The sequence below is a fragment of the Bacillus sp. J14TS2 genome (assembly GCF_018333015.1).
Taxonomy (GTDB): Bacteria; Bacillota; Bacilli; order Bacillales; family Bacillaceae_C; genus Lederbergia.
This window is the reverse complement of sequence record NZ_BORE01000017.1, coordinates 1-115,343: the sequence shown is the minus strand read 5'-3', so window position 1 is coordinate 115,343 and position 115,343 is coordinate 1. Positions and strand designations below refer to the sequence as shown.

Genomic DNA, 115,343 nt, shown 5'->3' with positions numbered 1-115,343 from the left:
TTGGCGAATCTCTTCACATAATTCCCAACCATTTTTTCTGGGCATCATCACATCCACAACGGCTAGGTGAACTTGTTGTTCTTCGAGTAAGAGAGAAGCTGCCTCCCCATCCCCAGCTGCCAATACTTCAAAGCGCTCTCTCTGTAAATAAAAGCGCAATAGCTCGCGAATATGGGGATCATCATCTACAACTAAAATTCGCGTTTGCATCATTTCACTCCTTTTTCTTTAACTTTAGCGTATCTTTGTTAGGAAGCAAACCGATGACTATTTTTCTGAAAAGCTTGAGAGAAATTGGACTTTTGCCAGAGAAACAGACAGAGCGTTTCCAACAACACTCTGTCTGTATAATCAATCACTTGTTTTTGCCATGAGTTAGAATCAAAATAGATGGTAGGAAAATGCCTCTTATTAAGAAGGTATCTAAGAGAATTCCTAATGCCATTGTAAATCCGAATAAGAACAATTCTTGTAAAGGCTGTGTCATAAGTACAGCAAACGTGGCGGCAAGAATCAAACCTGCAGATGAGATGACGCCTCCAGTTACTGAAACACCTTTCGCCACCGCATCCTTCCAAGGCAGTTTTAACGCTTCTTCACGAATCCGAGAAACGAGCATAATATTATAATCGATCCCAAGGGCAACCATGAAGATAAAGGTATACACCGGCAATCGATAACTAATCGCGTCATATCCCAGCCCATGTTTGAAAATCCACCAACTGAAACCTAGGGAAGCAAAGTAGGATAATAGAATCGTTCCCATCATTAGAATCGGCATCAGAACAGATTTCGTTTGAAAGCCAAGAATGATGATTAGTAATATGGTTACGAGTGAAAATAATACAATCATATCGCGTTGATTCATTGTGCGCACATCTAATTGCTGTGCCGTCTGTCCCGCGTAGTGTAGCTCCACATCAGAAGATGAAAAACCACTCTCTTTTAACATCTTTTCACTTGAATCAAGTAAATCCTGAACCGTATCCAAAGCCTCCACACTATATGGATTCTCCGCTAAGACCACTTGCAACTTTAGGGCTTGCTGCGAATCGGCCAGAAAATTCCGTGGTAAACGCTCAGGGTCTTTAGTCATTTCTGTCGATAGACTCGGCGAAACAGAGTCTATCCCCTTATGTTTCTTCAATAGATTTTCAAATTGATTCACTTGCTCGACCAACTCTTCATTTACTTTGATTTCTTTCGATGATTTTAAAATTATAGTGGCAGGTGCTAGCTGCCCCGCAGGATAATTGTCTTCTAATAATTCAAATCCTTGCCGAGAAGGCATGTCCTCTGGAAAGGATTTTAGCAAGTTAAACGAGAACTTCATCGAGGTAACATTGCAGATACCTACTAGCAAAACAATAAGTAGTAAGCCTCCCATAACAGCTGGGTGCTTTTTGACGAGCTGACTAATTTTATGCCAAATCCCCCTTTCTTTCTTCTCCTTGTTTTCCACTTTTGGAATAAATGGCCAGAAAGCTTTTCGCCCCATTAGGGCAAAAATACTTGGGATCAAAGTTAAGCCTGCCACTAAAATCAAGACCACTGCAACCGAAAAAACAGGCGCAAAATGATTGTACGGTTGGAAGATGGTCGTAAATAGGGTAAGCATCGCTAAAAATACGGTTCCACCACTAAACACAATCGGTTCTGAGACATGATAAATTGCCTTCCCCATCGCATCGTACTTCGATTCTTGCTTGCTTAATTCCTCACGATATCTTGAAAATACAAACAAACTATAATCGGTAAGAACCGCAAATAACAAGACAAGCATAATAGAATTTGCTGAACTATCCACGGTAAACCAGCCATTTTTTCCAGCGAGACCCAAAATACGATCGACTGCGCCATAGACAATTCCCGCGATTACTAATGGTGTTAGCGCCAATAACGGGGAGCGGTAAATCAAGATTAAAATAATAAAAATCAAGACCACCGTTGCTAACATTAAAACGAAATCCGCATTTCGAAATAGAGAGATCGTATCCGCGGAAATGCCTGCTGGACCCGTAATTTCAAATTGTAATTCATCTAGTCCAATTTCCTTTACCTTATCACGAATTTGATCCAGTGCGACTAATGTTTGATCAGAATCCAAGCCAGGCTTCATAGAAAGATTAAATAAAAGTGTTGAACCATCTTCAGAAAACATTTGATCCTGGATTCCTTTTGGAAATTGATGGTACGGTAATGCACTTGACACATCCTGAGGTCGATCATTAGATGCTAACCATTCACTTAATTTTGTCAGTTTTTCTCGATCTTGATCTGTAATTCTGCCATCTCGATGAAACACAAGTAATGCTGGTAATCCATCATCTGACGGGAATTGTTCCTCCATGATTTGCTCGGCGATCTCTGAAGGTTGATTCTCCTTCACGCTCATTTCCTTACTACTTCCTGCATACTCCTTGGCTCCTGGTGCGATAATACTCAAACAGGCCACAACAACAAGCCAAGCAAGCAGAGTGATTTTTGCCCCTTTAGAGCTACTTGCAAATTGAACAATCTTTCGAAACAGGCGAAGCATTTCAACTCATCTCCCACTATTTTCTCTCTAGCTTGATTGTAAAAACCCAATATGAACGGAGTATGAATGACAGATTACGAGGGAGCATCACCTATTTTCAGGCTTACGGGTGATCTATTAGCCATCGCAATCAGTCTATTAGTCCTTATGATGTTCCTATTAGTCATTAAGTCATTTCTATTAGCTGTCACGACAAGCCCATTAGCCGTCGCCCCCCTTTTATTAGCCATTGCCTCAGTTTATTACCGATGCCTATTTTTAAAAATACCTTGACATTGTTTTAATATCGTTATATGGTTAATTACATAAGTAACTAACCAACATGGTGGTGAAGTTGTGAAACAGTTAATGGACGATGGGCGGCCTATTTTTCTGCAAATAGCTGAACGGATCGAAGATGACATTATGGAAGGCGCACTTTTAGAAGAGCATCAAGTGCCTTCCACGAATCAAATTGCTGCATTTTACAAAATTAATCCTGCAACAGCCGCAAAAGGCGTTAACTTATTGGTGGAGGAAGGGATTTTATACAAAAAGCGAGGGATTGGCATGTTCGTTGCAGAAGGAGCACATGCAAAAGTGATTGAAAAGCGAAAAGAACAATTTTACGAGCAGTATGTTGTAACCATGATTCAGGAAGCCAAAAAGTTAGGGATGACGATTGAACAGCTAACCGAGATGGTACAAAGAGGGGAGGAGTAAGCATGACAACGATTATTGACATCCAACACCTAATAAAAAATTATGAAGATAGCAAGGTTGTTGATGATATCAATCTTTCAATAGAGGAAAATAAAATTTATGGATTATTAGGAAGAAATGGGGCAGGAAAAACAACCTTAATGAAGCTGATTACAGCTCAGATCTTTTCTACTGATGGAGACTTGCGCGTATTTGGTGAACAGCCTTATGAAAACCAAAAGGTCCTGGAGAAAATCTGTTTTATTAAGGAAAGTCAAAAGTATCCGGATAATTTTCGGGTCCGCGATGTAATAGAGGTTTCCGCCTCCCTTTTTCAAAATTGGGATCAGGCATATGCTATGGAGCTTATAAAGGAATTTAATCTGCCGCTCAAGAAAAGAGTCAAGAAATTATCACGCGGTATGCATTCAGCAGTTGGCATCATAATTGGGCTTGCAAGCCGGGCGCCACTCACCATTTTTGATGAGCCATATCTAGGCCTTGATGCCGTTGCAAGAAAGATATTTTACGATCAATTAATTGAGGATTTCGGAAACCATCCTCGTACTATTATTCTATCTACCCATTTAATTGATGAGGTCAGTAACTTACTCGAACATGTGATTGTCATTGACCAAGGGAAAATTCTCATTGATCGTGACTCTGAGGAGTTACGTGGACTCGCATATGCGGTGACAGGCTTATCCGCTCAAGTTGAATCATTTATAAAAGGAAAAGACGTGATCCAGGAAGATAGAATGGGTGGGACGATGACGGCGACCTTAATCGGAGATGGAAAATCCCAAGCCATGCAGCGGGGACTTGAAATTTCACCTATTTCCTTACAACAGCTTATTGTTTATTTAACGAAATCGAGACCTGAAGGGAGGATGTCTTTATGAGTATTCAACGGGCTTTAAAAATACACAGTCAAGATAAGGTATGGCTCTATACTGCGTTCATCATTTTGGGTGTAAGCTTTCTATTCGGTTTGACAATTGGAGTCTTGATTCCAGGGAATGAAACAATATTGATCACAGGCTTTAGTTACATTCTCGTCTATATGTTTGTGTTGGGAGTGGCCGGGTTTAATCAAACCTTTGCCTATGCAATGGGGATGTCCGTACGGAGAACCGATTATTTTATTAGCTTTAGCTTAACAGGACTTCGCTCAAGCTTGCTATTTGCTATCCTCTATATTGTGCTTGCAATGGTCGAACATGTTACACAGAGTTGGGGAAACACTCTAATCTTTTTCAAATTCCCCTACCTCAATGATGGAAATATCCTTGAACAATTGGTCGTCTACTTTCTTGTTTTTGTAAATTTCTTTTTCTTAGGTCTCTTCATTGCCATTTTTTCAAAACGATATGCTCTTAAAGGGTTGTTAATTCTTGGTCTTGCGCTCTTTTTTTCAATCACGCTCGCTGTACTATTGATTACTTATTATCAGGCATGGCTGGATCTATTGCAGTGGTTCGCGCAACATACAGCTTTTCAATTGAGTATATGGCTTATCCCATTATCACTTTTGTATGCGATCATTTCCTTTCTGATCATCCGGAGAACAGCGGTCTAGACTTAGACTGGACCATTGAATAGCAAAAACTCCATCCAGTGGTTCTCCCATTCATGTTAAACTTGTTGTACAGAATAAATAATGCGCACCAAGTTAAAAAATGAAAGGAGATGCTAACATGGGAATACTTATGGCAATTGCGCCCGTTGTAATTGTTGGCGGAATCGCAGTGTTTGTCATTAAAAGGCTCCAATACAAATACAATCAAGGTACCCTTGGAAAGAAAGAGACAAAAGGTGCTCAGAATTTATTGAATAGTTTAATACCAATGGGTATGATTTTTGGTGCTGCTATTGGTGTAGTCTTTGGCATATTTTCCTCAATCTCTTTGCCTACTACAATTAGTTTAGGGGCTGGAATTGGCTTCCTATTTGGATATTTCGCCTATGAATATTATAGTAAGGAAGAAAACAATTATTCATAATCGCTAGCTATTTCTTATCATAGAGTGTGCCCATATCCGACGTATGGGCACACTCTATCTTTATTTTGAGACGGGAATTTCCACTTTTTCTTGATATTCCTTCATATAGTGCATCCCTTTAATGATTAAATGTTCCGGGGGATCTTCCGTTTTAAATACCAGGGTCCGTTCTTTCAAAATATCTCCATTTGCTTGTTTGCTTTCCTTTTGGTTAACCGTTGTTTGCAACGGGGTCACCTCTCCGCCACTTTCGAGCGACACCCCCTCAAGCATGACATCTTCAGCAGTAGTGATTGTCACTTTTATTTGATCCTTTTCTCGATGAATGTTTTGTATATCCAACGTTTTCCCGCCCATCTCAATGGGTCTATTTCCAATCTCAGCAAGCGAAATTTTTTCGTTCAGTGGTTGATAGCCAACAAACTCCTTCATAACAAGCTGTAAAGACTCAAGTTGATCAGGAAGGGCATCATAACGCAATTCAAACTCGCTCCCCCTAAGGCTAGTAGTAATGCCACTGCCAAGTTGTTCAAGTGGCTGACCATTGGCGATTAGGTCAATCCCTTCTAAGGCTAGCGGAACCCTATCAAAGTTCTCAACCTTTAATCTTCCTTTAATCATCGTAATTGTTGGGGAAGCTATAATCGATTGAAATCTGACCTCTCCCTTATCTACCTTGACTGTCTTTTTCAATGACTGCTTAAATTCTGCTCGGAAAGCTTTGTTTGGATTGTAAGTAAAGGTAATGTTTCTCTCAATCTGCTTTTCATTATCAAGAATCTCCGAAAAGTGTAAAGTTAACTTTTTAGAAAAGGCATTGACAGGGTAAAAGGTTTGCATTCCTTTTATTTCTGTCTTACTGTCATTCAGCCAAGCCGTTCCACTAACAGTATAAGAATTTGTTAAAAAGCCGGTTATGCTACGTAAATGTAGAAGGTTTTCATTATCAACCCCATCAGGATTTTTGATTGTATAATATAAAACCAATTGATTTTCATCGGCCATTACGCCATCTATATACAGCCGGCTCCCCTCTGTTAAATCAGTTGATTCGTCAATGATTTGCCCCATCCCTTGTTCATTTAAGTCTTGTAGTGTCCCTGTCATGACCTCCTCAAACCCAATTAATTTTTTTCCATAAAAGGCGAATGTATTATAATGATAGCCAATGAACAGGGTAAAAAATGCAAGCGCGGCAGCCACAAGCCAAACCCGTGACTTTCGCCTCCTATCAGGGGTATGATCGAGCGCCTTACTTAATCGATCCTCTAGCTCTTTAGGAGCGGTCACAGCTCTCAACTGAGCTTTTCCTTTTTTTAATTGTTTTTCAATCTTACTCATGCTCACCACCTCCATAATGCTCTCTTAACTTCTTCAAACCATTAAAAACGCGTGATTTGACCGTTCCGACCGACACATTGGTTATCTCAGCAATGGTTTGGTAATCAAGGTCATGAAAATACTTTAATTGAATGGCCTCTCTTTGATGTTCATTAATATGATCTAGTAATTTCTCTATCACCATATATTGCTCCGACTGTTCATATGGATCCTTTGTTGAAGCCTGATCCTCCGCGACCATTGATAGATCATCCGTTAACACAAGTCGTTTTTGTTTTCGAATCAGTGCTTTACAGGTATTCACTAAAATCGTTTTACTCCAACTAAAAAAAGCTTCATTCCTTTTTAATTGACCAATATTCTCATATACTTTCACGATCATTTCATCCATGGCCTCTAAGGCATCATGCTGATTTCCTGTATAGGTCAGGGCTAAACGATAATATATATCTTTTTCAGTCATAATCAGTTCAACTAACGCATTCTTGTTTCCTCTCTTTGCTTTCTTCACTAGCCGGCTTACATTCATCTCTTCACCTCACTATTTATAAGAGTCTTTAGGGAGTAAATAAGTTCATTTTTTTAGAAGAATCGATTCTTTGGGGAATGGTATTTGTGGATTTAGACTTTATGTAAGAAATGTGAATGAACAAGAAAAGCGCAAGCGCCTTGATCAGCCCCGACAAGCAAATGTTCTGAAGACAAAGAAAGGCGTTCTTTGCCTTTCAGTGGCTCAGGTTATTTCGTGGAACATCGGCTAAGGTCACCACGTCCGCATGTCTTCGCCGATGGACTCACATCCTGTGAGCTTCGCGGGCTAGACGCTGGAGCTGGATGTCAACCGCGACATAAGCAGTTATCCACAAGCGACAATTTTATAATCTTCTTAACCATAAAAAACGACTTACGGAGTGTAAGTCGTTTTTTTGTCCATTCAATTAAGCCTGGGCCTTTTCATATTCAGTTATTTTATCTTCTAATTGCAAAGTTAAAGCAATTTCGTCCCAACCATTTAAAAGCATTTCCCGTCGATAAGGATCAGTGGTAAAGGAATAGACAGCGCCATCTGCTGTTGTAATTGTTTCATCCTCTAAGGAAACAGTTACGGTTAATGACTTTTCTTTTCCAGCTGCTAGAAGTTCTTCAATCTGTTCAGCTGGCAGTTGGACTGCTAAGATGCCGTTTTTTAGACAATTATTATAAAAGATATCTGCAAAGCTTGTGGCGATCACAACCCGAAATCCATAATCCCCCAGGGCCCATGGGGCATGCTCACGAGATGAGCCACAGCCAAAGTTTTCACGGGCAACAAGGATTTCTGTTCCCTTGTATGCTGGTTTATTTAAAATAAATTCAGGCTTTTCCGTTCCATCATCGTTGAAGCGCCAGTGATAAAATAGATATTTCCCAAAACCAGTTCGCTCAATCCGTTTTAAAAATTGCTTCGGAATAATTTGGTCTGTATCAACATTTGAACGTTCAAGTGGTGCTAAAACACTTGTTACTTCTTTAATCGGCTTCATGCTGTCGCCCCCTCTTTTGTGAAGTTACGTACATCAACAAAATGGCCGGCAATCGCTGCAGCAGCTGCCATCGCTGGGCTGACAAGATGTGTACGAGAGCCATTTCCTTGACGTCCTTCAAAGTTACGGTTAGAAGTGGAAGCACAGCGTTTCCCTGCTGGAACTTGGTCCGCATTCATCGCTAGACACATGCTACAACCAGTTTCACGCCATTCAAAACCTGCATCAAGGAAAATTTGATCCAATCCTTCCTGCTCTGCCTGCAGCTTCACTGTTCTCGAACCAGGAACAACAATCGCATTGACGCTTTCCTTCACCTTTTTGCCAGCAACAACCTTGGAAGCCGCTCGCAAATCTTCAAGTCTTGAGTTCGTACAAGAACCGATAAATACATATTGGATCTCGATATCTTCTATTTTTGTACCGCCTTGAAGACCCATATATTCCAACGCCTGTTCAATTTCTGCTTTTTCTGAATCACTTTTGGCATCTTCTGGTTTCGGCACTTGATTGGAGACCCCAACCCCCATGGAAGGATTTGTGCCCCAAGTAACAAATGGTTCGATTTCAGATGCATCAATTTCGATTACTGCATCATACGCAGCATCATCATCTGTTGCCAAATCGCGCCATTCGCGCTTTAATTCTTCGAACTTTTCACCACTTGGAACCTGCTCGCGTCCCTCTAGATAGGTAAAGGTTGTTTCATCTGGGCTGATCAAACCAGCCTTCGCGCCGGCCTCAATCGACATATTACAAACCGTCATCCTTTGTTCCATTGTTAAATTTCGAATGGCTTCTCCTGTATATTCAAAAATATGGCCAGTTCCAACATTTACGCCGTATTTAGCTATAATTGCTAAGATCAAATCCTTGGATGTTACGCCAGTACCAAGTTCTCCATTCACTTTGACTTGCATTGTTTTTGGCTTTTGTTGCCATAGTGTTTGTGTGGAAAGTACATGTTCCACTTCACTTGTGCCAATTCCAAACGCCAGAGCACCAAAGGCACCATGGGTCGAAGTATGACTGTCCCCACAGACAATTGTTTTTCCCGGTTGTGTTAAACCAAGCTGAGGACCAATTACATGAACGATTCCTTGATCTGGATGCCCCATTCCGGCTAATGGAACACCGAAATCTGCACAGTTTCTTTCAAGAGTTGTCATTTGTTTTTTTGAAATAGGATCTGACACCACTTCATTTAAACGAGTGGGTACATTATGGTCCATGGTCGCATAAGTCAAATCAGGTCTTCTTACTTTACGTCCATTCAAGCGAAGGCCTTCAAAGGCTTGTGGAGAAGTAACTTCATGCACAAGATGAAGATCGATATATAGTAAATCAGGCTTCCCCTCTTCTCGATCAACAATATGTTTTTCCCAAATTTTCTCAATAATGGTCTTGCCCAATTTCCTCACCTCACCCTTCAAGTTCATTCACAATCTTTTCCGTCATAGCCGTTGTCGACAATACTTCTCTACCAATATTCTTAAATTCACTTGTACAATAACCCGCTTCTAAAGTCTTCTGCACAGCTGCTTCAATCGCATCGGCTTCTTCTAACAAACCAAAGGAACTTCTGAGCAACATTGCAGCTGATAAAATCGCTCCTACTGGATTGGCAATATTTTGACCAGCGATATCAGGAGCTGATCCATGTACAGGTTCATACAGGCCAAAACCATCAACCCGCAAGCTCGCTGATGGTAACATCCCAAGTGAACCTGTGATAACAGATGCTTCATCACTTAAAATATCACCAAACATATTCTCTGTTACAATTACATCAAAGGTAGATGGGTACGTAATCAGTTTCATTGCAGCGGCATCCACGATCGTATGCTCATACTCTACTTCTGGATATCTCTTTGCCACTTCTTCTACTACTTTTCTCCATAGCTTACTTGATTCAAGAACATTGGCTTTATCTACAGAGTTTAGCTTGCCACGTCGCTGCTTCGCTAATTCAAAAGCATGCACAACGACACGCTCGATTTCTTCGCGGCTATATTGAAGTGTATCTACTGCTTTTTCGTCATCATGATGACTCGGTTCACCGAAATAAAGACCACCCGTAAGTTCTCGAACAATCACCATATCCACATCTTTTGCAACATCTTCCTTCAAAGGAGAAACTGCAAGTAAACTTTGATAAGCCTTAACAGGACGGAGATTAACGCTTAATTCAAAATGCTTGCGAATTTGTAGAAGTCCCTTTTCCGGTCGTAAATGGGACGGATTTTGATCCCATTTTGGACCACCGACTGCTCCTAGTAGAATGGCATCACTTTCTTCACAAAGTTGAATCGTCTCATCAGGTAAAGGTTGCCCTGCCTCATCAATTGCGCTCCCGCCAATAAGACCCTGCTTCCATTCAAATTGGTGATCAAAGCGACGTCCAATTGTCTCCAAGACAGCAATCGCTGCATCTGTTACTTCTTTTCCTATTCCGTCGCCGCGTAATACCGCTATTTGTTTCTTCAAACCTCATAACCCCCAAACGTAATTACAATAAGGTAATACTTTATTTTGGCACAATTTATATACCTGGATGCATCCCCACCGGACGTTCAATGACTAAAGGCACGGTAGTCTGCTAAATTTTTTTCGGGACGTGCCAGGCACCTCCCGAAATTAAAGTTTATACTGACTTCATTAATTCTTTCATATGGGTTGATAGTAGACTGCGATTGACTGCATTTAGATATGCTTTTGCGGAGGCTTCGAGTACATCTTGAACAGAATCTCTACCCGTCAATTCTTCACCCCGGAAAGAGAGATTTACCACAGCTTCTGCTAAGGCGTCTCTTCCTTCTCCGATCGAAGTAACTCGATAATCTAATACATGGACTTCTTCTCCGACGACCTTTTCAAGTGCATTGAAAATCGCCTCAACACTACCAGAGCCACTTGTTGTTTCCTCTGCCACAGATTTATCGGGCTTTTTCACAATCACTGTTGCAGATGGGTCTTTTGCTGACTCATACTGCACACCCACTCTTTCAAGGTCAAATACAGAAGTATCAGATTCTTTCAATTGTTCATTTGTTAGGAGCGTCCACAGATCGTCATTGGTTATTTCCTTTTTACGATCCGCTAAATGCTTGAATTCTTTAAAAGCACTGTCCAAGCTATCTTGATCTAACTCAAATCCAAGTAATTTAGCGCGATCTTGAAACGCATGACGGCCAGAATGCTTGCCCATTACTAGATTGTTTGATGTCTCTCCAATTAATTCAGGGGTAATAATTTCGTAGGTTGTTGGCTCTTTCAACACGCCATCCTGATGGATGCCTGATTCATGAGCAAAAGCGTTTTTCCCTACAACAGCTTTATTCGCTTGTATGTGCATACCAGTCAATTTACTGACAAGCTGACTAGTGCGTTTAATCTCATTCAGTGTTAAATCTGCTTTAATATCTTCATAGAAATCTTGCCTTGTATAGAGAGCAACCGCTACCTCTTCTAAAGAAACATTCCCTGCTCTTTCACCAATACCGTTAATCGTTCCTTCTACTTGGTCAGCTCCGTTTTCAATCGCAGCTAATGTATTGGCAACAGCCATCCCTAAATCATTATGACAATGAGCTGACAACTTGGCCTGCTCAATATTTGGAACATTTTCTTTTAAAAATTTAAACAAAGCCCCATATTCCTGGGGCGTAGCATAGCCTACTGTGTCAGGAATATTGACAACGGAAGCACCCGCTCTGATCGCTTGCTCTACAATATGAGCTAAGAATTCACGATCTGAACGAAAGGCATCTTCTGCAGACCATTGCACACGCGGGAAAAATTGCTTTGCGTATTGAATGCTTTCTACAGCTGTAGCTACAACCTGTTCGGGTGTTTTCTTTAGCTTGTATGTCATATGAATCGGTGAAGTGGCAATGAAGATATGCACCCTGGGATTTTCAGCTACCTGTAAAGCTTCCCATGCTGCATCAATGTCTGACTTTACGGTTCTAGCTAGACCTGTCACTGTCGAATTCTTGACTGTTGATGCAATTTGTCTAACCGATTCTAGATCCCCTGGGGAAGCGGCGGGAAACCCCGCCTCAATAATATCTACCCCAAGTCTTTCTAGTTGTTTTGCAATCTCAAGCTTTTCAATAGAATTCAGATTGACACCTGGAGATTGCTCTCCATCACGCAAAGTAGTATCATAGATGTCAATTTTTCGCACTTGATGCCACTTCCTTGGCTTTCTTTTTACCTGCTTTCACAAATGGCATCATTTCGCGGAGTTCTTGACCTACTTTCTCAATCAAATGTTCATTTTCGCGGCGATTAATGGCATTGAACTCTGGACGGTTCAATTGGTTTTCTAGGATCCAGCCTTTTGCAAACTTACCTGTTTGGATGTCATCCAAGATGTCTTTCATACGTTCTTTTGTATCTGCATCGACAACACGCGGTCCAGATACAAAGTCTCCCCATTGTGCTGTATCAGAGATGGAGTAACGCATACCAGCAATACCATCTTCGTACATAAGATCAACAATCAATTTCAATTCGTGCAAGCACTCAAAGTATGCAAGTTCTGGTTGATAACCAGCTTCTACAAGTGTTTCAAATCCAGCTTTGACAAGTGCAGTCGCTCCACCACAAAGCACGGCTTGCTCTCCGAAAAGGTCTGTTTCTGTTTCTTCTTTAAATGTTGTTTCAAGCACACCAGCTCGAGCAGCTCCAATTCCTTTTGTATAAGCTAAAGCAATATCTCTTGCTTTTCCAGTTGCATCTTGGTATACCGCAAATAGTGCAGGTACTCCTGCTCCTTGTTCAAATGTACGACGAACAAGATGCCCAGGTCCCTTTGGTGCTGCAAGGAATACATCCACATTAGTTGGAGGCACGATTTGATTAAAATGAATATTAAAACCATGAGCAAAGACTAAGGATTTTCCTTCCGTAAGTTCAGGTTTTACTTCATTTTCATAAACAGCGACTTGACGCTCATCAGGAAGAAGGATCATAATGATTTCCGCTTGAGCAGAAGCTTCACGAACTGAATATACTTCATGACCATCTTCAACCGCTTGGTCAAATGATTTACCTGGTCTAACACCAACTACAACATTAAAGCCACTTTCCTTCAAATTAGTTGCATGCGCATGACCCTGTGATCCATACCCTAGTACTGCGATCTTCTTGCCTATTAGAATTTGTTCATCGATTTCGTTATTGTAATATACTTTTGCCATTTTTAATTCATCTCCTAGTTTTTATAATTGTAAAATAGATAGGTGTGTTGATTCTTGCTTTTGATATTCGCGTACAAAGGCAGTAACCCCTGTTCTAGATATATCTTTAATGCCATATGGCTTTAGCAACTCAATGAATGCTTCCACTTTATTAGGTTCTCCCGTTACTTGGACGGTGATATTATTTTTCCCCATATCAATCACCGTCGCCCTGAAAGGTTCAATAATACTATACACTTCACTTCTGACAGGTGGTGGGCACTGTACTTTAATTAAAGCTAATTCTCTTGTCACGATGGATTTATCGGTAATATCGGAAACCTTCAATACATCAATTTGCTTCTGTAATTGTTTCACTAACTGTTCCATTTTTGCCGGGTCATCAATTGGCACAATGAACGTGATCTTTGAAACAGTTGGATTTTCAGTAGGTCCCACCGTAATACTTTCAATGTTGAATTGTCTTTTTGCAAATAATCCCGTGACCCGATTCAATACCCCACTATTATTATTGACTGTTACGGTAAGAACTCGTTTGGTCAGTTTCATTCTCCCACCCCAATCATTTCATGAAGTCCTTTTCCAGTTGGAACCATTGGATAAACCAATTCTTCCTGAACCACACGACAATCAATTAATGCAGGTCCCGGAATATGAAGTGCTTCTTCCAAAACCTTTTTAGCTTCTTCAGCATTTGAACAACTATAGCCTTTTATCCCATATGCCTCAGCCAATTTGACAAAGTCAGGCTGTTCAGGGATTAAAGAATGCGAATAACGTTTTCCATGAAACTTTTCTTGCCACTGACGAACCATTCCCAAACAAGCATTGTTGATAATGACAATCTTCACTGGCAAATTTAGTTCTTTTATAACGGCCAATTCCTGTAACGTCATTTGGAATCCGCCATCCCCCGATATAGCTACAACTGTTTTATCGGGCGCTGCTAATTGTGCTCCAATTGCAGCGGGGAAACCAAAGCCCATTGTCCCGAGCCCTCCAGATGTTACCCATTTATTGGGATCATTGAAGACATAATATTGGGCTGCCCACATTTGATGCTGTCCAACATCGGTCGTGACGATTGCCTCTCCATCCGTCAATTCATGAACCATTTCGATCACATGTGGTGATGAAAGATTGCCTTCAGGTGAACTAGGCTTTTTATATGGATACTTTTCCTTATTTTCCTGTAATTGCTTCATCCAATTCGAAATATCAGGAAGATTGAATTCCATTTCCAAAAGTTCCTTCAGCACAACCTTTGCATCTCCAACAATCGGAACAGTTGTCGGGACATTTTTGCCTATTTCAGCTGGATCAATATCAATGTGAGCAATTGTTGCATTCGGAGCAAAATAGTTAAGATTTCCAGTTAAGCGATCATCAAATCGTGCCCCAATATTAATCAGCAAGTCGCAATCGGTAATCGCCATATTCGCCGTATACGTTCCATGCATGCCACCCATCCCTAAAAATTGTTCATGGGTGCCAGGAATTGTGCCTAAGCCTAGTAGAGTATTAACAACAGGATAGCCTGTTTTTTCAACAAATGTTTGAAACTCTTTGTTTGCTTTTGCAAATAAGATCCCGGCTCCAGCTAAGATTAATGGCTTTTTCGCATTATTCATAAGAGTCGCAAGTTTTTGCAATTGTAAATAATTTGGTTTTGTTGTTGGTTGATATCCTGGCAGTTGTATACTTGCTTCCGGATATTCACCGGCTAACTGGGTGGCAATATCCTTCGGAATATCAATTAAAACAGGTCCCGGACGACCAGTTGAAGCAATATGGAATGCTTCTTTCACAATCCGTCCAATGTCCTTTAGATCTTTAACTTGGTAGCTATGCTTGGTAATCGGCATTGTAATCCCAACAATGTCTGATTCTTGGAAAGCATCGGTACCGAGTAAGGAGGTTGCAGTTTGGCCTGTGATCACTACAAGAGGCAATGAATCCATCATAGCATCTGCGATCCCTGTCACTAAATTAGTTGCTCCAGGACCAGATGTGGCGATGACTACTCCAGGTTTTCCAGTTACTCGCGCATATCCCTCTGCCGCGTGAATAGCTCCTTGTTCATGTCTTGTCAACACATGATTCATAGGATTTTTATGCAGGGCATCGTAGATTGGGAGTACGGCCCCTCCTGGATAACCAAAAATCACTTCAACATTCTCTTTTTGTAATGTCTCAATAAACAAATCTGCTCCGCTCTTCGTCTTTCCGTTGGCTTCAGTGGCTGTATTTTGGTTATTTGCTTCCATTTGGATTCCCATACTCACTGCAAGCTTCATCCTTTCAAATTATCATTTTTTTAAACATATCATAAATCCGACCATTCATGCATAAAATTCACCGATTTGCGAAAAAATTCTAGCCATTTTAAGAAAATGCAATTGCTTGGCTCTTCCTCTGCACTCTTACATCCTGTAGTCGTAACACTAATGAATTCATAGGCTTCTTCTAATTGCTATAAATAAAAAAAGTTTTCTCAGCCCACACAAAAGGAGAACCTTTTATGCAGGGATGAAAAAACTTCATGGTACCACCCTACTTTTCAGTGAAATTCACTGACTTAGGAGCGACGAATGCCACTCATTGATAACGAGAACTTGAAAATCCCCGTGTACCCATAATCACAAATGTTTTCAGGGTACCTGCTCCAAGGCGATGTCACAAATGGCTGCATCGTCGGTTTCCAGCAGTTCCGACTCTCTGGTAATGCAGTGGATCCATTCATTTTTACCTTTTCATTGCTTTTCGTTGTTGTACAAAAAGGAGAAAAGCCTCCTTTTTGTACACGCACTATATTTAAAATGTAGTCTATACTCTTTCGCTTGTATTATTCTATATTTTCATGACTCCACCAGTACTAGCTGAAGTGACTAATTTAGAATATCTAGCCAAATATCCCCTTTTAATCTTTGGTTCAAATGGCTTTAAGTTTGCTTGACGTTCTGCCAATATCTCTTCTGCGACATTCAATTGAATGGAGCGATTGGTGAGATCAATGACAATTTCATCTCCATCTTCCACTAAAGCAATCGGACCGCCTTCAGCTGCCTCTGGAGAAATATGACCTATGGAAATCCCTCTTGATGCTCCGGAAAATCTTCCGTCTGTAAGTAAGGCAACATCCTTATCAAGTCCTCTACCAGCTATTGCTGATGTTGGTGAGAGCATTTCCGGCATTCCTGGTCCGCCTTTAGGACCTTCATAGCGGATGACGACTACATCTCCAGCTTTCACAGTACCATTGTTGATGCCTTCTTGAGCATCATCCTGCGACTCATACACAACAGCTTTTCCTGTAAAAGTTTTAATCGATGGATCGACAGCTCCTACTTTTATAACACCGCCATTTGGGGCGATATTTCCATATAAAATAGATAAGCCTCCTACAGGACTATATGGATTATCTTTCGGTCTTATGACTGCAGGATTCTTAATTTCATGGTCTTTCACATTTTCATAAACTGTTTTTCCTGTTACAGTCATTCGCTCTCTCTCGATAGCACCAATTTCACATAGCTCGCGAATAATTGCACTTATTCCACCAGCATCATGGACATCCTGCATCGTATAATCAGAAGCTGGAGCAATTTTTGCTAAGTATGGAACTCGCTCAGCCACTTTATTAATTCTGGATAAGTCATAATCTAGACCTGCCTCATGAGCGATGGCCAATGTATGAAGAACCGTATTCGTTGAGCCCCCCATTGCCATATCAAGTGCAAAACAATCATCAATCGTTTGATCTGTGACCAGGTCACGCGGCTTCACATCTTCTTTCACCATCCGAATCAGATTCTTTGCCGCTTCTTTAATTAATTTGTGGCGTTCATTAGAGGTCGCTACAATTGTACCATTTCCCGGTACGGTTACACCAAGCATTTCCATCAAAGAATTCATGGAGTTGGCTGTAAACATTCCTGAACAAGATCCACAAGTTGGACACGCATTTTGTTCAATATCGAGAAGTTTGTCTTCTGACATTTTCCCTGCATGGAAGGCCCCTACACCTTCAAAAACAGAAGTCAATGTGAGTGGTTTCCCATCTGATGACATACCACCTTCCATTGGTCCACCTGATACAAAGATAGATGGAACGTTGGTTCTAAATGCAGCCATCAACATGCCTGGAGTAATCTTATCACAGTTTGGAATATAAAAAACACCGTCAAACCAGTGAGCATTAATGACTGTTTCTGCCGCGTCCGCGATAATTTCTCGGCTTGGCAGGGAATAACGCATACCTATATGTCCCATCGCAATCCCATCGTCTACGCCAATCGTATTAAATTCAAATGGGACACCACCTGCTTCCCAAATCGCTTCTTTTACGACTTCTGCAAAAACATTTAAATGCTTGTGTCCTGGAATAATATCAATATATGAATTACAAACACCTATAAAAGGTTTCTCTAAATCTTTTGTTTTAAGACCTGTAGCATATAATAAACTCCTATGCGGGGCACGGTCAATCCCCTTTTTGATCATATCACTTCTCAATTATTACATCTCCTGTTATGACAGTTTCTGAACAAAAGCACAAGCATCTTGATGGACGTTAACAATGAACTTCAACTTAATTATTAACAAGTTGAAAATCTTATAAAATTGTCTTAGCCAACATTTAACGACTCGTCATGAATTTTGACACCATCTGTTACAGTTGATTCGCGAAAACTTTCTGACAAATCTCTAGTGACTGGTCCTGGCTTTCCATCTCCCACAATGCGACCATCTACTTTTGTGACAGGAATGACTTCTGCAGCAGTCCCGGTTAAAAATACTTCATCAGCTGTGTACACTTCATGTCTTGTAAAAATGCCTTCGATCATTTCGTAACCCTTTGCTTGGGCTAATTCCATTATAGCATTTCTTGTAATTCCGACTAGTGCTCCCACATAGCCAGGCGGTGTTTTTAACTTTCCGTCTTTCACTATGAATATATTATCAGCCGATCCCTCTGCAACATAACCTTGGTCGTTCAACATCAGAGCTTCGGAAACACCGGCTAATGAGGCTTCAATTTTAACTAATACATTATTTAAGTAGTTCAGTGATTTCACCATCGGACTTAAAGCATCAGATCGATTACGCCTTGTTGCAACTGTAATAATCTCAAGTCCTGTTTCATATAGTTCTTTAGGATAAATGCGTAATGGTTCAGCAATAACCAATACGGTTGGTTTCTCACATGTATAAGGATTTAAACCAAGATCTCCTACACCACGAGATACTACGAGGCGAATATAGCCATCATTGAGCTCATTTTGGCGGAGTGTTTTTACAACAATGTTAGTCATTTCCTCTTTTGAATACGGAATGGTTAACATGATGGACTTCGCCGAGTCATACAAACGTGTCAAATGTTCATCTAAGCGGAAGATATTTCCTGAATATGCACGAATTCCTTCAAAAATTCCATCTCCATAAAGGAATCCATGATCATATACAGACACAACGGCGGCTTCTTTTTTTACGAATTCTCCGTTGAGGAAGATCAATTGTTCACTCAAGTTATTCGCCCCTCTCTTCAGATATTTATTTTTCAGTTAGTTTTGATTTATTAAATTGTTCCTATAATACCGCGGTATTAGTGAAAGGTCAAGGGATTTTCAGAATGTTTTCCCTTTTAAAAGCCGTCTACTTCCTGCTGAATCCGTTTTCAATGCGATTGCATCAACCACCAAAAAAAACGAGAAAAAAGAAAGATTTTTCGACATTTTTTCTGAAATTTGTCTGCATAAGAAAAATAGAGCTACACCTTAAGTGCTATTCACTTCGGTGTAGCTCAGTTAGCTTTATTTTGGAAATATTCGGTAAGGTTTCAGAGGTCATTTATTATGTGGTAGGATTCTATCCCATTACTAAAGTCTTTTGCATGCGGCGGATATCCTTCTTATTTCCCAAGGTTTCTTCTTGAAGCAATTCAACACTTAATTCTATTTCACCAATTTGCTCTTTTAGTTCACCAAATCCCTTAGCATTTTGCAGACGCAGTTCGCTCATTTCAGCTTGTAAGCTTTCCTGTCCATGTCTTAGTGCATCTAGTATTTGCTTGTTTTCAGCAAATTTCTGATCATGTTCTGCAAATTTTTGCGAATGTGCTTGTAAAATGCTGGTGTGCTCGTTTAAGGTTGTACTATGTTCATTTAAGGTCCCTTTGATTTCGTGAAGCATGTCTAAAATTTGATCTTCCTTCTCCAATTATCTTCGCCTCCTTTCGTCATTATGTTCATTTTAATACGACGCTACAGAGAAAGCAACGGCAAAAATGGGCCCCGTCATGAAGAGTACTGAAAATCTTATGTTGTTCAATCGAACCTTAATTTAAAATACAAAAAGACGACTCAATTTTACCTTTTAAAATTTAGAGTCGTCTGTTCTATTGACTTATTTGGCCAAATATTAATATGTGGTACTTTTGGGCTTCCATTCCTGTTCCCAACGCTTTTCAATTTGCTTACGCCATTGTTCCGCATCATGCATTAGTTTCGCTGTCACATCTGGGTATTCTGTCTGTAAGTTGGTTTTTTCTCCGATATCTTCCTCTAGATCTGACAAATGGACGTTATCTGTAGTTGGCGGTTCAAATTCTTCTAGTTGCCCATTAAGGACCAGCTTCCATTTACCACTTCTCACAGCCGTCTGTGCGCCCATTTCCCAATAGATATTACGCTCAGGCTTTGCTCTCTCTGTAAGAACAGGCATAATGTCATTTCCGTCAATCTCAAGCTCTTCTAGTGATCCCCCTGCAGCTTTAATCATAGTTGGGAATACATCAATAGCACAGCAAGGCTCACTTATTACTTGCCCTCTTGGGATTTTTGCAGACCAGTTCCAGATACCAGGAACGCGGATTCCTCCATCATAAAGACTAAATTTATGTCCTTTTAATTTCCCAGCTGAACCGCCATAGTATAAATCCTCTGTACCATCAAGCCAGTTACGCGATTCCCTGGAAGGCCCATTGTCACTTTGATAAAAAATACAAGTGTTATCTAGAATGTCTTGCCGCTCTATTTCCGCAACAATATCACCTACACCATCATCCACAGCACTAAGCATCGCCGCCATCATTCTTCGATCCCATGGTAAATCAGCGAAACGTTCCGTATATTTTTCTGGAGCGTGCATGGGATAATGTGGGGCATTGTACGCTACATACAGGAAGAAGGGCTCCTCTTCTCCGGCATTTCGGCGAATAAAATCAACGGCATGATCTGTAACTAAATTAGTAAAATAGCGCCCATCCTTATGAATCTCTTTCCCATTCTCCCACAGATCGTGAATCGGATTATCCGGCTGTCCCCAATAATAAATATGAGAATAATAGTCGATACAGCCTGCCATAAAGCCCATCCACTCATCAAACCCTTGGCTATGCGGGCGGCAATCTTCTCGAAGCCCTAGATGCCACTTACCATATAATCCGGTTCGGTATCCAAGGGCCTTTAATTCTGAGGAAAGCGTAGGCACTTCCGGCAATAAACCACTAGTTTTTCTTTTTCCTCCCAGGATCGAACGAACGCCAGCATTACCAGGATAACGTCCGGTTAAAAGAGCGGCTCTTGATGGCGAGCATACAGGACTTGCTGCATACCAATCTGTAAATCGAGCACCTGTATTCGCTAAACGATCAATATGAGGGGTTCGAATATCATTCGAACCCATACAAGATAAATCACCATACCCCTGATCATCGGTCATAAATATAATAAAATTCGGTCTCTTTTTACTCATACCAGCTTAGATTCCTCCTTGATTGTTGACTTTACTCATTATTTAATTTAGAGAAACGCTCAAAGGCTTGATTATACACATCCATATAATCATCCAAGCCCATCTTGTTTAACGTATCCACATATTTATTCCACTCAGTGAATGGGGTCTCACCGGTAATGAATTTTACTTTCATTTCATCGACATACGTTGTTAGATCGTTTCCAGTAGAGGCCAACAGATCGGATTCTTCCTGGGTATAAGTAAATTGCGGCCAAATTTCATTCGGAAAGTAATCGCTCACCTTGGAGGTTGCATCTATTGCAGAAGGATAACTTGCTCCGCCTTTGGAAAACTTCTCTGTTTGTACAGTTGGCTGACCTGCCCCCGGCCATGCCAAATACTTTCCTACGGCTTCATCTAATGTCAAGCCTTGTGGATTAGAAACAATATCATCAACATATTGGTACTCATCTTCTCCAACCTTTGTAAAAGTTTCTCCCTCTTTTCCCATGAAGAATAGCTTCATTCCTTCTTCAGAGTACCAGTAGTCCACCCATTCCATTGTTTCCTCTGGATATTTATTTACATTGGTAATGACAAATGCTCCTGAATTGCGCAAAACTGGATTGAGGGATGATATTAATTGATCACCATGTGGTCCTTTTAATGCTTGCAAGCCAATATAATCATCTTTTGTTTTTTGACCTATAGGTACAGGATTTGCAAAAATGAAGGCACCTACTGTATCATCTTCACCTTTGGCTGTTAGCTTGGAAGTATCCATTGTAAATATTTCCTTGTCAATTAATCCTTCGTTATAGAGCTTGGCGAGATATTCCAGCACTTCCTTGTATTGATCTGCAGTAGGTATGAATCGCAAATCATTTGTACTCTCATCTATATCGACCATTGGGTGGGCGCCCCCTCGATTACCTAGTCCCCAAAATCCTTTCAATGCATTTTCAATTGATGCAATCTCAGTCCCTGTTATAGGTATTTCATCATTTTGTCCATTCCCATTGGCGTCTTGTTCTTTAAAATCCTTAAGCAGTTGATACAACTCGTCTGTTGTAGTAGGTTCATCTGCTCCAATCCTATCCATCCACTTCTTATTCAAGAATAGTTTTGCGCCATAATTTGCAGATTGAAAATCACTGACGAAAGGTAATGAATATATATTCCCATCAGCTTGGGTGATACCAGCCTTCACTTCAGGGTATTTCTCAAATAGCTTCACCAAATTTGGAGCATGCTCCTCAATCAAATCATTTAAGCTGATAAAGATGCCATCGCTTCCACGTGCTGCAATATCAGAATTATTTAGTTGGGCACGATAAATGGCATCAGGGTAATCGCCGCTAGCAAGCAATATGTTTCGCTTTTCAACAAAATTCGTATCAGGCACTAACTCCCACTCGATATGAACACCAGATATTTTTTCGTATTCCTTCCATACGAGCATATCGCTATAATCAGCATGTACAGGTGATCTAGAAACTAGCATCTTCAATGAAACATTTTCTCCCTCTGTTTGGACTTCTTTTTTAGAAGTATCTCCTTCTTTTCCAGAACCCGCTGGGGTATCTGAGCTACATGCGGACATTATCCCCACTAGAACTATCCCTATCACAATAAACAACCATACTTGTCTCTTCATTTTCTTACTCCCCCAATCAACAATATTGGTCTATCCTTTAATTGCGCCAATCATAATTCCTTTTACGAAATATCGCTGCAACAAAGGGTACAACAATAGCACAGGTAGACTTGTCACCATAATCAGTGCATATTTGATCCCTTCTGCCATTAAAAGTTGAGATGCTGCAGAATCACTCTCCATATCCATCATTTCTTGCATCTGACTTTGAATCAAAATTTCTCTGATAAATAATTGTAGTGGATACTTGTCTCGATCGGATAAATAGATTAATCCATTAAAAAACGCATTCCAATGAGCAACGCCATAAAACAGCACCATGACCGCAAGTACCGGGACAGATAATGGTAAGACGATCCGAACAAGAATTTGCAAGGTTTTCGCCCCATCAATCGTGGCTGCCTCATGGAGTTCTTCGGGTATATTCTCAAAGAATGTCCGCATCACGATAAGATTATAAACAGACACCGCCCCAGGAAGCACCATTGCCCAATACGTATTAATAAGATGTAGATTCTTAATAACTAAGTAAGTTGGAATTAATCCGCCGCTGAAGTACATGGTGAATAGTAAAAAAAGCATAATAATCTTACGTCCTGGCAGCGTCTTACGGGACAATGGATACGCTCCCAAAACGGTTAATATTAAATTGATCATCGTCCCTGTAATGGCATATAACAACGTATTCGTAAAACCCGTCCAGACATCTTTGTGCTGAAAGACCTGTTCATACGCTTGAAATGTGATCTGCTTGGGGAATAGAAATACTTCTCCGCGAATCACAAATATGGGATTACTAATCGAGGCACTCGCCACAAATAAAAGCGGATACAAAACTATCATTAAAATACATGTCAATATTGCTCCATTGATCAGTCCAAATATCCGATCATCTGTACTCTTGATTGACATCTTCTAACCTCCTCAACTACCACAAGCTATTACCGCTCATTCGACGCGTAGCAAAATTGACGCTATAAAGTAAAATTAAATTAATTAAAGAATTGAATAATCCTACAGCAGAGGCAAAGCTGTATTGCGCACCAAGTATCCCACTACGATACACATAAGTTGAAAATACATCAGAGGCCTCCATATTTAGATCGTTTTGCATTAAAAATACTTTCTCAAAGCCAACGCCCATCATTGACCCGATATTTAGGATAAAAAGAATAGTTATTGTCGGCATAAGGGCAGGGATATTAATATGCCAGATTCTCTGTAGACGAGAGGCGCCATCCATCATTGCTGCTTCATGCATCTGTGGGTCAATATTGGCCAGTGCCGCAATATAGATGATCGCTCCCCATCCGGCATTCTGCCAAACGTTTGAACCCACATACAGTGTTTTAAACCATGAAGGTTCTGTCATAAAGGAAATCGATTCAACACCAAACCATGATAAAAAATGATTTACGATACCTGCTGTTGGCGATAAAAAAGTAACAAGCATCCCAACAAGAACAACTGTAGACAAGAAATGTGGTGCATAGGTAACGGTCTGTACCGTTCTTTTAAATTTACTGCTTCGAACTTCATTCAGCATAAGCGCTAGTATGATAGGTATTGGAAAACCAACCGCTAGTTCGTAAAGGCTAATACCTAATGTGTTAAAAAATAATCTTGAGAAAAAATAGGAATCAAAAAAACGTTCAAAGTGAAGAAGACCAACCCAATCACTTCCTGTAATCCCCTTGACTGGCGAAAAGTTCTTGAAAGCAATTTGCACCCCGTACATTGGCCAATAATGAAAAATAACAAAATATGCCACTACCGGTAAGAGTAGAAGGTATAGTGCTCGATGCTGCACTATTCTATTGATCAAATTTTTCTTGACTGCTTTTCCGTCTATTACTTGTTTATTGACTACTTTTCTGTTCTGTACCACTCCTTTTTCCATTGGTTAAATCCCTCCTTCCAACTGAGAATCGCTGTTTCGGGATTCAGTATAGACTGTGCGCTTATCATTCGTACACAGGCAATTCTGTCATCAAAATGCTTTTTTTTACATCGACAAAAAAACGAGCTATTCATAGCTTGCATAACTGTCTTTATCGAGCTTTTCTTTACATTACTAAGTGTAAAAGTCAAAAAAGCTGCCAAAGATCATCCATTCTTGGCAGCTTTTATATTATTCTTTTATACTACTAAGTTTCCGATATTGTACAGGTGTCATGCCTTCCTTTTTACGGAACTTTCTACGAAAATTAGACCCATCCACATATCCCGTCTGGTCAATAATATCGGCAATTTTCATATTGGTTGTTCGCAAAAGTTTTTTCGCTTCCTCCATCCGAAGCATATCGATATATTGTATAAGTGAATAACCCGTTTGGTCTTTAAAATACCGTGTGACATAGGAAGGGGAAAGCGAAACTTCAGTTGCAATTGTATCAAGGGAGATAGTATTTTCCCTATAGCGTTGCTTCACTAATTCTATTAACTGATTGAGCAAGGCGGTATTCTTGCTTTCGCGTTGATTCTCGAGAAAGTGACACAGCTTATTATAAAAATCGATCAAGCGTAGCTCCACCTCGTTCAACTGTTCTATGTCATCTTCAAAAAGTTGGCGCAAATCTCCTTGGCAAAACTCCATTAAATCCTCATTCATTTCATATAAGCTATTCATCACAGTTGTCGTAATATTCACCCATACCTCGTTCGCCTTTTCAGGCGTTACCGATTGCTCCAACAGGCTAGCAGCAATCTCACGGACGCCCTGTTCCATTTCTGATCTATTTGCTTGTTTTAACGATAGGATAAGCCTATCCCCTATATCTTTTCTATAAATATATTGTCTACTTACCTTATCCTTCACACTAGCGTACGTGATAACACGTCCTCCACCTAAATAATAGCGGTATTGCGCTGCTTGGTCTGCTTCCCTCAGGGTTAAACCCACCCTCTCAAGACTATCATATAAAGATCCGATCCCAGCCGTTAATGATTGGTTATAATATTGTTCGTAGACTTCGATCGCTTTACGAGCTTGATAAGGAAGAACTTCCTTCATATCCTCGCTATCGTTTATATTAATGACAGCCGCAACACTTCTTAGATTTGGAAGCTCAATACAGTGGCCTGTACCAATCTCTCCAATTATCTCTTCAACAATATTTATTAATCCAAATATTAGCAACTCTCGATGAGATCGAGTTTTCATTTCATATAATCGGTATTCATCCACTTTAAATATCACCACCACATAGTAAGGATTTACAGTTAAAAAAGATGGAGAATCAAGTAAATGTTCAATTTCTTTCATCCTTGTTATTTCCCCTTGCAATAAGTGGTGAATATACTTTTCTTTAAGCAACCGACTTCTCGTTTTCATATGTGAATTGAGGATGCTATTTTCATGTGCCAAAAAGTCAAATGCCTTGGTAACGAGTGAATACTCATCAGCTCGTATACTTTTTTGCATGCCTTCATTAGGTTTAATCGCGCTAGCTAGTTTTCTCCATGGTCTATATTGAATTCTAGCGAATGAATACGAAAGAAAAAGGCCAAAGGCAAAGATGCCGAAAACCGTTAGCATGAACATCCTCTTTAGTTCCTTAGCTTCCTGTAAAAATTGATTTTGAGGCATTGCTAGTATATACGTCCATCCATTATTTTCAGAAGTTACACGTACAAGTGACAATGATTGGTTGTCCCAAATAATCGATAATGCTTCAGGAGACTGATGGATGATTTCGTCCAACAAGTCTTCACTGTTTCCATTTAAGCTGCCTAGATTGGTCGAGGCTAGAAGCGTTTGATCTTGATCTAACAAAAAAGAATAGCCTTCATATCCGTTAAAGACTCGCTTAACCATACCAACAAACTGTTGATCTCTAATAAGAAACAACACTAATCGCGGTGCTTTACTACTTGAACCAGGAAGCGGATAAACATAAATAGAGGATTTTTCATTTGTTTTATCCGAAGGAGCTAGAGGTGTCATCGGAAACATGGTTGGAACTTGTGATGATATTACTTGCTGTTGCAAAATATCAGAGCCCTGCATCCGAGATGGATACTGCCTTTGCAGAAAGTCGGTAAGACTATAACTTCCGCGCGAATTAAGAATTTGCACCTCCTCATTGTAACTATAGGCCAGTGCAATATCATATACGAATGAATTGCCAGCAGCATATGAACGAATATTTCGAACCATTTGGTAACTGTCGTAGCCTCCATTAGCTAGTAAATAAGGGGTAAACTTTGTATTATGCGGAATTTCCAGCGCAATCCGATCCATTTCCTTAATCCTGTTCTCGGTCATATTTCGTACTTCCGAGAGAATGGAAGTACTTACCTCTTCGACATTGTCACTAAGCATGTCTTGAAGCTTTCCGTATAGTAAACTCCCTAGAATAAGCAGGATGATCATCATCAAAATTGTATAGGAAATAAAATATTTATAAAAACGAATCGAAAGTCTTTCCTTTATAGCCAAAGACATAGCTACACCCCTAGTTAGAATTTTATATGTAGATCATCGTTTAATTTCTTCAATGGTTGCACGTTTCAATGTTTTACTAGAGGAAATGATCTAAGATCGTAAAACGAGTATTTAATTCTAAAGAAAACCTTATAATTAAGATTGGAATCCTGACGAAATTCAAATTATAAGGAGATTATGTATGGGCAAAACCCAACAAAGCTTGTTAATTTAACCGCTTTCATTATAGCAGAAATAGAAATACTTGTTTCAATATTTTTCAAAATATACTAGTCTTGATAGGAAGGAGGCCGTGTATTCTTCCCATTATAAAGGAGAAGAAGAGAAAAAGATGTTCGTTTTCTCTCCTCTTCAAGCTCTCCTTATTTTCGATGCATTTTAAATTCTAAATATAGGTCATTATAATAAGCCAACATCCTTTTACCTAAGTTATCGTATACCTCTAGCCTTTCAGTTAACTCAGGTTCTGGATAAAAGCGTTGGTCGTTCACGACCTCTTCATCTAGGTAATCCAGTGCTTTTTGGTTAGGTGTAGAGTAGCCAACATAGTCTGCATTCTGGGCGGCGTTTTCGGGATCGAGCATAAAATTAATGAATTTGTATGCTCCTTCTACATTCTGGGCTGATTTGGGAACCACCATATTATCAAACCACAAATTGGAGCCTTCTTCAGGTACGACATAGTCGACATTTTCATTTTCCCACATGACATCAGCCGCTTCCCCAGACCAAGTCACCCCGATGGCAGCTTCTTCGTTCGCCAGTAAAAGCTTGATTTCATCACCAATAATTGCCTTCACATTAGGTGTAAGCTGATCCAGCTTTTGCTTGGCTTCCAATAGATGTTCTTTATTCGTATCGTTCAAAGAATAACCAAGGCTATTTAAGCCCAGTCCAATTACCTCCCTTGCTCCATCAACAAGGAAGATCTGGTTTTTAAAATCAGGATTCCATAAATCATCCCAGCTTGTTAAGGTCCGCCCATCTAACATGTTCGGATTATAAATAATCCCAAAGGTACCCCAAAAATAAGGGATGGAATACTCATTTTCCAGATCAAACGATAAATCCAAGAAGCGAGGATCAATATATTTTAAATTAGGGATTTTTTCATGATCAAGTGGAAGCAGCAGACCCTCTTCCTTCATCTTGCTGATCGCGTATTCCGACGGAACCGTGACATCATACGCTGTCCCTCCTTGGGAAATTTTCGTCATCATTGCTTCATTCGAATCAAATGTTTGATAAATGACCTTCATTCCTGTTTCTTCTTCAAATTTATCAATTAAATCTGGATCGATATAATCTCCCCAATTATAGACATTTAACGTATTGCCTCCTGTAAAGCCTTGAGCTGAATTCAAGTGTGAGGCAAGATACATCAGCCCAAATGCAATGATGATCACAGGCACAAAAATACGTACAATTTGCTTCATGATTTCCTCACCCCTTGAGCAGATGGCTTAGCATTGCGCTGGTTCACGTAGTAATATCCTAAAACGAGCACAAGCGTAATGAAGAATATTAGGGTCGACAAAGCATTGATCTCTAAAGAAATACCTTGACGTGCCCGCGAGTAAATTTCTACAGAAAGCGTAGAAAAGCCATTTCCCGTAACAAAGAAGGTCACAGCAAAATCATCCAATGAATAGGTTAATGCCATAAAAAATCCCGCAAATACTCCTGGAGTGATATAAGGTAAAATCACCTTCGATAGAACATCCCAATTGGTCGCCCCTAAATCTTTCGCTGCATCAATCAATGTGGAGCTCATCTCTTGTAATTTTGGCAATACCATAATCACGACAATCGGCACACTGAAAGCGATATGGGAGAGCAAGACAGATGTAAACCCGAGCTTTATTCCAACCATTGTAAACATAATCAAAAAGGATGCACCGATGATCACATCTGGACTGACAATCAACACATTATTCAAGGTTTGCAAGGTCTGTTTTGTCTGCATTTTTCTTACATACATAATCGCAAGCGCACCAAAAATACCAAGAATGGTAGAAATCGCAGCCGAAAGCAGAGCAATCACCAATGTATTCAATGCGATAATAATCAAACGCGTATCTTTAAAAACATTGAGATAATACTCCCAAGTAAATCCTTCAAAACTCCGCATCGATCCGCCACTATTAAAGGAGTAATACATAAGATAGACAATCGGTGCATAAAGCACAAAAAAGACGAACACTAAATAAAGATTAGCTATTTTTGCTTTGCCCTTCATGCCAAGTCACCCCGCTTTCGCTGACCCGTTAGAATCATAATAACTGCCATCGCAATAATTAAAAAGACAGCGATTGTTGAGCCCATTCCCCAATCCTGTGTGATAAGAAAATGCTGTTCAATTGCAGTTCCCAATGTGATCACACGGTTTCCTGCAATTAATCTTGTAATCATAAATAAAGAGAGAGACGGAATAAAAACAGCCTGACAACCTGATTTCACTCCTTTTAATGTCAAAGGAAAAATGACTCGTCTAAATGTCATCCATGCACTCGCTCCAAGATCACTCGCTGCATAAATATAGGATGGATTAAGCTTTTCTAATGCATTATAAATCGGCAAAATCATAAAAGGGATAAAGATATAAACAGAAACAAAGATAAAGCTGAAATCCGTAAAGAGAATTTGCCGTGAGCCAATGCCAATGACATCTAATAGCTGATTTGCCGGGCCATAAGCTCCGAATAAACCTAAAAAGGCGTAGGCTTTTAATAATAAATTAATCCATGATGGCAGAATGATCAGCAAAAGCCATAATTGACTATGCTTTGCTTTTGTTAATAGATAAGCAGTTGGATAAGAAATCAGTAAACAAAATACTGTAATCAAAAAGGCATACCAAAAAGAACTAAGCGTCATTTTCAAGTAGACAGGTGTAAAGAATTTTTGGTAATTACCGAACGTGAGATTTCCTTCAATATCAAAAAAGGAGTAATACACCACTAATAAAATAGGGGTGACAACGAATAGAACAATCCAAAGCACATATGGGATTAAATAAATATTGCGCATTTTCTTACTCTGCATGGCGCACCTCGTCATAGGCATCTAAACGCTTATCAAATTCTTCTTCTGTTTCCCCTAAACGCATAACATGGATGGACTCAGGATCAAAGTAAAGGCCGATTTTGTCTCCTGGCTTCGCTTTTTTCGTCGAGTGAACCAACCAACTATTCCCTTCTTGGTCATGACAAACTATTTCATAATGAACGCCTCGAAATAAAAGAGTGTCAACAGTGACATGAAATTTACCTCGTTCCAAAGTCGTAATTTCTAAATCCTCTGGTCTGATGACAATGTCCACTGGTTCATTCGCATGAAATCCTTGGTCTACACACTCATATTGTTTTCCGGTAAATTCGACCAAGAAATCTTCAATCATCTTTCCAGAAACAATATTTGATTCCCCGATAAAATCGGCAACAAAGCGATTGATCGGCTCATCATAAATATCAATTGGGGTTCCACTTTGCTGAATCTTCCCTTCATTTAACACAAAGATCTCGTCTGACATTGCCAGTGCTTCTTCCTGATCATGGGTCACGAAAATAAAGGTAATTCCCAAACGTTGCTGTAATTCACGCAGTTCATATTGCATCTCTGTGCGCAGTTTTAAATCTAAAGCTGACAATGGCTCATCTAATAAAATCACTTCAGGTTCATTGACAATGGCTCGGGCAATCGCGACACGCTGCCTTTGCCCGCCAGACATTTCAGTGATTTCTCTCTTTTCATAACCCGATAAATTAACAAATTTTAAGGCCTGTTTTACCTTTTCCTCAATCACATTGTTTTTCAACTTTTTAATCCGCAAACCAAAAGCGACATTTTCAAACACATTTAAATGAGGAAACAGCGCATAGTCTTGAAATACAGTATTGACCTGACGTTTATTAGCAGGAATTCGATTGATTTTCTTTCCATTAAAGAAAATATTTCCTTTCGTTGGTTCAATAAACCCAGCGATTAAGCGTAATATCGTCGTCTTCCCACATCCCGATGGCCCTAATAGTGTATAAAATTTCCCTCGCTCCATTTCAAAAGACACATCATCTAATATCAGATCATCGTCAAAGTATTTTGATACATGTTCAAAACGTATGATTGCTTGTTCTGTCACGTTTGTTCCCTCCGTCTCTCCCAGTTTGGCCGTTTCACAAATAAGAATCTGTTGCGACCAAGATTAATTCACTTAAACCTTTATATACATTGCTAATTTGGTGTGTATCAGAGGCTTGGAAGTAGATCGATTCCCCTGCTTTTGCAAAATAAGTCCTCTTTCCAAGTGTGATCATGACCTCTCCTTTCAATACATAAGCAAAGGTCTCAGATAAAGAGGGTTCGAATTCCTTAAACTCCCCTTCTTCGCTTAATGTTAACCAAATCGGCTCCATTTCCATTTCATTGGATTCGGGAACAAGCCATGTCATTTCATAGCCTTTTTCCTCATCCTTATAATCTGTTTGCACTTCTTCCTCATACACAACCCGCTGCTCTCGTTCTTCTTCATCAAAAAATTGTTTCGGTGTACAGCCTAACACTTCTAAAATCGCAAAAAAGGTCTCCATCGAAGGAGAACTTAAGTCTCGTTCAAGCTGAGAAAGATACCCTTTACTTAAATCCGTTCTTTCTCCTAATTCCTCTTGCGTCAACCCTTTTTTCAATCGCAATGTTTTAATTTTCTTCCCGATCTGCATGTTAAAAAACCTCATTTTAGTTTAATAATAGTAAACTTCATGTCAATAAAGTTTACTTATACACAACTTAAAGTTTACCACCAGATTATTATACATAAATTTAAAAATTGAGCAATAGATTTTTTCTATTTTTTATTCAAAAATAACGAATTAGATTAATAGAGATTGTCCCGAAAGTAGAAAATCTCCAAAAAGGCTCCCTTGCTGCGGGCGAGTGGCAAGCCTTCTCAGACTTCCGTGGTCTTGCCAAACTCTCACTTCCCGCAAGAGTCTTCGCATATTTCCTCCGCTAGGGCAATGCATTACTTGTCCTTAATTATGGTCGACCAGCCCTTCCTACGCTTTCATTCGTCTCGATTTTCTTTCTCAATATTGCATTGCATTCAGTAATATACTATGGTTGTATTCAATATAATGGTTCATTAACTTAAACGATTCAACGGATTACGGAGGTATTTCATCGAATGAATAAAGAGGATCAACTAAATAGGATCAAAGAAGATTTTATTGATTGCCAAAAGGTATTATTAGCAATTGGGGATGAAACAAGGCAATCGATCTTGTTAGTTTTAATAGGGACGGATTGTCAAACGGGATTACGTGTCGGTGAAATCACTGAACAAACACATCTTTCTCGACCTGCTGTATCACATCACCTGAAGATTTTACGAGAAGCCGGTATTATTTTAATGCGTAAAGAAGGGACAAAAAACTTTTATTCCATTGATGTACGTACAAAATTAGGCGTATTAAAAACGCTTGTTGCGGATATTGAAGAGTTAATATTTGGAGGTATAGATGATGAAAGCAATGGTAATTGACCGATATGGAAAAATCCCAATGCGTATGACAGAAATGCCAACCCCTGAGATCGCTGAAGATGAGGTTCTTGCAGAAATCCATGCAGCAAGTATTAATCCGATTGATTTTAAGATACGCGATGGAAAAATGAAATTATTACTTACCTATCAGATGCCTCTGATCCTAGGTAATGACTTTTCTGGTGTCGTGGCAAAGGTTGGAGCAAAGGTAACTCACTTTAAAGTTGGTGATGAAATATATGCTCGCCCACGTAAGAGTAATATCGGTACTTTTGCAGAATATATTTCAATACACGAAAACGACATTGCCTTAAAGCCTAAGAATTTGAGCTTTGAGGAAGCAGCCTCAATCCCACTTGTTGGGTTAACCTCATATCAAGCCTTAACAGACATTTTAAACTTACAAGCAGGACAAAAGATTTTGATTCAAGCTGGGGCTGGTGGTGTCGGCACATTCGCTATTCAACTGGCAAAATTAATGGGTGCCACTGTTGCAACGACTGCAAGTGAAGCTGGTGCGAGTTTAGTAAAATCTCTTGGTGCAGATGAAATTATTAATTACAAAACGGAGAAATTTGAAGAGATACTGGAAAATTATGATGCGGTATTTGATACACTTGGGGGCAAGATACTCGAAAAATCATTTGCTATTATAAAAGACGGAGGGAAAATTGTTTCCGTTTCAGGAATGCCGAATGCTCGGTTTGCTAAAGAATACGGCTCAGGAATGTTTAAAACGTTATTGTTTTCAGCAGCAAGCTATAAACTGACCGCACTTGAAAAAAAGCATAATGTTGACTATACATTTTTGTTTATGAAGCCAAGTGGTGATCAATTACAGAATATCGCAAACTTTATTGAGTCAGGCAAAATTAAACCTGTAATTGACAGAACCTTTTCTTTTCAAGATGCGCAAAAGGCGATGGAATATGCAGAGTCGGGGAGAGCTAAAGGAAAAATAATAGTAAAAATCAGATAGTTTTCAAAAAACTTGTCATCACTTTCAGAATGCTAGAGTAAATTGACAAGGAGGTTGATTACAATGACAGGAAACTTTGCACCTATGGATATCGAGATCAAAACAGAACGACTCTTATTAAATATGTGGGAGGAATCCGATACATCATGGTATAGGGAACTTGTAAGTGAACGAGGTGCGGGAATGCCGACCCTTGACACTGTACGTAACAACATCATTCGTTTGCGCGACAAAGCCCAAGAAAATGGGATTAGCCTCCTCACGATTCGGCGCCAGCATGAAGGTGACTTCATTGGCTATTGTGGGTTGATTATTGGCCGTTCCACATTAGAAGAGCCCGAAATCGCCTATGAGTTGTTTCAGCGGGTTCATGGTAACGGATATGCGACTGAAGCCGCATCTGCTGTTTTAGGAGCCGCCATCGCCACTGAACGAAGCAGACTCTGGGCTACTGTACGATCATGGAATATTCCCTCCTTCCGAGTGCTGGAAAAATTAGGCTTTGAGCGACACCACAGCACATGGGACGATCGCGGTGAAATCGTTTGGAGCGTGCGTGAGCTTTAGATATTTTAGGATATGCTTGTCCTGAAAGGAGAGAGATTAAAATGGATGGAATTTCAACCTTCTCTTTCGTAACAGCTGGCTTAGCTTTATTCATAACGATTGTTTCATTTTTGCTTTTCAAAAAAAAAGGAGTACTCGTCCCAATCATAATATTATTAATAAGCTTAGTATTATTTGCTTTAAGTTTTGTAGTAGGTGGCTGGGAAGGTATGGGGCTAGGTGTCATCAGCTTGTCATTACTTATTGCCTCTTTTATATCTTTAATAGTATTGATGCTTTATGAAATCTATAAAGTGAAGCTTCAATGAATGGAGATTCCTACCCGTTAATGCAAGATAAAATGATGAAAAACATGCATTTTTTCAAAAAAACATATTATTTTGCTTATCCTTCTTTGTTCTATTGACTAAGCAAGTTGATTTGACTAAAATGATTTTAAATTATGAAAATGGAATATTCAGCGCTGAAGAGAAGAGTAATTTTGATCCATTATTTACAGAGAGCTCCTGTTGGTGGAATGGAGTAATAATGAACTTAATGAAAAAAGCCTCGGAGCTTCGCACGGATCTAAGATGAATTATTCTTAGTGATACTGCGACGGGATCTCCCGATAAAGAGATAGGGTATAATCAATTTTATTGACGTACCTAAAGAGGTTAGTATGGTGACATATTAACAAACTGAGGTGGTACCACGAAGCTAAACTCTCGTCCTCAAGATGAACAATCTTGGGGGTGAGAGTTTTTTTGTTGAGCAAATAACAGGAGGTAAAGAGAATGGATAACGAACAAAGAGCAAGACGAATAGAAAAAATAGCAACGCTAAGGTCTCAGGGAATATCAACCTATCCCGAAAAATTCTCAGTAAACTATCAACTCGACAAAGCTGCTCAACTTGAGGACGGTACATCTGGAGTAAGTGTTGCTGGACGAATAATGAGCATTAGAAATTTTAGAAAACTGAGTTTTATTACGCTCTCAAACATTCATGGAAGTCTACAGCTGCTTTTAAAAAGAGAAGAAGTTGGTGATGGACCATTTGAACAATTTTTTGAACTTGTCGAGATTGGCGATTTTATCGGGGCTAAAGGGCGAATGTATTCGACTAAAACAGCTGAGAAAACATTGCGGATTGAAAGCCTTGAATTTCTTGGAAAGGCATTACGAACTCTCCCTGAGAAATGGCACGGATTAAGCAATGTTGAACTTCGATATAGACAACGTTACTTAGATTTAATGATGACAAAAGATACGCAAAATCGATTGTTAGCCAGAACTAAGATGGTTCGAGCCATTCGAAGATTTTTTGAGGATAAGGAGTTTTTGGAAGTTGAAACCCCGGTATTACAACATACATCTTCGGGCGCAATAGCTGAACCTTTTACAACGTTTCATAACGCTTTAGACACGAAATTGAATTTAAGAATAGCTCCAGAAACCTATTTGAAGAGACTCATTGTTGCTGGTTTTACCAAAGTATTCGAATTTGCAAAATGTTTTAGAAATGAAGGAATCAGCCCGCAACACCTCCAAGAGTTTACAATGGTTGAAGACTATGCAGCATATTGGAATTATCAGGATACGATGAAATTGATGCGAGAAATGCTTCTCAATGTTCTTGAACAAACATTTCATACAACGACTATCACGATTCAGGGTCAAGCAATTGATTTTTTATTAGAATGGGAAGTTGTCTCTTTTCGAGATTTAATTTTAAAAGACACAGGGATTGATATTGAACTTTATCCTGATGCTAAGGATTTATATCAAGAAACGCAGAGGAGAAATCTTCAATTAGATCATCCTGATATTGAATCTTTAGGGAGAGGCAATTTCATTGATCTTCTTTACAAGAAAATGTGCAGACCGCAACTGATCAAGCCAACTTTTCTAATTCAGCATCCAATTGATTTATCTCCATTGGCTCGGGCAAATGATCATCACCCTTCTATGACAGATCGATTTCAGCTGGTCGTGAACGGAGCTGAAATTATCAATGCCTATTCTGAATTGGTTGATCCACTTGAACAAAGGAAAAGGCTGGAGGAACAGGCTCTTCTTAAAAATAACGGGGATGTAGAAGCAATGGAGATGGACGAGGATTATTTAATTGCTATGGAATATGGGATGCCGCCAATTTCAGGTTGGGGCTTTGGCATTGAACGTTTGTTAATGGTGTTAACAGATAGTGACACGATTAAAGATTGTGTTTTGTTCCCCTTAACTAAAAAATGATAATGAACAAATGATTAGATATTTTATACACTTATCAAAGAAACCCCATTGACTTTTACATCAACGAGGTTTCTTTGATAATAATAGCGATTAGCGCTAAAACAGATGAAATTGTCCTTACATGATTCCATAGCGTCCATTGCCCTAAATAATGACTCCAGTATTCCATATTTTTATTTATATCTAAACGACGATTCATTGGCACATTAAAAAATATTGTCACAAGAAATGAACCTATAAAGTAAGTTGTGAAACTTATAATGATCCATCTATCCAAAAGGGATGGATGAAAAAGAATACTCACAATAATGATGATCAAAGGGCTTAAAAATATTGTTAAGAATAATGGGTTTTGTATCTCTTTATTAATACGTACCATTACTTCTCTTCCTTCATGTATTTTATAGCTCTTTAATACTTTCATGATCGTATTTGAAAATATAAAGAACAAACCAGTTTGAATGGCTAGACTAACTGTATAAATAATGAATAGCCAATCCATTATTGCCAGATGCCTTGTGTAATAGACTGTTTAATAAACGCATCAAAAGTAGTCGGTTTATAATCCAGCATTTTTTCTAAATCATTTGTGGTCGTTTCATTTCTGCCATCAAATACTTCCTGAAATAGAGTCATTAGCATATTCACAAAAACGGGCGGAACACCTTCTTTTTCTAAAATGGAACGGTATTCCTTTAAACCGACGGAAGTAAAATGCACCTTTTTATTTAATTTCACTGAGAATTTTTCCGCTAGATCATGAAATGAAAGAAGCTCTGGACCAGTTAATTCAAATAACTTATTTTCATATTTTGGATCTAATAAAACTTTCACAGCGACTTCTGCTATATCATTGATATCAATAAACGGTTCTTTCACATCGTTAACTGGCAGTACAATTTCTCCTGTGACAATACTATCATAAAGGAAATTCTCACTAAAATTTTGATTGAACCAACTGCATCTTAAAATATTCCATGTTAATCCAGATTGTATTAAAATATTCTCCGCTTGCTTAGCACCGCGCTCGCCACGACCTGATAGTAGAACAATGTGTTTTAAACCAACCTCTTTCGCAATATCACAAAACAGTTGAATATCCTGTGTTGATTGCTCGACAAGTAAATCCGGAAAATATGTGACAAATGCTTGTTTATATCCTTTTAACGTTTCTCTCCATGTTGTTGAATCACTCCAATTAAAATAAGGATAAACCTTTCTTGAAGCAACCACTGTTTTCCTATCAAGATCCATTAATTTATCATTTACACGCCTACCTACTTTACCCGTTCCACCTATAATAAGAATTGATTCGGCCATAATATCTCTCCCTTTATTTGTTTGTACAAGCAAATGTTAAACTAAAAAATATATCCCTAGTAAGATATACTTTTTTCAAATTTATCAGCGGTTTCTAGAATATCCTTTGATAAATGGTCTGCGAATTCTTTTCCTAATATGTCATTATAGTTTTCTCTAAGCTCATCCCATGTTTGATAAATACCATCGATCATTTTTTGTCCTCTATCAGTTAAATGTAAATGAGCTGAACGACCTTGCATTTCTTTTTCGATAAGATTTTTCTTAATTAATCCTTCAATAAGTCTCGTCACTGTAGATGGCTGCAGATGTAAAGACTCCCCCACCTCTTTTTGAGTTACGCCATCCTTTTCAGACAGTATCATCATAAAAAAAGCTGCATTCGGTGAAAGACCAATTTTAGAAAACGTATCTTCTGCCATCTTCGTTATTAGCCTGTTTAATCTGCTTGTTGTAAAATATAAACATTCATTTAAATAATTATCAATCATAATGAACCTCCACATTTGCTTGTGCAACTAAATGATAAATGAAATATATTTTTATGTCAAGATAATTCAGCAGAGAGATTTTTTACGATATACTATTTTTAAAAAGAGAGCTGCAGAAAAGGGCAATTTCATACCCCTTTTCCGACAGCTCCTTCTTATCTATGCCCCTTGCTTCCTGCCCTGCTGAAGCTGGTACATTTGATAATATTTACCTTTTCTCTTCATTAGTTCTTCGTGATTTCCACGCTCGACGATTGTTCCCCGGTCTAATACTAAAATTTGATCCGCTTTTTTAATTGTGGATAATCTGTGGGCGATCACAAAGGTTGTTCGGCCTTTTTTCAAGACATCCATTGCTTCTTGAATGATCGCTTCTGTTTCTGTATCAATATTCGAAGTCGCTTCATCCAAAATCAAGATGGCTGGGTCAAAAGCAAGCGCACGGGCGAAGGAAATTAATTGCCGCTGTCCAGAGGACAAGGTGCTTCCCTTTTCTGCCACTGGTTCGTCAAGACCCTTTTCTAGGTTTTTCAAAACACGATCGGCCCCGACCGCTTCAAGTGCTGCCTCTACCTGCTCCCTGGAAATACGCGGGTCATTTAAACTAATATTTGAAGCGATCGTTCCGGTAAATAAATACGGATCCTGGAGCACGATTCCCATATGTTCCCGCAATGCTTGCTTCGACATGGACTGAATATTTTTTCCGTCAATGCGGATCTCCCCGCGTTGGCAATCATAAAATCGGAAGAGAATATTCATGATCGAGCTTTTTCCTGAGCCTGTATGCCCGACAAGTGCCACCGTTTCGCCTTGTTTGGCCGCAAAGTCAATGTCCTTTAATACATAATCCCCTTCTTTATAGCCAAAGTAGACATGATCAAATCGCACATTGCCTGTAAAACGATCGACCTTCTCCTCGATCACTTCCTCGCCTTTTTCATCTAGCATTTCAAAAACACGATTACCGGCCACCAATGCCTGTTCTAGATTGGATAGTTGGTTGACCATATTATTCACAGGATTAAATAAGCGATTAATATAATCAACATACGCATATAAAACCCCGACGGTTAAAGCAGAATGGACACTAAGAAAGTCCTGTCCGAAATACCAAATAAATCCGACAAACACAAAATTCCGCAATACCCCAACAAGGTTATGAGAGGAAAGAGCATCCAACGTCAAAAGTTTATTTTGAAAGCGAAAATGAACATCATTCATTTCCTCAAATTCATTTCTCATCTTCCGCTCTCTACGGAAAGCTTGGATAATCGGCATACCTTGAATCGATTCATTCATCATTGCGTTGATCTCACTTACCTTAGAACGAATTGCGTGATTATACTTCGAAGCATATTTTCGATAAATCATCATCCATGCATATAAAACCGGCAGCAATAGTAAGCAAATAAGCGCCAATTTTGCATCTAAGATAAACATCGCGGTATAAATCCCGATCATATAAATAATACCAGTAAAGAAATTAGACAATACAGCCACATATAGTTCCCGAATTACTTCTGTATCATTTGTAATTCGAGATACTACCTTCCCAGCGGGCAAATCATCAAAATAACGAATGGGCAGGCGATGCATATGTGCAAATACATCATTCCTCATTTTTTGAATAATTCGGTTGGCGGCTTTTTGTAAGAGCAAAAATTGTCCATAAAATAATAAAGCAGCCACGATAAAGAGAATCATATAAACAACCAGTAATTGAATAATCATCGGAATTTCCGGTTTATAAAAGGCTAATGTTTCTTCCACTGAAAGCTTTTGCGCCTGGAATTCACGGATCTCGCTATTAAGATCGATCGTTAATTGATCCCCTTGAATGGAGCGGCTTCCATCCAAAGGAACATCTTCCTCTATCCAGTAAAAACTCCTTCCAACTTGTAAAAGTGTCGCCGTTTGGCCCGATGCATTCTGATCCTTCGTATATAGCTTTCCTCCAAAGGAAACAGCCGCTTCCTTCGCTGTCGTTTCTGTCCAATGTGCTTCAATACCTAAAATATGGTCATCAATCATTTTTTTCGCAACGAGCGGCCCTAATACTTCTGCCCCGACCGAAACCGTAAGCAACGCAAGGGCAGCAATAATTACCCATTTCACATGTAAAGCGTATTGATATAATCGTTTTCCTGTCATGGTGTCTGCACCCCCTCACCCAACGAATCCTCTAATTGCTGGCGATCATGCTGTTCCTTATACCAGCCATTTTTCGCGAGTAAATCTTGATGGCGTCCTTCTTCAACAATCTCGCCCTCATCTAAAACAATAATCCAATCCGCATGTTCGACTGAAGATAGACGATGGGTTGTAATTAATGTCGTTTTTCCTTGCCGTTCTCGGCGCATATTTTCAATAATTTTCGCCTCTGTTTTTCCGTCCACGGCTGAGAGGGAATCATCTAAAATTAAGATTTCAGGATTTTTAATAAACGCTCTGGCAATCGAGATCCGTTGTTTTTGTCCTCCTGACAAGGCAACCCCTTTTTCTCCTACTAGTGTTTCTAACCCAAGCGGGAGCATTTCTAAATCCTTTTCAAAATAAGCAAGTTCAATCGCCTGCTGAATCTCTTCTTCTGTTGCGTCTTCCTGGCCAAATAAAATATTCTCACGAATACTTCTGGAAAAGAGGATATGATCCTGAGGTACGTAGCCAAGCCAACCTCTGACCTGATCCTTCGATTGATCTTCCATATTCACATTTGAAATCGAGATCGTTCCATCCCCTAATGGGTACTCCCTTAAAAATTGTTTAATAAATGTTGTTTTTCCACTTCCTGTTTTCCCGACAATTCCAATCGTTGCACCACGAGGAATTGATAGATTAACAGCTTTCAAATTAGTGGTTGTAGCAGAAGGATATTGGAAAGTGACGTCTCCCCATTCGATTCCATCTGGTTTTTCCACTTCTTGCGGATGTTGCGGGTCTTTCACATCCTCTTGATATTGTAAGACCTCATCCACTCTGTCCAAGGACGCATTTCCTCTTTGCATAATGTTAATCAGTTCCCCAATCGCAAACATTGGCCAAATCAACATACCAAGATAAACATTAAAAGAAACAAGATGACCCAGAGAAATCTCTTGCTGAAAAACAAGATAGGTCCCATACGACAACCCAATTACATAACTAAGCCCTGTTAAAATTTGTGTGGCCGGGTGGAAAAAGGCCTCTATTTTCACAACACCCATATTTTTTTCATAGACATCATTGGTCATTGTTTGAAACTCATCCCTACTGGCCTTTTCCTGCACATAAGCTCTTGTCACTCGCACGCCTGCAACCGACTCAAGCACACGGTCATTCATATCGCCAAAGGCCTTTTGTGCCTTCATAAACCGCCCATGAATCCTTTTTCCTAATACGGTAATAATTAAAGCAAGTATCGGCAATGGCAAGATCGCAGCGAGCGTCAATTTCCACGACACAAGGAAGCCCATTGTCAGCAAGATTGTGAGCATATATAAAGTCGAATCCATAAGTGTCAACACACCAAAGCCTGCTGTCACAGAGATCGCTCTTAAATCATTCGTGCCTCTTGCCATTAAATCTCCCGTCCGATTTTTCTCAAAAAAAGGAGGAGCCATTTTTAGTAAATGATTCATTAAGCGGGAACGCAGATTTTTTTCCAAAATAAACGCGCCGCCAAAAAGCTGATATTGCCAAATATACGTAATCGCATAGTTGAGGAGCGAACCCCCAGCTAAAATAACAATATAAAGAATTAATAATTGCCAAGTTAATTGCGTTAAGATCATATGATCAATTGCTTCCCCCAAAATAAACGGCGGTACTACCTCAAACACATTGGCAAGTGTTAATAATACACCTGCGACTAGATACCTTTTCCAATGCTGTTTAAAAAACCATCCTAATTTCCCCAATACACTAAACATTCTTCTCACCTCAGTATTTTAGACACAATCAAAAGCACAAGCGCTTTGATCAACGTAAGCTAGTTCGCCACAAACTTAAATTTTTATAGCAAGCTAGACACAAAAAAGGCATAGCGCTTCTCAAGAATGAATGCACTATGCCTTTCATTTATAAGATACGGAATAACTATCTACTAGCCCCCGTATCGTTTCAATTTTATTTCGTTTGCTAATTTAACGTAAAAACGGGCAGACTAATTCATTATGAAGTTGATGGATGATCGAATTAAGGTTTTCCATTTGAATAGCCTCCCTTTTCGCAAATTTTTGAATGTTTTTATCCTACCACGGTCCAATGACTAGTGTCAACGCTTTTTTGAAAACTAGTTAGCGCAAATTTTTGGTAAATAAATGAAAGACTATATTTTATTTTTTTACTTATTATAAAATAGATATAATACAGTTATTTTACATGACTGTTAGAGGGTGTTATGATTTTAATATTTCATTCAAAGGGGACAAGGTACTATGACAACAAAGAATTCACATGAAGTCCTTGAGAGTGTCCCACAAAAAGGTTTTTTTGGACATCCTAAAGGATTGTTTACTTTATTTTTCACAGAGTTTTGGGAGAGATTCTCATACTATGGTATGAGAGCGATCCTCATTTATTACATGTATTACGCTGTTAAAGACGGCGGACTCGGTCTAGACAATACTACGGCCGCTTCTATCATGGCTGTGTATGGCTCGCTTGTTTATATGTCAGGGATTATCGGTGGTTGGATTGCTGACCGCTTATATGGCACCAAAAAAACGGTCTTTTTTGGTGGAATACTGATTATGGCAGGTCATATTGCACTATCCTTTCCTGGTGGGGTGACAGCCCTCTTTCTATCAATGGGTTTAATTGTCATTGGAACTGGATTATTAAAACCAAATGTATCCAATATAGTTGGTGATCTATATGGCAAAGAAGATTCGCGAATAGACGCCGGCTTTAGTATCTTCTACATGGGCATTAACCTTGGTGGGTTGCTAGCACCCTTTATTGTCGGAACACTCGGGCAAAAGTATAATTTTCATCTCGGGTTCGGAGTAGCGGCAATCGGCATGTTAGCTGGTCTCATTATTTTCCTCGCAACAAGAAAGAAAAATTTGGGCCTTGCTGGTTCATATGTGCCAAATCCACTTTCACCTGATGAAAAAAAATCCGTCTTTTTAAAGATTGGCATCAGTATTCTTGTGATTTTGATCGCAGGTGCTGTTCTTATTTCGAAGGGCATTTTAAATATTGATCGCTTTACGATGATAGTTAGTGTGTTAGGGATTATTATTCCTATTATTTACTTTATCGTCATGTATTTTAGCAAGAAAACAACAAATGAGGAACAAAAGAATTTACTTGCTTATATTCCTTTGTTTATTGCCGCTATGATGTTTTGGGCGATTCAAGAGCAAGGTTCGGTAATTTTGGCTCAATATGCAGATGAGCGAACAAGATTATCGTTTGCTGGTTTTTCCTTGGCATCATCTTGGTTTCAATCATTAAATCCACTATTTATCGTAATTTTAGCACCAATATTTGCTGGTTTATGGATGAAGCTTGGCAAACGTCAACCTTCGACACATCAAAAGTTTTCATTAGGCTTGGTCCTTGCGGGAGTATCCTTTTTAGTGATGATCATCCCTGCAATTTACGGTGGTCCCGATACGCTCGTCAGCCCATTATGGCTTGTGCTTAGTTTCTTCATAGTTGTACTTGGCGAATTATGCTTATCGCCAGTTGGTTTATCAGCAACAACCAGACTAGCACCTGCTGCATTCTCGGCGCAAACAATGAGTCTTTGGTTCCTATCCAATGCTTCGGCACAGGCGATTAATGCGCAAATTGTTAAATTGTACAAGCCTGAAACAGAAATTCTCTACTTTGGAATTATTGGAGCGATCGCCGTTTTGCTTGGTGTTCTTCTATTTCTCCTTTCATTCCTAGGCAAAAGAAAAGCGTAAGTCGACAACTACCTTTAAAAGGGATAAGGCTCCTTTTAAAGGTAGTTTTTTTATGAATTGGATAAATTTCCCACCTACTTTTTTACATAAATGCCGTCAAGAATTGAAGAATAAAAGAAAGATGGTTTGTCAGGAGCTGAGAAAAGTGAAAAAAAGTACCTTATTTGTTCTCATCATAAGCAGCTTTCTCCTTTTATTTGGCTGTCAGAATATAGGTAAGGATCATTCGGAGCAGGAAGAAACTGAGAATGAAGTTGTAGATGAATCGATTAATTTTCTAGTGCTTGGCATTGATTCTCGGGGCGAAGCAAACTCACGGACAGATACGATCATGTTGGTCAATTATCGCCCGGAGGATCGAACCTTAAAGCTTATTTCGATCATGCGTGATTCTTACGTGCAAATTCCCGGTCACAAATATAATTTTGATAAAATTAATAATGCCTATTTCTTGGGAGGCGAAGAACTCCTTAAGAAAACGATCCAGAATAACTTTGGTTTAGATGTGGATCATACTGTCACCGTAGATTTCCAGGGATTTGTCAGTGTGATGGATACACTTATTCCAGAAGGAATCAATGTTCATGTAGATCAAGCCGTGATCGATGATATGGATTTAAAGATGGCAGCAGGTGAAAATTCCTTACATGGTGAAGATTTATTAAAATATGTCCGCTTCCGGCACGATGAACGTAGTGACTTCGGCAGAGTCGAGCGACAACAAGAGATTTTATTAGATGTCATCGCCAAAGTGAATGAAAAGATGAACTCATTTACTGGGATGACAAAAATCCCGCAGCTTGTGCATGACACAATCAAAAATGTGGAAACCGATTTGGGTCCCCAAGAGATCATCACATTGAGTTCCATGGTCTTTTCACAACCGATTGAACAAATTGAAACAATGCGGATTCCTGTAAAAGATGGATTCACCAATCAAACCTATGGGCATGCAGGTGCCGTCCTAAAACTTGATTTCCTCAAAAATCAGGAAGCCATGCAAAAGTTCTTAAGTGAACCCACACCTGTAAATGATGAGCCTTAAGAACAAAAGCGCAAGCGCCCGTTTAGCGACGTATAAACTTTCATAGTAAGGATGAACAGCTAAAAACGCGCCGTCCTGGCGCAACGCTGTTCTGACCTACATCCTGTAGCCCTGAGATAAAGGATACATGAAATGCGAAAGACGGCTGATTAGGAGCGACAAGCAAATGTTCCTGAAACGAAGAAGGGTGAATTTCCCCTTCTGCGATTCAGGGTTATTTGACCTCGAGCTCTTGCCGTCTGTAGCTAGACAGCACGGCGAAGTATGAGCCGATGTTGACTTACGCAAGCAGAAGCTGAAAGTTTGCTAGTCGCTGGGCGTTGGAGCTAGACGACGAAACTCAAAATTACAGCTTATCCACAAGGGTCAATTTTATAGTTTCCTTAACAGGAACAAAAACGCAAGACGCCTTGATGTAAGAAGAAAAACTAAATCCGCGACGTCCTGTCGCTTCGTCTGCATTAGTACCTCCTATACGTCGCAACGCCGATGCCCCCGCATCCTATCGAGCTAAGAAAAATCCAATTTGATTTTTCTTAGCTCGAACTACTGATTGGGTGCGTTTCTTCGCATTTTAAGCACAGCGGAAGCTTGCGCTGTTACACTTTTACGGAGTTCGCCGCATTTTGGGCACGGCGGAGAGCCGCGCCGTTACACTTTTGCAGAGTTCACCGCATTTCCGGCACGGCGAAGGCCCACGCCGTTACACTTTTACGGAGATCACTGCATTTTGGGCACGGCGGAAGCTTGCGCCGTTACACTTTTGCAGAGTTCACCGCATTTTGGGCACGGCGAAGGGCCGCGCCGTTACACTTTTACGGAGCTCACTGCATTTCGGGCACGGCGGAGATCCGCGCCGTTACGCTTTTACGGAGCTCACTGCATTTTGGGCACGGCGGAGGCTCGCCCCGTTACACTTTTGCGGAGTTCACTGCAGATTGGTTCAGACTAACAGAATGTTGGTCGCAAAGGCGAAGCGTCTGGACATCGCGAACTTAGCCTTTGCTCTTCTCAAATCAGTGGGAGATAGAAAGGTACCCCACTGATTGAAGTTTCACTATATAAATTCCTGGTATCTGTTTTGCTTTATTAATAAGGTTTAGGGCTAAGAATGGCTTGTGCTTTATTAATTGTTTCTTTATATTCCTTAGCTGGATCAGAATCCGCGACAATACCTGCGCCTGCTTGTAGGTAGGCAATTTGATCTTTGATAACAAGGGAACGAATAGCAATGGCAAAGTCAACATCCCCATTCACATTTACGTAACCAATTGCCCCTGCGTAGACTCCGCGTTTTGTTTTTTCCAAATCATTAATAATCTGCATGGCTCTTGGTTTAGGATCGCCTGACACGGTGCCAGCTGGAAGACAAGAGATTAAGGCATCCATTCCTGAAGTATCTGCCTTCAATGTACCTTCGACTTCAGAGACGATATGCATGACATGACGATAATACTCCAGCTTCATATAATCCTTGACCGTAATTGTATCTTCCAAACAAATAGTAGATAATTCTTGGCGACTTAAGTCGACAAGCATGCGATGTTCGGATAATTCCTTTTCATCAGCTAATAGTTCCTGGGCCATGCGCTGGTCATCCTCTTCATTTCTCCCTCGTCGTCTTGTTCCAGCAATCGGATTGGTTGTCACTGTCCCTTTGTTTGTTTTAACGAAGCTTTCTGGAGAGGCGCCTAGAACAACATATTTTTCAAAGTCAACATAAAACATATACGGAGATGGGTTGGAATTACGTAAGACACGATAAAAGTGAAAAGGATCATCCTCTACTTTTCCCGTCATTCTTTGGGATAATACAATTTGCTGTACTTCACCTGAATGAATATACTGCTTCGCTTCTTCCACCTTACGCATAAACTCTTCTTTTTCCAGCTTAGGAGTAAATTGAATCTTACAATCTGAAAGCGACTCATCCGCTGCCTTCCTGGCAATTTGCGCTTCTAAATGCGTAAGACGTAGCTCTAATTCCTGCTCCGTCGTTTTACCATCATAATCAATCGATAATAAATAAATCGATTGCGCTAAATGATCGAAAACCACTACATCCTCATAAATCATAAAATGAATGTCCGGCATTTCGATTTCATCTTCTAAGATTGGCCCAATCGGGATATACTGGCGAATCGCATCATAGCCGACATAACCAATAGCTCCTCCATAAAATGGAAAAGGAACATCAATATCAATCTTTGGCAAAGCCTCTTGCAAAAATGCTAATGGTTGTCCTGATGACTCTTCCACTAGTTGTCCGTCACTAGCTAATAATTGTGCATGCCCCTCCTTCCCGATGAATTCTAAAATTGGGTTTGCTCCGATAAAGGAATATCGACCTTGCTCATTATGCTTTAAGGAACTTTCCAATAAAAACTTTTTCTCTCCTTTTAGTCTCAGAAAAATATTAATGGGTGTTAAGGTATCCCCGTTTAATTTTTTCAATTTAAATTGTGCTTGTTTGGTTTGCATTTTCCATTCTCCTCTCAAATTTTTGAATATAAAAAGCCCTCAAACCAACATCGACTTCATTTGTTGGTTTGAGGGCGATCTTCACCGCGGTGCCACCTCATTTGGAAAAGAATCTCTTTTCCATCTCTTTCAGGTACAGGAGTGTGCCTCCTAAACCCTATCCATATAACGACGGAATATCGTGTTTTCCTACTTCTCTATTTAAGAAGGTTCAAAGATTCTGGTAAAATGGCACTGCGAATTTCTTCGTTGGCTCATTTTATCCGTCTTTTTGAACTTATTTATCAAATAGACGTTCAAAAAACCACTTACAAGTCCATTCAGTAAAAGTTTCCATACCGGGATCACACCATTCCCCGACTCTCTTCAATGAAAAGCTTAAACCTACTTCTCTTGTTTCACGTTTTACTTTATTTAATTGATGCCACATGACTTGACGCTTTTAGCGTTTATCCGTAAAACGGGCGTTTTCGCTTTTATTAGACTAGCTACAATGCCCAGTGACTAACAAACTTTCGTTTTATTCTTACGATAAGTCCTCACCGTGTTTCCTTTATCTCGTCAGAACCCTATAAAGTTCCGACGTTTTCGTTTTTATAGACAAAAAGGCCCCTCATCCAAAGGACGAGGGACCGTGGTACCACCTTTATTAGCTGAAATCAGCTCACTTTTTTACATTCATCATGTTTGCCCATGTAACGATGGGGTTTCGCCAAAGCCTACTTTCCCATGGAGTTCGGTTTGGAAGCTCGGAAGTCCATTCACATGCGTTCGACACACTGGTTCGCACCCACCACCAGCTCTCTTTTGTGGTCCGCAAGCTACTACTCTTCTTCATCGCCAGAATTTTCATTGGATTGTTTTTGATTTTATTTGAAAATTCCCCAAATGTCAATAATTATTTTCGCCGAGTGAAAAATTATATGCCTTTATTTTTTGCTCAACCTGCTTACTGCACACTCAAACATAATTTTAGCAGCTATAGATGCTGTGATCTCGCGCACATCATATAATGGGTTAACTTCTGCAATATCAAATACATCTACTTTGTCATAAAGTTCTTCCAGCATAGAAAAAGCTTGTACGACTGTTAACCCGCCTGGCTCATTCGCACCTGTTCCGGGAGCAAGGCCAGGCTCTAATACATCCATATCAAATGTCAGATAAATATGATCCACATCTTTCAGTTTATCATTTAAAATCTCTGAAATGATTTTTTTAGGATCACTGGAATGAACTTCCCTTGCGGTATACTGAACCACACCTATTTCATTAAGATATTCAGCATACCAAGGATAGTTAAAGCTACGCACACCAATTTGCACAACATGTTCAGGACTTATTCTTTCAAGCTCAATCGCTCTTCTCATCTGGCTGCTTTGGGAATATTTTCCCTGTACAGGTGAATCATCAACCAAATCTAGATGTGCATCAAATTGAATGATGCCAATCTTACCTTCCGTGTTATCATGTAGAGCCTCTATAATCGGATAAGAAATCGAATGATCTCCTCCCAATACAAAAGGAAATACATCTTTCGTCAACATTTCAGTTGCTTTATTTTTTGCATTCTCAAATGTCTTCTCTGTACTATATGCGACGATATCAATATCCCCATAATCGACAATACTATTCTCACTCAATGTATAAAGCTTTCTTTTATCCACATCATATACTTGATTATTTTCAATCCTATTTTCAAACCATTTGTATGCATCTCTGATCCCTTGAGGAGCAAATCTTGCACCTGGTCTCCCAAGCGATGCTCCACCATCCCAAGGAAATCCTACTATTCCAAAAGTCTCTTTTCCCATTATTCGACAACTCCTTTAAATTCTTGTTCAAAAGTAAGGATACATTCGAAGTGTCATATTTTACCGAAGACCTGCAGGTTGCAGCGTACAGGATGTACGGGTATGGACAACAAGAACTTAGCTGTTCATCTGCTTGCTCCTTACCTTTTGAACATCCTCTTTAAATGCTATCTTATTTCTGCTATAGCCGCTATAAATGACGATACCGATGATCAACCAGACCAGGAATAATATATACTCAATTCCATGTAATGAAATTGGTGTCCCAGGAATAATCATCATCAAAGTTAAAATACTAGAAAAAAATGTTGCGATATAGCTCATTATGATCCCGCCGGGAGGGCGATAGGGTCTATGTAAATTTGGCTTTTTCTTATATAGCTTAACACTGCTCAAGGACATGAAGAACCAAGCAATAAGAAATGAAATCCCGCCCATCACGATAAAGGGTGATAAAATTCCCTGACCAAGAAATATACCAAAAACAGTAACTATCAACATAAATAGTAATGCGTTCTTTGGTGTTTTATTGTGCTGATCAACTTTAGAGAGTACCTTGGGCAGAAATCCCGCTTCTGAGAATGACTGAATCAAACGGCTGCCGGCAAATAAAAAGCCATTAAACGTAGTGATAACACCAAGCAGTACGCCAAAGACAATAATGATCGTTAAAAACTTGGAACCTGTCGCCGCTTCAAATGCTGAAATTAATGGCAGTTCTCCTAAGTTCACAAGTTCCTCTGCAGGCATGATAAAACTGGACGCCAACACGATGACCGAATATAGCAAACTCCCAGCAATAATAGTACCGACAATCGCCTTACCGAGATGGGCTCTATTTATATTGGAACCAACCTCATTTCGAGCTTTAGGAATCGTGTCAAAACCATTCATAAAAAATAAGATGGAAGCAATGGCCGTTGCCACACCACCTATTGTTCCTGATTCAGATGTTGCTTTCGAAATATTTTCGCTAGACCCTGCAACAAAGCCACCAATGATAAACACAAAGAATGTTGCAATCATCATCCAAGTTGCAACGTTTTGAAATTTACTTGATTGCTTTACACCTTTGTAATTTAAGTACACGATGATCGTAACCATGAGCAAACTCACAATTAAATGAGGAAGGTAGATGACCGAACCAAACAACGAGTACAGAGGTATAGCATTCATCGCCGGAAATAAATATGAAGTGAGTGCAGCAACTGACACTGCCACCCAGGGTAGAATAATTAAATACCCCAATATTAAAAACCATCCGCAAACAAAGGCAGAGAGCTTGCCGACAGCTAAATATGTATAGGCATATTCCCCACCTGAAACCTTTAAGCTAGACGTGAGTTCACCGTAAACAAAGCCAATTGGAATAATCATCAACATCGTCACTAAAATGGCAATGATCGCCCCAATACTGCCTGCGGCCGACATCCATGCAGGTATGGATATCACCCATCCAATCCCGATCATACTCCCAAACGCAAGGGCAAAGAAATCCTTACCCGACATTCCATCCTTCATTGGACCACCTCTATGTTATAATTATACCTTATTATAAATAAATATTCATACGAAGACAATCACAAAATTTGGTATTAAAAGAAGAAGAAGCTCGGATCTTTGTAAAAAAACTAGTTATTAGGCGAAATTTAAAGAATTTTAGGGGGCTATAAAAGTCGATTTACCCCTCCGATGTTTCGAAATGAAAAAAACAACCTAAAATCCAGTGGTTACATGGTTTCAAGGCTGCCTTTTCTTAACGATATCAAAGTTTTTTGTTGAGTTTAAAGAGAACAAAGCTCGGATTCAGGAGAAACCCAAAAAAGGGAAAGAAAACTGAGCGAGACCGTGACGAAAATATGGAGAAAACCCAAAAAGGCTAACGGCGTGCCCAAAATGCTGGGCACTGCGCAAAAACGGGCCGACACACTATGTTTATCTTTCCCTTTAATATGAATGTCCCACCCTCATCATTATTTCCCTAACATTAACCGATGATTGTGAAAAAGTTTACTCGCGATTGGGAACAAAATGGCAATACAAACAAGATAACTACCAATTGCGATTGCAAAGCCACTACCTGTAATCTGACCGTTAAAGGCATCTCGGACAAATAAGAATAAGTTCATTACTGGAATTGCATATAAACCAAGGTTTTGAGTGCTTCCCATGAAAAACATCAATAACATCGGGAAAACCATTATCCCGATAATCGGAGTAATATAGTAACCCGCTTCTTTTACTGAGTTGGCTAACATGCTTAAAATCATTTCTACACCTGCAATAAAGATCGCAAACATTGAAATTAAGAACGCGCCCATTAGAATAAAGAGAAATGGATTTTCAATCGCCACGAGTCCTTTTTTTAATTCGGTTGTGAAATTCATCAGCCCACTTAGCCAGCCAATACATAACACACCCGTAAAAATACCGAGGAGAGAAATGGTCATCCATTTGGCTAATAAAATTTTTACCGGCTTTACAGGAGTAATCAATAATGCTTCCATCGTTTTCTTCTCTTTTTCCCCTGCAAACAATTCAGTAGCGGATGGATAAGAGCCATTGGCAATCGCGATTGGAATTAATAATGGAATCAATAGAGCAAGCATGAAGGAAGCCATGGCATCATCTTCATTTTTTGTTGTTTGTGGCTCAACTTGGAAAACATTGAGGACATTGGGATCCATCTCACTAGCCACCATTCGCTCTTGTACAACATCATTTTGCCATTCCGAAAAAGCTGCTTGCACCAGACTCCACGCACCAGATGATTCTTGATTTCCTGGATCAAAATAAACGCGCACAGGCACTGGAGTTTGTGTTGCAATTACTTCTTCCCAATTCTTATCCATCTCGATTCCAGCCTGTACTTTGCCATCATTCATTGCTTTTTGCACATTCGCATACTTTTCAATCGTCACATCAGGCAAATAGGTTTGCAGTTTTTCAATAAAACCAGCATCAGCCGTTTCTTCCACCGCAAGTGTGAACTCTGTATCCTCGCTAGAGACTAATAGTTTATCATAAAAGAACGTCAAAGCTGCCATCATTACTATGGGTAGGATCACTAATAATGTAATACTTCTTTTATCTCGTAAAACATCTTTCATCTCTTTTAAAAAAATTGTTTTAAACATAAAGGTCACCCCTTACAATCTTGGATGTGAACAGATAATTAAGATCTCGGCTATTTTCTGTTTCATATAGTTCTTCTAAGTTCCCCTCATACACAATTTGACCTTTGTGCATCATAATAAGATCATCACATAGGTGCGCAATCTCATCCATAATATGAGTAGAGAAGATAATTGTCTTCCCTTCTCCTTTAAATTGATAGATAAATTCTCGAAAAATAGTAGCTGAAGTGATATCTAATCCAGTTGTTGGCTCATCAAATAAAACAATATCTGGATCATGAATCAATGTCCTGGCAATTGCCACCTTTTGTTTCATCCCTTTAGAAAAGCCTTCTACTCTTCGATCCAAATATTTTCTCATTCCGAATCGCTTCGCTAGCATCTCAATTTGATTTTTAATATCGTGAGCACTCATATCATAGAGACTGCCAAAGTATTCAAGATTCTCACGTGCGGTTAAGCGATTATAGAGCCCGGTTTCCGAGCCAAACAACACACCAAGGCGATGCCGTACCTTTTCTTTATGGGTATAAATATTTTCCCCGTCGATTGTGATCGTTCCTTCATCCGGTTCAATCAATGTACATAGCATCCGAAGTAATGTCGTTTTACCCGCCCCATTCTCTCCAATCAATCCGACCACATTTCCTTCTTTAATATTGAGTGAAATATAATCGACTGCCTTCACTAATTGCTTTTTATCTTTAAATTGCTTGGAAACTTGATCGATAACAAGCATATCGTTTCCCTCCCGCATTCTTATTGTCTCTATTGTACGGTGCAAATCGCATCTCGTCTCCCATCCTGTCGCGAAGAGGGACTTACCTGTCATGAAAAGTCCCGATTGCCGAATGGAATGCTCTCTTTTATAAAATAGATTATAATGTAGGAAGGCCGGCAGGTTGCAGGTCACAAAGGCGTTGCGGCAGGATGTCGCGAATTTAGCCTTTGATCCTTTTAAAGGAGTTTTAGCGATGAAAGTGGGTATTGTCGATGACCGTCAAATCGATTTAGATAAATTGGCCTTTATTTTACAAGAAGAAGAGGATGTAGAACTCGTCTTTGCCACAACAGATTCAGAAGACGCGTATCAGGAAATCCAGAAAAATAAGATTGAGTTATTGATAGCGGATATTGAAATGCCTGGTATTTCGGGGTATGAGCTTGCCGATATTATTCAAGCACATGGACTGTTGATTACCGTTATTTTTGTCACTGCCAAAAGTGGGTATGCGGTGCAAGCCTTTGAATTAAATGTGCATGATTATATATTAAAACCCTATACAAAAGAACGACTGCAACAGTCTTTGGCGCGCTTCCGTGAAAAACAACACGCGGGAAATTTAACAGGCCGGCTTGTCCTTAAGCAAAAAGGTCATATTGAAATGATCCCGAAGAAGGATATTATTTTTGCCGAACGGACGGGGAGATCCACAACAATTCATACAATCGATGATGAACATACGACCTATTTATCAATGAACGAATTAGAAGCAAGTCTTAGAGAGAATAACTTTATTCGGTCTCATCGTTCTTTTCTGATTAATTTGCACTTTGTGAAAAGTTTTTCGGTCTATACAAAAAAGTCATACAGTGTTACTTTTGATGGTACGAAAAAAATTGCCATGCTGACTAAAGACAAAATGGATTATTTGCAAAAGTATTATTTTTGAGGTGAAAAGATGGTAAAATCTCTCCAGTTCATCCCATGGCTTTTCGCACTTTGTTGGACTTTATTAGCGAACCACTATATTTTCACGCTGTTGATCTTGGCTGGTGCGATTTATCAACTATTTTTCATTAAAGGGGATGAACCACCGCGTTCATGGAAAGGAATAACAGTAATCCTGCAACTTTGCTGGTTTATGGCAAGCTTTGGGACCGCCACTCCCTTCCTGCTTTTAGGAATGGTACTGCAAACGATCGCCTTACAGTTTTATCAAATTACTTTTTTAAAAGAGCAAGGGAAAACAGAGGAAATCATAAAAAATTATAAGCAACAAACAACCCTTTTACATGAATTAAGAAGACAGCGCCACGATTTACAAAAACATGTCTCGGCGATTTTGCATGCCGATGGGAATTCACCTGATACAGAGAGTTACACACAAGAGGTAGCGTCACGTTTTACGGCGTTAGATAAGGTTTTACATAATGAATCCAATATTATTGCTGGATGTCTGTATGCCTGCAAAAAGCAAGCAGAGGAAAATGATGTTGTATTAGACTATCAGCTTCACCAAGCTTTATCAGGTCTACCTTTAGCAGAGTACGAATTAATAGCCTTGGTTGGCAATATTTTGGAAAACGCAATAGAGGCCGCGGCAGTGGTACCTGGTGGGAAAGTAGTACTAAGCTGCCGAAAACAGAGTGGGATTTTTATTATTGTTTGTCGAAATCATACCTTACCGATTGAAAATCGAATTCTTGAGCGAATCTATACAGCTAAAGCAGAATCAAGCAAACGAGGTAATCATGGGGGTTTCGGCACTCAGGAGATACAACGGATTGTGAAAAATCATCAGGGCAGCCTCGATTTTTCTTTTATTAAGGACCAGTTTACCTTAAAAATTAAATTACCCGATGTTCGGGCACAGAAAAGCTAGTGGGATGAATAACTTTGGGGGAGCATTAGGGGGACTTAGTTTATCCCAATTTTCACCTCAATGAAAGCGACGTGAAGGCTTTGAAGCCAGCAGAAGAAAAAAAACTAGTAGAAACCTGTCTTTTAGCAGGGAAAATATTAATGCAAAGTGGTGCTGAGACTTATCGAGTGGAAGATACGATGATGCGAATAGCAGCAGCATATGGATTCTCAGAAAGTCAAAGCTTTGTGACTCCAACCGGCATTATTTTTTCACTCGAAGGCTCTGATTCCTCCCAATTTGTTCGCATTAGCCAGCGGGGAACGGACCTTGAAAAGATTGCGCGCGTCAATCATCTTTCCAGGAAGATGGCAGGAGGCGAGCTAAGCTACGAAGAGGCTTTTCAAGCCCTTAAAAAATTAGCGAAAGAAAATCTCTCTTTTCCCATTTGGGTGCAAATCTTAGCCGCTACCATTTCAACTGGGAGTTTTTTGATTATGTTTAAAGGGGTATGGGCTGATTATCTCCCCGCCATGCTTGTCGGCGGGTTAGGCTTTACTGCAATGCTCCTCATTCACAATCAAACAAAGGTGAAATTCTTTGCTGAATTTATGGCAGCATTTGTCATTGCCTTGGTATCACTTTTATTTGTTAGGTTTGGCATCGGTCAACAACTGGATCTGATCGTGATCGCTTCTGTTATGCCGCTTGTCCCTGGCTTATTGATTACCAATGCCATCCGTGATTTGATGGCTGGTCACTTTGTCTCAGGATTATCGAAAGGAGCAGAAGCCTTTTTAACCGCTCTCGCAATTGGGGCTGGGGTTGCTGTTGCCTATTCCATATGGCTATGAAAGAGAGAGCTTCCCTTTATCCGGAATTAAATTAAACAGAGACTTATACGGGATTAAAATGTTCTTTATGCGATTAAACAGTGCTTATAAGGAATTAATGTGACCCACTACGGGTTTAAAAGGAAAGGAGAATTACCAATGTCCTATTACCTCGCACAAATTACGTTAAGTTTAATAGCTTCGATTGGTTTTGGGATTATTTTTAACGCTCCCCGAAAAGCTTTGCTTCATTGTGGACTTGTCGGCATGGGTGGATGGATGATGTATCTTGTAATGACAGATGCTGGAATTGATATTGTCCAAGCCGCTTTTTGTGGAGCCTTTGTCGTCGGCTTGATTGGTCATATACTAGCCAAATATTATAAAACTCCGATTATTACGTTTATCGTTGCAGGGATTATTCCACTAGTACCAGGGGGCACTGCTTATAACGCTATGCGTCACGTTGTGAGTAATGAGTATGCTGAGGCGATTCCCCTTGCCACCAAGGCCTTTATCGTAGCAAGTGCGATTGCGATGGGACTTGTCTTTGCAGAAGTATTGGTGCAGTTTTATTTAAAAATGATGAAAAATCGAAAACTAAAAAATAGCTAATGGGAGAGGGCATGCCGCTCCCCCTCACATATTAGCCTCTCGTTTGAAACCATTCTAGTGCTCGTTGTTCCAACTCCTGAACGAAATCCCTTTTTGCCTTACTGTAAAAACGAGTATCATCAAAACGCTGTGCGAGCTCTGCTTTTTTTAGTGAATAGCGTTCTGCCTCCTCGGGATGGGTTCTTAAATAATCCCTTACAATTAAGTGCCGGGAAATCTCCGGATGGTCAAACTGGTACACATGAATATGATGGGTCCGGTTCTCTCCACCTTTCCGAAATAATCTTCTCCCCTTGATTCCCCATTCGCCGGCAATATCATAGCCAAGCGATCGCATTTGTTCATTCCATAAATCTATTTTCTCTATATCTTTCACGAGACACATCATATCAATCACAGGCTTTGCCTTCATGCCTGGGACTGATGTACTGCCAAAATGCTCAAACCTGACAATTTCTCCTCCAAAAATTCTTGTTAAAAGGCAAGTCTCATCCTTATACATTTGGACCCAACTTTTATTGTATTCACTTAATCTAATTTTCAACCCATTCCTCCTTTCTCTTGATAATGTATAATTCAAGGAGAGAATCTCTTCTCCCTCTCTTCTATGATAACGCCAACATCCTTTCCAATGCCAGCATGGCAAAGGAAGATGTTTTTTCATCAACTTGAATGATGTTTCGATCTTCTCCTTGTTCAATTGAATCCAAGCACCAAGCAAGATGGGGCAAATCAATGCGATTCATCGTAAGACATGGACACATATGTGGATTCAGTGAAATAATGTGCTTATCAGGATGCTGCTGGATGATCCGTTTGACCAGATTCATCTCAGTACCAATGGCCCAAGCTGAACCAGGCTCTGAGTTTTCAATTGCTTGGATAATATAATTCGTCGAACCGGCTAGATCTGCAAGGGCAACGACTTCACGGCTACACTCAGGATGGACAATAACCTTCATATCGGGATGCTCCTCGCGCACCTGCTTCACATTAGCTACGGTAAAATTCTCATGCACCGAGCAATGTCCTTTCCAGAGAATGACCTTCACCTTCTCAAATGGTCCATCAAAGACCAATTCGTTCTGGATTGGATCCCAGACTGCCATTTCTTCCAAGCTAACACCTAAGTTATAAGCAGTATTCCGTCCCAAATGCTGGTCAGGTAAAAAGAGAATTCGTTCCTTTTGTTGAAAGGCCCATTGCACCATACTTTCAGCATTAGAAGAAGTAACGGTTGCCCCTCCATGCTCTCCAACGAATGCTTTAATAGCTGCCGTCGAATTTACATAAGTCAAAGGGAGAATAGTGTCGCCAAATTGAGCTTGGAGCTTCTCCCATGCCCGTTCTGTTTGATGAATATCCGCCATATCTGCCATCGAACATCCTGCCCGCATGTCTGGTAAAAAGACCTTTTGATGTTCTGTCGTCAGAATATCCGCAGTTTCAGCCATAAAGTGCACACCACAAAAGGCGATATACTCTGCTTCACGGTTTTCCTGAGATAACTGCGCGAGCTTTAGAGAATCTCCTGTAGCATCCGCAAATTGAAATACCTCATCTTTTTGATAGTGGTGGCAAGGAATAAATAACTTTTTTCCTAATTTCTCTTTCACCCTGCGCACTTTCTCCTCCAAATTCTCCGTGGACATCTTTCGATACTCCTCTGGCAATGCATTTGTTTGTAAAGTTTCTAATAGATTCATACCATTTCCTCCTGTTCGTGATAAAATCTCGCTATTCTTTTTATTTAGGGATCGTACCCGGCACAGCCACGGCGTCCGCCGTTACGCTTTTTGCTCCGCTCCTTCATTTCGGGCACAGCCACGGCGTCCGCCGTTACGCTTTTTGCTCCGCTCCTTCATTTCGGGCACGGCCATGGCTCTCGCCGTTACGCTTTTTACCCCGCTCCTTCATTTCGGGCACGGCCTTGGCTCTCGCCGTTACGCTTTTTGCTCCGCTCCTTCATTTCGGGCACGGCCATGGCATCCGCCGTTACGCTTTTTGCCTTTCTCCTCGATTTCGGGCACGGCCATGGCTTTCGCCGTTACGCTTTTTGCTCTGATCCTCGATTTCGGGCACGGCCACGGCATCCGCCGTTACGCTTTTTGCTCCGCTCCTTCATTTCGGGCACGGCCATGGCTCTCGCCGTTACGTTTTTTGCCCGGCTCCTTCATTTCGGGCACGGCCATGGCGTTCGCCCTTACGCTTTTTGCTCTGATCCTTCATTTCGGGCACAGCCATGGCTCTCGCCGTTACGCTTTTTGCTCCGCTCCTTCATTTCGGGCACGGCCTTGGCTCTCGCCGTTACGATTTTTGCTCTGCTCCTCGATTTCGGGCACGGCCATGACTCTCGCCGTTACGATTTTTACCCTGTTCCTTCATTTCCGGCACGGCCATGACTCTCGCCGTTACGATTTTTGCTCTGATCCTTCATTTCGGGCACAGCCATGGCTCTCGCCGTTACACTTTTTGCTCCGCTCCTTCATTTCGGGCACGGCGAACACCGACCCCCCTACACTTTTCCACTCTGCTCAACTTTCAGCACATATGATGAGCATCTTTGCGCACCTATCTTTAAAGTTTCGTCTTATGCAAACTCAACTTTTGCACTAATGTCTAGTGCTGAGACAGAGTGAGTAAGAAAGCCTAATGAGATGTAATCGACCCCTGTCTCGCCATAGGAGGCAAGATCTTCTAGTGTGATCCCACCAGATGCTTCGGTTACAATACCTTCTGGCACTTCTTTTATCCATGTCTTGATCTCATCGGGGGTGCGGTTATCAAACATAATGACATCGGCCTGTGCTTCAATTGCCTCTTGCATTTGCGCTTTTGACTCAATTTCTACCTCGATTTTTACCATGTGGCCAACATTTTTCCGAGCCGCTGCTACGGCCCCTGCAATCGAACCAGCAAACGCGATGTGGTTATCCTTCAACATGACTGCATCATACAGTCCAAATCGGTGATTCACGCCGCCCCCACATCGAACCGCATATTTTTCCAGCATCCGCAAACCTGGTGTCGTCTTTCTTGTATCACATATTTTCGTATGATCACTATTTAACAAAGTTACAGTCTCATGTGTTTTTGTCGCAATGCCGCTCATTCTCTGTACTAAATTTAGAACAACTCTTTCCGCTTGTAAAAGATCATTGACTGTTCCGCTAATTTCCGCAAGCAGTTGCCCTTTTTCAATCCATTCCCCATCACGAACCTTCATCTTGATATCCAACTGCTCCACAAGCAAAGAAAATCCCGTTCTCACCACTTCTTCTCCGCAAAAAATTCCCTCGGCTTTTGCAAGCAGAGATAGCTGCCCCATTTGTTCTCTGCTAAAAATGCTGCTGGATACATCTCTATCCCCGATATCTTCTAAAAAAAATTGTTTAAGTTGCTGCTGTAATTTGATCTTGTTCATACCCTATTCCTTCTTTCGCCTTCCAATTTTGAATCAATCGTTTTCGTCTCCAGTTGTGATCATCTTCACATGGAAAATCCATTCGGTAATGACCACCACGGCTCTCCGTTCTATGAAGTGCTGCCTTTGTCACCAGAGAAGCTGTCATGACCATAAAATAACGAGTGAGTTCGTTTTTGTCCATAAGATCGAGATTTCCAGTCCAGGCATGCTCTCCCATAAATGACTCTAACCATTGCAATTGCTTTGTTAATCCTTCCTCTGTTCGCACAATGCCCACATGATCCATCATCCTCTTCTGAATTTCCTCTAGGCTTGGTAACGGCTTCCCGATGTGCTGAGGCTGCTGCCAATAAAAAGCTTCACTCCGAATCCTTTTAGAAAAGGACTGACTGTTCAACCACTGAGCAAGATTTTCTCCCATAAACAGACCTTCCAGTAAGGAATTGCTAGCCAATCGATTGGCTCCATGAACGCCAGTACACGCGGCCTCTCCCAATGCATATAGCCCTTGAAGACTGCTTTTTCCTGTAAGATCCGTTTGAATCCCTCCCATTAAAAAATGACTTCCAGGAACAACTGGGATTCGCTTTTCCTCTAAATCCAGGCCATTTGCTTGGCAAAGACGTGAAATCGTCGGAAATCGCCTAGAGAAATCTTTAACTTGTGAGATATCTAAATAAATATCCTCTCCTTGTGAAAGATGTTCATAAATAGTTTGTGAAACAATATGTCTCGGTGCTAAATCTGCCAGTGGATGAACACTGCTCATAATTTCCTTTCCAGTCTCTGTCACCAGCCGTCCTCCCTCACCTCGAACGGCTTCTGATACAAGTCCTTTCGTCTTTCCATTTATATAAAGAAGAGTAGGATGAAATTGAATAAATTCCATATCCGAAATATTTGCGCCAGCAAGATACGCAAGCGCGATCCCATCACCGGTCACAGTTTCCGCATTAGAGCTATAGCGATACATTCGGCCACAGCCGCCCGTCGCGATTACAATATGATCGGCTAAAAAAATATTATTCTCATGATTTTCGTCTTTTGCCTTCACACCAACACAAGTATCCTTTTCCACTAAAAGCTCATATACAAAATGATTTTCCAGCACCTTAACATGATTCGGTATGCGGGGAAGCAAATAATCCATGATCGTTTTTCCAGTTGCATCACCACCACCATGAATAACTCTTTTTTCACTATGGGCACCTTCCATGCCGAGAAGAAGTTTGCCTCGTTCATCTTTATCCAAAGGACATCCTTGCTGTGTTAAAGATTGTATAAGGGATGGAGCCCTATCAGTTAAAGCTTCAACAGCTTTTGGATCATTATGAAATCGCCCTGCCTCAAGCGTGTCATAGTAATGCTTTTCCGAACGATCCTGATCCCCTATAGCTGCTGCAATCCCGCCCTGAGCCAGATAGGAGTTAGATTCTTGGATATGTGACTTTGTGATAATCATCACATTGATATCATGACGAAGCTTGCAGGCTAATTGGAGTGCCGCAATCCCACTTCCTATGATTAATACATCTGTCTGATTCATGAGCCCCTCCTTTACATTTTTACTCACAAATATTTTATATGTGTCTTGACACATATATTTACATATAATTAAACTTATGACAAGAGTTTTTTTAAAATAATACTAGATAAGGAGAGAAAACATCATAAAATATTTTGATTATGCGGCCACTTGTCCTCTTGATCAAGAGGCTGCTCAATTATATATTCAATCGGCAACCGAATTCTTTGGAAATACGAGTAGTCTTCATGATACCGGAAATCAAGCACAACAGCTTTTGGAAACGTGTCGAAAAGAACTTGCACAAATGCTTGGTGTCCAAACAGATGGAATATATTTTACCAGTGGAGGATCAGAAGGGAACTTTTTAGCGATTCAGGCCTTGCTATCATCTCCTTTTAAAAAAGGGAAGCATATCATTACAAGTACAGCGGAGCATGCTTCCATCCACAGCGCACTGGAAAAATGCAAGCAGGAGGGGTTCGAGATAACTGCCCTCCCTTATGATCCAGATGGACATATTGAGGTAGAGCAACTAAAAGCTGCCATTCGTGAGGAGACTGTCTTGATCGCCATTCAGCATGGGAATTCAGAAATTGGTACAGTCCAGCCAATTGTAGAAATAAGTAAACTATGTCGGGAGAGGGATATTCTCCTGCATAGTGATTGTGTGCAAACCTTTGGCAAGCTAGACATGCAAGAACTTGCTCAATCTGTTGATAGCTTGGCGATCTCAGGACATAAATTTTATGGACCAAAGGGAGTTGGGGCTGTATATCTAAATCCACGCCTGCATTGGGAGGCTTTTTATCCAAACACGTCCCATGAAAACGGCTTTCGCCCCGGAACTGTCAATGTGCCGGGGATCGCGGCGATGACCTTGGCTGCGCAACAATCACTTGCTAGCCTTGCAGAACAGCAGGAACATTTTATAAAACTTCGCGATATATTCTTAAACACCATCAAAGACAAAGAAGCGCAGATTAAAGTGTATCCCTCCGACCTCCCTTCGATTGTCGGTCTAAGAATCAAGGGAATGGAAGGACAACTTGTAATGCTGGAATGTAATCGCAATGGATACGCCATTTCAACTGGAAGCGCCTGTCAGGTCGGTAGTCAAGCTCCCGCTAAAACGATGACAGCTTTAGGTGTAACAGGCAAACAAGCAAAGGAGTTTATTCGAATCTCTTTTGGAAAGAATACAAAGCCTGAAGATGTGCGGACATTAGGGAAAACACTAATCAAAATCTTACATGCCTATGAAAAACAAAGCGAGAGGAATTAACAACAAAAGCACAAGCACCTGTTCGTCGGTTCTGTATATGAATTCGTCGTTATCGCTTTCAGGCTGTTGCTAATAAACTCGGCTATGCTTGAAACGCAAAGGGCATAGGCACCAATTGCTAGTACCATAAAATAAAGCGTGGATAAAGTTAGTAAACTTTATCCACGCTTTGATAGCTTAAATTTCAGATTTTCACGGCGATTTCTTCGTTTTTTCTCCAACCTGCGGATTTTCGAGGTTTCCTTTTAAATTGGCTCGATAGTTCCAATAATTAATCCCCAATCCAGCCACCATTCCAATAATAATCACCGCATACCCGGTATTAGTCCTTGTCGTTAATCCATACCATAAAACAGCAATATATAAAAACACAACCAAAATTCGGATGATAAAATACTTTTTCATGGATTCGAATGTCCCCTCTCGTAATCTATTCTTATTATAACAAAAAGGGACCTTAATGGGGACTCGATATCCTTTATGTTGGAGCAGGGGCTATAGTAAATAGAACGAATTACCCTATTTTGCGAATACTTTCCTTTATCGGCGAGCTCTCAAAATCCTTTAAGTGAATCGATATTTCAAAAGTACCTTTTTCAAAAAAATAGGGTAATCTTCTCCGAAACCAAGATTGCATTGGCAAGTCTGCAATTTCTTCTTTGGAAACCCATTTTAGTTCTCCTTCAGGCGGGTTCTCCAACAACTCCCCTGTAAACTCTGTTGCTACATAGTTGAACACAATATAACGATAATGATCATCTACTAATATATATTCATCCACGCCTTTATAGATAAGATCTTCGGGATTGACGAATAATCCCGTTTCTTCCCTTAATTCCCTCACTGCACCCTCGGCAAAGCTCTCGGTTAATTCAATTTTCCCTCCAGGTCCTAAATACCCTGGAAATCCCAATTTACTTGGACGGTTGACGAGTAAAATTTTATTCAGCGTCTGGTCATGGACGATCACCATTGATAAGAGTGTCGCTGCAATCTTTTGCATATTATGAACCCCATTTTTGCATCTATTATATCAAAGATTTACAGTCTACCAACCATTAATCCCTTATTTTTATTCGGTATTTTTGATTAACCTCTCAAGCCGTTTACGTAAAGTATTCAAGCTGTCTAATTCCCTTACTGGACAGATATTTTGTTCAATCACATCTCCACCGAAATCATGAATCAAGAGACCATTAAAACAAATTTCCGTTATTTCTTCGCTCGAATCATGGCCAAAATAGCCTTGTATATAGGCCTGATCAAATTGAAATAGCTCACAGACAACCAAGGCCTGTTCATAGACAAGAGGAGCCCGTACAGCATCAGCAAAATCAATGATATGTATGGTATGATCATCAGCCATCAAGAGATTGTCCCTGTTTAAGTCTCCGTGAACAAACACGTTTTCACCAAAGTCATGGGATTCGATATAATCCAGTCGCTCTTTTTTAAAATTCTCAGGGTATTTTTTCCATCGCTTTTGCCTTTCTCTATCATGGATCACGTCCACCTCGTTAAAAGGAACACATGGAGTATTCATCGCATCTGTGATGTTACGCAAGTGCTGCCCAATAGCCAATTTGTCTGCAACTGTTAAAGAATGATGCAGCTTATTCAATTCTGTCCCCTGGATAAAGTCCATAATCAAATAGGAAAAGTGGTATTTATCTTCTACAGCCCCACTTGCAACTAGTTTTGGTACAGACACACCAAGTCGTGTCGCTCTATGCATCGCAAATGATTCTGTTGTGAAATCTGTCGTACTATCAATCCCAGATTCCACTGGCGCAAATATTTTGATCACGTAATCGCCCACTTTAAAAACAGCATTTGTCCCAGGTGTACAATGCTCTATTTTCGAAAAGGTAAGCTTTTCTTTTGCAAAGATAGATTGGATTAGCGGTTCAAAGGATGGAATGGATTGAAATAATCGCCCCCATGATTCCCAACCGTTGATGACAGCCGTAAATTGATTCATCTATATTCTCCTCCGTGTTCTTTAGGCACCACAGTCCTATGCATCTTTAATCTTTGACTGAATAAACGCCTTCGTCTCTTCCACATTATGTAAATCCTTTTTTGGCAGGATATACGCGCTGACGGAGCTATTATACAGATAAATCGCCTGCTCATCCTCTTTCAAACTTTGAATACCCGACCAAGTGACCTTCGTTTCCTTGTTAGGAGTGGTATCAACGATCCCCTCTTCTGACAAAGTCATTCGATGTTCCCCTAATAACCCTTCATTTTTTCCTTCTCTGATCAGTTTCTTTGTATTCCGGATGACAAAGCGATAAAAATATTTTGGATAGAAAATCACCCACAATATACTTATCAATAGAAAAGGAATAAATAGCCAGAAGAGAGACATATCTGTCGTTTTTGAAAAAAAGTAAGAGCAAACAATAAAGAGGACTGGAATCAAAAATCGTTGGATATTTAAGGCTCTCTTTACGGAATTGGAATTTTTAACATGAAACAAATTAAACCTCAGGTACTCTTCTTCTGTTAAGTTATATGTTATCTCCATTTGGACTCCCCTTTATTTTACAGAAATAGCCAACTAATTAACTGGTAAACGGAAGATACAAAAAATCCAAGTCCATAGAGGATTATTAGGAACCTAAACAACCATGGCAATCTCCGTTCTAGAGTTGCTACAAAGCCTACTAACAAGAGTGCACTACCTATTACAAAACAAAATATGATTTCAAAAATCTTGATCACGCCTTTATTGACTTGTGTTCAAACTACCGCTCTCACAATATAATACACTTGAGTGACTGCTAGCCCCTTCTCGGTTGCCTCTTTCTCAAATATCTTAGTAATCTGCTCCAGGCTTGCAGCTTTTACTTGTTCCAATACTTCCGGCTTTTGACCAAAACATCGCCGCTCAATGATATCCAGAGGGGTATGGAGATATTCAGTACTTTTGACAATTTCAATCTCCGAATTCATAAAATGGTTTTCTATCGTTTGTTGAATAATTTCCAGGACAGGTGTCCCTGTCGCTACTGGAAACAAGTTGGGAAATAATTGCGGAAGCTCCTTCTGTGATCCATCACTGGGATGTAAGGCAAGCACCTCTCCTCCCTTTTTGATCACTTGTGGCAAGTAGGGATAAGCCGATGTTGGGCCTTTGCGAATATACGCACAATCAAAGGTATCAGCAGCAAAAGGCAAACCTTGCTTCGTATTTCCTACCACAAAAGAAACATTAGGTTGTCTATTTTCTCTCCCCATTTTGATAAATCCATCTGTTGCATCAAGGCCAGTCACCTCTTTTGCTAGTGGAGCATACTTATTTGCAAGCCCTCCATGTCCGCAACCCACATCAAGTACCTGCTTATTGCGAACCATTTGAGCCACTTCACGATCAAAAACAGACTCACCATTCGGTTCTGTATGAGTGGATTCCCAAGAGTATTGATATTCCCCCTGTTGCCTACTAAGCTGTTTATACCATTCTAGTGAATGTGGAGATAGCCATCCAGGTATATGAGATGGGTCGATAAATGTTGTCATCATAGTCCTCCCTTTATTCTTACGCGAGGTAAAAGCCTAAAAGTACCCATTGGAACAGTCAGCCTCTTATCTTCACACTATAATAGCGCATTGCCTTGGGAATTCCCTTTATTTCAAAAAAACCTTGATAGATTAAACTACGCACTCTATATTCCAAAAAGGAATCGCCTACCATACCGTCGATCTGACCAAGTACTTCTCCAATCAGTCGACCTGCTTGAATAAAAGCCCTCCCCTTTTGCTTATGTAAATTTTGAGCAGCGGTTATAAGCAACTCATCAAAATAATCTTCCCCTACTTCTTTGATGATATGATTCTCCCAAATCCGCACTACGCCCTTCGTATTCGATAAAGTGATCCATTCCTTTTCAAATCGTGATCTTTCTTCAGCAGTTAAAGATTCTGATAATTCCTTTTGATAGAGATCATTTAACTTCTCTGGAGAAAGCTCTCCTGTATGAAAATAAAAATACTGGATTTCATTTGTATTATACAACTTCTGGTAGGCAAGGGTTGTATTGATTAGAAAAATATCATTTGGTTTCTCCTTCAACAAATATAAAAGATAGCGTATCCCTGTTTGTTCACCTGCGTTTTCACCGGTCCAGAGTACAATCGGAACATGATCTGGAATCGCTTCTATTTCTGCAAGCGCTTTTGTAAATCTTTTTTGATACTCCTTCTCAATAAAATCATCCTCAACATTCAAATGATCTCGAAGCCACTCGTAGCGATGCCTACGTCCTAATTCTTCATGGAGCTTCCAAATGGGACCAGCAGCAAAGAAGTCAGGAAAACCGATCACTTTATTCTCGTTCTTTAAACCGACTTTAAGCGAACCTGCCGCTGACTCTCCACAAACAATATGTACCATATTATATTCCCTCTCATCGCCCCTCCGCTGTTCAACAAGCTTGATAAATTGATTCCACGAAGTTAACAAATTATCGATCGTCTGCCTTTCAAGTTTATTCGATTCTTGTATATCTTTTAGACGAATCATCATATGTAATAAAAAGCCTTTTGCCTCACTTTCTGATAATTGATTAACCGAATTTCGTAGGTTTTCATTCATAGCTATCCTCCATTACTCGATTATTTCTCTTTCATAAGCAAATCATTAATCAGACGAATTCCCTACTAATTCTAAATAATAACGAACAAGTTCTGGGTATTCATGTATCTCTTTTTTTCCTAGTTCGCTTATGCCGTAAGTTCCTCTGCGAATTCTATTAAACCAACCATAATAGTTTTTATTGAGTATGGATAAGGTCTTCTCTCCTGTCCCCAATTGACGAAGGGCTTTAGGCGATAACGGGCCAAAATGTTCAAGGCAACAAGCGATGTGGATACAGTTTTCTTTGTATGCCGTCATAATCTTTGTATTATGACTCCCACCTATATTATGATCCCCATGCCTTCCCTTAAGTTCATTTAGAAGCTGGCTTCTTTTGTTCCTGCTCCTGTCCATGCTCTTTTTTCGATCAAAAGAGGATGGGGAGATTTTTATGTCAACCTGGTCCTGTTCAATTGAAACGATGATTAGACCTAGCTCAAGTCTCCTTATCAAGTAACATATGTTTTTCCATTTCTTCGAGAATAGGCTGTATTTGGGTTTTGGAATAGCGATATAAACGAGGTCAGATAAGCGTTGTCTTATGGTAGCTTGTATAAGGAGTTCCACACTTAAATGAAGCTTTAGCTCAACAATAATAAGCTCATTCTCTTTTACAGCAATTAAGTCACAATGGTTAACTTCTCCATAAACCTCATAATCACGTTGGATAAAATAGTTTTGAATCGGTTCATATAAATGAGTTTCGTATAATTTTCCTGGTTTATGTTTCATTTTTTTAATACTCTCCTAAAAAAACTAAGGATAAGTGTATTAGCTATGCACATTGTCACCCATTAAGTAAGGATTGACTGTTTACATTCCTTCTGGCTAATATTTTCCCCTTTTTATTGAGTTCATTCTCAGTTCTTTCCCATTTGTATGATTTAAATGTTATTAAAATCTCCATAAATTCAAACATCACCTCTATTTACTTCTACAAATAAAGGAATATCCCTTTATTTCCTACGGTCCCCTTTTAAAATAGATGTTTACATATCTATTTTAAAAGGGGACCGTTTGCAGTATAATCTCCTATTATTTATGCTATTAGAAACCCCTTTAGAGAAATTACTCCAAAGGGGTAAAAAGGGGCCACTTTTATAAACGAATATCTTTGTTTTAAACCGTACGACTTTACTTTAAACTTAGACTAATCTATCTTGTAGTTTCGCAACATCGCTTCTTATGCAGCCTCAATGTCCCAAACAACCTCAAACATGGTTCTATAAATTAGCGGTAGACAATATTGCGGTCGGGAGCGAATCCAGCTAGCTCGAATGTCCCCACACTAAGCCTTAGGCAACAGAAAAGGTTATCTTAACAGATTTAAAACGGTTAAACCTTTTTAAACCTTTCCAGAAGAACGATAAGGGGATTCCGAAAACCCAAAAGATAAATTGAATTTGCATAATTTATACTGATCTTTGATAAGCTCGAAATGCCCGGGTGGATAACAGCACACATACAATCGCAAAAACGAGGACAAAGCTCCCGTTCAGCAGTACGACTTCCCAATCGGCGTTGGTACGAAACGCATTTCGTCCAGTTAGTACAGCCCAATTAACCGGATTGAAATAGCCAACGACTTTCATCCATGCAGGAGCAAGATCCTGGGGCATAAGAGCCGACGAAAGAAACATTAAAGGCAATGTGATAAATTGCATCATACTCACCATTGATTCAATTCTCCGTGTGATTAACGCAAAGCCAATGGAAAGGGCACCTACGGCGACACCCAACAAAACAGCACCTGCAATGACAATGAAAACACCATATATCGGACCAGAGAATTTGGCACCGATCATAACTGAAAGCACAATAAGAATCAATGACTGGACCACAAAAAGTACGGCCTGTTGAATCAATTTGCCCAGAATAAATGTGACACGCTCAACCGGCGAGATCAGAAAACGATCAATGACGCCGTTATTCAAATCTATCACTGTTCCCATTCCGGTAAAAACTCCGACAAACAAAGCATTCATTACAATAATGCCAGGAAGAAGAAAGGAAATATAAGAATCAGTTTCGAATCCGGGAATGTCGACAACCTTTCTAAATAAGCCGCTAAAGAGTAACAGCCAAACGATAGGCTGAATCATTGACATCACAATCATGATCGGTCTGCGAAGCATCGGTTTCATATGACGCCAGGTCATGTACCAGGTATGTTGAAGGAAAGCCATCATCATACCACTCCCTCCCGAGTTTCTTTAAGTGATTGTCCGGTGTATCGTAAATAAACGTCGTCAAGTGACGGACGGGCTACTACCGCGGAGGCTACCTTGATCCCTGTGGCTTCCAGTGAGGTCAAAACGGTTGGCAAGGTCGACGAACCGCTCTCCGCCCATATGTGGAGAGATGGTTTTTCCAATAAAACTTCGTGTACGGATGCAACTTTTGCAAGAGCATGGTGAACAGACTCTTCCGAAACAGATTCAAGATCGACCAGCTCAATATGAATGGCATCACCTTTTAATTCTTTTTTCAATCCCTCGGGGGTTCCCTCAGCGATAGTTTTCCCGGAATTAACAATCGCCAGCTGGTCTGCCAGATGATCAGCTTCTTCCAAATAATGTGTGGTAAAAAGAATCGTCATTCCCCGCTCTTTAGACAGACTAGATATAATTTCCCACAAGGAGGTACGTGCCTCGGGATCTAGCCCGATGGTTGGTTCATCAAGAAAAAGGACCTGTGGACGATGAATCAATCCCATGGCGATATCAAGCTTTCGGCGCATTCCGCCAGAATAAGTGATGCTAAGACGATCAGCTGCCTCATCAAGATTAAAATACTTCAGTAACTCGGATACACGTTCTTTCAGGAGACGACCTCGCAAACCATACAATTGCCCTTGCAGAGTAAGATTATCACGACCAGTCGCATCGGGAGAAACACCAGACTGCTGTGAGACACATCCGATTGCCCTGCGAACCGCATTTGAATCACGATTGACATCGATACCTGCCACCTGGGCTTCCCCACTATCTGGATGTGATAATGTAGTCAAGATTTTTACCACAGTTGATTTGCCTGCACCATTCGGGCCAAGCAGTGCAAAAATAGTTCCTGCCTTTACGGAAAAAGATAATCCATTTAGTGCTTGTACGCCTCCACGATATGTTTTTGTTAAATTTTTCGTGTGAATAGCTAAATTAGCATCGGAAGACTTTGAACTAAATTTATCCATTTAAGTATTCCTCCCTGTCCAGATTATTTCTTTGTAGATTCAAATGTCTGGGCTGCAATACATAAATAATAGGAAAGACCTTGTTGTTGACTTTCAAGCATTTTAAGGTGTAAATCATCATTCAAAAAGAATCTTGTTTGCTTTGCAAAGTCTGCAGCCGTTATTTCATGTCCATGATCATTCAAGAAGTCAAGATGATTGTAAATCAACTGTTGTACTTTTTTATCATCAACCCTTAATCCATCCTTCAGTGACTGAGCCATCCCACCCATAAAAAGTTTTGCCTCCAAAGCCGATTCGTTCATAGATTTCACGTCAATTGGGGTTTCTACATGTAAATCGTAGCCGTATTTTTCGTTCAAATACTCATATTGTTCGGACAATGCTTCCTTCCATTCCTCTTCGCTTTCAAATCCTTTAAATAGTGCTGATTTGTTCATAACTTCCCCTTTCCGCGTGTGCTCTATCGATACATCCAATGTCTGAACAAGCTGTTCCAGCCTTTGCTTACGTGCAAAAATCAGCTTTCTCTGCTTAGACAAAATTGACAATCGATCGGGCTTCCCATCAAGAATTTGTTTGATTTTTTCAAGGGAAAAATCCAGTTCACGATAAAACAGAATTTCTTGTAAACGTTCAAGCTCTTTCATTCCATAAAGGCGATAGCCGGCTTCACTTACCTTACATGGCAACAAAATGCCGATCTTGTGATAATAATGCAATGTCTTAATTGTCACGTTCGCCATTTGTGACATTTCCTTTACCGTGTACAGCATTTTAACCACCTCATCAATGACTTTAGAGCCTCCCCCTAGAGGAGAGTCAATAGTTAACTCTAATTTTTTTTCATCATACTCACGTTCCTCTGGCATTCAAAGGTAATATTGTGCAGTAAATAGAATAAGATCAACCAGAAAATACATTTCTGACTGATCTTATAATACGATCTGGCCTGTTTCTGGAAGATCATTATAGCCGTGAATATTAAAAGCATGCCCATTGTATTCGGGCTTAAACACTTTTAAAAAACAAGCAGATACTAGGCAAAATCCCTCCAAAATAGTTTGGTTGCCGCCTTGATTGGTCACCTTCGTGAACAGGATCACCCTTTCAGTTCATCTGCAGACAAGTTGTAGTATCTGGTATCACAACCTAGCTTTCTTTCTAAATCATTGCCAGCCTTCTAGAGCTACTAGGAACTCCTCCGTTTGAGAGCCAAAGCCCATTGATTGGCACCTTGGAATAGGAGGATTATTTATTCTCATTCAATAAAGCAAAAAGCGATTCATGCCTAAATCTCGTTTTTCCCTCTGTTAAAATTGGCAAAAGCAGGTCATCAAGTCCATGTGTTAGTACGTGTAAGGATTGATGAACATACCCATTTTCAAATTCGGCAAGCGCCACAGGCAGCTCTTCCTCATCTAAAACATACCAATCACCATTCGGAAAAACCAAAACATCGATAATCAAATCTTCAAAAGTGATAAGGGAGTCCGTGATAGAGGTGTTTTTCACAATATTAAAATAGGACCCCAAATAATGGCCATTCTTGTCTCGCCAAATGTACAAATTATAAGGACGATCTTGCCAATAATAAGCCAGCGTATAACTCCCTACTGGGATGGTTAAGGTTTCTTGTTCTGTCACCATCGAAAAAGACTTCTGGACCTTATGAAAAAGAACAGCCTGCTTCTTGTCCGCATACAATAAAGAACAAGGATACTCTACAATCGCCGCATCATAGCAAATTTTCCTTTCTATTATACTTGGTGTAATCGTATGTATAAATATTGGAAGTCCCCCTTTAAAACGTGATACTATCACCACTATGTTCTTTTGCGCTTCTACTTTTCTTTATCGTATGATTTTAACAGCGCAGAAACTATCCCGTCCATTCTCCCCGCTCATCGGCAAGCAGCGTGTTCCAACCTAATTCTGCTGCCCCTGTAAAATTTTTCTCCTGATCATCAACAAATAACACAGTTCCATTGTTTTTTAGGTAGGTTTGAGTTTTTTCATATATGACCATTTCTGGTTTACAAACGCCAGCTTCAGCGGAAATCGTTACACTTGTTACATAAGCTTGGAGCGGATTAATAATATGTTCGATCCATTCGAGTCGATGATTGCTTAGCAGATGAATGTTCGCAATCCCACTCCAACCAGGAATCTCTTCCACAGCAGGTAAAGGGGTAATCATCGATAATAATTGCTCTTTAGCCGCTTCCATTTGAAGGTTAGGAACTAGCCTCTGTAATTTTGTCCAAAAAGCTTGTTCCGTGATCTGCCCTGTCCATAATTCTTCACGAACCCCTTTTCTAAATTTGAGCAATTCTTCATACTGCACATCATAAGTGGTAGATAAGTGGTGCCAAAATAAGGGTGAGAAATTAGTAGCCAATACGCCGGCAATATCTAAGACCAAATTAGGTTTTTTCATTATTTTTCTCACTTCCCAAAGCTTCTTCCCATGCTTGGACAAATTCCTTCACACTTGCATAGCGATCATCCCGCTCTTTTTCAACAGCTTTCATGGCTACTTCGTATAATGCCTGAGATGCCTCCCATTTTTGAATTGAGCGATCGAGTTCTCCACCGACTAACGCGAATGCCGTTGCTCCCATTAAAAACACATTTGTTTTTTCATCAATTTCAGCCCCTGCAGTAAATTCCTCGGGAGACATAAATCGAGATGAGCCCCAAAGTCTGCCCATTGTATTGATGTAAGGCTTTTGCTGATACAAATCAATATCACATATTCTCATCCGCTGGTTCGTGAAATCATACAACAGACTGCCATCATAAAAATCAACCGCTACATATTCCTTCTCTTCTACATGGACATGGAAATCAAAAATATCCCGTAATGCCTCAAGTCGATATTCAATGGACAATTGCCGAAAACGGAAAAATGGAGAATCTGGATCTTCATATTTCAGTGGAGGAGGAAATTTCCAATGCGGATGCAATCCTTCTCCCTCAAACCAGTCAAATACGAGCACATACCCATTCTCAAGCTGAAAATGATCGACGAGGTTTACTAAGTGTGAATGTCGTAAATTTTCATAAATGGGAATGGCATCTTTTAACCTTGTGATCGCTTCTTGCGGCTCCCCAGAAAAGTGAATAGGCCTGGCGCCAGCATATTTAATAAAATGTTTTAGTCCATTCTTTTCAACACCAAAGCTCAAGTTACCCGAATCCTGTTCAGCAAAAACAGTGAACACCTCACCTAGAGCTTGGAGCCAAGCAAAGTCATGCGGTTCTTTTAGCGAAAAAGTCACGTGATCTAATGATATAAGACTGCTCATTTCATCCCTCCAATTGTTTATCTTTACTATCCTATATTCGATTCTAAGCTGGAAAAATCCTTTTAACGGGGTTTAAGATCCTTTCATTCTGTTGTATAATACGAACATGTTTACCGGAGGTGATAGACGATGGCGAGTAACCTGCCGCCAGAATTGGTAGCGTCTCATGCAAAGCCTATTATGAAACAGGCGATTCTTTGCATGAGGTGGACAATCAAATAAAAGTCGCCTGACTATAATGGCTTTGCCCCTTATTTCAATCAACTATAATAAGGAGCTGACAAGTATGAAAAGCCATATGAAAATAGAAGCATTTATTCGAAGTGAGCAATATCAGTTTATAAAATTTCAAGTGAAAAACCTTGTGTCTGCACATGCCACTGTGAACGATCCAAATGTCCTCAAGGCGGTAAAATATGGGGCCTTCGATAAAGTGATGGGTTTGTTTCCAGAGATTGAGCAAAAGCAGACGTTTTTCAATAAAATCACGGACATTAAGGAAGAAAAGCAAGCCGAACAATTTTTAACTGAGCTAAAGGAATATGTTATTCCATTCAAGACTATAACGGAAAAAACAGTAAGTAAATTGTTTCCTAAGGCTAAAAAGTTAAAGCTCCCACCCTTGGATGAGGTAGATCCTAGAGAGCTGACCTACTTGGGCTGGTATGATATCCGTTCGGAGAAGAAATTCCTTATTTTCGACTATAAGGGAAAGTTACTGGGCATCCATGGAACCTTTCGCCAGCCAACAAAGGGGATTTGTGCCCTATGTAATGGTCACGAAGAAGTTGGATTATTTATGGCCAACGTCAAAAGTGGCAAAGAAACCTACACAAATCGCGGAAATTATATTTGCACGGATAGTTTAACATGCAACCAGAATTTACGTTCATTAGATAAACTTGAACAATTTATTGAGTTGGTGAAAAAATAAGGGGCTATCCCCAAAGTCGAAAATCTCCAAAAAGGCTCCCTTGCCTCAGGGGTAGCTTCAGCCTCCTCGCTTCGCTGTGGGGTCTTCAGCTGATGCTATTCCCGCAGGCGTGTCGCCGTTTTTGGAGATTTTCTTAGCGTTTGAAAAAGAAGGAGGGATATTTCATTTCTCCCTTCCTTTTTTGTTGCTGAATACTTATTGGACAGCCCCTTTTCTTTATCTTTCTATCAACCAACCGTTGGGGTAAAACAAATTATTGGAGCGTGTTAACAATGCTGCATTTTTTTGAGTATAACTGGCAAGTTAGAGATGAATGGTTTACCTGGTGTAATCAATTATCCGCAGAAGAGTTGTTAAAAGATCGTATAGGTGGGGTTGGCAGTATTTTATATACTCTCTTTCACATTATCGATGTTGAATATAGTTGGATTCGTGGTATTCAAGGTAAGGAAGATATAGTCTTTAATTTTACAGATTATTCTACAATTGAACAGGTTAAAACTCTTTCACATACAACTAGATACGAAATAGTTCAATTTTTAAAGACAAGTTTTGATGTAGTAAAGGATGAATTTATTACAGTTCCTTGGGATAAAAACAAATACACTAAAGATGAAATATTACATCATATAATTGCACATGAAATTCATCATATTGGGCAATTTTCTATTTGGGCACGAGAGCTAGATCTAAGTCCTGTATCTGCTAATTTTATCGGCAGAAAATTAACATCTGTCTATTCTTATTAATGTGGCTGTATTTTCGATTTGAACTCACGGTCCTTAGTTAAAACTTGAAGTTGGTGAAAAAATAACGGTGGGGAATCCCCCTCCGTTATTTTACTTCACACGATTTCTTTTATATTCACCTTAAAATTTCATCAATAATCCCATACTCTTTTGCTTCTTCTGCACTCATAAAATGATCCCGATCTGTATCTCTTTTCACTTTTTCAAATGGTTGCCCGGTTCTTTCTGCAATCATTTTGTTCGTTTGGTCCTTCAGCTTTAAAATTCTTTTTGCAGAGATTTCAATATCGGTTGCTTGCCCTCTTGCTCCTCCTAATGGCTGGTGGATCATGATTTCACTATTTGGAAGTGCAAGTCGTTTGCCTTTAGTACCGGCCAGAAGAAGCAGAGCCCCAAATGATGCCGCCATCCCTGTACAAATCGTCCTCACATCAGGTTGGATATATTCCATCGTATCTAATATCGCAAATCCAGCGCTTGTTGATCCTCCAGGGCTGTTAATATACAGCGAGATATCCTTCTCCCGATTGTCCGCTTCTAGAAATAACAATTGGGCAACAATCGTATTAGCCATGGCATCATTGATTTCTTCACCAATCATAATAATACGATCCTTTAATAACCGAGAGTAGATATCATAAGAACGCTCCCCATGACTGGATTGTTCAATAACATATGGAATTGGATTCATCTATCCCATCCTCCTTTATAATTGATTAGCTACGCAGCCATTGTGAGGGTGCTAGAAGGAGAATGATTTGGATAGGCATATGTTTCCCGTAATCGCATAGAAGGCACGTCTGTCTCCTTTGTCAATATACGAATAGAGGGAATAGCTTGGATTAAGTCTGTTGGATCCTGTGATGTTATCGTTTGCTGGAAGAGCTCATAAAGCCGTTCCCGTTCTTCCTCATCCCAGTATAAGTCATTCGAAAAGTCTTCTTTTTCTTCTTTTTTCTCCATTCTTTTTTTGGCACGATGAATGCTCGCCTTTACAGCTGTTTCAGACGTGTTCAGGAAAGCAGCAATTTCTTTTAATTGAAACTGAAAGCCTTCTTTTAACAGTACTATCACAGCTTGTTTCGGCGTTAATGCACGGATTAGATAATCAATTTCATCCATCACAGAATGAGGACTATTATGATCTGCAATGAAGTCCGTTACAGTATGCGTTGTCTCATGTTTCCTTTTTCGAACGGTGTCAATCCATAGATTATAGGCCATTTTTTTCAATAGGGCAGGAGAGACTTCATCTTTATGAGCATAGTGTTTTAACACTTTCACCATCACTTCTTGTGCGATATCCTCTCCGTCCCATTTGTTTTGTGCCAAATGATGGCAATATGGCAATAATTCTGGATACAAACTTACGATCTTCTGTCCTATTCGGTGATGGGAATATTGCTTGGCTGGATAAGTATGCTTTCTAACCATTTCTTTCACTCCTTTAGCACCTCTCACTTTACTAAACGATTAGAGATACCAAAAAGATACGGGGAAGAAAAAATAATTTTATCAATTCTATTTCTTATGATCTAAATGTTCCACTTCCTGTTCCAGATTTTCTATTCTTTTTTCCAATTTCTCTTCTGGATCCTTCAACCTTCTAAATACAATGGAGCCGAACCCTAAAAAGAATACAACACCGCCCAATATGGCAATAATGAATAATACTAAGAGATCACTCATTTCCTAAAAACCCCCTTCCAATATGAATTCCCTTACATTTCCTCCAGCAACGATTCCAAAGTCTGCAAATCCTCAGGATACATATGTTTAAGTGTTTGAATATCTATCAGAGACTTCCACGCTTTTTCTTCAATAATGTTATCTGGATCCTGAATTCCTTGGCTCTCTCCTATCGCTTGAACAAGAAAATAATGAGTTTTTACTTGAATCTTGTTGATATCCGTATGTTTTATGAATAGAGACTGAAGGATTTTCACTGTATATCCCGTTTCTTCTTTCACTTCTCTTATACAGCACTGCTCCGGTGTCTCTCCCTCTTCTATCCCTCCGGATGGCACTGCCCATAAATCCGTTTCCTTGCCCCTGATCATAAGTACTTGTTGATATTCATTAATACAAATGGCGGCTGATCCGCTCCATTCTTTCATCTCTTTCCCCCCGTTTAAGCGGTGTTGCTCAAGAAAGAACACTCAAATACAAATCCAATGAATTTTCCACTTCCTTTATGACTAGCTGGATAAAATCATCGTCATTACTCGCAGTATGGGCTTTATCTAATGCTTCATAATAAGCTAATCGATTTTCCACTTTGATGACACTGGGTGGAAAACCTGCTTTCATCAATTCTAAATTCAATAATAAGCGGGAAGTACGTCCATTTCCGTCAATGAATGGGTGAATACCAACGACGATCCTATGTAACATGGCCGCTCTTTCAACTGGATGTAAGTCTAATGCCTCTCCTCTTGCCCACTCTACACATTGTTCCATTTGCTCCTTAATTAGGAAGTGATCGGGAGGAACATGGTTGGCTCCAGCAATCAATACCTGTTGGTCACGGTATACACCTGCATAATCGTCATCAATTCCTTTTAAAATAAGACGATGGAGATTTTTTATTTGCCATTCCGACAACGGCTCATCTCTTTGTACAATTTCTTCCACACACTTTACCGCATCTCGGTGGTTGATAACCTCTAAATGCTCCCTCATCGTTTTTCCATCAATCGTGATTCCTTCTAGCACTACCTTTGTCTCGTTGAGTGTTAACGTATTACCCTCTATAGCATTAGTGTTATATGTCCATTCAAGCAGTAGTTTTTCCTGTAAACTCTTTAAAGTATATTTCGGGATTGGAGGTAAACTATCTAACTTTTTCTTTTTCTCGTTTATTTGTCCAAACATCCAGATCCCCCCGTCCCATCATTGTTTTGATAACATTTTACCATACTCCAGTTCTCCAATTTTGAGAAATGAGAAAAAATCCTCCCTACTATGCAAGTATGGAGGATCAGCTTCTTGATTATTTATGATTCATTTCATTGGGAACAGAATTATGACGCTCATTGCGATCCAAAGAAGCGATTTTCTCCATCTCTGTATCCGACAGAGTAAAATCGAAGACATCTAGATTTTCTTTCATGCGAGAAGGAGTAACAGTTTTAGGAATAACCATGACATCAGTCTGTACATGCCAGCGAAGAATCACTTGTGCTGGTGTTTTCCCATGTTGCTTAGCAATTTCTTGAATCACTGGATCTTCAATCACCTTTGTCCCATTCATAAGTGGACTATAGGATTCTAAGTAAATGCCATGTTCTTTACAAAATTGCTTTAATTCTTTCTGCTGTAAATACGGATGACATTCTACCTGATTCACGGCTGGGACAACATCGCATTCATCCATAATACGTTGCAAATGTTCGATATCAAAATTACATACACCAATAGCTTTTGTGCGCCCATCTTTATATAGCTTCTCCAAAGCCTTGTACGTTTCCACATATGTATCAAACTTAGGTGTTGGCCAATGAATCAAGTATAGATCAACGTAATCTAAACCGAGTTTCTCAAGACTTTCGTCCATCGCCTTTAATGTCGTTTCATATCCTTGATCAGCATTCCAGACTTTTGTCGTCAGGAAGATGTCTTCACGTGATAGACTACTCTTTGCAAGCGCCTGGCCAACTCCGACTTCATTTCCATAAATTTTGGCCGTATCAACCAAACGATATCCCGCTTCTAAAGCTTGTGTGACAGCATTTTCAGCTTCCTCATTTGGTACCTTCCATACACCATAACCTAATTGCGGTGCACGAAGCCCATTATTCAATGTGACGTGATTCATGAAATCGCTTCCTTCCTAATTTTATGTATAATCTAGTCTATCACAGGTATGTTCATATTTAAATTTTTTGATACACGATAACCTCTGTTTGTGGCAAAAATTATATAACACGAAAAGGAATTTTGTACACATTGTTCCCGATCGAATTTCCCAAAAGTTTATTATACTCAAATTTAATCAAACGTTTGATTAATAACGTCTTCCTAGAACGAGACGTGTATATCATGGCAGAATTGCTTTGTCCTCATTTTCTCCTACTTATCTCTAGCAACTCCCCTAGTAAATCGTGTATGATAAAGGTACGTATAATAAAATATGATCGAACGGACAAGCACAGATGATGTAACAAGATACTACCTGTTGATAAAGGAGGAATCCCCTTGAGTTATGGAGCAACATTACAAAAAGAGGCCATGCACATATTAAAGTTAACAAGCAGAACTTTTTACATTCCCATTAAACTGTTAAATCCAATGCTCCGAGAAACAGTTGGGGCTGCTTATTTATGCATGCGAGCCATTGATGAAATTGAGGATCATGAAGAGTTGTCGTCTGATACGAAACAACATTTACTCCGTTCGACTAGTCAACTTCTTCAAACAAAATTTGATCCCCATGTTTATCAACAGCTGTTAAAGCCATATGAAAAACTTCTACCTGAAGTAACTCTTAGACTTCCTGATTGGTTAAAAGTATGCCCAGCCGATATAATCGATAAAGTGAAAGAGTCGACCAGTATCATGGCAAACGGCATGGCAAAATGGGTGGAAAAGGACTGGATTGTCAAAACTAAGGAAGATCTAGATGATTACACTTATTATGTAGCCGGTTTAGTTGGTGTGATGCTTTCGGATATTTGGGAATGGTATGATGGGACAAAAACAGATCGCGATTTAGCAATTGGATATGGTCGCGGCTTGCAAGCAGTGAACATGCTACGAAATCAAGATGAGGACGCAGAGCGCGGAGTCCATTTTATCCCAGATGATTGGGGACGAAGTGAGATGTTTGACTATGCCCATGCTCACTTAGAGATGGCGGACGAGTATATCACATCCATCGATACGAAAAACATCCTACTGTTTTGCAAAATCCCGCTCGCTCTTGCTAAAAAGACTTTAAAAGCATTAAACAAAGGCGAGGAAAAAATGGGACGCGCTGAAGTAGAATCGACTGTCAGTGAGATCTTGGAAAATCATTAACTAAAAGAGAAGAAAGGATGTCTAGCACTTGTAAGTTGCTAGACATCTTTTCTTATTCAACTGTTACGAGCACCTAAAAACTCAGCTTTCAATTCATTTTCTTCGGTCAATGAGACCTCATAAGCTTTCGCATCACGTCTAGAGCTAACAATTTTCTTTAACGTTTGGTCAACATAATGAAGAGCCACCCCATCATCGGCTGCGATCCCTGGTTTTATTCGTCTTTCCTTTATGAGCTCGTGATAAGTTGGCCTACGCTCTGCTTCCCCATCATAATGCGGACAATGACTTCCTTTTAGAAATCCTAAACATGTCAGCGGGCCAAGCTCAGCTCCATATGAATCGGTTCCCCCTTCCTCAAACCAACAAATGGATCCAGCACTTAGTCCAGCAAGAAGAATTCCCTTTTCCCATGCCTTTTTTAAAATTATATCAACTTCCCAATCCCGCCACAAAGCTAATAAATTTTTCGTATTTCCTCCCCCTACATAAATAATATCTTTGTCTAAAAGATAACTTTCCAAATCCTTTGTAGACGGGCGAAACAGCGACAAATGGGATGGTTGACAAGCCTGTTTTTCAAAAAAGTTGTAAAACCGTGTTATGTAGGATTCTGCATCCCCACTAGCTGTAGGAAGGAGACAAATTTTCGGATTGGATTTCCTAGATTGTTGAAGAATATAAATATCCAATAATGGATTGTCTGGTTCCATTGAGAATCCCCCACCACCAAGTGCGATAATTTGACACATCTTCTCACATCCTGTCTATCAAATACATTCATATTTCCCTATTTCGATTATTTCCGGGGAAATTCCTTTTCTTTTTAAACATTTTTTGCGCAGCAGTAGATGATATATTTCCTTCTTTTCCTACATGGTATATATTAGTGTGAGAATACATATTATTTTATTAGAATTTGGTAGGGGTGTGCCTGTGAAATCATCTGGAAAAATATTATTTTATGTAGTTACGATGATGTATTGGTTTTCCATGTATACGTATGTACCCATCCTTTCCCCTTATGTAGAGCGCCTTGGGGGCTCCGTCTTTATGATTGGACTGGTTGTCGGTAGTTATGGATTCACGCAAATGCTTGTCAGAATCCCTTTAGGTATTTGGTCTGATCGCATCGGAAAGCGTAAGTTATTTATTTTTGCGGGAATCGCCTGTGCTGTTTTAAGTTGTCTAGGCTTGGCGCTCTCAACCAATGTGTGGGCAATTTTCGGCTTTCGCTCACTTGCAGGTGTAGCGGCAGCAAGCTGGGTAGCCTTTACTGTTTTATTTGCCAGTTATTTTGAAGCTGATGAGGCACCAAAGGCAATGGGCATTATTAGTTTTTACACAAGTATTGGCCAAATGACTGCTACTTCAGTTGGTGGATTTTTAACCGATTATATTGGATGGCAAGCACCCTTTTATCTAGGCGCAATTGTTGGATTGATTGGTTTAATCCTTGCTATAAAGCTTGTTGAAAAACCGGCCGATGTAAAAAAGAAGCCTGTTGAGGTAAAGGAATTAATTAAAATGGGCGGGGAAAAATTACTGTTATCAGTCTCCTTACTAGCAATCGTGGTTCAGTGTATTACTTTTACGACAATGTTTGGCTTTACACCATTACATGCTACTAGTTTAGGAGCATCCAATGCAGACCTAAGTATATTAACCTTGCTGTCTACCTTGCCCAATGCGATTGCTGGCTATATTAGTGGCAGTATTTTTGTGAAGAGATTTGGAGAAAGGTATACAATTTTAATTGGCTTTATCGCCGCCGCAATCTGTACAATTCTTCTTCCCTTTACAACAAGTTTGAGCTTATTGATTTTGACACAAGCCTTTAATGGTTTCGCCCAAGGCATGATGATGCCAGTATTAATGGGGCTGGCGATTCAATCCGTCAATGAAGGAAGAAGAGCTTCAGCGATGGGATTTTTCCAGGCGCTCTATTCACTCGGAATGTTCGGCGGACCATTTATTGCGGGGTGGATTGGGGAATATGTTGGCCTTTCAGGTGGCTTTATCCTAATCGGCTGCCTTAGCTTTGTCGGAGCTCTGCTAGCCTATTTATGGATGCCAAAGAGACGGCTAAAGCAAGGATTAGGATAAAAACCTTTTAAAAATAGGATGGATGACTTTTATCGTCAAACATCCTATTTTTCAATCCGATTCTAAAATACTGTAAAGATACGAATCTCGCCATCCATCTTTAATCAATAAATGTTCACGCAATCTGCCTTCTTTGGTCATGCCAACTTTTTCTAAAACCTTAGCAGAGCCTATATTTCGTTGATCACAAGTAGCTTGAATTCGATGTAATCCTAGTTCTCTAAAGCCAAACTCTATTAATAACCGGGCAACTTCTGTCGCAATGCCTTGCCCCCAATAAGCTGGGTGAACAATATAGGCTAGTTCCCCAACTTGGTGTTGGAAATCCTCTACACTAATTTCTCCAGCCCCAATTATGCTCCCATTTACCTCAATCGCAAGGGCATACCTTTTCCTTGGTTGTTGGCAGGCGGCCTGGAGGACTTGTTCGACAAAGACTTTTGAATCTTCCATTGTATTTGGCCCCCAAGGCTGATAACGACAAGCCTCTTCCAGAGAAGCGTATGCATGAACAGCCTCCCAGTCTATACTTGTAAATTCCCTTAAAGAAACCTTTTCGTTGGAAAGAAATATGGGGTGATCATTCATTTCGTTCTCCCCTGTATTCATTATATTGTGATAGATGATGAACTTGATTATATTCTTGAATATTCCACTGATTTTCCATAAAGTGAAGATTGCTGATACAGGCATTGATTAGTTTGGTTTTCCCAGACCCAATTTCACCATTTGATAAGACGGCTAAAATCGTATTAATCACGCCTCCATGGGCTACCAGTATGATTTTCTCATTCGGATACTCTTCCTGAATTCGCTGCATACCCTTCATGACACGCTGGGCAAGCAAGTTTCGAGGCTCCTGATTCGATATATTTTTTCCCTTCGGATATAGTCTTTGTCTTTCTACCCTTGTCAGTCCTTCCGCATCTCCATAACATCTTTCAACAAAATCCTCCATTTCGATCACTGGAATCTGCAATGACTGATTTAAGATGCTCGCCGTTTGTTTGGCTCGCTTCAAAGGACTTGTAACGATTCGATCCCATTCTGAATTGGAGAAGTACTGAGCACATTCTTCCGCTTGCCGTCTTCCCGTTGCATTAAGCGAAATATCAGTCCTCCCTTGAATTTTCCCCATTGCATTCCAATCCGTTTCTCCATGTCTCACTAAACAGATCTGCCTCATTTTTTATCCCTCCAAAAGATCAATCCTTTATTGCATCCAAGATTTTTGAAGGAAAACGTATGGAAATCCCTTGATTTCTCGGATCAGAGACAGGTGTTGACCGCCCTTGAAAAACCTTATTCTAGTACAATATCATCTTATAATTCGAATTAGAAGCTTAATAAAATGTCCTGCATTGATAACAATTCATTTTCGCTTCTTTCTAAAGCAATTCATTCAATTCACTCCATAATCGATTCTTTAACTCTTCTAGCTCTTCCTCATTTGGTTTGACAGCTTCGGAATACATTTCATCCCTTGGCGTCCACCAGACAGGGTGGGTCGGATTTGGCTCATTCGAACTTCGCGGGAAAATATGCCAATGCATATGTGCATCTCCATTCCCCAACAGTTCATAATTTAGTTTTATTGGGTTGAATGCCTTATAGACCGCCTCTGAAACTGTACTCATTTCGACAAGAAATTTCCTCTTGAATTCGGGCTCTAATTCATGTAATTCCTTATGATGTTCCTTGCATAAGAATAATGTATAGCCCTTGAAATATTGATGATCCCCTATCACCACATATCCAGTTTCAAGTTCAGCCACAAAGTATTGGTTCGTCCCTTCCTTTATCATGCTGATCCGATTACAAATTAAACAATTTTCCATCTAGAGCACCTCCATTTTTACTGGTTAGACTAAACGTGGGAGAACACTTCATTTGCGATTTTTAGCTTTTACTATAAGAAATTGAGGACTTTTCATTAACCTTTCATATTTCTCAGGTGCTTTCTGTTTGAAGCGTTCAGTTGGCTGTGGCTCAATGATCTGGTCAATTGTAAAATACGTGACCACTTCATTTACAATCGTTTGTAACGATCTTCTATAAAAAGGGACTTCTATTGTTTGGCCGTCTTTCTTCCAGTGGTCAATGATCAGTTCTGTCTCAAAATAAGCCTGATTTTGGGATAAGTGGATATCCATGGCAGGATGATGGACAGAGAATAACAGGAAGCCATTTGGTTTTAGTATTCGTCGAAATTCCGAGAAGGTTTTTCTCCAATTTTCCACATAATGAAGTGCTAATGAACTAACAATAAAATCAAAGGAATGATCATCAAATGGTAAGTTTCCACTTAAATCTAAGCATCTTACCTCTGCCTTCGTCCCTACACGCCGCTTTGTCGCCTCTACCATTTCGGGACTAACGTCCATCGCCGCTACCTTTGCCCCTCGGGCGAGAAATTCATGCGTATACCAGCCAGCCGCACATCCAGCATCAAGCACTTGCATCTGTTTCAGATTTTCCGGAAGTTGCTGCATCATGGCTGGCCTTTCAAGCTCCATATTATATAGACTCTCCGTATCTACGGAATGCTCGTATGCTTCTGAAAGCTGATTAAACGCTGATCTTATTTTCTCCTTCATAGGTCACCTCGTTTTTTAGAATGAATATGTCTACTACAACTATTCTCCAAAAAGAGACAGAATTCCTTTTAGTTGCGCATTCATTGAGTAGAACTTCAGCAATTCAAAATAAAATTCACAAGAAAAGACCAAATCCTTTTCAGATTTGGCCTATAAAAGTTATTCCTTATCATTTGGAACGGCACAATTCCCATCGACACAGGCCGCATCATCTGCGTCACCTGATAAGTCCTGTAAAATTGGAGTTGATTTTTCCTCTTGCCATACCTTCTCCAAGGCACCAACAAAGGTTTCCATTGGCTGTGCACCTGAGATGGCATATTTTTGGTTCACGACAAAGAAAGGAACCCCGCGAACTCCGATTTGTTGGGCGGTATTTTCATCATAGCGAACTTCATCGGCATAAGCTGTTTCATTTTGAAGAACCTGCAGGACTTCATTCCGATCCAATCCGACTTCCACCGCCAAATCGGCTAGTACCTCATAGTCACTTAGCCTTTTTCCCTCTGAAAAGTAACCATGCAGAAGTCTTTCGGTTATCTCCTTGTCTTTCGCCTTCGTTTTCGCAAAATGTGCTAATCTGTGAGCATCGAATGTGTTGGTCGGGACCATCGTATCGAAATGAAAGTTCAACCCAACACTCTTGGCTTGTTCGGCCACTCCCTCATTCATCTTCTTGGCTTCGTCTACACTAACACCATATTTCGTTGCTAGCGACTCATGGATCGTTTTCTCCTGATCTTTCGCTGTTGTCGGATCCAGCTCAAAGCTATGGAATTCAACCTCTACTTCATCTTGGTGGGGGAATTGTTCCAAAGCTTGTTCTAGACGGCGCTTCCCGATGTAGCAAAAGGGACAAACAAAATCCGACCATACTTCAATTTTCATTATTTCACCTCCGAGTTTCTTAAAGCTCCTTCTTTATATAGCTTCCCAATATGCGGACGTCGTACCCATATGTTTCTAAAATCGTCCTGGCTCTCTGCAATTGGTCATCTTGTATTCCCGCTGTTGTTTCAATAAAAAAGCGATAGGTTCCTAGTTTTTTCTTTGTTGGACGGGATTCAATCCATGTTAGGTTTATTCCTAGGGAGGAAAAAACATTTAGAATAATCGCTAATAGACCTGGTCGGTCTTCAGTTGGTGTAATTAAAAGCATTGATTTTGCCTTTTCTTCTGTATGAACACGAGGCTTAGAGGGTTTCGTAATAATGATAAATCTTGTCGAATTACAAGCATTGTCATGAATATCCCTTTGAACCACCTCAAGACCAAATGTTTCTGCTGCCCATTCTGAAGCCACAGCGCCTGCGTCCATCCTTGCTTCATTTTGGATCGCTTCCGCAGCCGCTGCGGTGCTGCTATAATTCTTCGTTTCTGCCTTTATGTCTCGCGTAAATATTCGACATTGAGCAAGAGCAGGGGGGATTGACCAAACTTCTTTTATCTCTTCAAGCTTTGCTCCTGGATTCCCCAACAATTGCAATCGAACAGGAAGTACGGCCTCTCCTTCAACCCACAAATCATGCTGGATCAATCCATCTGTTGTCATCGTAATCGTGCCTTCCAGCGCATTTTCAATTGGAACAATCCCCTTATCCACACTGCCCTCATCCACTGCTTCTAACACATCAAAAATCGTACTGTACATAATCGACTCGACGCCATCCTCTGTAAAATAACGAATGGCCGCTTCTTCCGAAAAAGTCCCTTTAGGTCCTAAATATGCAATTTTCACTACAACAAACTCCTTTTATCCAAATAAGAAAAGCGCAAGCGCCCGTTTAGCGACGTACAAACTTTCATAGTAAGGATGAACAGCTAAAAACGCGCCGTCCTGGCGCAACGCTGTTCTGACCTACATCCTGTAGCCCTGAGATAAAGGAAACACAGTGAGCCACGAAAAGCGGAAGGCGGTTGATCAGGGGTGACAAGCAAATGTTCTGGAATCTGGAAGGGCGTTCTTTCTCTTCCAGGATTCCAGGTTATTTGACCTCGAGCCCCTACCGCCTGCAGCTAGACATTGAAAGGCAAGCTGATGTTGACTTACGCAAGCAGGCACCGAAAGTTTGCTAGTCGCTGGGCGCTGGAGCTGGATCAAGCATTAGCCAAAATTTATACTTTCTTACCTTATAAGAAAGCGCCCAGCCACCCCTTGAGGATGAATGGCTACAGACGCAACGTTCTTCCGGCTGACTCAAGCGCAATATCGTTCGGCAAAATTCGGGGTGTTCCAGACACCTATTTTGATAAAGTCGTTGTTAATGGTGGAACGATTTGTTTTTTACGAGAGACAACTCCTTGTAGAACAGCGGATTTGTCTTTCAAGGTCACATTGAAGGCCTGTTCCACTGCATGAGCTGCTTGTCCAACTGCAATTGCCGTTGAATCATTGGTTAAGATGTCTGTTACAACGAATAAGAATAGATCCAGACCTTTTTCTGAAACAATCTGGTCCAATGCGGCTTCGATTTCTGCCTTGCGGGCAAGGACATCTTCCACTCCAACAGCATTTACTTGCGCAATTTCCACTTTTGCACTACCCATTGAAAATTCCTTTGCATCTAGTGAAAGCAATTCAATTGCCGATTTTTCACTTATATCGGCACCCGCTTTTAGCATGTCCATTCCATACTTATCCGGATCGACTCCAGCAATCGCAGCCAATTCCTTTGCTGCTTCTATATCTTCATCTGTACATGTTGGCGATTTGAATAGTAAGGAATCAGAAATAATCGCTGATAGCATTAAACCGGCCGCCTTTTGCTCGATCTCCAATCCTTTTTCATGATAGATTTTCTTTAAAATAGTCGCTGTACAACCAACAGGCTCAGCACGGAAATAGAGAGGGTCACTTGTTTCAAAGTTAGCGATACGGTGATGATCAATCACTTCCGTAATCTTTACTTGATCAAGATCACTCACACTTTGCTGACGCTCATTATGGTCTACCAAAATCACTTCGTCTACTTCCCCAGCAACAGTTTCTACCAAACGAGGGGCTTCCACCTGGAAGTAATCTAAAGCAAATTGAGTTTCTCCATTGACTTCCCCTAAACGCACTGGTTCTACCTCAAATCCCAATCTTGTTTTCACGTCCGCATAGACAAGAGCCGAACAAATTGTGTCCGTATCTGGATTTTTATGACCAAAGATAAAACTTTTTCCCATTTTTACCTCTCCTTACTATATAATATGTATGATTTCATTGCTTTTTCCATTTTACCATATGACAGCTTATTTGAAAGAAAGTTTGATTTTTTTTACAATGATAGTGGGGGTGCAGATGTGAAAAAAAAGTGGTTTCTCATACTATTGGTTCTTTTGATTATGATTCTAGCAGGTTGTAGTGATAAAGTTGCGAAGCCTGAGGATCAGTTTAGTGAATATGTGCAGCTTTGGGAAAAGCAAGACTTTGACAAAATGTATAACTATTTATCAACGGAAACAAAAGAACAAGTAAAGAAGGAAGATTTTGTTGAACGTTATAGTAAGATCTATAAAGATTTAGAAATACAGGATTTAGATATTCAATTTACCAAACCGGAAGAAGAAACAGATAAAAAAGACGAAACAGCTGAATTTCCTCTTCATGTCTCCATGGATAGCCTGGCTGGAGAAATAGAATTTGATCAGCAGTCACACTGGGTGAAAGAGGAAGTTGATGATAAGACTACGGAATGGCACATGAACTGGGATAGTACGTTCATTTTTCCTGATTTAGAGGAAGGCGATAAAATTTCTGTTCCAACAATTCCACCGATCCGCGGTGCCATTCTTGACCGAAATGGAATTGCGCTTGCTGAAAACGGTGAGGCCATACAGGTTGGGATCGTTCCGGGAAAAATGGAAGGAGACGATACGGTTGCCAAATTGGCGCAATTATTAGGAATAGACGCGGAGAGCATTGAAAATGCTTTAAACCAATCTTGGGTAAAGTCCGATCTTTTGGTCCCGATCAAAACCATTCCCGCCAAAAGCGATAAATTAAGTGAAAAATTATTAGCGCTTCCGGGAGTACAATTAGGAAAATCAGAGGCAAGAATTTATCCTCTTGCTGAACGGGCTGCTCATTTAACAGGGAACTTATCTTCTGTAACAGCGGAAGACTTAGAAGAGCATAAAGACAAAGGGTATACTGATACTGATATGATTGGCAGGCGAGGTTTAGAGCTCGTATTGGAAGATCGTCTGAGAGGAACGCCCGGTGTACAAATCATCATTAAAAAAGAGGATGGTAGTGAAAAAATCCTTGCTGAGAAAGAAGTAGAAAATGGAGAGGATGTTGAGCTCACGATTGATAGTGCTCTCCAAACCATCATCTATGATGAATTCCAAGGCAAGCCCGGCACTGCTGCAGCGATTGACCCTGAGACAGGTGAAACCATAGCACTCGTAAGCAGCCCTGCCTTTGATCCAAATTTGTTAACCCTTGGAGCGAACGAAGATCAGTGGAAAAAACTACAGGATGATCCAAAGCAACCGATGCTAAATCGTTTGAATTCGGCCTTTGCCCCTGGTTCTGTCTTAAAACCGATTACAGCCGCGATTGGTCTAAAAGATGGTGCCATTACATGGGATGAGAAATTAACAATTAATGGCAAAGGGTGGAAAAAAGATAACTCTTGGGGGAAATACGAAGTAAAGCGAGTAAGTGACCCAGGAGTCCCAATTGATTTAGATAAAGCTTTAATCTATTCGGACAATATTTACTTTGCACAAAAGGCAATTGAATTAGGTCAAGATAAGTTCGAAGCGGGTCTTAAGAATTTTGGCTTTGCTGAAGACATGCCTTACTTATATCCAATGCATCAATCCACCTATGGGGAGATTGGAACCGATATTGCACTAGCTGATTCAAGCTATGGTCAAGGACAAATTGAATTAACTGTTCTTCATTTGGCTACCATGTATTCTACTTTTACGAATAAAGGAAATATGGTAAAACCGATATTAGAGACCAAGGAAAAAAAGGGTGAGATTTGGAAGAAAGATCTTCTAACAGAAGATCAAGCCAAACAATTAACAGCTTCACTTCGCAAGGTTGTAGACGATTCGAATGGAACAGCACGTGGAGCAAAAATTGAAGGTTATCCCCTTGCAGGAAAAACAGGTACAGCTGAATACGAAAAAGCAGAACAAGGTGTCGAAGGAAAAGAAAATGGCTGGTTTGTTGCCTATAATCCTGAAAAACCTGACCTGATTATTGCACTAATGGTCCAAGAAGGCGGTTCAGCAGGTGCGATTGACCATGTCAAAAATATTTTTAAAGAACAACAATAAATCGAAAAAACCAGTATACCCTCACGTATACTGGTTCTTCTTATTATCCCCGATACAACCAACAGTCTCGCTTTATTACTCTAAAATTGCGCTTCCTCATACATCCTCTTGAAGTCTTCTAACTTATTAGTCGTACATAAAATATTAGGATAACGTCGAAAAATATCGAATTGCCATTGCTTGTCCACCGGCCAGACAACAATTTGCAATCCTGCCGCTTCACATTCCTCAACAAATTCATCTGTTAGATATTCAATTCGAACAGCAAGGGAGGATGCCTTGATTTCTGTTAAAAAATCAAATAATCCAGGGGTAGCACCATGTTGGATCACACCTAATTCAATGTCCGCTGATAATTCTCTCATTTTTCTAATAGAATAGTGATCAAAAGAATTAACATATATCGAATCCATCATCCCTGTTTCTTCAATCACGCTAAGCGTCTTTTCCTCTAGTTCCGGATAGAGATACCCATGCTGCTTTAACTCTACAGCAACCTTCATTTTTCCTTTTGTAAATTGAAGCGCTTCCTTTAAAGTCGGGATGGTTTCTGTTCCTCCGACCTTTAACTTTCGAAGCTCATCAAATGTAAAATCCTTCACAAATCCGTTGGCGTCCGTCATCCGATTCACTGTTATATCGTGCATTAAAATAGGCACTCCATCTTTACTAAGCTGAACATCAATCTCAATATGACTAAATCCCAATTCATAAGCCGCCCGATACGCCGTTAATGTGTTCTCTGGATATTTGCCCGGATACCCTCTGTGGGCAAGTGCTCTAATCAACTTACTTCCCCCATTCGCCTTTAATATGATTATACCTTTCAACTAAATCTTAGCAGTCTTCCCTAAAAGTTTCTATAAGAAAAGCCTTAATTTATTAGTTTTCACTATCTTAAAGTAAGTCAATGGTGCTCCTCTGTTGGTGCATGGCACGCTCCAGAATTCGCTAAAATTTATTCACATTTCAAATCTCTAATATGTAGGGACACGAAATATTTTTTAACGAATTAGATATCTGCCCTTTTCACGCAATAGTCATTTTGCTATGATTGTTTTATTCTCTTTTTCAATCATTTTTCAGGAGATCTATTTTAAGTGCATGTTCAAAAAAGAGGATAAAAAGGACCAAGTCTGCTAAAAGCGCTGACGTTAATCGCGAACGTCCGACATTAATACATCGTACGTCGAATGTCCAAGGCGGACTTGCACAGGACGTGTCGGTACTTAGTTGAAGATCAATTATCTCGCAGTGTCATTTTTACCGGACTTTTTGAATATCCTCTTAAAATGTAAACATCAGGAGGGAAAACAATGACCCTTGGAAATTATGAAATTTTTATTCGTGTGTTAGTAGCTGGAGTGCTGGGTGCGGTTGTTGGACTAGAGAGGGAAAAAAGATTTAAAGAAGCTGGATTGCGAACTCATTTTTTAGTCGCCTTAGGAAGCGCTGTCATGATGATTATTTCGAAATACGGATTTAATGATATTTTGCAAGAAGAAGGAATCGGCCTTGATCCCAGTCGTGTTGCCGCTCAAATTGTAAGTGGAGTTGGCTTTTTAGGAGCTGGCATGATTCTTGTCCAACGTCGTTCCATTTATGGACTGACGACAGCTGCTGGTATTTGGGCAACAGCTGGTATTGGCATGGCAATTGGAGCTGGCATGTATGAATTAAGTATCTTCGGAACCATTTTAATTCTTGTTGGATTAGAATTGTTGAATCGCATTTTTAAATTTGCCATTCCTAAAGCATATCAGCTAACAGTCGAGTGTCTCTCAACAGATAGTATCAAAATGGTGATCGAAAATCTTACTCTTCACAAGTTTGCGATTAAAGATTATCGTGTCAAAATGGAAAATGTCGATCATACCACTAAATATATCTTAGAGTTACACATACAATCAAAAAATCCACTAGAAGACAATCAACTCACCCAACTACTTTACAAATTGAATGGCGTCACTGCTATCAATTTTGAGTGAAAACAAAAAGCGTGTATCGTGATGAGATCAATCATCAACAAATCACGCTTTTTGTTTTAGGCACCTTTTAAAGCTCATTGTCCTTCATCCAAACCTTCTTGTTTTTAATAAGCTGTCCAGCCACCATCTGCAGTAATGACTACACCGTTCACAAAATTAGAGTCATCTGATCCAAGGAAGAGAGCAATTGTAGCAATTTCCTCCGGATTTCCGTTTTTCGGATTGAACTCTGCTCCACTCATTGCTTTTTTCATGCCAAATGCATCCGGGTTATCAATCGTTGAGCCTATATTTGTTTCGACCCCACCAGGAGCAATGGCATTACAACGAATACCGTATTCTGCATATTGAAATGCTACATTTTTCGTTAACCCAATGGCAGCATGTTTTGAAGCGGTATATGCCGCACCAGCTCTCGATCCATATAGTCCTCCAATCGAGGCATTGTTGATAATGACGCCACTTTTCTTTTCTTGAAAAATAGGTAAGACTTTGCGGGTTGCTCGCATGACACCTGTTGTATTAATGGCCATGACACGTTCCCATAATTCATCTGTCACGTTGGCGGCTGGGACGAAATTGTCCATAATCCCTGCATTATTCACCAAAATGTCTACTGTCCCATATTCCTTTACAGCCGTATCCACCAAGTTTTGAATGTCTTCCTCTTTCGCAACATTCGCCACAACAGCGTGGGCTTGTCCTCCGGCTTCCTCTATCTCTTTCACAACGGCTTGCGTCGTTTCTGGGTTTATATCACTCGCAACCACTTTTGCTCCTTCTTTTGCATATAAAAGTGCGATTGACTTTCCCATCCCTGATCCAGCACCTGTCACGATAGCTACTTTGTCTTTTAATTTCATCATTTTCCACCTCCATTTTTCTGGGGATCCCCCTTACCTTTAATATATACGATTAATCAAGTTTGTGCAATACTGAACAAAGTATTTTCAAAGAAAATACTCGAACTCCTCCACAAGCTAGAATGTTGTAGTTTTTTCGAGTTTTTCCAAAAAAGAGGCTGGGAGAAAAAGAGTGTTTTTGCCCAGCCCCCCAAAAAGGTGGATTTCCGAATACTCGGAAAAATTGTGCTGAACCATCCAATTTAATGGTTTTTATTCCATTATGAACAGAACTGTTCCCAGAAGTTACGTCTCTGAAACACCTTTATTTAATGGAGAGGAAAGGACGTATGGAATTAAATTATGTTCTTTCCTCTTTAGAATGCCCAGCTAAACCGATCGCGGATATCGGGCCTTCAACCGTTAAATAAGAGAGTTGCTTTGCCATATAGGCTGGTGAATATATTAAATCGGTTTCCAGCCAATATATAATAACACCTAAGTGGGCTGAAGAAATATAATGTATGAAAATCTCTTTAGGGACACCGAGTTCGTGTGGGTTTGGATGAATGATTTCCAGCTTTTCACTCATAAACTGCTGTATTATTTTGAGTAGTCGATTTCGGAATGATGATATTCCGTTTTTGCCAAGCATAACCTGAAAAAAGGTGGCGTTATTTGAGATGTATTCAAATAACCTTAAAAAAATGGGACTTGATTCTTTTCCTTCCGTTATTAGATCCTCTCGATTATTTGGTGCTACAACCTCCACAAAAGAACTTGTTATTTCCTCTATATTTTGATCCAATAAGTCTAATTTGTCTTTGTAGTGTTTGTAAAATGTAACTCGATTTATTTCTGCTCGCTCCGCCAGATCTCCAATTGTGATACTATCAAAGCCTTTTTCATTTATTAATTCAATCAAAGCATTACGTAAAAATCGACGTGTTTTTTTAATACGTAGATCCACACTATTAGCCATTCAGAACATCTCCTAAATCTTTGTAGCTTTTCCCGAAAAAAATTAACATTACTATTATTAACGTTGCTTAAACTACATTTTCCCTAAATCCATCGATTGTATTTTTTAAACATGGGTTTTACACTAATTATACAACAACTTGTTGCTTAAGCAATAGATAGTTACTTAATTATAAGGGAGGAAGATAAGTATGGCAGATTTAATCAAGAATAAAAAAATTTGGATTTTAGTTGCTATACCTTTTTTGATTCTATCTAGGGAATCAAAGATTACATTGAGCAATTATCAATCTCTGTTGTTAATTCAGACGATGAAGTAGGAGAAAAGATTACCGACAAAATTTCGGAGAATCTTCCTTTTAAAACGAAGGAATCCCAAAGCGTTTTATTTGCTCAAATGTTTATCCATTTCCTAGATATTATAGGGGCCGGAATTGCTGGTTTGTTTATGCTTATTCAAATTATCTCTAGCCAAATTGTCTTTCAGGGAAAACTGATTCCTGAATTTTATCAAGTGCTAGGAAATTGGTTACCGGGGACGTATTACGCTGATGAAATTTACAAAATCTTATTCGGCGGCTCCTCCTTGGCATCATCAATTAGGTTTCTCTTCATTATGGTGGCAGTATTTCTTGCAGTTACTGCTATTGCCTTCTTGATTAGGAAAAATCTTTTCTTAAATAATAAAACGAAAAGTAACCTGATACGAATTAGAGGTATCGCCAACATTTTGATAAAATCCTACGCTAAGGAATTTCCAGATTGAAATGCCCTGAAATAAAACTAAGTAAGTACTTAATAAAAAGGAGGTTTTATGTATGGTTGCTATTGAAACGAAAAAATTGGAGCAGGCTTACAAGAATAAGGGAGGCCCGTTTTATGCATTGAAAGATTTAGACCTTCACATCAACAAAGGAAAAGTGTTTTGCTTATTAGGACCAAATGGTTCCGGCAAAACCACAACGATCAATTTAATTAATGGATTAAATCGACCAACTGCAGGAAATGTTAAAGTTCTTGGACTTGACCCAATAAAAGATATGAAAAAAGTTAGACGTTTAATTTCGGTGGTACCGCAAGAAACAGCTCTTTATAATGATCTTTCTGCTAGGGAAAACTTGCTATTCCATGCGGGGTACTATGGACTGGAAAAAGACAAGTGGCATGATTATTCAGATAAGGTATTAAATCTTGTAGGGTTGACAAAACGGCAACATGATCGAGTTGGAACGTACTCTGGTGGTATGCAGCGGCGTTTATCCCTTGCACGTGCCTTAATAACAGAACCTGAAATTATCCTGCTTGATGAACCGACATTAGGGGTTGATGTGCAATCTAGAAACTCAATCTGGAACCATATACGTGAATTTGCTTCTGAAGGAAAAACGGTACTCTTGACAACGAACAACATGGAAGAAGCAGAATATCTTGCTGACGAGATTATGATTATTGACCATGGAGAAGAGGTTGTACGCGGAACACCACAGTCACTTAAGGAAGAGATTCACCAAAATCTGTTGATATTTCAATTTAATTCGGGACAATCAGCGCAAACAGCATATGATTATTTGCATTCTCATTATGAAACGAAGGCAGATCAAACGACTGTTCAGGTTTCCATACCTGACAAAAATTCCTATTTTGACATTATGAAAAAAGTTGAGCCACTTGCTGATGTGATGGGGAGCTTTGAAATGCGGGAGCCAACTTTGAATGACGTATTTTTGCACTTCACAGGAAGACAGTTAAGAAATTAGGGGGTGATTGACATGTTGACAGCTGTACGTTCGATTGTTGAAAAGGACTTGAAAATTTCTGCCCGTAATCCAGCTATGCTTATCTTAAGCATTCTTGTGCCAGTTGTGTTTATTTTCTTGTATTCGCTCGTTACACAACTCTCTTTTACAAATCCAGTTGCCATTTCTAAAGGGTCTGAAGGCATATATAGCGACCAGTTTGTTGATATGATGAAGGAAATGAAGTCAGTTGATGGTTCTTATTTTGAAATACTTACGACTGATCCCGAAAAAGCATCCAAGCAATACAAATCCGGAAAGATTGCAGGGCTCATAGAAATTCCGTCAACTTTTGATGAAAGCATCGAAAATGGTGAGGTTCCAAAGGTAACTCTCAGCGTTCACAACATGAACGCAGATACGACTAAGAACTTACAACTTCGTTTGTCGCACGCAGTATACCTTTTCCAGGAAAAGCTTGCTCCAGACCAAAACATTGCGGTGGATAAGGTTTTTTCAAAATTTGAGCAAGATGTTTCTTTTAAATGGTACACAGGTATTGGATTATTGGTGTTTGCCGTTTTATATGCTGCCATGATTAATACAGGAATGTTATTGGCTAGAGAGTGGGAAGATCGAACAGCCAAGGAATTAATTTTGACACCTACAAGTTTTTCATCCTTGATTTTAGGTAAGTGGATCACATCATTTATCCAGACATTTGTATCTACACTGTTAGTTATGGTCGTTTTATACTTCGTCCTTGATTTTCCACTAACCCGTATGAGTATGACGTTTGTCTTTTGGTTATTTATTTTATTTTTGCTTGGTGCTTCTATCGGTGCTTTAGCAGCATCAACAATTAAAAAAACATTACCGATTGTCACACTTTCCGCCCTTATTGGGATATCAATCTATTTAATTTCTGGTATCGAATCTTCTATTCGAGGATTTGCTTATGGAGGTTTCGTTGAACCTTTGTGGAAGGTCGCAACGTATATTCCGGTGACCGATATCACGAACCAGCTTCGTTTATTAATTATTACGGGTAGTAGTTCGTTTAATATGATGAGTTTGGTCATGACGGCAGGTCTTATTTTGGTGTTTGGTACGGCATCCATTTACACGTTGCGTAAAGGGTTACGCCTTTCTGGTGGACAATAAAATTGAAGGAGGAATGAAAATGGGAATGAAGGCGTGGATTTATGCCATGGTTGCAGTATATAAAAGAAACTTAAAAATATTAAGGCGGCAAAAACAGTTGCTTGTGACACCGTTTATATTGCCCATTGTCGTTTTAATTTTGGTATCGACTATCATGGGTGGGAGTGATAGCTGGTCAATTGGTTTAATTGATAAATCGAATACAGGTGCTTCTCATGAGCTTATAAATAGTCTTGAAAGTGTTCATTCCGAATTAGCACCTTATTTCAACGTGATAGAAACAAACCCTGATAAAGCAAAAAATGCCGTCGAAGAAGGACGGCTTCACATGACTGTTACAATACCGGAGGATTTTCAAAATACGAACAAAGTTTACACAGATACCTACAATATTAATACAGATATGATGAAAAACGTTAACTTTAGATTGGAACATGGATTGCTAAAAGAAATGGATGATCGTGGCGATTTACAAATAGAGACCAATCTATTAACTGAGAAATCTTATGCTGTACCGCGTTCTGCTTTTTTCGCAGGCAGTGCATTTTTGTTGTCGCTTATGTTGAGTGCAACGATTGTTGCAGCCAATTTATTTAGTTTTGACCGAGAAAACAGAACACGAAAGGAAATTTTGCTAACGCCTGTAGGCATACATGCAGCAGGGTATGGCATTACGCTTGCGTCCGGAACGGTTGCCATACTGGCTTCATTACCAAGCTTATTGTTAGGAATCTTTGCCTATCAATTGAATCCGCAGCATCTATTACAGGTTTATTTGATTATGATACCGGTAATAATCATGTGTGCTACTCTGGGTATGATTGTAGCGCACTTCTTGAAACGATTTCATATTCTCCAACCGATTATTATCATTACATTTTTCGGAACGTTTTTTGCTGCAGGAGGGTTCGCAGGTGTATCTATGCTACCGCCAATAGCACGTGGATTTTCTAGCTTCTGGCCATTTTCCTATATATTTGAATGGCTAAATCCACTTCTTCATGGATTTAATACGTACTTGAGTCCGTTACAATACGTATTGTTAATACTTATAGGATTACTTGGTGTATTACTAATACCATACGTGTATAGACGTGAACTAAAGGGTAATATCAGTGGAGGGCAATAAGCTTTGTTATCAATACGGAGAATATACTTCTCTACGATAAGGAAATTCAGGAATATGTTTGAAATTATTACACTTCACAGAATGCCCCTTCTGTGAAGTGAATCGAACAAATCAGAGGGAAAACCACTATGGAAAACATCCATTATCTCAAACAGGTCACTTCACCAAAGAAACTAGATCCGAAAACATCGTTGTTGACAGGCTTATCCGATAGTTTAGCAGACTGGATGGATCAATATATCCAATTGGCTGTTTTAAGGCATTCGTTCTGATGAAGTGATGAAAAAAGCTATTTTGCACTTTAATCGATTCCTTACATTTTTTAAACAGGCCTACGGTCATGAACGCATTTCGGCTTGTCTAAAACGGGACGTGATCGCTTGGCAGTCTTTTCTTGAGGATACCGGTTTTCATCCCTCAACCATCAATAACCATATCAGCTCTTTGTCGGCATTTACCAGTTGGGTGGATACACAAGACGATATGGCTTATTCGATCAAGTCCAAGGCCAATTTTGTATTATAACTCGGCTACTTTAAGGCCGGACAACGTTTTTTTACCTTTGTCTCCGCGAGGTGGAGGAAGACCTTCACCTTTTCGGGGGATGGGCAAAAACACCCGAAAAGCGAAACTGGGTACATATACCCCCGCTCCGGAAATATTCTTTGCTTTCCGCGGGCGAGTGGCAAGCCTTCTTAGGCTTCGCCAAGCTCTCACTTCCCGCAGGATTCTACGGATATTTCCTCCGCTAAGGTAATATAAAGTTATACCCAGTATCTTTTAAGCTTATTTAAACACCATCGTTGCCTCAATGGCTTTCTTCCATCCATCGTATAGGGATACTCTTTCTTTTTCTTCCATATTGGCTTCGAAGGTTTGGTCTACCTCCCAGAAATGCTTGATTTCATCTTTATTCTCCCAAAATCCAATCGCAAGTCCAGCTAAATAAGCCGCTCCCAGGGCTGTTGTTTCTTCGATCTTTGGGCGTTCCACTGATACATCAAGTAGATCACTTTGGAACTGCATCAGAAAATTATTTTTGACAGCTCCCCCATCGACACGCAATGTTTTCAAAGGAATTCCTGAATCGGCCTCCATGGCTTCTAACACATCTTTTGTCTGATAAGCTAGAGATTCCAATGTCGCACGAATGAAATGTTCTTTCGAAGTTCCTCGGGTAAGGCCAAACACTGCCCCCTTCACATCACTATCCCAATAAGGTGTTCCAAGTCCAACAAAGGCCGGTACGACATACACCCCCTCAGATGATGATACTTTTTGGGCGTATTTCTCACTTTCATCTGCATCCCGAAACATTCTTAATCCATCACGCAGCCATTGAATCGCAGATCCAGCAACAAAAATACTTCCTTCCAAGGCATATTCGATCTTTCCATCGATCCCCCATGCAATCGTTGTCAATAAACCGTGTTTAGATTCAACTGCCTGTTCGCCTGTATGTAAAAGCATAAAACACCCTGTTCCATATGTGTTTTTGCCCATACCACTTTCGAAACAAGTTTGGCCAAATAATGCAGCCTGTTGATCTCCGGCCATCCCAGCAATTGGCACAGAGCGGCCAAAGAAATGATAATCAACAGTGTGTGCATAGACTTCAGAAGAAGGACGTACTTCCGGAAGCATTGTAGCTGGCACATTTAAAATTTCAAGTAATTCTTCATCCCATTGCAGTTCATGGATATTGAACATCAGTGTTCTGGACGCATTCGAATAGTCTGTTACGTGGGCTTTCCCACCAGATAGCTTCCACACAAGCCATGTATCAATCGTCCCAAATAAAAGATCGCCATTTTCCGCTTTCTCTCTAGCCCCTTCAACATGATCCAAAATCCATTTCAGCTTTGTTCCAGAAAAATAAGGATCTAGTAATAAGCCTGTTTTCCTTCTAAAAACATCCTCTAACCCTTGCTGCTTTAGTTCCTCACATATTGGGGCCGTTTGCCGCGATTGCCATACAATTGCATTGTATATCGGCTTGCCTGTATGTCGATCCCATACCACGGTTGTTTCACGCTGATTCGTAATACCAATTCCTGCAATTTGCTTTGGCTGAATATTCTTATCCACCATTACGCTTGCCATTACAGCGAGCACCGAACTCCATATTTCATTAGCGTTATGCTCAACCCAGCCCGAATGTGGGAAATATTGATTAAACTCGACTTGGGATTTATGAAAAATTTCTCCCTTTTTATTAAATAAAATCGCTCTCGTACTAGTTGTTCCTTGATCCAAGGCTAAAATATAACGCTCCACCTCACCACTCCTTTTCATTATTGATTATCCTTGATGGATTAGATTTTTTCAAAGGCCTTCCACAATTCCATTCGGGACGTTGTCACGGCTTCTGCTCCGGCCTCTAAAGCGGCTTGCACTTGCTCTTCTGTACGGATTAAGCCACCCGAAATAATCTTACAACCCGTGTGGGCTTGGATTTCATGAATCAATTCTGACACCACTCCCGGTAAAACTTCAATATAATCGGGTTGTGTGCGTTCAATCAACTGATAACTCTTTTTCAAAGCAATTGTATCCAATAGAAAGGTTCTTTGGATCGCTAAAATGCCCTTCGCTTTCGCTTTTAGAATCATATTGGATCTTGTAGAGATGATCCCAGCTGGTTTTAAATCATTACAAATATATTCAGCTGCATAATCATCTGTATTCAAGCCTTGAATCAAATCAGCATGAACCAGAACCTTTTTCCCATGTTTTTTGGCCACATGGATAATTTTTCGGAGATTACTAATCCGTACTTCGAGTAAAACAAAATATTCATATTGACTATCTAAAAGTCGTTCGAAATTCCGTAAATCTCTTAATGCAGGCAAAATTTTCTGTTCATGGAAAGCCACGATCGTATCCCTTCCTTTCAATTGATATGAAAAAACTTTATTGAAGGATGAGAATTTCTCCCTCTAGACGCTTACTCTACCAGCTCCACGAGTCGCCTGTTTCAATTCATGCTCTAATACCTCCGCTGCTCTCTTGCATTCCCCTTCAGTCCAATGAAACAGGGAGGCCATTTCCTTGATCACAGCATCTTTCCACTGCTGGACCAGCTCAACGTCAAATAATAGCTCGCCTGTTCTTCGGATAAAGAAGTCTACTGGTTGAACCGCCATCTCATGATGAATTGCGTATAAAAGTTGTGCCTGCATAATAACAGGTAATTCCCCTTGTTGCTCTGGCAAATAGTCAAACACAGTATCTACATTTGTACCATATAACTTCGCCAGTTTACGCCCTTCTTCCTGTGTCAATCCATAACTTTCTGCTTTTTTACCTTTTTCTTGAATAAAAGCTTCTAAATGGGCGGAGCCCCCTATGTCTCCTCCTGAAATGGGAAGGTTCCTTGTTTGACAGGCTGGAAAGCTCTTGTCTCCTGGTTGATTTAGTTTGCTTACAACTAAGTTAACCACTGTTTCTGCCATTTTTCGATATCCAGTTAATTTTCCACCAGCAATGGTAATCAGTCCACTGTTTGATTCCCAAATTTCATCTTTACGAGATATTTCTGATGGTGCTTTGCCTTCCTCGTGAATTAAAGGCCTGACGCCAGCCCAACTAGATTCAATATGAGAATCTGCGATATCCAAGTCAGAAAACATATAACGAATAGCCTTCAACAGATAATCACGATCTGCCTGGGTCGCATGCATATCTGCAGGATCACCTTCGTAAAAGGTGTCTGTGGTTCCTACATATGTTTTCCCATTACGCGGAATCGCAAATACCATTCGCCCATCAGGTGTATCAAAATAGACAGCTTGATGTAATGGAAAAATTGCTTCATCAAAAACAACATGCACCCCTTTGGACAAACGCAAATGCTTTTCCGTTTTAGATCCGTCTATATCACGCAGTTTATCTACCCATGGACCTGCCGCGTTAACTAGTTTACTCGCCTTTACTAGTACTCTTTTCTCACTGAGATTGTCTTGCACCTTGGCACCAATCGCTTTGCCCTCGTCATTATAAACAAATTGATCTACTTTCGCATAATTAATTACTGTTGCCCCTTTTTGCACAGCTGCCTTCATGACTTCAATCGTGAGACGGGCATCATCTGTGCGATATTCGACATAATAGCCACTGCCCTTTAATCCAGTTTTTTTAATAAAAGGTACCTTCTTTAAGGTCTCATCAACCGAAAGCATCTTTCTTCTTTCCGCCTTTTTCACTCCAGCTAAAAAGTCATACACCATCAAGCCGATAGAAGTCGTGAATTTCCCAAAAGTCCCTCCTGTATGAAAAGGAAGTAGCATCCATTCTGGTGTCGTGACATGCGGACCGTTTTCATAAACAATCGCCCGTTCTTTTCCAAGCTCTGCCACTTCTTTTATTTCAAACTGCTTTAAATAACGCAACCCACCATGCACTAATTTCGTGGAACGGCTTGATGTACCAGAGGCAAAATCATTCATTTCTACAAGCGCTACTTTCAAACCTCTTGTAGCCGCATCTAAAGCAATTCCCGCACCAGTTATTCCTCCACCTATCACAAGCATATCAAATTCGGCTTGCTCCATATCTTGAAAAACAGCTTTTCTATTTAAACCTGAAAATTCCTTCATAACAGTTCTCCCCCTTCGAATGTGCTAAAAAAGGAGATGCAAAAAAAGAGACCCAAAACAGACACTATAAAACTAGACAATAGTGCTGCTCGGTCTCTCTGCATCTCCAACCATTTATGAACTTATTATTAGATTATCATATTTCTTCCTCACTTGCATGTGTGAAAATTATAAAATTCCTCATTTTATTCACTTGCTTTGATAACCTGTCCATTGACCCCATCTGCCGGTAAAGCTGCCAGTTTTACAATTCCATCAACAACTGTCGCGGGATCCCCTTCTCCATAAGGGTTTTGCTCCGTTTTCAAATTCCCTGGATCAAACATGTTCACTAATATTCCATGTTCCTTTTCTTCAAGCGCCACTGTGCGCATTAATCCTTCCAAACCTGCTTTAGCAGCCGAATAAGCCCCTAAACCTTCATACTCATAATGAGCCATTGCGGAGGTAATGGTGACGATCCGACCATACTGTTGTTTTCGCATTATCGGAAGAAATGCGTTTGTTACAATGAAGGAGCTAGATAAGTTGAGACGAATCGTGTGATCCCATAACGAAACTATCATGTCATGAACTGTACTGAATCCCCCAGTCCCGCCGACGTTATTGATTAACACATCTACCCGATCCACCTGATCGATTAATTGATCACGCAGCGTGTTCACCTCTTCTGGATTCGTTACATCCACAGGAAATACAAGCGACCTGCCCCCTGCCTGCCCAATAACCTCTGCTACGTCCTGTAATTTTCCCTTACGTCTTCCGGTTAATACAACTTCTGCTCCTTCGGCCGCCATTTGAATCGCTGTTGCTCTTCCTAAACCAGTTCCTGCACCTGTCACTAGGACAACTTGATTTGTTAATAATCCCATAATGATCACTCTCCCTATGTATTATTTTGCCCATCCACTCACTTACTCCATAAAACAAAGGAATCAACTGCGGACTAATAATTTTCACTCAATATTTCTGTATGCCCCAAATTCTGAATTCTTTCCCTTAAAAATATTTACAATATTCATTGTATTAATGAGCGAACCCCATGTAAACGAATTTGTCTTCGAACCATACATGTAAACCAGCTATCTTTTGCATCATTATCTCTCGGATTCAACCTGAATGAATTATCGTTTAACGAGGAAAGATAAAGTGACCTGCAACAGGGAGTCGCTGGTTGGGGTTTCATTTTATCTTCCGTTGGGAACACACTCTATAAACAAGTCATTTGAAAAAGGTCACAATCATTGGTATGGTGAAAAAATGAAAAAATTTGTTATTAGAAAGGAAAACGGCATGAATAAAATTTCGAACGTGTTTTGGATATCTGCTGCTTTCTTAGTTATTGCAGTTATTTTTGGAGTTGCGGCACCAGATAGTTTTGAAGCCATGACCTCTAATGTGAAGGATTTTATTACAACTAGTTTTGGTTGGTATTATTTAATCTTAGTTTCAGTAATTGTCCTCTTTTGTGTCTTTCTTATTTTTAGTCCTGTTGGAACAATTCGATTAGGGAAACAAGATGATAAACCTGAGTTTTCTCGAATCACTTGGTTTGCCATGCTCTTTAGTGCAGGGATGGGAATTGGTTTAGTCTTTTGGGGGGCAGCAGAGCCTATTTCCCATTTTGCCATTAACCCAGCCACTGCTGAGCCCGGTACAGACGAAGCAGTAAAGGAATCGATGCGTTATACGTTCTTTCATTGGGGAATTCATGCATGGGCGATATATGCATTTGTTGGATTAAGCCTTGCCTTTTTCAATTTCCGGAAAGGCCGGCCCGGCTTAATTAGTGCCACTTTAGAGCCAATATTAGGTAAATATGCAAAAGGCCGAATTGGCGTATTGGTTGATATCATCGCTGTGCTAGCTACGGTCATTGGGGTTTCCACAACGCTAGGCTTTGGAGCCGCTCAAATTAATGGTGGACTTTCTTACCTTTTTAATGTGCCCATTTCCTTTCCGGTCCAGCTTGTCATTATTGCTATTGTTACCGTCTTATTCTTAATATCAGCTTGGTCCGGATTAAGTAAAGGAATCAAGTACCTAAGCAACACAAATATGGTTTTAGCTGTATTATTACTTATTTTAGTCTTTATCCTTGGCCCTAGCTTATTAATTTTGAATATGTTTACGGATACGATCGGACTTTATTTGCAAAATTTAATTCAAATGAGCTTTCGGGTTGCCCCTTTGGATTCTAGTCATCGAGAATGGATTGATGGTTGGACCATCTTTTATTGGGCTTGGTGGATCTCTTGGTCACCTTTCGTTGGTATATTTATTGCCAGGGTTTCTAAGGGACGTACTATTCGCGAATTCGTCATTGGAGTTCTTTTAGCTCCAGCTATTGTCAGCTTTATTTGGTTTGCTGTATTCGGTACAGCAGCGATTGATGTTCAGCAAGTTGGAACAATTGATTTGACCCAATTTGCAACAGAAGAAGTGTTATTTGCCGTCTTTCATGAAATGCCGTTTTCTATCGTCCTGTCACTTATCGGGATTGCTTTGGTTGCGATCTTTTTTATCACATCTGCAGACTCTGCAACCTTTGTATTAGGTATGCAGACAACTTATGGATCTCTTACCCCCCCCAATACTGTTAAGCTTTCATGGGGAATTATTTCAGCAGCTATGGCCTCTATTCTCTTATATAGTGGTGGCTTGGACGCATTACAAAACGCTTTAATTATTGCGGCCTTACCATTCTCCATTATCATGATCCTGATGATGTTCTCGCTTTATAAGGCATTGGCCAGTGAGAAAAAAAGGCTGGGACTTGTGCGAAGACCCAGGGAACCAAAAGCAGAAAAGTCATCAAAATAAGGCTCCTAAGAAAGTGTAAAACTGCAATTTACCTATAAGCCAGAAGTTTATAAATTCCTGCACACCAAAAAACCCGAGATTCTATATTAGAATCCGGGATTCTTTGGTTTAGGCGTAAACAGCATTAATACAAATAAATGTTTTTATCCTGGAGAATGTGATTGGCGATCTCAGCTGCTTTACTACCGTTAGCCCCATCATTTTGAATATTAACAGCAAAATAATAAAAATGATGATTCTTTTCGATATAGCCAATAAACCAACCATTCACATCTATTCCATTAATCGTACCTGTGCCTGTTTTTCCATGTAATTGTCCCTGTGCTTTCTTCTCAATTGAGATTGCTTGCTTAACGGCCTGAATGTTTTCTTCTCTGAAACCGAAGCGGTTTTCTTGTAACGCAACTAATAATTCCACTTGTTCAATTGGAGAAATTTTTAATGAAGATTCCATCCAATATTGATCCAGCTGCCCGGAAAGATTCTCATTTCCGTACATTATTTTATCAACATAATGTTGTAATTGTTTTTTGCCTACCTTCTGATCAAGATTCTGGAAATACCAGTTCACTGAACTTCCTATGGCTGTATCCAAATTATGGTTTTGATTCCATTCTGGATAAGGGTGAACTTCACCATCCCAGGTCTGTACATTGTTGTCAGGTGTTATCACATTTGACTCTAAGGCAAATAAGGCTGAGTAGATTTTATAGGTGCTGTTAGGAGAAACTCTTTGTTCACTCATCTTCCGATTATAAATATGATATTGATCTTCGGATGCATCATATAAAACAAAACTGCCTTTATATCCTTGAAAATAACGAGCTAAATCTTCATATATAACCTCTTCCTCATCGAATGCATAAACATCAGAACTGGCTACAGCATTAGTGAAGGGTGTCAGGCATAGCACAAACATGCCTAAGGCTATGCAAATGGCTATACTTTTCCGTCTCAATAATTGTGAATCCTCAGTATGCTTCGCAATGCTAAGGATTCTTTGTTTTATTTGCTTTTTCGTTCCTCCTATTCCTGGAACAAATTGTTCATACACATGATCATGTTTTCCTCTCGCAAAATGAAGAATTGTATGCCCATAGTCGATATAGTTATCTTCATCTATCAGACTTAGCACAGATGCATCACAAGCTAATTCACGATCGATTCTTATCCGTTTTAAAGCATACCAAACAAATGGATTAAACCAATACAAGATTTGCAAGGCCCACATCAGATTATTAACGAGCACATCTTTGTTTTTTTGATGGCTTAATTCATGTAAAAAAACATATTTTAATTCATTCAATGAAAATTCCCTTTGAGCATGTAAAGGCAAAAGGATAGATGGCTTTATCATCCCAAAGGTAATCGGGGAGTTGATCATTGAAGTCTCCTGCAAAGTGATCTCTCTTCTGACCCCGACAATCTTCTTACACTCTTCTAACAGATCGCTTATTTTTTGATTGCTTATAAGTGAAGCCGACTTTTTAATTTTGCGGATTTGGCCATGTGAATAGATAATCCATCCAGCTAAGACAACTATGCCAATTACCCAAACGATTAACCCCATAGTGAACACAAATTCTGGAGTTGACCTATTCACCGATATAGCAAAATCGCGTAATAGATCACTGTTTTCCGCTTGAGAGATTGTGGACCCAGTCATACTTTTTTGCTTAAGGGAATTCGCTGTATTTTGCGTGAATATATTTGTAAAAAGCGTTGGGATTGCTCCAAGTTTGAAAAAATCCCATGGAAAAAAGGGCGTCATTAGGGGAACGAAAAGAAAGTACCAAATTTTATAATGCACTTTAATAGAAAGATGCTTGCTCAATCCCTTTTTAAGCAAAAGAATCGTGACAATCAGCAAAGTAACTAGCAAAGTACTTAGCATAAAACGATGTATAAAGGCATCCATTATTCTCCCCCTTTCTTCTTCTCCCTTTCAGATAATATCGCTTTTAATTCATCTATATCTTCTTCTGACAGTTGATCATTCTCAATAAAATTTAACACCATAGAATTTAGAGCACCATTAAAAAACTGTTTAAGGAATAGTTCACTTTTTTGTTCAACATATTCATGCTGTTGAACAAGTGATGTGTAAACAAACACTCTTCCATCTTTTCTCGTTTGCAATACCTTTTTCTTTACTAGACGTGCAAGCATCGTATGAATGGTATTTGGTTTCCAGTCAATTTTCCCCATAACCTTCTCGACAACCTCGGGAGTTGAGATCGGCTCATACTTCCATACAATTTTCATCACTTCATATTCTGCTTCCGATATTGGCGGAATCTCACTCATTCTTCAAACCCCCTACTCTTACATGTGTAGTATTTATTATATAAAATAAATACGCAGGCGGTCAAATCAAGCAGCGCATATGTTATGTGCCCATTTTTGAGAAATAGGCATATAATTCTTCTATAAACGCTTGGTTTAGCTGGGTTGCAGAGTTTCCGGAAGTATAATTCTCTACAAGTGAAAGAACTAAAAAATCATACTCATTTGTATCAAAAGCAAGTAAAAAACTGTTTTCATTCCCTTGTTCACCTTGTTTCAATTTTAACTCAGCTGTGCCCGTTTTGGCAGCTAAATGATGCTCTGGGTTATACAGACTATGGGCCGTTCCATTTGGATCATCAACTACCTCAACCAAGCTATCTTTTATTTCATTGACTGATTTACTTGTGAGTGCAGCTTTCGTTTTTCTTTCTTTTTTATCTGCTAATAATTGCGGATAAATGATATTTCCCTCATTCCGAAAAGCAGAGTACATCACAGCCTGCTGAATGGGAGTCATCAATAATTCCCCTTGTCCATATGCCGTATCAGCTAAGAGGATTTCTGAATCAAATGTATCTTGATTCGATATTTGCGCGGGCTTCATAGCAATGGGTAAATCTAATTCTTCCCCAAAGATGAATTGGTCTAAGCCCTTTCTGAAACGTTTTTCTCCTATCTCTAATGCTTCTTGGGCAAAATAGATATTATCAGAGTAAATTAAGGCCTGCCTCATATTTACCTCACTTACATCAGAAACACGGGTCACAGAATAACCTCCCCAGCTTTTATCCTTTTGCCAATTTAAACCACTTATTTCTCTTACCTTATCTACTTGTGTCACATTTGCATCAAGGCCAATGCCTGCTGTGATCGTCTTAAATGTTGACCCGGGTGCATAACCGACTGCAAATCTAGAAAGAAATGGTTTTCTCTCATCATTCGCATATTCATTGTAATCATCCTGCGATATCCCTTGCACCATTTTATTAGGATCAAACGACGGCGAACTAACCAAAGCATAGAGACCACCGTCTTCGGGGTTCATCACAACTGTTGCTCCTGGTTTCTCTTTCAAATGCTCATAGGCTTTCTCTTGAATATAGGCATCGATGGTTAATTGAATATTTTCACCATCCATCTTCTCTACCTTTTGAATTTCTTGCTTCTTCTCTCCCTGTTCATCAACGATAACAAGCTCCCCGCCATCTTTTCCCCGTAATTCCTTATCAAAAGCTCGCTCTAACCCCATTCTTCCAATCATATTTTCTTCAGATAAATTTGGATTTTTTTCTAAATCCTCCTCTGTGACCTTACCAATATAACCGACTAAATTAGCTGCTGCCTCCTTTAAAGGGTAATAACGAACCTTAGTATCTTGGTAGGCAACCCCAGGCAATGGCTTTACTTTATCAGATTCAATGATTTTAAGAGGTACGAATAAATCGTCTTTTATCCAATCTTGTTGTAGTGTTTCATGCAAATCATTCAGTGAAATATTAAATTGTTTACTTATATTTTCAAGACTACTTTCTTTTTCCTTCCCCTGACCCAAGTCTTTCGGAATGACACCTGCCCATTTAAAATCCTCATTAACAGCCAGTTTATTGCCAGCATGGTCATGAATTTCACCACGTTCCGCTCGGGAAACACGAAAGGCTACCTTATCCTTTCCCTCCATTTCTGGAAAAATAAGAGAAGGATCCCATTCTACAAAATAATCATCATCCTTTCTCACAAGCTTTGCCTGATAATGCAATTTATCCATGTTACCTAGAGGTGTGGTGAAACTTAGTTGGAATGAAAGCATTTGTTCATTATGATTTATTTCATCTATGTTTACCTTAGTAGCACGGATGTTTTGAATAGGGATGCCATTAAAAATCTTTTCATATTTATCTTTTACTTCGTCTAAAGTATAGTCTAGCGCTGTGTATGATTGCTTATCAAGTACATCACCCAAATCCTCATACTCTTTATCTTCTAAAATTTGCAGGAAATGATCCGCTAATTCTTGAACTTGGTCGCGATCACCTGCATGTATAAATTGAAAGTAACCAAATCCCCCAATCCCTATGAGCAAGAGAAATATTATTATTATATAAGGAAGCATTCGTCGCTTGTTTCTTCTCATTCGACTAGTCATATATTCATCTCATCCTTTAGTTATTATTAAATACTACAAATGTAGTATAATGAGCAAAACTACACACGTAGTAATTAAAATCATTATAGCATGCTCTTAAGGATTTAGCCAATACGTAAAACAGCCTCTGTTGACTTGCATAGTTATTTAGGGTAACTTATTAATAGTCAATTACATATTGTATGCTATTTCTTATCTAGAGAGGTGGAGGGACTGGCCCTACGAAGCCTCGGCAGCGGACTCTTAGAAGTACTGTGCCAATTCCAGTAGTTACTTACTTGAAGATGAGAAGAGGAAGTCTACTATGTTTTTTTAAAGCCTCTTTCATTCAAATGAAGAGGTTTTTTTATTGGGTAAAAGTGAAAAGACATCTCAAAGGAGGACAACCAATGTACTCGATGGATTTAACGGGAAAAGTAGCCATTGTCACAGGTGGGGCAAATGGAATCGGAAAGGCAATTGCCGATGCATTTTTGGATTGTGGTGCAAAAGTGGCGGTTGCTGATATGTCCATGTCAGAAAAGGACGCAAATGATCATCTATATTATGTTCAAACCAATGTATCTAAAAGCGATGAAGTAGAAGCGATGATAAAAAAAGTAACAAATCACTTCGGGAGATTGGATATTCTAGTCAACAATGCAGGAATTTCCACGATGGATTATATGGTGAATATTAAAGAACAAGATTGGGATCGGACGATGGATGTGAACACAAAAGGGGTATACTTATGCATGCAAGCGGCCGCCAAAGTTATGAAGGCCCAAGGGGAAGGCGGGAAAATTATTAATATTTCCTCCCAAGCTGGAAAAAATGGCTATCGCTTGATGGGAAGTTACGTAGCCTCGAAGCATGCAGTATTGGGAATCACAAAGGTAGCTGCAATTGAATTGGCTCCAGACCAAATTAATGTGAATGCTGTATGTCCAGGGATCGTAGAAACGGATATGAAAAGGACAGAAAGAGTAATTGGCGGGGAACTTCGAGGGCTAGATGGAGAAGCGATTCGTTTAGAAGACAACTCTCAAGTACCATTAGGAAGAACAGCATCGCCAAAAGATATTGCCAATGTTGTCGTTTTTTTAGCTTCAGAATACTCGGATTACATGACTGGACAAGGTATCAACGTTACTGGCGGGATGACAATGAACTAATCAAGTTTAAGGGGGGATATTTATGACAACGAAGACGAAAAAAGGAAGTCTTCTAGCACTGTTACCATTGCTTGTGTTTGTGTTGCTTTTTATTGGGAATGGAATTATTTCCGGAGACTTTTCGAATATGCCATTAAATGTTGCGATTGTTATTGCTGCAGCCGTTGCATTAGCGATGAACAGAAAGGAAACCTTAACAAAAAAATTAGACATTTTTACAAAAGGGGCTGGCCATCCCAATATTATTTTAATGGTTGTGATTTTTATATTAGCAGGTGCATTTGCAGAAACTGCTAAGGGGATGGGGGCGGTTGAATCTACCGTGAATATGGGGCTATCCTTCATCCCTAGTAATCTATTAATGGTAGGATTATTTATTGTCGGCTGCTTTATTTCCATTTCAATGGGGACATCCATGGGCACAGTAGCTGCTTTAGCGCCAATTGGCATGGGTATTGCTGACCAAACGGGAATATCAATGGCTTTAGCTATGGGGACGGTCATTGGCGGAGCCATGTTTGGCGACAATTTATCAATGATTTCAGATACGACGATTGCCGCAGTGCGTACGCAAAAAACAAAGATGAACGACAAGTTCAAAACAAACTTTTTTATTATTTTACCCGGAGCAATTGTGACAGCCCTCATTCTTTGGGTTGTAACAATGGGAAATGAGATCCAGACTCTTGGGGAATATCCTTTCAATTTCATTAAAATTCTTCCTTATATCCTTGTGTTGGTTTCCGCATTAGTAGGGATTAATGTTGTCGTTGTTCTGCTTGGAGGAACGCTTTTTGCCGGAATCATCGGCTTAATCGATGGTTCCTATACACCAACGGGGTTGATCAAAGCAGTCTCAGAAGGAATTATAGGTATGGAGGATATTGCTATTGTAGCCGTACTTATTGGTGGTATGATAGGCATTATTCAACATAATGGAGGGATTGATTGGCTGCTGAACTTTGTAACCAGCAAGTTGAAAACAAAAAAGGGTGCCGAATTCGGAATTGCCGGATTGGTTAGTGTAGCAGATATCGCAACAGCCAATAATACGATTTCGATTATTATGACCGGTCCATTAGCTAAAAATATTGCAGATGAATATAAAATTGATCCGCGAAAATCAGCGAGTCTATTGGATATTTTCGCAAGCTGCTGGCAAGGACTTGTTCCCTATGGCGGACAAATGCTTGTTGCTTCAGGACTAGCTGCGATTTCACCTGTTAGTATCATACCATTCTCATTCTATCCGATGGCACTTGGGATCTGTGGTATTTTAGCCATACTCTTTAACTTTCCAAGACATCGTCATACAAACAGCAAGAATAAAGAGTAAATGGATTGAGGATAAATAGATAAAAAACAAATTTAAATAAAATATGTTACGATATTAATAGAAATAATAAATTGTTTAGGAGTGAATTAGATTATGGTTCAAAAAATGAATGTCGAAAGTTTTAATCTTGATCATACAAAGGTAAAGGCACCTTACATCCGCCTAGCAGGAGTCACAGAAGGCGCAAATGGGGATGTTATTCATAAATATGACCTTCGCTTAAAACAGCCAAACAAGGCGCATATGGAAATGCCTGCTCTTCATTCACTTGAGCACTTAATGGCAGAATTAATTCGTAATCACCATAATAGTGTAGTCGATTTAAGCCCAATGGGATGCCAAACAGGATTCTATCTAACCGTAATTAATCATGACAATTTTGATGAAATCCTTGATGCTGTTGAACAAACGCTAAACGATGTTCTCGCAGCGACAGATGTTCCTGCCTGTAATGAGGTGCAATGCGGTTGGGCAGCAAGCCACAGCCTAGAAGGTGCACAAGCACTCGCCCGCGAAATGCTCGCACAAAAGGATGAATGGCGCGAAGTATTTGGGGAATAAGAAAAGCGCAAGCGCCCGCTAGCAACGTACAAACTTTCATAGTAAGGATGAACAGCTAAAAACGCGCTGTCCTGGCGGCAGACTCAAACGTGACGTCCTGTCGCTTCATCTGCACTAGTAACATCCTTGTACGTCGCAACGCCGATGGACTCGCATCCTGCGAGCCTCTCGGGGCTAGGCGCTGGAGCTGGATGAAAAATCTTCTTGTTAGGGTGTTTCTAAACCACAAAGAAAGCATGCTATTGGTTATTTAGCATGCTTTCTTCGTTTATTTATTCATTTTCAACCATTTGTAAAAGGACTTCTTCCCTTTTAGCGGAAATATAGCGGACCTGATGTCCATCCATTTCTTTTACAGTGAAGGTAAAATGATCATGTGAAAAGGTATCTCCCATTTTCACATCACTATCCTGTGATAAGATCCATCCTCCGAGCGTATCTACCTCTTCGTCAGATAATGAGATGCCTAATAAATCATTTACTTCATTCACTAGGACTTTTCCACTTAGCACATATTGGTTTTCAGAAATTTTGGTAATTTCCTCTTTCTCATCTGCATCAAATTCATCACGGATATCTCCAACGATTTCCTCGATAATATCCTCAATCGTGACAAGACCTGATGTACCGCCATATTCATCCATTAACACAGCCATATGAATACGTTCTTGCTGCATTTTCAAAAATAACTCCTGAATGGAAATCGTTTCAATAATGAGAATCACTGGCTTAAGAAAAGCAGTCAATTTCATCTCTGAGTTAGATTTAGTGTGGCTGATCTGGGCCATTAAAATATCTTTTACATTGACAATTCCTACAATATTGTCTTTATCTCCATCATAAATAGGATAACGTGTCAGCTTCTCTGTTTTTATGATGTCCATCCAGTCTTGGAAACTATTATCGGTCGAAAGAGAAATCATTTCGGTTCTAGGAACCATAATTTCTTTTGCACTTCGGTCATCAAACTTAAAAATATTATTCACGTATAATAGTTCTGATTGATTAATTTCCCCGCTTTTATAACTATCTGACAAGATAATTCTTAACTCTTCTTCAGTATGGGAAGTTTCGTGCTCCATCACTGGCTGCATACCAAACGCTTTAATAATAAGCCGAGCAGAACCATTCAGTAACCAAATGAACGGAAACATCAATTTGTAAAACCAGATAATCGGTTTAGCAGCAAGTAAGGTAATATTCTCTGCTTTTTGAATGGCCATTGTTTTTGGTGCAAGCTCCCCTACTACGACATGAAGATACGTAATAAATATAAATGAAACTGCAACCGAAATAATGGTCGAAAAAGATGGATTAATTTGCAACTTATCAAGAACTGGATCAAGTAAACTTTTGACGGCTGGCTCACCCAACCAACCAATTCCAAGAGCTGTAACAGTAATCCCTAATTGACAGGCGGACAAATATTCATCCATGTGAGTGGTCACATGCTTGGCAGCTTTTGCCCCAGGCTTCCCTTCTTCTACTAGCTGGTCAATCCGAGAACTTCTAATTTTAACAATCGCAAATTCCGTGGCAACAAAAAAGGCGGTTAAAGCAATTAATAAAGCAATTAAGAGTAAACTGGCAACGTCCAAATGGTTCACCTTTCAGAGAAAGGTGGTCCACCTCCTATTTTTTTAAAATGGTGTTAAGATCTATTATACAATGAAAAAGTAGTGTATGTATATTATTAATTATTGATAAATATGTTCTTTTTTTCCTCAAGCCCGGGAGTTTGACACCTAAAAACCTAAAAAATGTACAAAAGCCTTGATAGGGCTTTATTTTTTTGTCAAATTTTCCCTTTAGTTATTTCGTAACACTTCGTAACATGTTATAATATAGGTAACTAA

Annotated in this window: 108 protein-coding genes, 1 riboswitch and 3 other annotated features (1 of these 112 running past the window's edge); of the genes, 32 read left to right on the top strand and 76 right to left on the bottom strand. The window is 39.8% G+C overall.

Annotated elements, in window-relative coordinates; genetic code table 11:
* Both KI375_RS22065 and KI375_RS22060 read right to left on the bottom strand, forming a co-directional pair.
* Window positions 1-210, bottom strand: partial view of a response regulator transcription factor gene (locus tag KI375_RS22065; protein WP_212975552.1) — the beginning only. It extends 471 nt beyond the left edge of the window; 210 of the gene's 681 nt are visible here — the first part of the coding sequence; the start codon lies at window positions 208-210; its stop codon lies off the left edge, out of view.
* A gap of 145 nt (window positions 211-355) precedes the next feature.
* Window positions 356-2,539: an MMPL family transporter gene (locus tag KI375_RS22060; protein WP_212975551.1), complete on the bottom strand. Its 2,184-nt coding sequence runs from the start codon at window positions 2,537-2,539 to the stop codon at window positions 356-358.
* Between the two features lie 66 nt (window positions 2,540-2,605).
* Between KI375_RS22060 and KI375_RS22055 the strand changes: the two genes are divergently transcribed.
* The 5 genes from KI375_RS22055 (at window position 2,606) to KI375_RS22035 (ending at window position 5,223) form a co-directional block, all read left to right on the top strand.
* On the top strand, window positions 2,606-2,812 hold the full coding sequence (locus tag KI375_RS22055; protein ID WP_212975550.1) for a hypothetical protein: 207 nt from the start codon (window positions 2,606-2,608) through the stop codon (window positions 2,810-2,812).
* A gap of 75 nt (window positions 2,813-2,887) precedes the next feature.
* Entirely contained in the window at window positions 2,888-3,241 is a 354-nt protein-coding gene (locus tag KI375_RS22050; protein WP_212975576.1) for a GntR family transcriptional regulator, read from the top strand.
* Window positions 3,242-3,243: 2 nt separating this feature from the next.
* A complete protein-coding gene (locus tag KI375_RS22045; RefSeq protein WP_212975549.1) occupies window positions 3,244-4,122 on the top strand; it encodes an ABC transporter ATP-binding protein in 879 nt (292 codons plus the stop codon).
* Window positions 4,119-4,799: a hypothetical protein gene (locus KI375_RS22040; protein ID WP_212975548.1), complete on the top strand. Its 681-nt coding sequence runs from the start codon at window positions 4,119-4,121 to the stop codon at window positions 4,797-4,799. Before KI375_RS22045 ends, KI375_RS22040 begins: the two co-directional genes overlap by 4 nt.
* 118 nt (window positions 4,800-4,917) lie before the next feature.
* The gene (locus KI375_RS22035) at window positions 4,918-5,223 is read left to right on the top strand and encodes a hypothetical protein (protein ID WP_212975547.1); all 306 of its coding nucleotides are present in this window, start codon (window positions 4,918-4,920) and stop codon (window positions 5,221-5,223) included.
* 60 nt (window positions 5,224-5,283) lie between these two features.
* Here KI375_RS22035 and KI375_RS22030 read toward each other — a convergent pair whose 3' ends face one another.
* The 22 genes from KI375_RS22030 to KI375_RS21925 form a co-directional block, all read right to left on the bottom strand.
* Window positions 5,284-6,564: a DUF4179 domain-containing protein gene (locus KI375_RS22030; RefSeq protein ID WP_212975546.1), complete on the bottom strand. Its 1,281-nt coding sequence runs from the start codon at window positions 6,562-6,564 to the stop codon at window positions 5,284-5,286.
* Window positions 6,557-7,093: an RNA polymerase sigma factor gene (locus tag KI375_RS22025; protein WP_212975545.1), complete on the bottom strand. Its 537-nt coding sequence runs from the start codon at window positions 7,091-7,093 to the stop codon at window positions 6,557-6,559. Before KI375_RS22025 ends, KI375_RS22030 begins: the two co-directional genes overlap by 8 nt.
* A 409-nt stretch (window positions 7,094-7,502) precedes the next feature.
* Window positions 7,503-8,087 (bottom strand): 3-isopropylmalate dehydratase small subunit, encoded by a 585-nt coding sequence (gene leuD / locus KI375_RS22020; protein WP_212975544.1) that lies wholly within the window; start codon window positions 8,085-8,087, stop codon window positions 7,503-7,505.
* Window positions 8,084-9,499: a 3-isopropylmalate dehydratase large subunit gene (gene leuC, locus KI375_RS22015; protein WP_212975543.1), complete on the bottom strand. Its 1,416-nt coding sequence runs from the start codon at window positions 9,497-9,499 to the stop codon at window positions 8,084-8,086. The genes leuD and leuC overlap by 4 nt, the downstream gene beginning before the upstream one ends.
* Before the next feature lie 10 nt (window positions 9,500-9,509).
* Window positions 9,510-10,574 (bottom strand): 3-isopropylmalate dehydrogenase, encoded by a 1,065-nt coding sequence (gene leuB, locus KI375_RS22010; protein ID WP_212975542.1) that lies wholly within the window; start codon window positions 10,572-10,574, stop codon window positions 9,510-9,512.
* A gap of 157 nt (window positions 10,575-10,731) precedes the next feature.
* Entirely contained in the window at window positions 10,732-12,276 is a 1,545-nt protein-coding gene (locus KI375_RS22005) for a 2-isopropylmalate synthase (protein ID WP_212975541.1), read from the bottom strand.
* Entirely contained in the window at window positions 12,263-13,294 is a 1,032-nt protein-coding gene (gene ilvC, locus KI375_RS22000) for a ketol-acid reductoisomerase (RefSeq protein WP_212975540.1), read from the bottom strand. The genes KI375_RS22005 and ilvC overlap by 14 nt, the downstream gene beginning before the upstream one ends.
* A 21-nt stretch (window positions 13,295-13,315) precedes the next feature.
* A complete protein-coding gene (gene ilvN / locus KI375_RS21995; RefSeq protein ID WP_212975539.1) occupies window positions 13,316-13,843 on the bottom strand; it encodes an acetolactate synthase small subunit in 528 nt (175 codons plus the stop codon).
* Window positions 13,840-15,561: a biosynthetic-type acetolactate synthase large subunit gene (ilvB, locus tag KI375_RS21990; protein ID WP_212975575.1), complete on the bottom strand. Its 1,722-nt coding sequence runs from the start codon at window positions 15,559-15,561 to the stop codon at window positions 13,840-13,842. The genes ilvN and ilvB overlap by 4 nt, the downstream gene beginning before the upstream one ends.
* A gap of 583 nt (window positions 15,562-16,144) precedes the next feature.
* Window positions 16,145-17,809 carry a dihydroxy-acid dehydratase gene (ilvD, locus tag KI375_RS21985; RefSeq protein WP_212975538.1) on the bottom strand — a complete coding sequence of 555 codons (1,665 nt, stop codon included), beginning with the start codon at window positions 17,807-17,809 and terminating at the stop codon, window positions 16,145-16,147.
* Window positions 17,810-17,922: 113 nt separating this feature from the next.
* Window positions 17,923-18,822 carry a branched-chain-amino-acid transaminase gene (ilvE, locus tag KI375_RS21980; RefSeq protein ID WP_212975537.1) on the bottom strand — a complete coding sequence of 300 codons (900 nt, stop codon included), beginning with the start codon at window positions 18,820-18,822 and terminating at the stop codon, window positions 17,923-17,925.
* A 340-nt stretch (window positions 18,823-19,162) separates the two neighbouring features.
* Entirely contained in the window at window positions 19,163-19,513 is a 351-nt protein-coding gene (locus KI375_RS21975) for a hypothetical protein (RefSeq protein ID WP_212975536.1), read from the bottom strand.
* 201 nt (window positions 19,514-19,714) lie between these two features.
* The gene (locus tag KI375_RS21970; protein ID WP_212975535.1) at window positions 19,715-21,049 is read right to left on the bottom strand and encodes a sulfatase-like hydrolase/transferase; all 1,335 of its coding nucleotides are present in this window, start codon (window positions 21,047-21,049) and stop codon (window positions 19,715-19,717) included.
* A gap of 31 nt (window positions 21,050-21,080) precedes the next feature.
* Window positions 21,081-22,688, bottom strand: a complete 1,608-nt coding sequence (locus tag KI375_RS21965) for a type 2 periplasmic-binding domain-containing protein (RefSeq protein ID WP_212975534.1) — start codon at window positions 22,686-22,688, stop codon at window positions 21,081-21,083.
* A 30-nt stretch (window positions 22,689-22,718) separates the two neighbouring features.
* On the bottom strand, window positions 22,719-23,600 hold the full coding sequence (locus KI375_RS21960) for a carbohydrate ABC transporter permease (protein WP_212975533.1): 882 nt from the start codon (window positions 23,598-23,600) through the stop codon (window positions 22,719-22,721).
* 16 nt (window positions 23,601-23,616) lie between these two features.
* Window positions 23,617-24,588 (bottom strand): ABC transporter permease, encoded by a 972-nt coding sequence (locus KI375_RS21955; RefSeq protein WP_212975532.1) that lies wholly within the window; start codon window positions 24,586-24,588, stop codon window positions 23,617-23,619.
* Between the two features lie 231 nt (window positions 24,589-24,819).
* Window positions 24,820-27,135 carry a helix-turn-helix domain-containing protein gene (locus KI375_RS21950; RefSeq protein ID WP_212975531.1) on the bottom strand — a complete coding sequence of 772 codons (2,316 nt, stop codon included), beginning with the start codon at window positions 27,133-27,135 and terminating at the stop codon, window positions 24,820-24,822.
* Between the two features lie 362 nt (window positions 27,136-27,497).
* A complete protein-coding gene (locus KI375_RS21945; RefSeq protein WP_212975530.1) occupies window positions 27,498-28,571 on the bottom strand; it encodes an ABC transporter substrate-binding protein in 1,074 nt (357 codons plus the stop codon).
* Window positions 28,568-29,374 (bottom strand): ABC transporter permease, encoded by an 807-nt coding sequence (locus tag KI375_RS21940; protein ID WP_207453603.1) that lies wholly within the window; start codon window positions 29,372-29,374, stop codon window positions 28,568-28,570. Before KI375_RS21940 ends, KI375_RS21945 begins: the two co-directional genes overlap by 4 nt.
* Window positions 29,371-30,180 carry an ABC transporter permease gene (locus tag KI375_RS21935; protein WP_212975529.1) on the bottom strand — a complete coding sequence of 270 codons (810 nt, stop codon included), beginning with the start codon at window positions 30,178-30,180 and terminating at the stop codon, window positions 29,371-29,373. The genes KI375_RS21940 and KI375_RS21935 overlap by 4 nt, the downstream gene beginning before the upstream one ends.
* Window positions 30,170-31,273, bottom strand: a complete 1,104-nt coding sequence (locus KI375_RS21930) for an ABC transporter ATP-binding protein (RefSeq protein ID WP_212975528.1) — start codon at window positions 31,271-31,273, stop codon at window positions 30,170-30,172. The genes KI375_RS21935 and KI375_RS21930 overlap by 11 nt, the downstream gene beginning before the upstream one ends.
* A gap of 34 nt (window positions 31,274-31,307) precedes the next feature.
* The gene (locus KI375_RS21925) at window positions 31,308-31,850 is read right to left on the bottom strand and encodes a helix-turn-helix domain-containing protein (protein WP_207453608.1); all 543 of its coding nucleotides are present in this window, start codon (window positions 31,848-31,850) and stop codon (window positions 31,308-31,310) included.
* Window positions 31,851-32,314: 464 nt separating this feature from the next.
* Here KI375_RS21925 and KI375_RS21920 point away from each other — a divergent pair, with 464 nt between their 5' ends.
* The 5 genes from KI375_RS21920 (at window position 32,315) to lysS (ending at window position 36,451) form a co-directional block, all read left to right on the top strand.
* On the top strand, window positions 32,315-32,671 hold the full coding sequence (locus KI375_RS21920; RefSeq protein WP_212975527.1) for an ArsR/SmtB family transcription factor: 357 nt from the start codon (window positions 32,315-32,317) through the stop codon (window positions 32,669-32,671).
* Entirely contained in the window at window positions 32,652-33,650 is a 999-nt protein-coding gene (locus KI375_RS21915) for an NADP-dependent oxidoreductase (protein WP_212975526.1), read from the top strand. The genes KI375_RS21920 and KI375_RS21915 overlap by 20 nt, the downstream gene beginning before the upstream one ends.
* A gap of 63 nt (window positions 33,651-33,713) precedes the next feature.
* Complete coding sequence (locus KI375_RS21910) at window positions 33,714-34,217, top strand: GNAT family N-acetyltransferase (RefSeq protein WP_212975574.1); 504 nt, start codon at window positions 33,714-33,716, stop codon at window positions 34,215-34,217.
* A 41-nt stretch (window positions 34,218-34,258) separates the two neighbouring features.
* Entirely contained in the window at window positions 34,259-34,525 is a 267-nt protein-coding gene (locus tag KI375_RS21905; RefSeq protein ID WP_244852938.1) for a YesK family protein, read from the top strand.
* Window positions 34,526-34,671: 146 nt separating this feature from the next.
* Window positions 34,672-34,935: a binding site (T-box leader), on the top strand.
* Between the two features lie 58 nt (window positions 34,936-34,993).
* Window positions 34,994-36,451: a lysine--tRNA ligase gene (gene lysS, locus KI375_RS21900; RefSeq protein WP_212975525.1), complete on the top strand. Its 1,458-nt coding sequence runs from the start codon at window positions 34,994-34,996 to the stop codon at window positions 36,449-36,451.
* 55 nt (window positions 36,452-36,506) lie between these two features.
* Here the strand turns inward: lysS and KI375_RS21895 are convergent, their stop codons facing one another.
* The 5 genes from KI375_RS21895 to KI375_RS21875 all read right to left on the bottom strand — a co-directional run bounded on the left by KI375_RS21895 (window position 36,507) and on the right by KI375_RS21875 (window position 42,173).
* On the bottom strand, window positions 36,507-36,830 hold the full coding sequence (locus KI375_RS21895; RefSeq protein WP_306419853.1) for an anthrone oxygenase family protein: 324 nt from the start codon (window positions 36,828-36,830) through the stop codon (window positions 36,507-36,509).
* Between the two features lie 122 nt (window positions 36,831-36,952).
* Window positions 36,953-37,771, bottom strand: coding sequence for an NmrA family NAD(P)-binding protein (locus KI375_RS21890; RefSeq protein WP_212975523.1), 819 nt, complete (start codon window positions 37,769-37,771; stop codon window positions 36,953-36,955).
* Between the two features lie 56 nt (window positions 37,772-37,827).
* Window positions 37,828-38,262: a MarR family winged helix-turn-helix transcriptional regulator gene (locus tag KI375_RS21885; protein ID WP_212975522.1), complete on the bottom strand. Its 435-nt coding sequence runs from the start codon at window positions 38,260-38,262 to the stop codon at window positions 37,828-37,830.
* 159 nt (window positions 38,263-38,421) lie between these two features.
* Window positions 38,422-40,416, bottom strand: a complete 1,995-nt coding sequence (locus KI375_RS21880; protein ID WP_212975521.1) for an ABC transporter ATP-binding protein — start codon at window positions 40,414-40,416, stop codon at window positions 38,422-38,424.
* Window positions 40,413-42,173 carry an ABC transporter ATP-binding protein gene (locus KI375_RS21875; protein ID WP_212975520.1) on the bottom strand — a complete coding sequence of 587 codons (1,761 nt, stop codon included), beginning with the start codon at window positions 42,171-42,173 and terminating at the stop codon, window positions 40,413-40,415. The genes KI375_RS21880 and KI375_RS21875 overlap by 4 nt, the downstream gene beginning before the upstream one ends.
* Window positions 42,174-42,680: 507 nt before the next feature.
* Here KI375_RS21875 and KI375_RS21870 point away from each other — a divergent pair.
* Both KI375_RS21870 and KI375_RS21865 read left to right on the top strand, forming a co-directional pair.
* Window positions 42,681-44,162 (top strand): peptide MFS transporter, encoded by a 1,482-nt coding sequence (locus tag KI375_RS21870; protein ID WP_212975519.1) that lies wholly within the window; start codon window positions 42,681-42,683, stop codon window positions 44,160-44,162.
* Window positions 44,163-44,307: 145 nt separating this feature from the next.
* Window positions 44,308-45,207, top strand: coding sequence for an LCP family protein (locus tag KI375_RS21865; RefSeq protein ID WP_244852936.1), 900 nt, complete (start codon window positions 44,308-44,310; stop codon window positions 45,205-45,207).
* A 1,089-nt stretch (window positions 45,208-46,296) separates the two neighbouring features.
* Here the strand turns inward: KI375_RS21865 and trpE are convergent.
* The 5 genes from trpE to KI375_RS21840 all read right to left on the bottom strand — a co-directional run bounded on the left by trpE (window position 46,297) and on the right by KI375_RS21840 (window position 53,378).
* Window positions 46,297-47,688: an anthranilate synthase component I gene (gene trpE / locus KI375_RS21860; protein ID WP_212975518.1), complete on the bottom strand. Its 1,392-nt coding sequence runs from the start codon at window positions 47,686-47,688 to the stop codon at window positions 46,297-46,299.
* A 67-nt stretch (window positions 47,689-47,755) separates the two neighbouring features.
* Window positions 47,756-48,098, bottom strand: a binding site (T-box leader).
* Window positions 48,099-48,305: 207 nt separating this feature from the next.
* Window positions 48,306-48,535: a binding site (T-box leader), on the bottom strand.
* 82 nt (window positions 48,536-48,617) lie between these two features.
* Window positions 48,618-49,502 (bottom strand): agmatinase family protein, encoded by an 885-nt coding sequence (locus KI375_RS21855; RefSeq protein ID WP_212975517.1) that lies wholly within the window; start codon window positions 49,500-49,502, stop codon window positions 48,618-48,620.
* 117 nt (window positions 49,503-49,619) lie between these two features.
* The gene (locus KI375_RS21850) at window positions 49,620-51,023 is read right to left on the bottom strand and encodes an APC family permease (protein ID WP_212975516.1); all 1,404 of its coding nucleotides are present in this window, start codon (window positions 51,021-51,023) and stop codon (window positions 49,620-49,622) included.
* A 452-nt stretch (window positions 51,024-51,475) separates the two neighbouring features.
* The gene (locus tag KI375_RS21845; protein WP_212975515.1) at window positions 51,476-52,639 is read right to left on the bottom strand and encodes an ABC transporter permease; all 1,164 of its coding nucleotides are present in this window, start codon (window positions 52,637-52,639) and stop codon (window positions 51,476-51,478) included.
* Window positions 52,632-53,378 (bottom strand): ABC transporter ATP-binding protein, encoded by a 747-nt coding sequence (locus KI375_RS21840; RefSeq protein WP_212975514.1) that lies wholly within the window; start codon window positions 53,376-53,378, stop codon window positions 52,632-52,634. Before KI375_RS21840 ends, KI375_RS21845 begins: the two co-directional genes overlap by 8 nt.
* 235 nt (window positions 53,379-53,613) lie before the next feature.
* Between KI375_RS21840 and KI375_RS21835 the strand changes: the two genes are divergently transcribed.
* The 4 genes from KI375_RS21835 to KI375_RS21820 all read left to right on the top strand — a co-directional run bounded on the left by KI375_RS21835 (window position 53,614) and on the right by KI375_RS21820 (window position 56,672).
* On the top strand, window positions 53,614-54,312 hold the full coding sequence (locus tag KI375_RS21835) for a LytR/AlgR family response regulator transcription factor (RefSeq protein ID WP_212975571.1): 699 nt from the start codon (window positions 53,614-53,616) through the stop codon (window positions 54,310-54,312).
* A 9-nt stretch (window positions 54,313-54,321) separates the two neighbouring features.
* The gene (locus tag KI375_RS21830; protein WP_212975513.1) at window positions 54,322-55,245 is read left to right on the top strand and encodes a sensor histidine kinase; all 924 of its coding nucleotides are present in this window, start codon (window positions 54,322-54,324) and stop codon (window positions 55,243-55,245) included.
* A gap of 80 nt (window positions 55,246-55,325) precedes the next feature.
* Window positions 55,326-56,078 (top strand): threonine/serine exporter family protein, encoded by a 753-nt coding sequence (locus KI375_RS21825; RefSeq protein ID WP_280528676.1) that lies wholly within the window; start codon window positions 55,326-55,328, stop codon window positions 56,076-56,078.
* 138 nt (window positions 56,079-56,216) lie between these two features.
* Window positions 56,217-56,672, top strand: a complete 456-nt coding sequence (locus KI375_RS21820; protein WP_212975512.1) for a threonine/serine exporter family protein — start codon at window positions 56,217-56,219, stop codon at window positions 56,670-56,672.
* A 31-nt stretch (window positions 56,673-56,703) separates the two neighbouring features.
* Here the strand turns inward: KI375_RS21820 and KI375_RS21815 are convergent, their stop codons facing one another.
* The 4 genes from KI375_RS21815 to nadB all read right to left on the bottom strand — a co-directional run bounded on the left by KI375_RS21815 (window position 56,704) and on the right by nadB (window position 61,645).
* Entirely contained in the window at window positions 56,704-57,216 is a 513-nt protein-coding gene (locus KI375_RS21815) for a GrpB family protein (protein WP_212975511.1), read from the bottom strand.
* A 61-nt stretch (window positions 57,217-57,277) separates the two neighbouring features.
* Window positions 57,278-58,378, bottom strand: coding sequence for a quinolinate synthase NadA (gene nadA / locus KI375_RS21810; RefSeq protein WP_212975510.1), 1,101 nt, complete (start codon window positions 58,376-58,378; stop codon window positions 57,278-57,280).
* Between the two features lie 884 nt (window positions 58,379-59,262).
* Complete coding sequence (gene nadC / locus KI375_RS21805; RefSeq protein ID WP_212975509.1) at window positions 59,263-60,096, bottom strand: carboxylating nicotinate-nucleotide diphosphorylase; 834 nt, start codon at window positions 60,094-60,096, stop codon at window positions 59,263-59,265.
* A complete protein-coding gene (nadB, locus tag KI375_RS21800) occupies window positions 60,065-61,645 on the bottom strand; it encodes an L-aspartate oxidase (protein ID WP_212975508.1) in 1,581 nt (526 codons plus the stop codon). Before nadB ends, nadC begins: the two co-directional genes overlap by 32 nt.
* 124 nt (window positions 61,646-61,769) lie before the next feature.
* On the opposite strand from nadB, the gene KI375_RS21795 reads away from it, so the two are divergent.
* Window positions 61,770-62,909: an IscS subfamily cysteine desulfurase gene (locus tag KI375_RS21795; protein ID WP_212975569.1), complete on the top strand. Its 1,140-nt coding sequence runs from the start codon at window positions 61,770-61,772 to the stop codon at window positions 62,907-62,909.
* Between the two features lie 192 nt (window positions 62,910-63,101).
* Here the strand turns inward: KI375_RS21795 and KI375_RS21790 are convergent, their stop codons facing one another.
* The 13 genes from KI375_RS21790 to KI375_RS21730 all read right to left on the bottom strand — a co-directional run bounded on the left by KI375_RS21790 (window position 63,102) and on the right by KI375_RS21730 (window position 74,055).
* The gene (locus tag KI375_RS21790) at window positions 63,102-63,314 is read right to left on the bottom strand and encodes a hypothetical protein (RefSeq protein WP_212975507.1); all 213 of its coding nucleotides are present in this window, start codon (window positions 63,312-63,314) and stop codon (window positions 63,102-63,104) included.
* A 109-nt stretch (window positions 63,315-63,423) separates the two neighbouring features.
* Window positions 63,424-63,912 carry an NUDIX domain-containing protein gene (locus KI375_RS21785; RefSeq protein WP_212975506.1) on the bottom strand — a complete coding sequence of 163 codons (489 nt, stop codon included), beginning with the start codon at window positions 63,910-63,912 and terminating at the stop codon, window positions 63,424-63,426.
* A gap of 69 nt (window positions 63,913-63,981) precedes the next feature.
* On the bottom strand, window positions 63,982-64,890 hold the full coding sequence (locus KI375_RS21780) for an aminoglycoside phosphotransferase family protein (RefSeq protein WP_212975505.1): 909 nt from the start codon (window positions 64,888-64,890) through the stop codon (window positions 63,982-63,984).
* Window positions 64,891-64,926: 36 nt separating this feature from the next.
* Entirely contained in the window at window positions 64,927-65,442 is a 516-nt protein-coding gene (locus KI375_RS21775) for a YcxB family protein (RefSeq protein ID WP_212975504.1), read from the bottom strand.
* A 215-nt stretch (window positions 65,443-65,657) separates the two neighbouring features.
* Entirely contained in the window at window positions 65,658-66,437 is a 780-nt protein-coding gene (locus KI375_RS21770) for a class I SAM-dependent methyltransferase (protein WP_244852934.1), read from the bottom strand.
* A gap of 58 nt (window positions 66,438-66,495) precedes the next feature.
* A complete protein-coding gene (locus KI375_RS21765; protein WP_244852931.1) occupies window positions 66,496-67,512 on the bottom strand; it encodes a DUF1835 domain-containing protein in 1,017 nt (338 codons plus the stop codon).
* Between the two features lie 45 nt (window positions 67,513-67,557).
* Window positions 67,558-68,286, bottom strand: a complete 729-nt coding sequence (locus KI375_RS21760) for a DUF2161 domain-containing phosphodiesterase (protein ID WP_212975502.1) — start codon at window positions 68,284-68,286, stop codon at window positions 67,558-67,560.
* 680 nt (window positions 68,287-68,966) lie between these two features.
* On the bottom strand, window positions 68,967-69,746 hold the full coding sequence (locus tag KI375_RS21755; protein ID WP_212975501.1) for an ABC transporter permease: 780 nt from the start codon (window positions 69,744-69,746) through the stop codon (window positions 68,967-68,969).
* The gene (locus KI375_RS21750; protein WP_212975500.1) at window positions 69,743-70,744 is read right to left on the bottom strand and encodes an ATP-binding cassette domain-containing protein; all 1,002 of its coding nucleotides are present in this window, start codon (window positions 70,742-70,744) and stop codon (window positions 69,743-69,745) included. The genes KI375_RS21755 and KI375_RS21750 overlap by 4 nt, the downstream gene beginning before the upstream one ends.
* 23 nt (window positions 70,745-70,767) lie before the next feature.
* On the bottom strand, window positions 70,768-71,520 hold the full coding sequence (locus tag KI375_RS21745) for a MerR family transcriptional regulator (RefSeq protein WP_212975499.1): 753 nt from the start codon (window positions 71,518-71,520) through the stop codon (window positions 70,768-70,770).
* Between the two features lie 475 nt (window positions 71,521-71,995).
* The gene (locus tag KI375_RS21740; protein ID WP_244852946.1) at window positions 71,996-72,535 is read right to left on the bottom strand and encodes a ribonuclease FAU-1 family protein; all 540 of its coding nucleotides are present in this window, start codon (window positions 72,533-72,535) and stop codon (window positions 71,996-71,998) included.
* Window positions 72,536-72,626: 91 nt separating this feature from the next.
* Entirely contained in the window at window positions 72,627-73,184 is a 558-nt protein-coding gene (locus KI375_RS21735) for an HAD family hydrolase (RefSeq protein WP_244852929.1), read from the bottom strand.
* Window positions 73,171-74,055, bottom strand: coding sequence for a serine/threonine-protein kinase (locus KI375_RS21730; protein WP_212975497.1), 885 nt, complete (start codon window positions 74,053-74,055; stop codon window positions 73,171-73,173). The genes KI375_RS21735 and KI375_RS21730 overlap by 14 nt, the downstream gene beginning before the upstream one ends.
* A 286-nt stretch (window positions 74,056-74,341) precedes the next feature.
* On the opposite strand from KI375_RS21730, the gene KI375_RS21725 reads away from it, so the two are divergent.
* Both KI375_RS21725 and KI375_RS21720 read left to right on the top strand, forming a co-directional pair.
* Window positions 74,342-74,989 (top strand): FusB/FusC family EF-G-binding protein, encoded by a 648-nt coding sequence (locus KI375_RS21725; RefSeq protein WP_244852926.1) that lies wholly within the window; start codon window positions 74,342-74,344, stop codon window positions 74,987-74,989.
* 272 nt (window positions 74,990-75,261) lie between these two features.
* A complete protein-coding gene (locus tag KI375_RS21720) occupies window positions 75,262-75,738 on the top strand; it encodes a DinB family protein (RefSeq protein WP_212975496.1) in 477 nt (158 codons plus the stop codon).
* 115 nt (window positions 75,739-75,853) lie between these two features.
* On the opposite strand, the gene clpP is transcribed toward KI375_RS21720, so the two are convergent.
* The 6 genes from clpP to KI375_RS21690 all read right to left on the bottom strand — a co-directional run bounded on the left by clpP (window position 75,854) and on the right by KI375_RS21690 (window position 79,555).
* On the bottom strand, window positions 75,854-76,429 hold the full coding sequence (clpP, locus tag KI375_RS21715; protein ID WP_212975495.1) for an ATP-dependent Clp endopeptidase proteolytic subunit ClpP: 576 nt from the start codon (window positions 76,427-76,429) through the stop codon (window positions 75,854-75,856).
* A gap of 29 nt (window positions 76,430-76,458) precedes the next feature.
* Window positions 76,459-77,172, bottom strand: coding sequence for a sigma-70 family RNA polymerase sigma factor (locus tag KI375_RS21710; RefSeq protein ID WP_212975494.1), 714 nt, complete (start codon window positions 77,170-77,172; stop codon window positions 76,459-76,461).
* 87 nt (window positions 77,173-77,259) lie between these two features.
* Window positions 77,260-77,427, bottom strand: coding sequence for a hypothetical protein (locus KI375_RS21705; RefSeq protein ID WP_212975493.1), 168 nt, complete (start codon window positions 77,425-77,427; stop codon window positions 77,260-77,262).
* Between the two features lie 32 nt (window positions 77,428-77,459).
* Entirely contained in the window at window positions 77,460-77,855 is a 396-nt protein-coding gene (locus KI375_RS21700; RefSeq protein ID WP_212975492.1) for an NUDIX hydrolase, read from the bottom strand.
* 28 nt (window positions 77,856-77,883) lie between these two features.
* Window positions 77,884-78,612 (bottom strand): Fic family protein, encoded by a 729-nt coding sequence (locus KI375_RS21695; RefSeq protein WP_212975491.1) that lies wholly within the window; start codon window positions 78,610-78,612, stop codon window positions 77,884-77,886.
* Between the two features lie 118 nt (window positions 78,613-78,730).
* The gene (locus KI375_RS21690; RefSeq protein WP_212975490.1) at window positions 78,731-79,555 is read right to left on the bottom strand and encodes an aldo/keto reductase; all 825 of its coding nucleotides are present in this window, start codon (window positions 79,553-79,555) and stop codon (window positions 78,731-78,733) included.
* 380 nt (window positions 79,556-79,935) lie between these two features.
* Here KI375_RS21690 and KI375_RS21685 point away from each other — a divergent pair, with 380 nt between their 5' ends.
* Entirely contained in the window at window positions 79,936-80,757 is an 822-nt protein-coding gene (locus tag KI375_RS21685) for a squalene/phytoene synthase family protein (RefSeq protein WP_244852924.1), read from the top strand.
* A 56-nt stretch (window positions 80,758-80,813) separates the two neighbouring features.
* Here KI375_RS21685 and KI375_RS21680 read toward each other — a convergent pair whose 3' ends face one another.
* On the bottom strand, window positions 80,814-81,509 hold the full coding sequence (locus tag KI375_RS21680; protein WP_212975489.1) for a Type 1 glutamine amidotransferase-like domain-containing protein: 696 nt from the start codon (window positions 81,507-81,509) through the stop codon (window positions 80,814-80,816).
* A gap of 184 nt (window positions 81,510-81,693) precedes the next feature.
* Between KI375_RS21680 and KI375_RS21675 the strand changes: the two genes are divergently transcribed.
* Window positions 81,694-82,863 (top strand): MFS transporter, encoded by a 1,170-nt coding sequence (locus KI375_RS21675; RefSeq protein WP_212975488.1) that lies wholly within the window; start codon window positions 81,694-81,696, stop codon window positions 82,861-82,863.
* A gap of 51 nt (window positions 82,864-82,914) precedes the next feature.
* On the opposite strand, the gene KI375_RS21670 is transcribed toward KI375_RS21675, so the two are convergent.
* The 7 genes from KI375_RS21670 to KI375_RS21640 form a co-directional block, all read right to left on the bottom strand.
* Window positions 82,915-83,451 carry a GNAT family N-acetyltransferase gene (locus tag KI375_RS21670; protein ID WP_212975487.1) on the bottom strand — a complete coding sequence of 179 codons (537 nt, stop codon included), beginning with the start codon at window positions 83,449-83,451 and terminating at the stop codon, window positions 82,915-82,917.
* Window positions 83,444-84,049, bottom strand: a complete 606-nt coding sequence (locus tag KI375_RS21665; RefSeq protein WP_212975486.1) for a histidine phosphatase family protein — start codon at window positions 84,047-84,049, stop codon at window positions 83,444-83,446. The genes KI375_RS21670 and KI375_RS21665 overlap by 8 nt, the downstream gene beginning before the upstream one ends.
* 202 nt (window positions 84,050-84,251) lie before the next feature.
* Window positions 84,252-84,701, bottom strand: a complete 450-nt coding sequence (locus tag KI375_RS21660; protein ID WP_212975485.1) for an HIT family protein — start codon at window positions 84,699-84,701, stop codon at window positions 84,252-84,254.
* Window positions 84,702-84,749: 48 nt separating this feature from the next.
* Window positions 84,750-85,460, bottom strand: coding sequence for a class I SAM-dependent methyltransferase (locus KI375_RS21655; protein ID WP_212975484.1), 711 nt, complete (start codon window positions 85,458-85,460; stop codon window positions 84,750-84,752).
* Window positions 85,461-85,619: 159 nt separating this feature from the next.
* Window positions 85,620-86,348: a DsbA family oxidoreductase gene (locus KI375_RS21650; RefSeq protein WP_212975483.1), complete on the bottom strand. Its 729-nt coding sequence runs from the start codon at window positions 86,346-86,348 to the stop codon at window positions 85,620-85,622.
* 19 nt (window positions 86,349-86,367) lie between these two features.
* A complete protein-coding gene (pheA, locus tag KI375_RS21645; RefSeq protein ID WP_212975482.1) occupies window positions 86,368-87,198 on the bottom strand; it encodes a prephenate dehydratase in 831 nt (276 codons plus the stop codon).
* Window positions 87,199-87,701: 503 nt separating this feature from the next.
* Entirely contained in the window at window positions 87,702-88,631 is a 930-nt protein-coding gene (locus tag KI375_RS21640; RefSeq protein WP_212975481.1) for a manganese-dependent inorganic pyrophosphatase, read from the bottom strand.
* A 117-nt stretch (window positions 88,632-88,748) separates the two neighbouring features.
* Here KI375_RS21640 and KI375_RS21635 point away from each other — a divergent pair, with 117 nt between their 5' ends.
* Entirely contained in the window at window positions 88,749-90,743 is a 1,995-nt protein-coding gene (locus tag KI375_RS21635; protein ID WP_244852922.1) for a penicillin-binding transpeptidase domain-containing protein, read from the top strand.
* 80 nt (window positions 90,744-90,823) lie between these two features.
* On the opposite strand, the gene KI375_RS21630 is transcribed toward KI375_RS21635, so the two are convergent.
* A complete protein-coding gene (locus KI375_RS21630) occupies window positions 90,824-91,531 on the bottom strand; it encodes a glycerophosphodiester phosphodiesterase (protein WP_212975480.1) in 708 nt (235 codons plus the stop codon).
* A gap of 528 nt (window positions 91,532-92,059) precedes the next feature.
* Here KI375_RS21630 and KI375_RS21625 point away from each other — a divergent pair.
* Window positions 92,060-92,731, top strand: coding sequence for an MgtC/SapB family protein (locus KI375_RS21625; protein WP_212975479.1), 672 nt, complete (start codon window positions 92,060-92,062; stop codon window positions 92,729-92,731).
* A 104-nt stretch (window positions 92,732-92,835) separates the two neighbouring features.
* Here KI375_RS21625 and KI375_RS21620 read toward each other — a convergent pair whose 3' ends face one another.
* Together KI375_RS21620 and KI375_RS21615 are read right to left on the bottom strand one after the other, a co-directional pair.
* A complete protein-coding gene (locus tag KI375_RS21620) occupies window positions 92,836-93,594 on the bottom strand; it encodes an SDR family oxidoreductase (RefSeq protein ID WP_212975563.1) in 759 nt (252 codons plus the stop codon).
* Window positions 93,595-93,934: 340 nt separating this feature from the next.
* On the bottom strand, window positions 93,935-94,555 hold the full coding sequence (locus tag KI375_RS21615) for a TetR/AcrR family transcriptional regulator (RefSeq protein ID WP_212975478.1): 621 nt from the start codon (window positions 94,553-94,555) through the stop codon (window positions 93,935-93,937).
* A 447-nt stretch (window positions 94,556-95,002) separates the two neighbouring features.
* Between KI375_RS21615 and KI375_RS21610 the strand changes: the two genes are divergently transcribed.
* From KI375_RS21610 to KI375_RS21590, 5 genes are all read left to right on the top strand, one after another.
* Window positions 95,003-95,320 (top strand): ABC-2 transporter permease, encoded by a 318-nt coding sequence (locus KI375_RS21610; RefSeq protein ID WP_212975477.1) that lies wholly within the window; start codon window positions 95,003-95,005, stop codon window positions 95,318-95,320.
* Between the two features lie 52 nt (window positions 95,321-95,372).
* A complete protein-coding gene (locus KI375_RS21605) occupies window positions 95,373-96,311 on the top strand; it encodes an ABC transporter ATP-binding protein (RefSeq protein WP_212975476.1) in 939 nt (312 codons plus the stop codon).
* Window positions 96,312-96,323: 12 nt separating this feature from the next.
* Window positions 96,324-97,454 (top strand): ABC transporter permease, encoded by a 1,131-nt coding sequence (locus KI375_RS21600; protein WP_212975475.1) that lies wholly within the window; start codon window positions 96,324-96,326, stop codon window positions 97,452-97,454.
* 19 nt (window positions 97,455-97,473) lie between these two features.
* Complete coding sequence (locus tag KI375_RS21595; RefSeq protein WP_212975474.1) at window positions 97,474-98,583, top strand: ABC transporter permease; 1,110 nt, start codon at window positions 97,474-97,476, stop codon at window positions 98,581-98,583.
* A gap of 128 nt (window positions 98,584-98,711) precedes the next feature.
* Entirely contained in the window at window positions 98,712-98,855 is a 144-nt protein-coding gene (locus KI375_RS21590; protein WP_212975473.1) for a hypothetical protein, read from the top strand.
* 514 nt (window positions 98,856-99,369) lie between these two features.
* Here the strand turns inward: KI375_RS21590 and glpK are convergent.
* From glpK to KI375_RS21565, 4 genes are all read right to left on the bottom strand, one after another.
* Window positions 99,370-100,860, bottom strand: a complete 1,491-nt coding sequence (gene glpK, locus KI375_RS21580; protein ID WP_212975562.1) for a glycerol kinase GlpK — start codon at window positions 100,858-100,860, stop codon at window positions 99,370-99,372.
* Between the two features lie 38 nt (window positions 100,861-100,898).
* On the bottom strand, window positions 100,899-101,459 hold the full coding sequence (locus KI375_RS21575) for a glycerol-3-phosphate responsive antiterminator (protein WP_280528675.1): 561 nt from the start codon (window positions 101,457-101,459) through the stop codon (window positions 100,899-100,901).
* A 63-nt stretch (window positions 101,460-101,522) separates the two neighbouring features.
* A complete protein-coding gene (locus KI375_RS21570; protein WP_212975471.1) occupies window positions 101,523-103,181 on the bottom strand; it encodes a glycerol-3-phosphate dehydrogenase/oxidase in 1,659 nt (552 codons plus the stop codon).
* A gap of 185 nt (window positions 103,182-103,366) precedes the next feature.
* The gene (locus KI375_RS21565; RefSeq protein WP_212975470.1) at window positions 103,367-104,053 is read right to left on the bottom strand and encodes an SDR family NAD(P)-dependent oxidoreductase; all 687 of its coding nucleotides are present in this window, start codon (window positions 104,051-104,053) and stop codon (window positions 103,367-103,369) included.
* A 421-nt stretch (window positions 104,054-104,474) separates the two neighbouring features.
* Here KI375_RS21565 and KI375_RS21560 point away from each other — a divergent pair, with 421 nt between their 5' ends.
* Complete coding sequence (locus tag KI375_RS21560) at window positions 104,475-106,004, top strand: glycine betaine uptake BCCT transporter (RefSeq protein ID WP_212975469.1); 1,530 nt, start codon at window positions 104,475-104,477, stop codon at window positions 106,002-106,004.
* Between the two features lie 124 nt (window positions 106,005-106,128).
* Here the strand turns inward: KI375_RS21560 and KI375_RS21555 are convergent, their stop codons facing one another.
* The 3 genes from KI375_RS21555 to pbp4 form a co-directional block, all read right to left on the bottom strand.
* Window positions 106,129-107,922, bottom strand: coding sequence for a BlaR1 family beta-lactam sensor/signal transducer (locus tag KI375_RS21555; protein ID WP_212975468.1), 1,794 nt, complete (start codon window positions 107,920-107,922; stop codon window positions 106,129-106,131).
* On the bottom strand, window positions 107,922-108,311 hold the full coding sequence (locus tag KI375_RS21550) for a BlaI/MecI/CopY family transcriptional regulator (RefSeq protein ID WP_212975467.1): 390 nt from the start codon (window positions 108,309-108,311) through the stop codon (window positions 107,922-107,924). The genes KI375_RS21555 and KI375_RS21550 overlap by 1 nt, the downstream gene beginning before the upstream one ends.
* Window positions 108,312-108,393: 82 nt before the next feature.
* Window positions 108,394-110,436 (bottom strand): penicillin-binding protein PBP4(5), encoded by a 2,043-nt coding sequence (gene pbp4 / locus KI375_RS21545; RefSeq protein ID WP_212975466.1) that lies wholly within the window; start codon window positions 110,434-110,436, stop codon window positions 108,394-108,396.
* Between the two features lie 189 nt (window positions 110,437-110,625).
* Window positions 110,626-110,727, top strand: a riboswitch (SAM riboswitch).
* 98 nt (window positions 110,728-110,825) lie between these two features.
* Here pbp4 and KI375_RS21540 point away from each other — a divergent pair.
* From KI375_RS21540 to KI375_RS21530, 3 genes are all read left to right on the top strand, one after another.
* Window positions 110,826-111,590, top strand: coding sequence for an SDR family NAD(P)-dependent oxidoreductase (locus KI375_RS21540; protein WP_212975465.1), 765 nt, complete (start codon window positions 110,826-110,828; stop codon window positions 111,588-111,590).
* A 22-nt stretch (window positions 111,591-111,612) separates the two neighbouring features.
* On the top strand, window positions 111,613-112,926 hold the full coding sequence (locus tag KI375_RS21535; RefSeq protein ID WP_212975464.1) for a Na+/H+ antiporter NhaC family protein: 1,314 nt from the start codon (window positions 111,613-111,615) through the stop codon (window positions 112,924-112,926).
* A 93-nt stretch (window positions 112,927-113,019) separates the two neighbouring features.
* Complete coding sequence (locus KI375_RS21530) at window positions 113,020-113,487, top strand: S-ribosylhomocysteine lyase (protein ID WP_212975463.1); 468 nt, start codon at window positions 113,020-113,022, stop codon at window positions 113,485-113,487.
* A gap of 272 nt (window positions 113,488-113,759) precedes the next feature.
* On the opposite strand, the gene KI375_RS21525 is transcribed toward KI375_RS21530, so the two are convergent.
* Window positions 113,760-115,085, bottom strand: a complete 1,326-nt coding sequence (locus KI375_RS21525) for a hemolysin family protein (protein WP_212975462.1) — start codon at window positions 115,083-115,085, stop codon at window positions 113,760-113,762.
* Window positions 115,086-115,343: the final 258 nt, after the last annotated feature.

Coding starts and splice junctions, on each gene's coding strand:
- KI375_RS21655 (WP_212975484.1), bottom strand. CDS start 85,460: ATGAAGGAGAAAATAAGATCAGCGTTTAATCAGCTTTCAGAAGCATAC.
- KI375_RS21965 (WP_212975534.1), bottom strand. CDS start 22,688: ATGAAGAGACAAGTATGGTTGTTTATTGTGATAGGGATAGTTCTAGTG.
- lysS (WP_212975525.1), top strand. CDS start 34,994: ATGGATAACGAACAAAGAGCAAGACGAATAGAAAAAATAGCAACGCTA.
- KI375_RS21560 (WP_212975469.1), top strand. CDS start 104,475: ATGAATAAAATTTCGAACGTGTTTTGGATATCTGCTGCTTTCTTAGTT.
- KI375_RS21960 (WP_212975533.1), bottom strand. CDS start 23,600: ATGTCAATCAAGAGTACAGATGATCGGATATTTGGACTGATCAATGGA.
- trpE (WP_212975518.1), bottom strand. CDS start 47,688: ATGCAAACCAAACAAGCACAATTTAAATTGAAAAAATTAAACGGGGAT.
- KI375_RS21790 (WP_212975507.1), bottom strand. CDS start 63,314: ATGAAAAAGTATTTTATCATCCGAATTTTGGTTGTGTTTTTATATATT.
- leuD (WP_212975544.1), bottom strand. CDS start 8,087: ATGAAGCCGATTAAAGAAGTAACAAGTGTTTTAGCACCACTTGAACGT.
- ilvB (WP_212975575.1), bottom strand. CDS start 15,561: ATGGAAGCAAATAACCAAAATACAGCCACTGAAGCCAACGGAAAGACG.
- KI375_RS22035 (WP_212975547.1), top strand. CDS start 4,918: ATGGGAATACTTATGGCAATTGCGCCCGTTGTAATTGTTGGCGGAATC.
- KI375_RS21765 (WP_244852931.1), bottom strand. CDS start 67,512: ATGAATGAAAACCTACGAAATTCGGTTAATCAATTATCAGAAAGTGAG.
- KI375_RS21725 (WP_244852926.1), top strand. CDS start 74,342: ATGAAAAGCCATATGAAAATAGAAGCATTTATTCGAAGTGAGCAATAT.
- KI375_RS21535 (WP_212975464.1), top strand. CDS start 111,613: ATGACAACGAAGACGAAAAAAGGAAGTCTTCTAGCACTGTTACCATTG.
- KI375_RS21705 (WP_212975493.1), bottom strand. CDS start 77,427: ATGAGTGATCTCTTAGTATTATTCATTATTGCCATATTGGGCGGTGTT.
- KI375_RS21650 (WP_212975483.1), bottom strand. CDS start 86,348: ATGAAAATTGAAGTATGGTCGGATTTTGTTTGTCCCTTTTGCTACATC.
- KI375_RS21945 (WP_212975530.1), bottom strand. CDS start 28,571: ATGAAGCAAATTGTACGTATTTTTGTGCCTGTGATCATCATTGCATTT.
- KI375_RS21565 (WP_212975470.1), bottom strand. CDS start 104,053: ATGGGATTATTAACAAATCAAGTTGTCCTAGTGACAGGTGCAGGAACT.
- KI375_RS21710 (WP_212975494.1), bottom strand. CDS start 77,172: ATGGTTAGAAAGCATACTTATCCAGCCAAGCAATATTCCCATCACCGA.
- KI375_RS21700 (WP_212975492.1), bottom strand. CDS start 77,855: ATGAAAGAATGGAGCGGATCAGCCGCCATTTGTATTAATGAATATCAA.
- KI375_RS21935 (WP_212975529.1), bottom strand. CDS start 30,180: ATGCAGAGTAAGAAAATGCGCAATATTTATTTAATCCCATATGTGCTT.
- KI375_RS21915 (WP_212975526.1), top strand. CDS start 32,652: ATGAAAGCAATGGTAATTGACCGATATGGAAAAATCCCAATGCGTATG.
- KI375_RS21780 (WP_212975505.1), bottom strand. CDS start 64,890: ATGAATCAATTTACGGCTGTCATCAACGGTTGGGAATCATGGGGGCGA.
- KI375_RS21760 (WP_212975502.1), bottom strand. CDS start 68,286: ATGAAACATAAACCAGGAAAATTATACGAAACTCATTTATATGAACCG.
- KI375_RS21970 (WP_212975535.1), bottom strand. CDS start 21,049: ATGAGTAAAAAGAGACCGAATTTTATTATATTTATGACCGATGATCAG.
- KI375_RS21875 (WP_212975520.1), bottom strand. CDS start 42,173: ATGTTTAGTGTATTGGGGAAATTAGGATGGTTTTTTAAACAGCATTGG.
- KI375_RS21600 (WP_212975475.1), top strand. CDS start 96,324: ATGTTGACAGCTGTACGTTCGATTGTTGAAAAGGACTTGAAAATTTCT.
- KI375_RS21890 (WP_212975523.1), bottom strand. CDS start 37,771: ATGGCCGAATCAATTCTTATTATAGGTGGAACGGGTAAAGTAGGTAGG.
- KI375_RS21730 (WP_212975497.1), bottom strand. CDS start 74,055: ATGAGCAGTCTTATATCATTAGATCACGTGACTTTTTCGCTAAAAGAA.
- KI375_RS21840 (WP_212975514.1), bottom strand. CDS start 53,378: ATGCTTGTTATCGATCAAGTTTCCAAGCAATTTAAAGATAAAAAGCAA.
- KI375_RS21750 (WP_212975500.1), bottom strand. CDS start 70,744: ATGGATAAATTTAGTTCAAAGTCTTCCGATGCTAATTTAGCTATTCAC.
- KI375_RS21820 (WP_212975512.1), top strand. CDS start 56,217: ATGTCCTATTACCTCGCACAAATTACGTTAAGTTTAATAGCTTCGATT.
- KI375_RS21785 (WP_212975506.1), bottom strand. CDS start 63,912: ATGCAAAAGATTGCAGCGACACTCTTATCAATGGTGATCGTCCATGAC.
- KI375_RS21690 (WP_212975490.1), bottom strand. CDS start 79,555: ATGAATCACGTCACATTGAATAATGGGCTTCGTGCACCGCAATTAGGT.
- KI375_RS22025 (WP_212975545.1), bottom strand. CDS start 7,093: ATGAATGTAAGCCGGCTAGTGAAGAAAGCAAAGAGAGGAAACAAGAAT.
- KI375_RS21775 (WP_212975504.1), bottom strand. CDS start 65,442: ATGGAGATAACATATAACTTAACAGAAGAAGAGTACCTGAGGTTTAAT.
- KI375_RS22030 (WP_212975546.1), bottom strand. CDS start 6,564: ATGAGTAAGATTGAAAAACAATTAAAAAAAGGAAAAGCTCAGTTGAGA.
- KI375_RS21955 (WP_212975532.1), bottom strand. CDS start 24,588: ATGGAAAAAGGAGTGGTACAGAACAGAAAAGTAGTCAATAAACAAGTA.
- KI375_RS21940 (WP_207453603.1), bottom strand. CDS start 29,374: ATGAAGGGCAAAGCAAAAATAGCTAATCTTTATTTAGTGTTCGTCTTT.
- KI375_RS22055 (WP_212975550.1), top strand. CDS start 2,606: ATGACAGATTACGAGGGAGCATCACCTATTTTCAGGCTTACGGGTGAT.
- KI375_RS21570 (WP_212975471.1), bottom strand. CDS start 103,181: ATGAAGGAATTTTCAGGTTTAAATAGAAAAGCTGTTTTTCAAGATATG.
- KI375_RS21665 (WP_212975486.1), bottom strand. CDS start 84,049: ATGAGGCAGATCTGTTTAGTGAGACATGGAGAAACGGATTGGAATGCA.
- KI375_RS21625 (WP_212975479.1), top strand. CDS start 92,060: ATGACCCTTGGAAATTATGAAATTTTTATTCGTGTGTTAGTAGCTGGA.
- KI375_RS21850 (WP_212975516.1), bottom strand. CDS start 51,023: ATGAAGGATGGAATGTCGGGTAAGGATTTCTTTGCCCTTGCGTTTGGG.
- KI375_RS21555 (WP_212975468.1), bottom strand. CDS start 107,922: ATGGATGCCTTTATACATCGTTTTATGCTAAGTACTTTGCTAGTTACT.
- KI375_RS21745 (WP_212975499.1), bottom strand. CDS start 71,520: ATGCTGTACACGGTAAAGGAAATGTCACAAATGGCGAACGTGACAATT.
- KI375_RS21540 (WP_212975465.1), top strand. CDS start 110,826: ATGTACTCGATGGATTTAACGGGAAAAGTAGCCATTGTCACAGGTGGG.
- KI375_RS21755 (WP_212975501.1), bottom strand. CDS start 69,746: ATGATGATGGCTTTCCTTCAACATACCTGGTACATGACCTGGCGTCAT.
- KI375_RS21660 (WP_212975485.1), bottom strand. CDS start 84,701: ATGGAAAATTGTTTAATTTGTAATCGGATCAGCATGATAAAGGAAGGG.
- KI375_RS21610 (WP_212975477.1), top strand. CDS start 95,003: ATGCTTATTCAAATTATCTCTAGCCAAATTGTCTTTCAGGGAAAACTG.
- KI375_RS21835 (WP_212975571.1), top strand. CDS start 53,614: ATGAAAGTGGGTATTGTCGATGACCGTCAAATCGATTTAGATAAATTG.
- KI375_RS21640 (WP_212975481.1), bottom strand. CDS start 88,631: ATGGGAAAAAGTTTTATCTTTGGTCATAAAAATCCAGATACGGACACA.
- KI375_RS21855 (WP_212975517.1), bottom strand. CDS start 49,502: ATGGGAAAAGAGACTTTTGGAATAGTAGGATTTCCTTGGGATGGTGGA.
- ilvN (WP_212975539.1), bottom strand. CDS start 13,843: ATGAAACTGACCAAACGAGTTCTTACCGTAACAGTCAATAATAATAGT.
- KI375_RS21695 (WP_212975491.1), bottom strand. CDS start 78,612: ATGTTTGGACAAATAAACGAGAAAAAGAAAAAGTTAGATAGTTTACCT.
- KI375_RS21595 (WP_212975474.1), top strand. CDS start 97,474: ATGGGAATGAAGGCGTGGATTTATGCCATGGTTGCAGTATATAAAAGA.
- pbp4 (WP_212975466.1), bottom strand. CDS start 110,436: ATGACTAGTCGAATGAGAAGAAACAAGCGACGAATGCTTCCTTATATA.
- KI375_RS21735 (WP_244852929.1), bottom strand. CDS start 73,184: ATGAAAAAACCTAATTTGGTCTTAGATATTGCCGGCGTATTGGCTACT.
- KI375_RS22040 (WP_212975548.1), top strand. CDS start 4,119: ATGAGTATTCAACGGGCTTTAAAAATACACAGTCAAGATAAGGTATGG.
- KI375_RS21590 (WP_212975473.1), top strand. CDS start 98,712: ATGGAAAACATCCATTATCTCAAACAGGTCACTTCACCAAAGAAACTA.
- KI375_RS21550 (WP_212975467.1), bottom strand. CDS start 108,311: ATGAGTGAGATTCCGCCAATATCGGAAGCAGAATATGAAGTGATGAAA.
- KI375_RS21845 (WP_212975515.1), bottom strand. CDS start 52,639: ATGTTTAAAACAATTTTTTTAAAAGAGATGAAAGATGTTTTACGAGAT.
- KI375_RS21615 (WP_212975478.1), bottom strand. CDS start 94,555: ATGGCTAATAGTGTGGATCTACGTATTAAAAAAACACGTCGATTTTTA.
- KI375_RS21830 (WP_212975513.1), top strand. CDS start 54,322: ATGGTAAAATCTCTCCAGTTCATCCCATGGCTTTTCGCACTTTGTTGG.
- KI375_RS22060 (WP_212975551.1), bottom strand. CDS start 2,539: ATGCTTCGCCTGTTTCGAAAGATTGTTCAATTTGCAAGTAGCTCTAAA.
- KI375_RS22045 (WP_212975549.1), top strand. CDS start 3,244: ATGACAACGATTATTGACATCCAACACCTAATAAAAAATTATGAAGAT.
- KI375_RS21680 (WP_212975489.1), bottom strand. CDS start 81,509: ATGTGTCAAATTATCGCACTTGGTGGTGGGGGATTCTCAATGGAACCA.
- KI375_RS21905 (WP_244852938.1), top strand. CDS start 34,259: ATGGATGGAATTTCAACCTTCTCTTTCGTAACAGCTGGCTTAGCTTTA.
- ilvC (WP_212975540.1), bottom strand. CDS start 13,294: ATGGCAAAAGTATATTACAATAACGAAATCGATGAACAAATTCTAATA.
- nadC (WP_212975509.1), bottom strand. CDS start 60,096: ATGAACAAGATCAAATTACAGCAGCAACTTAAACAATTTTTTTTAGAA.
- KI375_RS21920 (WP_212975527.1), top strand. CDS start 32,315: ATGAATAAAGAGGATCAACTAAATAGGATCAAAGAAGATTTTATTGAT.
- KI375_RS21530 (WP_212975463.1), top strand. CDS start 113,020: ATGGTTCAAAAAATGAATGTCGAAAGTTTTAATCTTGATCATACAAAG.
- KI375_RS21950 (WP_212975531.1), bottom strand. CDS start 27,135: ATGTCTTTGGCTATAAAGGAAAGACTTTCGATTCGTTTTTATAAATAT.
- KI375_RS21870 (WP_212975519.1), top strand. CDS start 42,681: ATGACAACAAAGAATTCACATGAAGTCCTTGAGAGTGTCCCACAAAAA.
- nadB (WP_212975508.1), bottom strand. CDS start 61,645: ATGAATCAGACAGATGTATTAATCATAGGAAGTGGGATTGCGGCACTC.
- KI375_RS21895 (WP_306419853.1), bottom strand. CDS start 36,830: ATGGTACGTATTAATAAAGAGATACAAAACCCATTATTCTTAACAATA.
- KI375_RS22050 (WP_212975576.1), top strand. CDS start 2,888: ATGGACGATGGGCGGCCTATTTTTCTGCAAATAGCTGAACGGATCGAA.
- KI375_RS21925 (WP_207453608.1), bottom strand. CDS start 31,850: ATGCAGATCGGGAAGAAAATTAAAACATTGCGATTGAAAAAAGGGTTG.
- clpP (WP_212975495.1), bottom strand. CDS start 76,429: ATGAATCCAATTCCATATGTTATTGAACAATCCAGTCATGGGGAGCGT.
- KI375_RS21885 (WP_212975522.1), bottom strand. CDS start 38,262: ATGATTGATAATTATTTAAATGAATGTTTATATTTTACAACAAGCAGA.
- KI375_RS21605 (WP_212975476.1), top strand. CDS start 95,373: ATGGTTGCTATTGAAACGAAAAAATTGGAGCAGGCTTACAAGAATAAG.
- KI375_RS21910 (WP_212975574.1), top strand. CDS start 33,714: ATGACAGGAAACTTTGCACCTATGGATATCGAGATCAAAACAGAACGA.
- KI375_RS21880 (WP_212975521.1), bottom strand. CDS start 40,416: ATGACAGGAAAACGATTATATCAATACGCTTTACATGTGAAATGGGTA.
- KI375_RS21670 (WP_212975487.1), bottom strand. CDS start 83,451: ATGAATGATCACCCCATATTTCTTTCCAACGAAAAGGTTTCTTTAAGG.
- KI375_RS21720 (WP_212975496.1), top strand. CDS start 75,262: ATGCTGCATTTTTTTGAGTATAACTGGCAAGTTAGAGATGAATGGTTT.
- KI375_RS21770 (WP_244852934.1), bottom strand. CDS start 66,437: ATGACAACATTTATCGACCCATCTCATATACCTGGATGGCTATCTCCA.
- nadA (WP_212975510.1), bottom strand. CDS start 58,378: ATGAATCTATTAGAAACTTTACAAACAAATGCATTGCCAGAGGAGTAT.
- KI375_RS21620 (WP_212975563.1), bottom strand. CDS start 93,594: ATGAAATTAAAAGACAAAGTAGCTATCGTGACAGGTGCTGGATCAGGG.